General features: G+C 64.6%; 93 protein-coding genes (2 of these 93 only partly in view). 38 read left to right on the plus strand and 55 right to left on the minus strand.

The features are described from left to right. From LO55_RS04085 to LO55_RS04105, 5 genes are all read right to left on the minus strand, one after another. Window positions 1-1,551, minus strand: the 5' portion of a protein-coding gene (locus LO55_RS04085) for an AbgT family transporter (protein WP_071360531.1). 24 nt of this gene lie to the left of the window's left edge; 1,551 of the gene's 1,575 nt are visible here — the first part of the coding sequence; the start codon lies at window positions 1,549-1,551; the stop codon falls past the left edge of the window. Between the two features lie 213 nt (window positions 1,552-1,764). Further along, window positions 1,765-2,184, minus strand: coding sequence for a hypothetical protein (locus LO55_RS04090; RefSeq protein WP_143054446.1), 420 nt, complete (start codon window positions 2,182-2,184; stop codon window positions 1,765-1,767). Between the two features lie 125 nt (window positions 2,185-2,309). Beyond that, the gene (locus LO55_RS04095) at window positions 2,310-3,221 is read right to left on the minus strand and encodes a hypothetical protein (protein WP_071360533.1); all 912 of its coding nucleotides are present in this window, start codon (window positions 3,219-3,221) and stop codon (window positions 2,310-2,312) included. A 56-nt stretch (window positions 3,222-3,277) separates the two neighbouring features. Further along, window positions 3,278-3,865, minus strand: coding sequence for a TerD family protein (locus LO55_RS04100; RefSeq protein ID WP_005662951.1), 588 nt, complete (start codon window positions 3,863-3,865; stop codon window positions 3,278-3,280). 27 nt (window positions 3,866-3,892) lie between these two features. After that, entirely contained in the window at window positions 3,893-5,017 is a 1,125-nt protein-coding gene (locus tag LO55_RS04105; protein WP_071360534.1) for a toxic anion resistance protein, read from the minus strand. A gap of 147 nt (window positions 5,018-5,164) precedes the next feature. On the opposite strand from LO55_RS04105, the gene LO55_RS04110 reads away from it, so the two are divergent. After that, window positions 5,165-6,970: a DUF885 domain-containing protein gene (locus LO55_RS04110; RefSeq protein WP_071360535.1), complete on the plus strand. Its 1,806-nt coding sequence runs from the start codon at window positions 5,165-5,167 to the stop codon at window positions 6,968-6,970. 7 nt (window positions 6,971-6,977) lie between these two features. On the opposite strand, the gene LO55_RS04115 is transcribed toward LO55_RS04110, so the two are convergent. Next, window positions 6,978-8,330 (minus strand): HAF repeat-containing protein, encoded by a 1,353-nt coding sequence (locus LO55_RS04115; RefSeq protein ID WP_071360536.1) that lies wholly within the window; start codon window positions 8,328-8,330, stop codon window positions 6,978-6,980. A gap of 416 nt (window positions 8,331-8,746) precedes the next feature. Here LO55_RS04115 and LO55_RS04120 point away from each other — a divergent pair, with 416 nt between their 5' ends. From LO55_RS04120 to LO55_RS04130, 4 genes are all read left to right on the plus strand, one after another. Continuing rightward, window positions 8,747-10,153 (plus strand): FAD-binding oxidoreductase, encoded by a 1,407-nt coding sequence (locus LO55_RS04120; protein ID WP_071360537.1) that lies wholly within the window; start codon window positions 8,747-8,749, stop codon window positions 10,151-10,153. 485 nt (window positions 10,154-10,638) lie between these two features. Then, complete coding sequence (locus LO55_RS25660) at window positions 10,639-11,040, plus strand: type VI secretion system amidase effector protein Tae4 (protein ID WP_229410052.1); 402 nt, start codon at window positions 10,639-10,641, stop codon at window positions 11,038-11,040. Beyond that, a complete protein-coding gene (locus LO55_RS04125) occupies window positions 10,973-11,446 on the plus strand; it encodes a type VI secretion system amidase immunity protein Tai4 (RefSeq protein WP_071360538.1) in 474 nt (157 codons plus the stop codon). The genes LO55_RS25660 and LO55_RS04125 overlap by 68 nt, the downstream gene beginning before the upstream one ends. A gap of 325 nt (window positions 11,447-11,771) precedes the next feature. Beyond that, window positions 11,772-12,890: a zinc-binding metallopeptidase family protein gene (locus tag LO55_RS04130; RefSeq protein WP_071360539.1), complete on the plus strand. Its 1,119-nt coding sequence runs from the start codon at window positions 11,772-11,774 to the stop codon at window positions 12,888-12,890. A 78-nt stretch (window positions 12,891-12,968) separates the two neighbouring features. Here the strand turns inward: LO55_RS04130 and LO55_RS04135 are convergent, their stop codons facing one another. Next, window positions 12,969-13,994 carry an alpha-E domain-containing protein gene (locus tag LO55_RS04135; protein ID WP_071360540.1) on the minus strand — a complete coding sequence of 342 codons (1,026 nt, stop codon included), beginning with the start codon at window positions 13,992-13,994 and terminating at the stop codon, window positions 12,969-12,971. A 1-nt stretch (window position 13,995) separates the two neighbouring features. Next, a complete protein-coding gene (locus LO55_RS04140) occupies window positions 13,996-15,408 on the minus strand; it encodes a circularly permuted type 2 ATP-grasp protein (protein WP_005662969.1) in 1,413 nt (470 codons plus the stop codon). A gap of 163 nt (window positions 15,409-15,571) precedes the next feature. Here LO55_RS04140 and LO55_RS04145 point away from each other — a divergent pair, with 163 nt between their 5' ends. Genes LO55_RS04145 through LO55_RS04155 form a run of 3 tightly spaced genes read left to right on the plus strand, consistent with a single transcriptional unit; the run spans window position 15,572 to window position 22,387 of the window. After that, window positions 15,572-18,871 carry a transglutaminase family protein gene (locus tag LO55_RS04145; RefSeq protein WP_071360541.1) on the plus strand — a complete coding sequence of 1,100 codons (3,300 nt, stop codon included), beginning with the start codon at window positions 15,572-15,574 and terminating at the stop codon, window positions 18,869-18,871. Window positions 18,872-18,908: 37 nt separating this feature from the next. Continuing rightward, window positions 18,909-21,449, plus strand: coding sequence for a circularly permuted type 2 ATP-grasp protein (locus LO55_RS04150; RefSeq protein WP_071360542.1), 2,541 nt, complete (start codon window positions 18,909-18,911; stop codon window positions 21,447-21,449). After that, window positions 21,446-22,387 (plus strand): transglutaminase family protein, encoded by a 942-nt coding sequence (locus LO55_RS04155; RefSeq protein WP_229410054.1) that lies wholly within the window; start codon window positions 21,446-21,448, stop codon window positions 22,385-22,387. The genes LO55_RS04150 and LO55_RS04155 overlap by 4 nt, the downstream gene beginning before the upstream one ends. Here LO55_RS04155 and LO55_RS04160 read toward each other — a convergent pair. Next, on the minus strand, window positions 22,384-23,043 hold the full coding sequence (locus tag LO55_RS04160) for a hypothetical protein (protein ID WP_071360543.1): 660 nt from the start codon (window positions 23,041-23,043) through the stop codon (window positions 22,384-22,386). The genes LO55_RS04155 and LO55_RS04160 overlap by 4 nt on opposite strands. A gap of 177 nt (window positions 23,044-23,220) precedes the next feature. On the opposite strand from LO55_RS04160, the gene LO55_RS04165 reads away from it, so the two are divergent. The 4 genes from LO55_RS04165 (at window position 23,221) to LO55_RS04180 (ending at window position 27,536) form a co-directional block, all read left to right on the plus strand. Next, complete coding sequence (locus tag LO55_RS04165; RefSeq protein WP_143054447.1) at window positions 23,221-23,853, plus strand: cohesin domain-containing protein; 633 nt, start codon at window positions 23,221-23,223, stop codon at window positions 23,851-23,853. Between the two features lie 33 nt (window positions 23,854-23,886). Further along, complete coding sequence (locus tag LO55_RS04170) at window positions 23,887-24,138, plus strand: hypothetical protein (protein WP_143054448.1); 252 nt, start codon at window positions 23,887-23,889, stop codon at window positions 24,136-24,138. A 19-nt stretch (window positions 24,139-24,157) separates the two neighbouring features. Further along, on the plus strand, window positions 24,158-26,599 hold the full coding sequence (locus LO55_RS04175; RefSeq protein WP_071360546.1) for a vWA domain-containing protein: 2,442 nt from the start codon (window positions 24,158-24,160) through the stop codon (window positions 26,597-26,599). Between the two features lie 196 nt (window positions 26,600-26,795). Further along, window positions 26,796-27,536, plus strand: coding sequence for an HAD family hydrolase (locus LO55_RS04180; RefSeq protein WP_071360547.1), 741 nt, complete (start codon window positions 26,796-26,798; stop codon window positions 27,534-27,536). On the opposite strand, the gene LO55_RS04185 is transcribed toward LO55_RS04180, so the two are convergent. The 10 genes from LO55_RS04185 to LO55_RS04230 all read right to left on the minus strand — a co-directional run bounded on the left by LO55_RS04185 (window position 27,485) and on the right by LO55_RS04230 (window position 39,841). After that, window positions 27,485-27,952, minus strand: a complete 468-nt coding sequence (locus LO55_RS04185; RefSeq protein WP_005662981.1) for a hypothetical protein — start codon at window positions 27,950-27,952, stop codon at window positions 27,485-27,487. The two genes, LO55_RS04180 and LO55_RS04185, sit on opposite strands and share 52 nt — an antisense overlap. Then, entirely contained in the window at window positions 27,945-29,126 is a 1,182-nt protein-coding gene (locus LO55_RS04190; protein ID WP_071360548.1) for an MGDG synthase family glycosyltransferase, read from the minus strand. The genes LO55_RS04185 and LO55_RS04190 overlap by 8 nt, the downstream gene beginning before the upstream one ends. 78 nt (window positions 29,127-29,204) lie before the next feature. Further along, a complete protein-coding gene (locus LO55_RS04195; RefSeq protein ID WP_071360549.1) occupies window positions 29,205-30,377 on the minus strand; it encodes a glycosyltransferase family 4 protein in 1,173 nt (390 codons plus the stop codon). After that, a complete protein-coding gene (locus tag LO55_RS04200; RefSeq protein ID WP_071360550.1) occupies window positions 30,377-31,588 on the minus strand; it encodes a TIGR04063 family PEP-CTERM/XrtA system glycosyltransferase in 1,212 nt (403 codons plus the stop codon). The genes LO55_RS04195 and LO55_RS04200 overlap by 1 nt, the downstream gene beginning before the upstream one ends. A gap of 21 nt (window positions 31,589-31,609) precedes the next feature. Next, on the minus strand, window positions 31,610-32,890 hold the full coding sequence (gene wecC / locus LO55_RS04205; RefSeq protein WP_005662988.1) for a UDP-N-acetyl-D-mannosamine dehydrogenase: 1,281 nt from the start codon (window positions 32,888-32,890) through the stop codon (window positions 31,610-31,612). Next, on the minus strand, window positions 32,874-34,010 hold the full coding sequence (gene wecB, locus LO55_RS04210) for a non-hydrolyzing UDP-N-acetylglucosamine 2-epimerase (protein ID WP_177185498.1): 1,137 nt from the start codon (window positions 34,008-34,010) through the stop codon (window positions 32,874-32,876). Before wecB ends, wecC begins: the two co-directional genes overlap by 17 nt. 315 nt (window positions 34,011-34,325) lie before the next feature. After that, window positions 34,326-36,152, minus strand: a complete 1,827-nt coding sequence (locus tag LO55_RS04215) for a glycoside hydrolase family 15 protein (protein ID WP_071360551.1) — start codon at window positions 36,150-36,152, stop codon at window positions 34,326-34,328. Continuing rightward, window positions 36,149-36,937, minus strand: coding sequence for a trehalose-phosphatase (gene otsB, locus LO55_RS04220; protein WP_083415159.1), 789 nt, complete (start codon window positions 36,935-36,937; stop codon window positions 36,149-36,151). Before otsB ends, LO55_RS04215 begins: the two co-directional genes overlap by 4 nt. Beyond that, window positions 36,934-39,195 (minus strand): alpha,alpha-trehalose-phosphate synthase (UDP-forming), encoded by a 2,262-nt coding sequence (locus tag LO55_RS04225; protein ID WP_071360552.1) that lies wholly within the window; start codon window positions 39,193-39,195, stop codon window positions 36,934-36,936. Before LO55_RS04225 ends, otsB begins: the two co-directional genes overlap by 4 nt. 106 nt (window positions 39,196-39,301) lie before the next feature. Continuing rightward, window positions 39,302-39,841, minus strand: a complete 540-nt coding sequence (locus LO55_RS04230; RefSeq protein WP_071360553.1) for a hypothetical protein — start codon at window positions 39,839-39,841, stop codon at window positions 39,302-39,304. 123 nt (window positions 39,842-39,964) lie between these two features. Between LO55_RS04230 and LO55_RS04235 the strand changes: the two genes are divergently transcribed. After that, window positions 39,965-40,867: a glycosyl transferase family 1 gene (locus tag LO55_RS04235; protein ID WP_071360554.1), complete on the plus strand. Its 903-nt coding sequence runs from the start codon at window positions 39,965-39,967 to the stop codon at window positions 40,865-40,867. A 429-nt stretch (window positions 40,868-41,296) separates the two neighbouring features. Then, entirely contained in the window at window positions 41,297-41,803 is a 507-nt protein-coding gene (locus LO55_RS04240; protein ID WP_071360555.1) for a host attachment protein, read from the plus strand. 57 nt (window positions 41,804-41,860) lie between these two features. Here LO55_RS04240 and LO55_RS04245 read toward each other — a convergent pair whose 3' ends face one another. Further along, a complete protein-coding gene (locus tag LO55_RS04245; protein WP_071360556.1) occupies window positions 41,861-42,610 on the minus strand; it encodes an SDR family NAD(P)-dependent oxidoreductase in 750 nt (249 codons plus the stop codon). A 157-nt stretch (window positions 42,611-42,767) separates the two neighbouring features. On the opposite strand from LO55_RS04245, the gene LO55_RS04250 reads away from it, so the two are divergent. Both LO55_RS04250 and LO55_RS04255 read left to right on the plus strand, forming a co-directional pair. Next, complete coding sequence (locus LO55_RS04250) at window positions 42,768-43,673, plus strand: LysR family transcriptional regulator (RefSeq protein WP_071360557.1); 906 nt, start codon at window positions 42,768-42,770, stop codon at window positions 43,671-43,673. A 45-nt stretch (window positions 43,674-43,718) separates the two neighbouring features. Then, window positions 43,719-44,261, plus strand: a complete 543-nt coding sequence (locus LO55_RS04255; RefSeq protein WP_071360558.1) for a hypothetical protein — start codon at window positions 43,719-43,721, stop codon at window positions 44,259-44,261. Here LO55_RS04255 and LO55_RS04260 read toward each other — a convergent pair. The 7 genes from LO55_RS04260 to LO55_RS04290 all read right to left on the minus strand — a co-directional run bounded on the left by LO55_RS04260 (window position 44,242) and on the right by LO55_RS04290 (window position 51,925). Then, window positions 44,242-47,541, minus strand: coding sequence for a DEAD/DEAH box helicase (locus LO55_RS04260; protein WP_071360559.1), 3,300 nt, complete (start codon window positions 47,539-47,541; stop codon window positions 44,242-44,244). The two genes, LO55_RS04255 and LO55_RS04260, sit on opposite strands and share 20 nt — an antisense overlap. A 53-nt stretch (window positions 47,542-47,594) precedes the next feature. Further along, a complete protein-coding gene (locus LO55_RS04265; RefSeq protein WP_071360560.1) occupies window positions 47,595-48,023 on the minus strand; it encodes a YgiW/YdeI family stress tolerance OB fold protein in 429 nt (142 codons plus the stop codon). A gap of 87 nt (window positions 48,024-48,110) precedes the next feature. Beyond that, window positions 48,111-49,277 carry an acyltransferase family protein gene (locus LO55_RS04270; RefSeq protein WP_071360561.1) on the minus strand — a complete coding sequence of 389 codons (1,167 nt, stop codon included), beginning with the start codon at window positions 49,275-49,277 and terminating at the stop codon, window positions 48,111-48,113. 25 nt (window positions 49,278-49,302) lie between these two features. Next, window positions 49,303-49,512, minus strand: a complete 210-nt coding sequence (locus LO55_RS04275; RefSeq protein ID WP_071360562.1) for a hypothetical protein — start codon at window positions 49,510-49,512, stop codon at window positions 49,303-49,305. 62 nt (window positions 49,513-49,574) lie between these two features. After that, window positions 49,575-50,951: an ATP-binding protein gene (locus tag LO55_RS04280; protein WP_071360563.1), complete on the minus strand. Its 1,377-nt coding sequence runs from the start codon at window positions 50,949-50,951 to the stop codon at window positions 49,575-49,577. Then, a complete protein-coding gene (locus LO55_RS04285; RefSeq protein ID WP_071360564.1) occupies window positions 50,941-51,606 on the minus strand; it encodes a response regulator in 666 nt (221 codons plus the stop codon). Before LO55_RS04285 ends, LO55_RS04280 begins: the two co-directional genes overlap by 11 nt. A 109-nt stretch (window positions 51,607-51,715) precedes the next feature. Continuing rightward, complete coding sequence (locus LO55_RS04290; RefSeq protein ID WP_071360565.1) at window positions 51,716-51,925, minus strand: hypervirulence associated TUDOR domain-containing protein; 210 nt, start codon at window positions 51,923-51,925, stop codon at window positions 51,716-51,718. A 199-nt stretch (window positions 51,926-52,124) separates the two neighbouring features. Here LO55_RS04290 and LO55_RS04295 point away from each other — a divergent pair, with 199 nt between their 5' ends. Beyond that, on the plus strand, window positions 52,125-53,369 hold the full coding sequence (locus LO55_RS04295) for a DUF819 family protein (protein WP_071360566.1): 1,245 nt from the start codon (window positions 52,125-52,127) through the stop codon (window positions 53,367-53,369). A 40-nt stretch (window positions 53,370-53,409) separates the two neighbouring features. Here the strand turns inward: LO55_RS04295 and LO55_RS04300 are convergent, their stop codons facing one another. Next, window positions 53,410-54,927: a BCCT family transporter gene (locus tag LO55_RS04300; RefSeq protein WP_071360567.1), complete on the minus strand. Its 1,518-nt coding sequence runs from the start codon at window positions 54,925-54,927 to the stop codon at window positions 53,410-53,412. A 276-nt stretch (window positions 54,928-55,203) separates the two neighbouring features. Here LO55_RS04300 and LO55_RS04305 point away from each other — a divergent pair, with 276 nt between their 5' ends. Next, complete coding sequence (locus LO55_RS04305) at window positions 55,204-56,139, plus strand: helix-turn-helix domain-containing protein (RefSeq protein ID WP_071360568.1); 936 nt, start codon at window positions 55,204-55,206, stop codon at window positions 56,137-56,139. Here the strand turns inward: LO55_RS04305 and LO55_RS04310 are convergent. The 4 genes from LO55_RS04310 to LO55_RS04325 form a co-directional block, all read right to left on the minus strand. Then, window positions 56,126-57,439, minus strand: coding sequence for an MFS transporter (locus LO55_RS04310; RefSeq protein ID WP_071360569.1), 1,314 nt, complete (start codon window positions 57,437-57,439; stop codon window positions 56,126-56,128). The two genes, LO55_RS04305 and LO55_RS04310, sit on opposite strands and share 14 nt — an antisense overlap. Beyond that, window positions 57,436-59,838, minus strand: coding sequence for a family 20 glycosylhydrolase (locus tag LO55_RS04315; RefSeq protein ID WP_071360570.1), 2,403 nt, complete (start codon window positions 59,836-59,838; stop codon window positions 57,436-57,438). The genes LO55_RS04310 and LO55_RS04315 overlap by 4 nt, the downstream gene beginning before the upstream one ends. Before the next feature lie 48 nt (window positions 59,839-59,886). Further along, window positions 59,887-62,526 (minus strand): TonB-dependent receptor, encoded by a 2,640-nt coding sequence (locus LO55_RS04320; RefSeq protein ID WP_071360571.1) that lies wholly within the window; start codon window positions 62,524-62,526, stop codon window positions 59,887-59,889. Between the two features lie 258 nt (window positions 62,527-62,784). After that, window positions 62,785-64,164 carry an HD-GYP domain-containing protein gene (locus LO55_RS04325; RefSeq protein ID WP_071360572.1) on the minus strand — a complete coding sequence of 460 codons (1,380 nt, stop codon included), beginning with the start codon at window positions 64,162-64,164 and terminating at the stop codon, window positions 62,785-62,787. Between the two features lie 170 nt (window positions 64,165-64,334). Here LO55_RS04325 and LO55_RS04330 point away from each other — a divergent pair, with 170 nt between their 5' ends. After that, window positions 64,335-65,918 carry an FAD-dependent oxidoreductase gene (locus tag LO55_RS04330; RefSeq protein WP_071360573.1) on the plus strand — a complete coding sequence of 528 codons (1,584 nt, stop codon included), beginning with the start codon at window positions 64,335-64,337 and terminating at the stop codon, window positions 65,916-65,918. 102 nt (window positions 65,919-66,020) lie between these two features. Here the strand turns inward: LO55_RS04330 and LO55_RS04335 are convergent, their stop codons facing one another. Continuing rightward, on the minus strand, window positions 66,021-66,590 hold the full coding sequence (locus LO55_RS04335) for a hypothetical protein (RefSeq protein ID WP_071360574.1): 570 nt from the start codon (window positions 66,588-66,590) through the stop codon (window positions 66,021-66,023). A 183-nt stretch (window positions 66,591-66,773) separates the two neighbouring features. Next, a complete protein-coding gene (locus LO55_RS04340) occupies window positions 66,774-67,913 on the minus strand; it encodes a serine hydrolase domain-containing protein (protein ID WP_229410056.1) in 1,140 nt (379 codons plus the stop codon). A 170-nt stretch (window positions 67,914-68,083) separates the two neighbouring features. Between LO55_RS04340 and LO55_RS04345 the strand changes: the two genes are divergently transcribed. Then, window positions 68,084-69,070 carry an LLM class flavin-dependent oxidoreductase gene (locus LO55_RS04345; RefSeq protein ID WP_071360576.1) on the plus strand — a complete coding sequence of 329 codons (987 nt, stop codon included), beginning with the start codon at window positions 68,084-68,086 and terminating at the stop codon, window positions 69,068-69,070. Between the two features lie 130 nt (window positions 69,071-69,200). Here the strand turns inward: LO55_RS04345 and LO55_RS25665 are convergent, their stop codons facing one another. From LO55_RS25665 to LO55_RS04400, 10 genes are all read right to left on the minus strand, one after another. After that, the gene (locus tag LO55_RS25665) at window positions 69,201-70,457 is read right to left on the minus strand and encodes a TolC family protein (RefSeq protein WP_177185499.1); all 1,257 of its coding nucleotides are present in this window, start codon (window positions 70,455-70,457) and stop codon (window positions 69,201-69,203) included. An 8-nt stretch (window positions 70,458-70,465) separates the two neighbouring features. Then, window positions 70,466-71,161, minus strand: a complete 696-nt coding sequence (locus LO55_RS04360; protein WP_071360579.1) for an ABC transporter ATP-binding protein — start codon at window positions 71,159-71,161, stop codon at window positions 70,466-70,468. 9 nt (window positions 71,162-71,170) lie between these two features. Further along, complete coding sequence (locus LO55_RS04365; protein WP_071360580.1) at window positions 71,171-72,436, minus strand: efflux RND transporter periplasmic adaptor subunit; 1,266 nt, start codon at window positions 72,434-72,436, stop codon at window positions 71,171-71,173. Between the two features lie 30 nt (window positions 72,437-72,466). Beyond that, the gene (locus tag LO55_RS04370) at window positions 72,467-73,681 is read right to left on the minus strand and encodes an ABC transporter permease (protein WP_071360581.1); all 1,215 of its coding nucleotides are present in this window, start codon (window positions 73,679-73,681) and stop codon (window positions 72,467-72,469) included. 9 nt (window positions 73,682-73,690) lie between these two features. Next, window positions 73,691-75,043 (minus strand): ABC transporter permease, encoded by a 1,353-nt coding sequence (locus tag LO55_RS04375; protein ID WP_218145969.1) that lies wholly within the window; start codon window positions 75,041-75,043, stop codon window positions 73,691-73,693. A gap of 16 nt (window positions 75,044-75,059) precedes the next feature. After that, the gene (locus LO55_RS04380) at window positions 75,060-76,694 is read right to left on the minus strand and encodes an ABC transporter transmembrane domain-containing protein (RefSeq protein WP_083415163.1); all 1,635 of its coding nucleotides are present in this window, start codon (window positions 76,692-76,694) and stop codon (window positions 75,060-75,062) included. Window positions 76,695-76,697: 3 nt separating this feature from the next. Further along, entirely contained in the window at window positions 76,698-79,424 is a 2,727-nt protein-coding gene (gene lanKC, locus LO55_RS04385) for a class III lanthionine synthetase LanKC (protein WP_083415165.1), read from the minus strand. A gap of 1,548 nt (window positions 79,425-80,972) precedes the next feature. Further along, window positions 80,973-81,566 (minus strand): isochorismatase family protein, encoded by a 594-nt coding sequence (locus LO55_RS04390; protein WP_071360585.1) that lies wholly within the window; start codon window positions 81,564-81,566, stop codon window positions 80,973-80,975. Between the two features lie 76 nt (window positions 81,567-81,642). Continuing rightward, window positions 81,643-84,420 carry a M16 family metallopeptidase gene (locus tag LO55_RS04395; protein WP_071360586.1) on the minus strand — a complete coding sequence of 926 codons (2,778 nt, stop codon included), beginning with the start codon at window positions 84,418-84,420 and terminating at the stop codon, window positions 81,643-81,645. 169 nt (window positions 84,421-84,589) lie between these two features. After that, window positions 84,590-85,738, minus strand: coding sequence for a PQQ-dependent sugar dehydrogenase (locus tag LO55_RS04400; protein ID WP_229410059.1), 1,149 nt, complete (start codon window positions 85,736-85,738; stop codon window positions 84,590-84,592). Window positions 85,739-85,897: 159 nt separating this feature from the next. On the opposite strand from LO55_RS04400, the gene mepK reads away from it, so the two are divergent. From mepK to LO55_RS04450, 10 genes are all read left to right on the plus strand, one after another. Next, entirely contained in the window at window positions 85,898-86,452 is a 555-nt protein-coding gene (gene mepK / locus LO55_RS04405; RefSeq protein WP_071360588.1) for a peptidoglycan L,D-endopeptidase MepK, read from the plus strand. 58 nt (window positions 86,453-86,510) lie between these two features. Then, complete coding sequence (locus LO55_RS04410) at window positions 86,511-87,278, plus strand: hypothetical protein (protein ID WP_229410063.1); 768 nt, start codon at window positions 86,511-86,513, stop codon at window positions 87,276-87,278. Then, complete coding sequence (locus LO55_RS04415) at window positions 87,275-87,574, plus strand: hypothetical protein (RefSeq protein WP_071360589.1); 300 nt, start codon at window positions 87,275-87,277, stop codon at window positions 87,572-87,574. The genes LO55_RS04410 and LO55_RS04415 overlap by 4 nt, the downstream gene beginning before the upstream one ends. 120 nt (window positions 87,575-87,694) lie before the next feature. Continuing rightward, window positions 87,695-88,207 carry a ferritin-like domain-containing protein gene (locus LO55_RS04420; protein ID WP_071360590.1) on the plus strand — a complete coding sequence of 171 codons (513 nt, stop codon included), beginning with the start codon at window positions 87,695-87,697 and terminating at the stop codon, window positions 88,205-88,207. A gap of 189 nt (window positions 88,208-88,396) precedes the next feature. Next, on the plus strand, window positions 88,397-88,843 hold the full coding sequence (locus LO55_RS04425; RefSeq protein ID WP_071360591.1) for an SRPBCC family protein: 447 nt from the start codon (window positions 88,397-88,399) through the stop codon (window positions 88,841-88,843). Between the two features lie 17 nt (window positions 88,844-88,860). Further along, a complete protein-coding gene (locus LO55_RS04430; RefSeq protein WP_071360592.1) occupies window positions 88,861-90,327 on the plus strand; it encodes a PQQ-dependent sugar dehydrogenase in 1,467 nt (488 codons plus the stop codon). A gap of 15 nt (window positions 90,328-90,342) precedes the next feature. Then, window positions 90,343-90,786: a thioesterase family protein gene (locus tag LO55_RS04435; protein WP_005663055.1), complete on the plus strand. Its 444-nt coding sequence runs from the start codon at window positions 90,343-90,345 to the stop codon at window positions 90,784-90,786. 117 nt (window positions 90,787-90,903) lie between these two features. Further along, on the plus strand, window positions 90,904-91,509 hold the full coding sequence (locus LO55_RS04440) for an RNA polymerase sigma factor (protein ID WP_071360593.1): 606 nt from the start codon (window positions 90,904-90,906) through the stop codon (window positions 91,507-91,509). A gap of 34 nt (window positions 91,510-91,543) precedes the next feature. After that, window positions 91,544-92,035, plus strand: a complete 492-nt coding sequence (locus tag LO55_RS04445) for a hypothetical protein (RefSeq protein WP_229410065.1) — start codon at window positions 91,544-91,546, stop codon at window positions 92,033-92,035. A 22-nt stretch (window positions 92,036-92,057) separates the two neighbouring features. Further along, entirely contained in the window at window positions 92,058-93,107 is a 1,050-nt protein-coding gene (locus LO55_RS04450) for a hypothetical protein (RefSeq protein ID WP_071360595.1), read from the plus strand. Window positions 93,108-93,194: 87 nt separating this feature from the next. Here the strand turns inward: LO55_RS04450 and LO55_RS04455 are convergent, their stop codons facing one another. Then, a complete protein-coding gene (locus LO55_RS04455; RefSeq protein WP_005663062.1) occupies window positions 93,195-93,689 on the minus strand; it encodes a DUF3016 domain-containing protein in 495 nt (164 codons plus the stop codon). Window positions 93,690-93,855: 166 nt separating this feature from the next. Between LO55_RS04455 and LO55_RS04460 the strand changes: the two genes are divergently transcribed. Both LO55_RS04460 and LO55_RS04465 read left to right on the plus strand, forming a co-directional pair. Next, window positions 93,856-94,593 carry a DNA-formamidopyrimidine glycosylase family protein gene (locus tag LO55_RS04460; RefSeq protein ID WP_071360596.1) on the plus strand — a complete coding sequence of 246 codons (738 nt, stop codon included), beginning with the start codon at window positions 93,856-93,858 and terminating at the stop codon, window positions 94,591-94,593. Window positions 94,594-94,782: 189 nt separating this feature from the next. Continuing rightward, window positions 94,783-96,288: a DUF3369 domain-containing protein gene (locus tag LO55_RS04465; RefSeq protein ID WP_005663066.1), complete on the plus strand. Its 1,506-nt coding sequence runs from the start codon at window positions 94,783-94,785 to the stop codon at window positions 96,286-96,288. A gap of 18 nt (window positions 96,289-96,306) precedes the next feature. Here the strand turns inward: LO55_RS04465 and LO55_RS26180 are convergent, their stop codons facing one another. The 6 genes from LO55_RS26180 to LO55_RS04480 all read right to left on the minus strand — a co-directional run bounded on the left by LO55_RS26180 (window position 96,307) and on the right by LO55_RS04480 (window position 101,116). Further along, a complete protein-coding gene (locus LO55_RS26180; RefSeq protein WP_143054449.1) occupies window positions 96,307-96,489 on the minus strand; it encodes a hypothetical protein in 183 nt (60 codons plus the stop codon). Then, window positions 96,486-96,965 carry a hypothetical protein gene (locus tag LO55_RS25670; protein WP_083415168.1) on the minus strand — a complete coding sequence of 160 codons (480 nt, stop codon included), beginning with the start codon at window positions 96,963-96,965 and terminating at the stop codon, window positions 96,486-96,488. Before LO55_RS25670 ends, LO55_RS26180 begins: the two co-directional genes overlap by 4 nt. A 354-nt stretch (window positions 96,966-97,319) precedes the next feature. Next, the gene (locus tag LO55_RS04470; RefSeq protein WP_071360597.1) at window positions 97,320-97,556 is read right to left on the minus strand and encodes a hypothetical protein; all 237 of its coding nucleotides are present in this window, start codon (window positions 97,554-97,556) and stop codon (window positions 97,320-97,322) included. A 547-nt stretch (window positions 97,557-98,103) separates the two neighbouring features. Beyond that, the gene (locus tag LO55_RS26185) at window positions 98,104-98,544 is read right to left on the minus strand and encodes a hypothetical protein (RefSeq protein WP_143054450.1); all 441 of its coding nucleotides are present in this window, start codon (window positions 98,542-98,544) and stop codon (window positions 98,104-98,106) included. Window positions 98,545-98,549: 5 nt separating this feature from the next. Then, a complete protein-coding gene (locus LO55_RS04475) occupies window positions 98,550-100,523 on the minus strand; it encodes a GAF domain-containing sensor histidine kinase (protein WP_071360598.1) in 1,974 nt (657 codons plus the stop codon). A gap of 89 nt (window positions 100,524-100,612) precedes the next feature. Then, window positions 100,613-101,116, minus strand: a complete 504-nt coding sequence (locus LO55_RS04480) for a hypothetical protein (RefSeq protein ID WP_071360599.1) — start codon at window positions 101,114-101,116, stop codon at window positions 100,613-100,615. 572 nt (window positions 101,117-101,688) lie between these two features. On the opposite strand from LO55_RS04480, the gene LO55_RS04485 reads away from it, so the two are divergent. Continuing rightward, window positions 101,689-102,060, plus strand: a complete 372-nt coding sequence (locus tag LO55_RS04485) for a hypothetical protein (RefSeq protein WP_071360600.1) — start codon at window positions 101,689-101,691, stop codon at window positions 102,058-102,060. Window positions 102,061-102,160: 100 nt separating this feature from the next. On the opposite strand, the gene queC is transcribed toward LO55_RS04485, so the two are convergent. Beyond that, window positions 102,161-102,877 carry a 7-cyano-7-deazaguanine synthase QueC gene (gene queC, locus LO55_RS04490; protein ID WP_071360601.1) on the minus strand — a complete coding sequence of 239 codons (717 nt, stop codon included), beginning with the start codon at window positions 102,875-102,877 and terminating at the stop codon, window positions 102,161-102,163. A 158-nt stretch (window positions 102,878-103,035) separates the two neighbouring features. Between queC and LO55_RS04495 the strand changes: the two genes are divergently transcribed. Genes LO55_RS04495 through LO55_RS04505 form a run of 3 tightly spaced genes read left to right on the plus strand, consistent with a single transcriptional unit; the run spans window position 103,036 to window position 110,400 of the window. After that, window positions 103,036-104,913, plus strand: a complete 1,878-nt coding sequence (locus tag LO55_RS04495) for an autotransporter assembly complex protein TamA (protein ID WP_071360602.1) — start codon at window positions 103,036-103,038, stop codon at window positions 104,911-104,913. After that, entirely contained in the window at window positions 104,913-109,370 is a 4,458-nt protein-coding gene (locus LO55_RS04500; RefSeq protein ID WP_071360603.1) for a translocation/assembly module TamB domain-containing protein, read from the plus strand. Before LO55_RS04495 ends, LO55_RS04500 begins: the two co-directional genes overlap by 1 nt. A 13-nt stretch (window positions 109,371-109,383) precedes the next feature. Beyond that, window positions 109,384-110,400, plus strand: a complete 1,017-nt coding sequence (locus tag LO55_RS04505; RefSeq protein WP_071360604.1) for an RsiV family protein — start codon at window positions 109,384-109,386, stop codon at window positions 110,398-110,400. Here LO55_RS04505 and LO55_RS04510 read toward each other — a convergent pair. Continuing rightward, window positions 110,375-110,890, minus strand: coding sequence for a DUF6622 family protein (locus LO55_RS04510; protein ID WP_071360605.1), 516 nt, complete (start codon window positions 110,888-110,890; stop codon window positions 110,375-110,377). The genes LO55_RS04505 and LO55_RS04510 overlap by 26 nt on opposite strands. 145 nt (window positions 110,891-111,035) lie before the next feature. On the opposite strand from LO55_RS04510, the gene LO55_RS04515 reads away from it, so the two are divergent. Both LO55_RS04515 and LO55_RS04520 read left to right on the plus strand, forming a co-directional pair. Next, window positions 111,036-111,335 carry a hypothetical protein gene (locus LO55_RS04515; protein ID WP_071360606.1) on the plus strand — a complete coding sequence of 100 codons (300 nt, stop codon included), beginning with the start codon at window positions 111,036-111,038 and terminating at the stop codon, window positions 111,333-111,335. A 50-nt stretch (window positions 111,336-111,385) separates the two neighbouring features. After that, entirely contained in the window at window positions 111,386-112,279 is an 894-nt protein-coding gene (locus LO55_RS04520) for a LysR family transcriptional regulator (protein ID WP_040774866.1), read from the plus strand. Between the two features lie 28 nt (window positions 112,280-112,307). Here the strand turns inward: LO55_RS04520 and paoC are convergent, their stop codons facing one another. Continuing rightward, window positions 112,308-114,506, minus strand: a complete 2,199-nt coding sequence (paoC, locus tag LO55_RS04525) for an aldehyde oxidoreductase molybdenum-binding subunit PaoC (RefSeq protein ID WP_071360607.1) — start codon at window positions 114,504-114,506, stop codon at window positions 112,308-112,310. 17 nt (window positions 114,507-114,523) lie between these two features. Beyond that, window positions 114,524-115,343: the 3' portion of an FAD binding domain-containing protein gene (locus LO55_RS04530; protein ID WP_071360608.1), read on the minus strand. 134 nt of this gene lie beyond the right edge of the window; 820 of the gene's 954 nt are visible here — the last part of the coding sequence; its start codon lies beyond the right edge, outside the window — the gene reads right to left on this strand; the stop codon is at window positions 114,524-114,526.

The following is a 115,343-nucleotide window of genomic DNA, read 5'->3' on the forward strand; positions in this document are numbered from 1 at the left end:
TGACGAGCCAATCCCCAACGGCAGCTCGACCGCCCAGAAAGCGAGCAAGAACGCCGTCCACGTCACGATCAGGCTGATCGAATACGGCAGCATCAGCGCGATCAGCGTACCGATGCCCGTCGACTGCACATATTTCTTGCAGAAGACGATGATCAGCGGGAAATACGGCAGCAAGGGCGTAATGATGTTGGTCGAGGAATCGCCCACCCGGTACGCCGCCTGGGTCATGTCCGGCGACACCCCGAGTTCCATCAGCATCGGCACCATCACCGCCGAGATCAGCGCCCATTTGGCGGACGCCGAACCGATGAACAGGTTGACCGTGGCCGTCAGGAGCACGATGCCAGTCAGCGTGACGCCCAGCGGGAACGCCATTTCCCTGAGCCACAGCGCGCCCTTGAGCGCGATGAGCGCGCCCAGGTTGGACTGCCCGAAGGCGAAGATGAACTGCGCACAGAAGAACGCCATGACGACGTAATAGCCCATGCCGCTCATCGCATGGCTCATGCCCTTGACGATGTCGCGGTGGTTCTTCGCGGTGCCGGCGACATAACCGTAGACCACGCCGGGAATCAGGAAGAAGATGAAGATCAGCGCGACGATCGACTGCATCAGCGGCGCCGACGAATGCGTCAGCTCGCGCGTATCCGGCGCACGCCAGGCCGAACCTTCCGGCATCAGCGAGAGCAGCAGCAGGGCCAGGCTGGCGACCATCGCGATGCCGGCCCAGCGCAGACCCCTGATCTCGTTCGGCTGCAGCGCATCCATCGTGGGCAGGCCGGCGGGATCGCCGTCGACCGGCGAATTCTTGTTCAGCCGCGGCTCGATCACCTTGTCGGTCAGGAACCAGCCGACCAGGATCACGAGGAAGGTCGAGGCGGTCGTGAAATAGTAATTATTGAGCGGATTGATGACGATCGATGCGGCGGCCGGGTCGGACGACAGCCGCGCGGCGACCTGGGTCAGGCCGGCCAGCAGCGGGTCGAGGCTCGACGGCACGAAGAAGGTCGCGGAAAAGCCGCCCGATACGCCGGCGAAGGCGGCCGCGATGCCGGCCAGCGGATGGCGCCCGGCGGCGTAGAAGATGACGGCGCCCAGCGGAATGACCAGCACATAGCCGGCATCGACGGCCACGTGGCTCAGGATGCCGACGCCGATCAGCACGGGCGTCAGCAGCAACCTCGGCGTCACCGCCAGGATCTTGCGCAGCCCGGCGTTGATGAAGCCGGTGTATTCGGCCACGCCCAGCCCCAGCATCGCCACCAGCACCACGCCGAGCGGCGGGAAGGTGACGAAGGTATTGACCATCTTCGCCATGAAATCCGTCAGGGCGGCCGGCGCCAGCAGATTTTTGATCTCGATCGGTGCGCCGGTACGCGGGTCGATGTCGTTGAAGACCAGGCCGGACATGGCCCAGGAGGTGGCCCACACCACGGCCAGCAGCAATGCGAACAGGATGGCCGGGTCGGGCAGCTTGTTGCCTGCCACCTCGATCCAGTTCAGGACACGGTTCAATCCACGCGGCTTGGCGCCAGTTGCTTGTGCAGTCATCGTAGCCTTTGCTTGAAGGAGACTTTGAAATGGTCGATAACGCGCAGCAGCAAGCCTGTCAATACTTGGGCATTGCCTGCCAGCTGTTATCTACAAGACACATCAAGCCACATAGTACGCAGAAGCCGGGCTGTCGAAAAGCTTCTTGATGAGCAAACGTCCTGAGGAAGGATTACGACGGGAATTTCTCCATTTGGCCCGAAGCAATCGAGCTCATTCTTTTCGTTCCCTGAATTCACCTTCGATGACCGTGTCATCGTTGCTCTCGGGACGCTTTTGCCCACCGAATGTGAATACAGACGAAGACATGCGATCAACAATTGCTCGCCGCAGCCATGGATAAGCGAGGACAAAAGCCGTCGCGACACCCGCAAACAGTGCGGGCACGTAGTCGCCTCGCGTCACGAAGGTGAACAGGCTCAGTGCAAGTATGCTCACGATGAGCGGTCGACGGACAGGTTTGGGCAAGAGGCCGACAATGCGCAGCCTTCCCTCTTTTATCCAGGGAAATCTCGCGAAAAGAACGCCGATCAGCAGTCCTGCCGCGATCCGGCCCGTGCCGAGATAATCGGCCACCACCCCGATGACGAGAAAACCGGTGTAGGTCATCGTAGCGGCCAGGGCGGCCAACATGGATATCGCAACGGCGGCCGTCAGCTTCGGCCTGCCGATTGCTGCAGTGATGAGAAAACGTAGGATTTGTATACTCCTGCAAATGGGCTTTGAGGCTATGGCAAATTCTAACAGCCGCACCTGTTTCAGGGCGGCCAGGAGCCTGCCCCGCGCTGCGCCTGCGCCATCTCCACGGCCGGCAAGGTCACGGTCAGGAACGACGACACCTGCCCGATCAAGTCCGCCGCCTGCTGCCGCACCTGCTTCATCTGCAGCACCGACAGCTCGGCCTGGCGCACCGCCTGCTGGATCAAGGTGCGGCGCTGCACGAGCGCATCGCGCAGCGCCGCATCCGGCGCGTCCTCGACGAGTGTCGACACTACGGCCAGCACGAGCAGGTGCAAGCCCAGCCCTTTCGCCGACGCTTCGAGGTCGCGCATGGCGACCTCGCTGTCGGTCATCAGCTGCAGCAGTTGCGTGCGCGCCGACGTCAGCACCGGCCTGTATTCGGCAGGCGACGTCGGTCGGCGAAACAGCCGGCCGAACATGCCCGGCGGCCCCTTGGTAGTGTCGAGCGCAGCTTCCAGCAGCGCCGGCACGCCCATCTGCGTGAATTTCAGTACGAGTTCGGTGATGGGCTGGAGCAGCGCCGCCTGCTCCATCAGCGGCTCCTCTGCCCAATCGGTCACCAGCGCCAGCCGCACCGGCAGGATGCGACGAAACAGGATGGCCAGGCGCTGCTCCGAATGCGCGTACACATCCGGATAATCGGCGTGGACGGTGGCGAGCGCATCGCGCACCGCCGGATGGTCTTCGCTGTCGAACAGCGGCCGGGCCACGGTTTTCCTGGTCACGGCAGACGCAGCCGGAACCGCAGGAACGTCGTCGAAGGACAGCGCCCTGGGCTGACTATTGCGGTCTGGCGCTGCCGCGGCATCGTGCTCGTCGCCGAAATCGAAGGCCCGCGGCCCGGCCGGACGGTCGACCGGATCGATCGGATCAGAGGGCGGCTCCGGCGCGTCGCCGAAGTCGAATGCCTTGGGCGTCTGGTGTGTCATCGATCTACCTGGCGGCGCCAGCCATCAGCGCCTCGGAAGGATACGCACAACGCTGCTCAGACGGTGCCGCCGAGCTTGCGGATGAAGGTCGCCAAATTCAGCTTGAAGCCCGCGCCGACGGCCTGGAAACGCCACTCGCCATCCTTGCGGTACAGCGAACCGAATTGCAGCGCGGTCTTGTCTGAGTAGTCTTCGTTCAGGTTGTATTCCGCGATCGTCTCGCCGGTGTCGTCGTTGTACACCTTCACGTAAGCGCCGGAGACGCTGCCGAAGTTCTGCTTGCGCGCCTCGGCCTCGTGGATGGTGACCACGATCGGCATTTCCATGACCGCCGCGTCGACCTTGGCCAGGTCGACGGTGATCACTTCGTCGTCGCCATCCTTGTCGCCCGTACGGTTGTCGCCCGAGTGCACCACCGCGCCATCGGGCGAGGTCGTGTGGTTGTAATAGACGAAGTGGGCGTTGCTGATCATGACCGGATGGTCGTCCGCGTCTTTCCGGCACAGGAACACCGACGAGTCGAGATCGAAGGCATGACCCGCGGCCGCATTGACCTTCCATCCGAGGCCGATCCGCACGCGCTTCAAGCCCGGGGCGGATTTTTCGAGGTTGATGCGGTGGCCGGTCTGAAGCGTCGTCGACATGAGCTTTCCTTGTATATTGAGTTGAGATTAGGCCGCGCCTGGCGAGAACCTGGCGATCAGCTCCTGCTCCAGCGCCTGCAGTTTCGGCAGTTCGTCGCGGCGGCGCTGCTGGCCTTCGTTCGAGATCTGCTCGAGCTTGTCGAACGCGGTCACCAGTTGCGTCTGCACGTGCTGGGCGGTTTCGAGGCTGACGATCGAGCGCTGCTTGGCACGGGCCACGGTCTCGGTATTTTCCAGCAGCATATCGGCCTGGGCGCGGAAGGCCGCGTCGGTGGCGTCGTAGGCGGCGTTGGCGACCGCCGCGCTCTGCTTGGCTTCCAGCTGCAGCAGGTAGAGCGAGAACACGTTGCGCCAGGCCGGGATCGACACGTTGACGATGTCGGTGAAGGTGTCGGTCAAGGCGCGCGCGTTGTCTTGCGACAGGCGGATCTGCGGCACCATCTGCGTGGCCATCAGCATCGCGCGGCGCAGGTCGTCGATGCGTTTTTCGAGACGCTCGAGACGGCGCCGCAGTTCGGTCGCCTGCTGCGCCTCGAAGGCATTGGCCGCCGCGGCTTGCTGCGCGACCGCCTGGCGCAGCCGCTCGGCCCAGGCTTCGCCCTTCTTCACGTCGGCGTCCAGGCCTTGATAATAAACCTCGAGGCCCTTGTACATCTCGTCGAAGTCGTGGATGCGCGCCCGGTGCACATTGGCGTGGCGCGTCATCTCGGACACCAGCGTGTCCATGCGCGACTCGACCACCTGGTATTGCGACAGCATCTTTTCCTTGACCGAGCCGAACATGTTCGACACGCGCGACAGCAGGCCGCCCGACTTGAGCTTGGCCGGGTCCAGGCCCTTCGAGGTGGCGATCAGTTCGTTCAGCTGCGTGCCGAACACGTCCGCATCCGAGGCGCGTACCGTGCCCAGCAGCTTGGCCGACACCTTCGCCACACCCGGTCCCGCAGCGCTGCCCAGGGTCTCGATGGCCTTGTCGTCGATGCCGGTGAGGTCGACAGGGATCACCGGCTTTGTTTCCGCCTCCGGCCGCAACGCCGGCAGCGCGTCCGGCGTGAGGGCCGGATCCAGCAGGGGCGGCAGACCGGCGGCAGGCGTCACGGGGGTCGTCGACGCGGCCTTCGCTTCGTCGTCGGAGGAGAACAGCGGTTTCATGGAATCCCTCTGGGTTGGTATGACAACATCAATAGCTTACCACTGGACAATCGGGCTGCAAGGGTTTCTGCGCCGGGCATTCTGCCTGTTGTATTGCACCTGGGTCATCATGCTATTCTTGCATGGACCTGACCACCTAGAGAAGACATGACCCGCTCGCTCCCCCCTATTCTGTCCAATGCGCTGCGCACTGCGCTGTGCACCGTGCTGTGCGCCGCCCTCCCCGCTTTCGCCCAAGTCAAGACGCCGGCCACGCCGGAAAAGATGAACCAGTTATATAGCGACTACTGGGAAGACTACCTGCGCGAAAACCCGATCGCCGCCACCTTCAATGGCGACCATCGCTACAACGACCGCTTCGGCCCGACCTCGTCGGCCGAGAACCGCAAGCAGACCCGCGCGCTGGCCGAGAAATACCTCGCCAGCAGCGCCAAGTTCGATCCGGCGCCGCTGCCCTCGGAAGACCGCATCAGCTATGACCTGCTGCGCTACCGCCTGCAGCAAGACCTCGACAGCCTGCGCTTCCCGTCCGACCTGGTGCCGGTGGATCAGTTCTCGGGCCTGCATCTGCTGATGGCCCAGCTGGGTTCGGGCGCCTCCACGCAGCCGTTCCAGACCGTGCAGGACTACGAGAACTGGCTCAAGCGCGCTGCCGGCTACGCGCCGGCGGTCGACGACAGCATCGCCAATATGCGCGCCGGCATCCAGCAAGGCATCGTGATGCCGAAGGCGCTGATCCAGCGCGTGCTGCCGCAGCTCGAGAACGTCGGCAGCGACAACCTCGACACCAGCACCTATATGGGGCCGACCAAGAAATTCCCGGCGTCCTTCAGCGCCGCCGACAAGGCGCGCCTGACTGAGGCTTATGGAAAAATGGTGCGCGAACAGTTGGCGCCTGCCAACCGCAAGCTGCTGGCCTTCATGAAGGACACCTACCTGCCGGCAGGCCGCGACACGGCCGGCATCGGCGCTCTTCCCGGCGGCAAGGAGTGGTATGCCTTCCTGGCGCGCCGCTCGACCACGACCGACCTGACGCCGGAACAGATCCACGAGATCGGCCTGCGCGAAGTCGCGCGCATCCGCGCCCAGTTCGAAGAAGCCAGGGTCAAGGTCGGCTTCAAGGGCACGTTGAAGGAATTCTTCGCTCACCTCAACACCGCGCCCGAGCTGCGCTTCAAATCGCGCGAAGAGATCCAGGCGGCCTACGAGGCGATGCGTCCGCGCGTCGAGGCCAAAGTCGACCAGCTGTTCGCGCGCGTGCCCAAGGCGCCGTTCGAGATCCGTCCCGTGGAAGCCTTCCGCGAAGTGAGCGCGGCCCCGGCCTCCTACCAGCGCGGCTCGGTCGACGGCAAGCGTCCCGGCGTGTTCTACTTCAACGCCTACAAGCCGGAGACCCGCACCAACTTCACGACCACCGCCTTCTTCCTGCACGAAGCCATTCCCGGCCACCACTTCGAGCGCAGCCTGGCGCAGGAAACCACCGGCCTGCCGGCCTTCCGCCGCTTCGGCGGCAGCACCGCCTTCTCGGAAGGCTGGGGCCTGTACAGCGAAATGCTGGGCCAGGAAATCGGCATGTACAACGATCCATGGCAGTGGGTCGGCCGCCTGACCGCCGAAATCTGGCGCGGCGTGCGCCTGGTGGTCGATACCGGCATCCACTCGAAGGGCTGGACGCGCGAACAGGCAATCGCCTACTTCATGGACAACGTGCCGCAGAACGAGGTGACGGCGGTGCAGGAAGTCGAGCGCTATATCGCGATTCCCGGCCAGGCCCTCAGCTACAAGATCGGCGAACTGAAACTGCGCGAACTGCGCGCACGCGCCGAAAAGACCCTGGGCAAGGACTTCGACCTGCGCGCCTTCCACAACGAAGTGCTGTCGCACGGCGCGGTGCCGCTCGACGTGCTCGAAGCGGCGACCGACCGCTGGATCGCGGCGCAAAAGAAGGGTTGATCCTTTCTTACGGCGCAGTCACCTCCACCTCCTGGCTGACCACGGTGCGGCGGCCATCCCGGCCGACCACCGTGGCCGCCACCGTGTAGATTCCCGGCGCCGAGAAACTGTGGGTGGCGCGCGCGCTGGCCACGCCGCTGCGCTCGTCGATCCGGCGCGCCGCCCCGCCGCTGCCATCTCCCCACGACCAGTCCACGCCGCGCGTGCCGACCCGGTCGCCATCCACGAAGGACACCGATGCCTGCAGCGGCGCGCCGACTTCGACCGTGCGCGGCGCGACGAGCGGCCCGACCGTATGGCCGCTTTCATGTCCACGGTCTGGCCTGAGCAGCACCAGTCCGGCATTCGAGCTGGCCACGATCTCGCCGCGATCGTTGATCGCCATCGCGTGCTCGAGCACCAGCGTCGGCGGCACACGCCGCACGAGCCGGTTCAGGTCCAGCATGCCGCCGACGGCGCTCCAGACGAAGGCGCGCATGGCGCCGGCTTTGTCTTCGGCAAAGCCGACGATCTGGCCTTTCGCATTGACGCCGCGCGCGACCGAGGTCCTGCCTCCCAGCGTGCCGAGTTCGCGCATGCCGCCGCGCGGCGTCCACGACATCGCCCGCTGGCGCCCGTCGGCAAAGCCGATGCCGCCGGCGATGTGCAGGCCGGGCGTCATCGCATTGACCCAGGCCGTGGTGCCGCGGCCGATCCCGAGGTCGACCATGCCGGTGGCGCGCGTCCACAGGAAGGGACGGTCGCCGCCATCGTCCCACGAGGCCAGGCGATTGCCCGCCACCTCGCCCCCGGCGCCCACGGCCACGGGCGACGATTCGACGCTGCCCAGCGTGTCGATGTCGACCAGGCCGCTACCGCGCGTCCAGGCGAACACGCGCGTGAACTCGTCGTCGATCGTGGTCACGCCGGCGATCAGGCCGGCGTCGTTGAGCACGCGACCTGAAGGTTGCTGGAAGGCGGGCGTGACGCCCAGGTCTTCCACTCCGCTACCAATGCTCCAGCGGAACGGACGCGCCGAGTCGCCGAACGAGCCGGTGACGACGCCGCGGTTGTTGATGGCCCAGCCATACGAACGGCCCCGGCCAGGCTCGGCGCGGATGTCGAGCATGCCGCCGCCCGCGCTCCAGACGAAAGCGTTCTCGACGCCGTGTTCGTTGAGCGAGGTGCCCGCGATCTGGCCGGCCTCGTTCAGGTCGTTCGCATACGTGATGCCGCCGCCCAGCGAGCCGATGTTCTTCACGGTTGCGCCGTCATGGAAGAAAGCCGAAGTGCGCCCGCCGTTCACCATCGAGAACGCCACCTGGCCGGCGGCGTTGATGTCGGGGTAGGTCGCGATGGTGCCGGGGCCGAGATTGATCAAGCGGTAGCTCGTGCGCTGCGCGCCGTGTCTGCCGTCCGCCTCGCCGGACGACGACTGCGCAAGCACTGTCGCAGACGTCCACATCGCGGCCAGTAGCAAGACCAGGCGGGGCAGCCTCGATATCGAGTTACCGGTCGGCACATCGTTTCCTCGAGCGATAAGCATGCATGTCTCCGTTAAAGGTGGGACGTCGGGCCCGTCGCCATAAGTGGCGTTGGGGAGCGGGCTCAATCATGCGTTGTACCTGAAGCGCACGGTATGTCGCATCTCGCACTTGTGCGGCCGTTTGTGCTGGGCCAATGCGATTCTCCAGTCCCTATTCCTGCACTCTATTTCCATCTCATGAGCTTGCGTCAACGCACTTCGCCTTCCTATGATGAAGCGAGACGTCGGACCAACCATCTGCGAGGTGCGTCATGGACACGCTGGCGAAGGGGCAATTCAATGAATTGAAGGGGCTGTTAAGAGGAGAACTTTTCGAGGCCAACGATGCGGGCTACGACGATGCCCGCGCCGTCTGGAATGCGATGATCGACCGGCGGCCGGCGCTCATCGTGCGCTGCGCCGGCACGGCCGACGTACGCGCGTCGCTGGCCTACGCGCGCGACCACCAGCTGCGGCTGGCCGTGCGTAGCGGCGGCCACAATATCGCCGGCAGCGCGCTGTGCGACGATGGACTGGTGATCGACCTGTCGCGCATGAAGTCGGTGCAGGTCGACCCGGAGCGTCGCCGCGCCTGGGTGGAAGGCGGCGCCACCCTGCGCGACTTCGACCACGAAGCCCAGGCCTACGGCCTGGCGACGCCACTGGGCATCAACTCCACCACCGGCGTGGCGGGCCTGACCCTGGGCGGCGGCTTCGGCTGGCTCAGCCGTACGCTGGGCCTGGCGGCCGACAATCTGCTGTCGGCCGAAATCGTCACCGCCGACGCCCAGCGCCTGCAGGTGAGCGCGACGGAGCATCCCGACCTGTTCTGGGCCATCCGTGGCGGCGGCGGCAATTTTGGCGTGGTCACGCGCTTCGAATTCGCCTTGCATCCAGTCGGCCCGCAAATCACGGCCGGTCTGATCGTCTACCCGTTCGCCCAGGCCCAGTCGGTCTTGCAGCAATACCGCGACGCCGTCGCGACCATGGCGCCCGACCTCACGGTCTGGGCCGTCCTGCGCAAGGCGCCCCCGCTGCCGTTCCTTCCCCCGCAAGCGCATGGCCAGGACGCGCTGGTGCTGCCGGTCTTTTCGCCATCGCCGAGCGACGCCGTGGACGCCGCCATCGAGCGCATCGCCAAGCTGGGCGAGCCGCTGGGCATGCATGTCGGGCCGATGCCCTACGCGGCCTGGCAGCAGATCTTCGATCCGATGCTCACGCCAGGCGCACGCAACTACTGGAAATCGCATAATTTCACGCAACTGAGCGACGGGGCCATCGACGTCGTTCTACGCTACGCCTCCGATCTGCCTACCCCGCAGTGCGAGATCTTCCTCGGCCTGCTGGGCGGCCAGGCCGGGGCGCCGCCGCCGCAGGCGACCGCCTATCCGCACCGGGACGCGCTGTACGTGATGAACGTGCACACGCGCTGGGAAGACCCGGCCGACGACGAACGCTGCATCGCCTGGGCACGCGCCTTCTTCGCGGATGCCACGCCGTATGCGAGCGGTGGCGTCTACGTCAACTTCATGCCGCAGGACGAAGGCGAGCGCACGTCCGATGCCTATGGCGCCAACTATGCGCGCCTGGCGCAGATCAAGGCGACCTACGATCCGGACAATCTGTTCCGCACCAACCAGAATATTCGGCCGGCGTCCGCTGCAGCTGCGGCCGGCTGACCGGCCGTGGCTTCGATGGCGTCGCGGATGCGGCGTCAGCGGCCGGAACTCGCCCGCCTTGTCCGCCTTGCTCATCGCAGCAGCGAGCCCGATCGTAAACGCTGATCAGGTCTTTGCACGTCTTAAGGAAAACCGCCCGACTATTGCGCTAGCGAAAGGCCAATGCCTATTTCTCGCGCGATGATGCACGACGTTGGGAACACACCTCACCGTTCGCTGTTTTCATTGCTTTGTGCTGCTGCTCTCGCGATGCACCGCGGCCTCGATCTTCCTGCTCGCGCTGTGATGACCCGGTACGACACAATTCAACAAGGACTACCGATATGACTCGACCGTCTTTTAGTGCTGCGTGGGCAGCTTCGCAGCGAATCTACGACCCTCTCAATCCCGGAGCCCGGGTGGCAGGGATCATAGGCGGCAACGTCAGGAAGAATATCGATAACCCGACTGCAGCGCAGCGATGGGAAAACACGTGTGCTGTACGCATGAGTTATATACTCAGCCAAGCTGGCATGGTCATTCCTGGCATCAAAGGACAGACTGTATCCGGCGCGGACGGGCGAAGATACTTCTTTCGAGTACGCGACCTGATCGGGTTCCTGACGCAGCGCTGGGGTAAAGCCGAAGTCGTGAAATATCCTGTCTCCGGTGGGGGCACACTTGCAGGCAAAACAGGCGTCATTCTGTTTGAAGTCTCGGGCTGGTCAAATGCGCAGGGGCATGCCACGCTTTTCGACGGTCGCTCCTGCTATGACCACTGTTATTTCAACGAACCCGAAGCGCGTATCGCACGGATCGTGCAAATTTCTGGAGTTTGCCATGAGGTTGTCCCCCTTGCGACTGGCAGTGGTGGTGTTCACCATATTGTCGTTGCCAGCCCATGCTAGTACTCGCGATATCACATCCCCGCAAGCTGTAACCCGCACGCACGCGCAGAACTACAAGGACATGGTGCTGGCAACCTGTCTAACCCAGGCCTATCGGAATGACAATGGCGTGGCGAAGGATGCCGGAAGCAGCATCAGCGCGTTGCGCGACTGGACGTACTTCGATATGGATCAGAGTCCGGATGCAGTCAATTCCTTAGTGGAGAGTTACCTGGAACGGGATTATTCCAGTCCGCTGGTCGAATCGGAAGTCAAGGGAGTGCGATTCGATTTCTTGAAGTGCATGGACCTGTACCACAGCAAGGCGCTGGACGATCTGACGAAGCGATTGGTCATCCACCCGAAACGCATTTATGGGAAGGAACGTCCTTCGCGACGGCAGGCTCATGATGCTACAGCCAGATAGCACGTGGCGGGACTTTTCCAGAGCATAGCTTGTGCGCTTGGTCCCGATTCAGTGGGACCACGTAAAGGATCCTGGTGGCGTAAGCAGGACTGCCGTTAACCCGCCGGCCCGTCGTCGTCGCGCCCAACGTCGGGGTCGATTCCGCCTCTTATACCCCGCCCGCATCACCCTCACCGCCGCCTCTATTCCCGGCACCTCCACGTTTGTTCTTCCTTTGTCCCCCACCACCTCATGCGGCGTTGTCTGACACGTGCCTGCCTAGATCGGTTTTGCTGTTAGATTATTAATACCGAATACCGACCGTTGTCCCACTCTTCTTTCTGCCATGAAAACCTTTCACTGCGACAAGTGCTCACAACAGATATTTTTTGAAAATACCCTCTGCTTCAACTGCGACAGCACGCTCGGCTACCAGCCGGCCACGCGCAGCGTCAACAGCTTCGAGCAGACCGAGGACGGCCTGTGGCGCAGCCTGAACCACACCGACGCGGGCAAGGTCTACAAGCAATGCAGCAATTATGTTCAGCATAATGTCTGCAACTGGATGCTGCCTGCGGATGACCCGCACGATTTATGCGCCTCCTGTCAGCTGACCGTCGTCATCCCAGCGCTGACGTCCGAAAAAAACCACATCCTGTGGGCGCGTCTCGAAGCGGCCAAGCGCCGCCTGCTGTTTTCGCTGGCGACGCTCAACCTCACCCCTGCCTCGAAGGAAGCCGAGCCGGAAACCGGCCTTGCATTCCAGTTCCTGGAAGACGGCGTGACGGACCAGTGCGTGATGACCGGCCATGCCAACGGCGTGATCACCCTGAACATTGCCGAAGCCGATCCGGCCGAGCGCGAACGCACGCGCGAGCAGATGCACGAGCGCTATCGCACGCTGCTGGGTCATTTTCGTCATGAAAGCGGCCATTACTATTTCGACCGCCTGGTGGCCGGCAGCCCGTGGATCGACGAGTATCGCGCCCTGTTCGGCGACGAGCGCCAGGATTATGGCGAAAGCCTGAAGCGCCACTACGAAAATGGGCCGCCGGAAGACTGGGCGGAGCGTTTCGTGAGCAGCTACGCCAGCTCGCACCCGTGGGAAGACTGGGCCGAGACCTGGGCCCACTACCTCCACATGATCGATACGCTGGAGACGGCGCACTCCTGCGGCCTGCAGCTCAAGCCGCGCAAGGCCGACGAGCCCGCGCTCGACGGCATCACCCTGCCGACCAGGACCGACGCGTTCGACGATACCCTGAGCGACTGGTTCGCGCTGACGTACGTGCTCAACAGCCTGAATCGCAGCATCGGGATGCCGGACTCCTATCCGTTCACGCTCAGCCCGCCGGTACTGGAAAAGCTGCACTTCGTGCACCGGGTCGTGCGCGCCCAGATCAAGCAGGCGACGGCGCCAGCCAGGCCGGCCGCGACGCCGGCGCCCGCCACGTCGGGCGCCTGAGCCGACGCACCGTCATGATGCCCGCGCCGCCGCTTTCCCCCGAAACGGTGCGGCGCGCGCCATGCCGGTGCGCCCGGCTTACGCGGTCTGGGTCTGGGTTTGCGTCATTCCGCCCAGGGTCTGCGTCTGCGACTGGGTCTGTCCTTCGTCGGGCAAGGCCGGCTCGATCGGGATCAGGAAGTCGCGGCTGATGCCGTTGCCCAACGCGTCGACCGACGCCAGGAAGCGGGTCAGGAAGGCATGCAGGCCTTCTTCGAGGATGGCGCTGATCGGGGACGATTGCAGCATGGCGTACAGTTCCACGGCCAGGCGCTCGGTATCGTGCGACTGGGCGTTGCGCACGTCCTTCAGGTTGGCCACCACGGCGGCCATGCACGCCGCCAGCGAGCGCGGCATTTTCTCTTGCAGTATCAATAGTTCGGCCACCCGCGTCGACGTGATGGCGTCGCGGTAGACCTTGCGGTAGGTCTCGAAGGCGGACACCGAGCGCAACAGCGCCGCAAGCTGGTAGAACTCCGCCTGCGTCCCGGCCTGGACCGCATCATGCGCCCCGAACCTGAACTTGACGTCGAGGATGCGCGCCGTATTGTCGGCCCGTTCCAGGAAGGTGCCGAGGCGGATGAAGTTGAACGCCTCGTCCTGCAGCATGGTGCCCAGCGTGACGCCGCGCGACAGGTGCGAGCGGTACTTGACCCATTCCAGGAACTGGCCGGGATCGTGCTCGAAGGTGCGGTTCTTGAGATGCTTCTGCAGCATCAGCCAGGTCGTGTTCTCGGTTTCCCATACTTCGGTGGTCAGGGCGCCGCGCACGGCGCGCGCATTCTCGCGCGATGCGCGCAGGCAGCTCGTGATCGAGGACAGGTTGTCCGGATCGCGCACCATGAAGTCGATCACGTCCTTCTGCGTGAGCGCCGGGTATTTGGCCTCGAACTGCGCTTCCAGCTCGGACACGCCCAGCATGCTGCGCCAGCCCTGCTGCTCGGCCTGCGCCGACTGCGGCATCAGCGAATACTGAACCCGGACATCGAGCATGCGGGCCGTGTTTTCGGCGCGTTCGGTGTAGCGGGCCATCCAGAACAAGTGGTCTGCGGTGCGGCTCAACATCTTAGTTCTCCAGTATCCAGGTATCCTTGGTGCCGCCGCCCTGCGACGAATTGACCACCAGCGAACCTTCCTGCAACGCCACCCGGGTCAGGCCGCCCGGCACCATCGACACGGTCTTGCCCGACAGGACGAAGGGACGCAGGTCGATGTGGCGCGGCGCGATGCCCGATTCGACATAGGTCGGGCAGGCCGACAGGGCCAGCGTGGGCTGGGCGATATAGCCGTCCGGGTTGGCGATCAAGCGCGCGCGGAAGGCCTCGATCTCGGCGTGGGTCGAGGCCGGGCCGACCAGCATGCCATAGCCGCCGGCGCCATGCACTTCCTTCACCACCAGCTCTGGCAAGCGCGACAGCGTGTACGCCAGGTCTTCCTTTTTGCGGCACTGGTAGGTCGGCACGTTGTTCAGGATCGGCTTTTCGCCCAGGTAGAATTCGATCATGTCCGGCACGTAGGGATAGATCGACTTGTCGTCGGCCACCCCGGTGCCGATGGCGTTGGCCAGGCCGACCCGCCCCGCGCGCACCGCGTCGAGCAGGCCCGGCACGCCCAGCGTGGACTCGGGGCGGAAGGCGCGTGGATCGAGGTAGTCGTCGTCGATGCGGCGATAGATGACGTCGACCTGCTTCGGCCCGCGCGTGGTGCGCATGTAGACGGTGTCGTCGCTGACATACAGGTCTTGCCCCTGCACCAGCGCCACGCCCATCTGCTGGGCCAGGAAGGCGTGTTCGAAATAGGCCGAGTTGTGCATGCCCGGCGTGAGGACGACCACGGTCGGGTCGAGCGGTCCGTCCGGCGCCACGGTGCGCAGGTTGTCGAGCAGCAGGTCGGGATAGTGCTCGACCGGCGCCACGCGGTTGCTCGCGAACAGGGCGGGAAACAGCCGCATCATCATCTTGCGGTTTTCCAGCATGTAGGACACGCCGGAAGGCACCCGCAGATTGTCTTCCAGGACGTAGAACTCGCCCTCGCCCGCGCGCACGATGTCGACGCCGGCGATATGGGCATAGATGTTCGAAGGCACCTTGACGCCCTGCATCGCGGGCCGGTACTGCGCATTGTTCAGGATCTGTTCGGAAGGGATGACGCCCGCCTTCAGGATATCCTGGTCATGGTAGACGTCGTGCAGGAAACGGTTCAGCGCGGTCACCCGCTGCACCAGGCCGGCCTGCAGCCGGGCCCATTCGGCGGCGTCGATCACGCGCGGAATGATGTCGAACGGGATCAAGCGCTCCTTGCCGGCGTTGTCGCCGTAAACGGCGAAGGTGATCCCCACCCGCTGGAAGGTCAGTTCGGCTTCGGCACGTTTTTGCGCGATCAGTTGCGGCGACTGCAAGGCAAGCCACCGCGCAAACGCGTCGTAGTGAGGCCTTGCAATTGCCGCAGAGGAATACATTTCATCGTAAAAGTTCGGCATCGGATCCTCCAGTGGCATAGGTGCAATCAAGAAACGTGCCAGCTCGGCGACGCCGCACGATCGAATTATATTGCGGGTATGAATCATGCTTGTGCACAGTTGAAACAGGTATATATCGATGTGCTGGTATCGTTCGTGACCACCCCTATAAAGGCACTCCCGCATGGCTATCCGTATCGCGCTGCACCACAAGACCAGTTACCGCTACGACCGGCAAGTCGCCCTCTCGCCGCATGAGGTGCGCCTGCGTCCGGCGCCGCATGCGCGCACGCCGATCCTGTCGTACTCGCTGTCGGTGCTGCCGCAGGAGCATTTCATCAACTGGCAGCAAGACCCCTACGGGAATTACATCGGCCGTTTCGTGTTCCCGGAAAAAACGGATACGCTCGAGTTCACGGTCGACCTGGTCGCCGACATGACCGTCATCAATCCCTTCGATTTCTTCATCGAACAATATGCGGAGCATTTTCCCTTTGTCTATCCCGAGCAGTTGCAGGGGGAACTGAGCGCCTACGCGCAGCCCGAGCCGGCCGGCCCGCTGCTGCTGGCATGGGTAGACGCGGCGCGGCGCGAGCTGCTGGCGCAGCCGATGAACACCACCGACTTCCTGGTGGCGATCAACCAGCGCCTGCAGCGCGACATCGCCTATCTGCTGCGCATGGAACCGGGCGTGCAGACGCCCGAAGACACGCTCGAGAAGCGTTCCGGCTCGTGCCGCGACAGCGGCTGGCTGCTGGTGCAGATCCTGCGCACGATGGGACTGGCGGCGCGTTTCGTTTCCGGCTACCTGATCCAGCTGCGCGCCGACCAGGAGGCGCTCGATGGTCCGAGCGGCGCGCTCGAAGACTTCACCGACCTGCACGCCTGGACCGAGGTGTACATCCCCGGCGCCGGCTGGATCGGGCTCGACCCGACCTCGGGCATGCTGGCCGGCGAAGGCCATATTCCGCTCGCCTGCACGGCGCTGCCCTCGTCGGCGGCGCCGGTGACGGGCTTCAGCGACAAGGCCGAGGTCACCTTCATCCACGAGATGACGATCACCCGCATCCATGAAGACCCGCGCGTGACCAAGCCGTATTCGGACGCCGACTGGGAGGCCATCGACCGCCTGGGCCGGCAGGTCGACGCCGACCTGCTGGCCCAGGACGTGCGCCTGACCCAGGGCGGCGAGCCCACCTTCGTCTCGATCGACGACATGGACGCGCCGGAGTGGAATACCCAGGCCCATGGCGAGCGCAAACGCGCGCTGGCCGGCACGCTGGCGCAGCGGCTCAAGAATCATTTCGCGCCCGGCGGCCTGCTGCACTACGGCCAGGGCAAATGGTATCCGGGCGAACCGCTGCCGCGCTGGGCGCTGAACATCTTCTGGCGCGTCGACGGCGAGCCGCTGTGGCGCGACCCCGGCCTGTTTTCTAGCGAACACGTCGACGACGGCTATGACGCCGGAGACGCCCGCCGCTTCGCCGCAGCGCTGGTCGATGCGCTCGGCCTGCCCGCCGGCAGCGCCATCCCCGCCTATGAAGACGTGCTGCTGCAGGCCCAACGCGAGCAGGCGCTGCCGCCCAACCTCGATCCCCTGCGGGCAGACCTGGACGCGCCGGAGGAACGGCGCCGGCTGGCGCGCCTGCTCGAACGCGGCCTGGGCCAGGTGGCCGGCTACGTGCTGCCGCTGCAGGCCGCCGACGGCGCCGGCTGGCGCACCTCGGCCTGGCCGCTGCGGCGCGAACACCTGTACCTGCTCGAGGGCGACTCGCCGATCGGCCTGCGCCTGCCGCTGGCCACGCTGCCATGGGTGCCGCCGCGCGAACGCGATCCCGGTTTCGAGGTCGACCCGTTCGCCCCGCGCAGCGCCCTGGTGGCCGCGCACCACGCCGCGCAGCCGGCGCCGGACCGCGCGGCCGTCCAGCCGACCTCTCCCTTCGCGCCGGACGCGCGCGAGGTAATCCACACCGCGCTGTGCGTCGAAGTGCGCGCCGGACGCCTGTACGTCTTCATGCCGCCGCAGCAGCGCCTCGAGGATTACCTGGCGCTGGCCGGCGCGGTCGAGGCCACCGCCGCCAGGCTCGGGATGAAGCTGCGGATCGAAGGTTATGCGCCGCCGCGCGACCCGCGCATCAAGCTGCTCAGCGTCACGCCCGACCCGGGCGTCATCGAAGTCAATATCCATCCGGCCGCTTCGTGGAACGAGCTGGTGCACAACGTGACGACCCTGTACCAGGAGGCGCGCCTCACCCGCCTGGGCACCGAGAAATTCATGCACGACGGCCGCCACACCGGCACCGGCGGCGGCAACCACGCCACCCTGGGCGGCGCCAGCGCCGAAGACAGCCCGATGCTGCGCCGTCCCGACCTGCTCAAGAGCCTGATCACCTACTGGCAGATCCACCCGGCGCTTTCTTACCTGTTCTCGGGCACCTTCATCGGACCGACCAGCCAGGCGCCGCGCGTGGACGAGGCGCGCGACGACAACCTGTATGAACTGGCGATCGCCTTCCAGCAGATGGACAAGGTGCTGCCGACCCTGCAGCCGGGCGACAAGCCGTGGATGGTCGACCGCCTGCTGCGCAACCTGCTGGTCGACCTGACCGGCAATACGCATCGCGCCGAATTTTCGATCGACAAGCTGTATTCGCCGGACGGCCCCACCGGCCGCCTCGGCCTGGTGGAGTTCCGCGCCTTCGAGATGCCGCCGCACGAGCGTATGAGCCTGCTGCAGATGCTGTTGCTGCGGGCCCTGGTCGCGCGCTTCTGGCGCGAGCCGTGCCAGGCCCGGCTGGTGCACTGGGGCACCGCCCTGCACGACCGCTGGATGCTGCCGCATTTCGTCGCCCAGGACATCCGCGACGTCGCGCGCGACCTGCGCGCGGCCGGCTATGCCTTCGAGGACCACTGGTTCGAGCCGTTCATCGAGTTTCGCTTCCCGCGCTTCGGCACCGTCGTCTACGAGGGCGTCGAGATGGAGCTGCGCCAGGCGATCGAGCCGTGGAACGTGCTGGGCGAGGAAGTCGCGGCCGGCGGCACCGCGCGCTACGTCGACTCGTCGGTCGAACGCATGCAGCTGCTGGTGCGCGGGCTGACCGACGGCCGCCACGTGGTGGCCTGCAATGGCCGCATGCTGCCGCTGCACCCGACCGGCGTGCCCGGCGAGTACGTGGCGGGCGTGCGCTTTCGGGCGTGGAGCCCGTGGTCGGCCCTGCATCCGAGCATCCGGGTGCAGGCGCCGCTGGTGTTCGACCTGGTCGACACCTGGAGCGGGCGCGCGATCGGCGGCTGCACCTACCACGTGGTGCATCCGGGCGGACGCAATGAAACGGGCGCGCCGGTCAATGCCAATGCCGCCGAGGCGCGCCGTTTCGCGCGCTTCTGGCCGCATGGCCATACCCCGGGTCCGATGACGGTGCGCAAGGAGCCGCTCAATCCTAGTTTCCCTACGACACTAGATTTACGCTGGCAGGCAAGCTAACCTATCGCTTTTGTACCACCCGTAATCAGCAGCTTCGATGCCGAATCAACTACTTGCCCACTATCTGGCCGCGCCGGACAGTTTCGACGAAATGCTCGACGCGGCCAAGGCGCCGCGCGCGCATTGGCGTGCGCTGCTGGACAACCTGGCGCACGAGGCGCCCACCATGATGCGCCAGCGCCAGGAGATGGTGCAGCGCCAGGTGCGCGAAAACGGGGTGAGCTACAACGTGCCCGCCGACGCCCACGGCCGGCAACGGCAGTGGGATCTGAACGTGCTGCCGCTGATCCTGCCGCACGAAGAATGGAGCGGCATCGAGGCCGCCGTGATCCAGCGCGCCACCCTGCTCAACAAGATCCTGGTCGACGTCTACGGCAAGGAGGAGATGCTGAGCGAAGGCTTGCTGCCGCCGGCGCTGATCCACGGCCACGCCGGCTTCCTGCGTCCCTGCCACGGGATGCGCCATCACGACGACGTCGCCCTGCACTTCTATGCGGTCGACCTGGCGCGCGCCCCGGACGGCCGCTGGTGGGTGATGGCCGACCGTACCCAGGCGCCCTTCGGCGCCGGCTATGCGCTGGAAAACCGCGCCATCATCGCCCCCACCTTCCCCGACCTGCTGCGCGAGCTCAAGGTGCAGCCCCTGAACCGGTTCTTCCGCACCATGCACGAAAGCCTGGCGCACTGGGGCCGCCGGTGCGCGGCCGGCGGCGACGCGCCGGCCCCGCTGCGCGAGGGCGAAGCGCCGCTGATCGTGCTGCTCACGCCCGGACCGCTCACCGCCAGCTACTACGAGCAGGCCTACCTGGCGCGCTATCTCGGCCTGCCGCTGGTCGAAGGCGGCGACCTGACGGTGCGCGACGGCGTGGTCTACCTGAAAACCCTGGCCGGCCTGCACCGGGTGCACGTGATCATGCGCCGGGTCGACGACGAATCGTGCGATCCGCTCGAACTGCAAAGCTCCTTGCTGGGCGTGGCCGGCCTGACCCAGGCCGCCATGCGCGGCAACGTGCTGGTCGCCAACAGCCTCGGCTCGAGCCTGCTCGAATCGGGCGCGCTGCTCGGCTTCTTGCCGGCGCTGTCGAAGCGCCTGCTGGGCGAGCCGCTCAAGATGCCGTCGGTGGCCACCTGGTGGTGCGGCGAAGAAGCAGCGTTGGAAACCGTGGTCGCCAGGCTCGACCGGTTGGTGATCAAGCCCAGTTTTTCGCAGTTGCCGCAGGCGGCCGTGTTCGGCCAGGACCTGGACGGCGCCGCGCGCGCGGCCTTCATCGCCCGCCTGCGCGCCAATCCCAATAATTACATTGCCCAGGAACTGGTGCGGCTGTCGCAGGCGCCGGTGTGGAAGGACGGCGCCGCGCCCGGCCTGCAGGCGCGCGCCATCGGGCTGCGGGTATTCGCCTGCGCCACGCCGAATGGCTATGTGGTGATGCCGGGCGGGCTGACCCGGGTGGCCACCGGGCCCGATGCGCGCGTGCTGACGATGCAGATGGGCGGCGCCAGCAAGGACACCTGGGTCCAGGCGCGCGCCAGGGCCGAAGTGCACCGCCTGCAGCAGCGCAGCATCTCGGGCCGCGACCTGGTGCGCGAAGACACCAACCTGTCGAGCCGCGTGGCGGAAAACCTGCTGTGGTTCGGACGCCATGCGGAACGCACCGACAATATCTGCCGCCTGCTGCGGGTCGCGCTCGATTTCCTGTTCAACGTCCGTTTCGACCAGCGCGGCGCGGAATGGCCGACCGTCGAGGCGCTGTGCATCTGGTTCGGCCTGCTCGACGAAGGGAAGAAGCCGGCCACGCCAGACGCGAGCCAAAGCGGCCCCATCTTTACTGATGCCGAGATCGAGTCGGCCCTGCTGACGGCGGTCGTCTCGCCCGCGGTCCCTGGCCTGGCACGGCAGCAGCAGCAGTTGCACCGGCTCGCCGGGCAGTTGCACGAACGCTTCTCGGTCGACAACTGGCGTGCGCTGAACCGGATGGTGCAGCCCGCCGCCGCCGCCGGCGAGCGGCCATCGCAGTCGGGGGTCATGACGATCCTCGACGATGCCGCCGCCGCGTTGATGACGCTGGCCGGCTTCGCCCTCGATGGCATGACGCGCGATCTCGGCTGGCGTTTCATGTCGATCGGACGCCGCCTGGAGCGACTGCAATTCCAGAGCGTGGTGCTGCAGCGCGCGCTTGCCATGAACGGGAGCGGCAACCTGGAATGGCTGCTGGAGCTCTCCGACAGCATCATCACTTACCGGGCCCGCTACCGGGCCCAGCCCGAATGGCTGCCGGTGCTCGACCTGCTGCTGCTCGACGAGACCAATCCGCGCTCGATCGTCTTCCAGCTCAACGGCATCCTGGGCACGCTGGGCAAGATCGAACAAACCCAGGGCCCCTGCGGCACGCATATGCTGACGCCCTTGAAAAAGGAATTGCTTGCGCTCGATCCGGACACTGACCTGAAGCACGGCAATCCCTTGCTCGGCGGCCTGCTGGACCGGATCGGGCGCACCAGTGCGGCCCTGTCCGAACAGATCAGCGTGCAATTTTTCAGCTATACCGACAATGGCCGCCAAAGGAACCGCAGCTCATGATCGCACAGCTCATGGACAATTCACCGGCGAGCGCCGGCGCCTGCGCGCGCTATCGTGTGGTGCATGAAACGCGCTACACCTACAGCAGTCCGGTCACCCTGTCGCAGCAATACCTGCACCTGACACCGCGCTCCTTCCCCTGCCAGCAGACCGAGTCGCACCTGATCTGGCTCGATCCGGTCGCCAACGACGGCAAGGACGGCATCGACTACTTCGGCAACCTGACCCGCCACGTGGCGCTGACCGTGCCGCACGACAGCCTGCTGGTGCACGCCGAATCGACGGTCTCGCTGCGCGCGCGCCACACCCTGGCGCAGATCGCCGGGACGCTGCCGTGGGAATGCGTGCGCGACATGATGGGCAAGGAAAGAAGCCCCGCCACCCTGGAAGCCTGCCGCTACCTGTACGCCTCGCCGCATGTCGCCAGCTTCCCCGAGCTCGAAGCCTATGCCCGCGCCAGCTACACCCCGGGCCGGCCGCAGCTCGACGCCGCGCTCGACCTGACGTACCGGATCTTCGACGACTTCGAATTCGATGCCAAGGCGACCGACATCTCGACCCCGCTCGACCAGGTGCTGCGCGGCCGGCGCGGCGTGTGCCAGGACTTCGCCCAGCTGATGATCGGCTGCCTGCGCAGCATCGGCCTGCCGGCGCGCTATGTGAGCGGCTACATCCTGACCCACCCGCCGGCGGGCAAGCCGCGCCTGGTCGGCGCCGACGCCTCGCACGCCTGGGTGTCGGTGTTCTGCCCGGCGCTGGGCTGGGTCGATTTCGATCCGACCAACCGCTGCCTGGTGCAGCATGAACACATCACGCTGGGCTGGGGACGCGACTTCAGCGACGTGACCCCGCTGCGCGGCATCGTGCTCGGGGGCGGCAAGCAGGAGCTCGACGTCCAGGTGACGGTGACGCCCCTGCCCTTGCTCGACGAGGCCTAGACGCCGTCCTTGTGCCCAAGCCCGGCGGGGATGGGCATGCCCGCGCCGCCGCCGCCGTCCATGCCGCCGCCGCCGCTGCGGTTTCCACCGCCGCCGGCCTCGCCTTTCGCACGACCGCCGCCACCCTGCGTGCGCGTCGGCCCCTGCAGCGGAATCATGACCTCGTCCGGCATCGGATCGAGATCGAGCGCGGCGCGAATGAAGGTGCGCAGGCTGACGACCAGCTCCGCCGTGTGGATTGGCCGCCCCGCCGCCAGGTCGGCCGCCGCCTGCGCCGCCAACCGGCAGTGCTCTTCGGTGCCGAGCAGCAGGATGTCGGCCAGCGCGGCTTCGACGGCGTCGCGGATGCGGCGCGAGCGGTCCGAGCTCGCCGTTCCCTCATTCGATCCCTCCTCGCCCGACTGGGCCCGCTCGCGCACATCGCGCAAATGCGTCGGGTCGACCGTCAGTTGCCCGGTGAACGAGCCGCCCAGGGTGCGGTAGGCGGCGATCAGGGTTTTCAGGCGCTCGTTGATCTGGCGGTTCATGCGCTCGCGGCGCTGCTGGATGGTCTGCATCATGAGGATGCGGATGCCCACGCCCAGCAAGGTAAAGACGGCAAGCCCGATGATCGTCGTCATCGCGCCTTGCCATGAACTGAAATCCAGATAGCGCATGCTGGTCACTGTGGCGTTGTCGATGGCTGTTAGTTTAGCTGCCGGAAACATGCCGGCGCGCCACGCTCGCGCCATGGACGAATCGCCAACTTCTTGCGCTAACAAAAAGACAAGGTCTCATGCATCCGGGATGATGGATCCAGCCTGCTTCCCTCATCTCAACAAGGACATTCGACCATGGCTTCGGTACTCCCAAGAATCATGCGCACGACCGCAGCACTACTGGTGTGCGCCGTCGCGCTCGCCGCCCCCGCCGGCGCCGCGGTCCTGACGACTTCGCTGTCGAGCGCCGCGGTCGCGGTGGGGCAGCAATTCTCCCTCGACGTCATGGTCGGCGACCTGGGGCCGGCCCAGGCCCTGGCCGCATTCGACCTCGACCTGGTATTCGATCCGGTGCTGGTTGCGCCGGTGAGTGCCGAGTTCGGCCACTACCTGGGCGCAGTCGATGTCGACCAGCTGACCCACGCACTCTTCGGCGCAGGCCGGGCGGACTTCGCGGCGGTATCGCTGCTGGATGACGCGGCCCTGATCGGCTTGCAGCCCGGGACGTTCCCGCTCGCGCGACTGGTGTTTACGGCGCTCGCGCCTGGCGCCGTGTCGATCGACTTCGACCTGCTGACGGCGCCGGGCCTGCTGCTCGGCGACGGATTCGGCGAGGCCATCGCCGTCAGCGCCGTCCACGGCGCCATCGTCGACATCGGCGCCGCCACCTGCGTCCCGGAGCCGTCCACGCTGGCCTTGCTCATGCTGGGCGCGATCCTGGCCCCCGGCCGCCGTCCATCGATCCGCGGCCGCCGCGCCGCCCTGTGACGCGTGGCGCACCGGCTCGCCGCGGCCGCGCCCTTGCTGCTTCTGGTGGGCGTGCTGTACGCCCGCTGTTCCGGTAACGACAAGGCGCCCTTCGTGGTCATCGGGGTGCTGGCGCTGACTGCCGTCCTGGCCGTGGCGCTGCTGCTGCGCGCCCTCATGGAAGGGAGCCTGCACGCCTGGCGCAGCGCCGCGCTGGCGGCGCTGCCGCTGCTGTATGCGGCGATCGCCATCGCGCTGGCGCGGCAGGGGTGGGTGGACCTGATGTCGTTTCTTGGTTTTCGATGAACCTCGCTCGGGAGATGGAATGCAATCTGCAAAACTGAAGCTGGCGGGCCTGGCGGTCCTGCTGGCCGGCGTCGTCGCCATACCGGGGGCGATCGCCTTCAAGCCGACCCAGGAGTTCGGCCATGTCGGCATCGTCAGGGACGCGCTGACCCGGATCAGCGTCCCGGCGCCCGGTGGCAACACCTACCGGTTTTCCGAACGCGCCATCCTGGAAGTACGCGACAGCACGGCCGGCGTCGACGAGATCGTCTCCTCGCGCGGCGAGCTGTCGGTGCCCACCGCCCACTGCGACGACGAACTGCTGCCGGAATGTTCGCAGCGCATCATCGCGATCAAGAATGCGACGATCGGCCTGCTCGCCGCGCCGGAGCCGGACGGCGAAGGCGCGCGCCGCCAGGTCGGCCGGGCGCTGCACACGCTGCAGGATTTTTTCTCGCATAGCAACTGGATCAATATTTCCGGCGGCCAGCCGGGCCTGGGCACCACGGTGATCCCACGCCTGGCCCCCAGCCAGGACACCTGCGAGCGCGGCCTGTCGTCGATCGGCTCCGGCACCCTGGCCGCCTTTGGCCTGAGTTTCCCGACGACCGGCTATTTCAATCCCTTCCTGGCGCCGCCCGAAGGCAAGTGCAACCATGGACTATTGCTCGACCCCGGCATCCACAAGGATGCGCCGGGCCGCGCCGGCCACGCACCCGCGCGCGCCGCCGCGGTGGACGCGACCGAGAGCCTGATCCGCCAGATCCTCGCGGCGCCCGGCGTCGCGGGCAACGACAAGGCGATCCGCGCCTTCCTCGACGTGCGCGGCGCGGTCGGCTTCGTGGTCGACGATACCGGCAGCATGGGCGGCGTGATCGCCGGGGTCAAGTCGTCCATTGCCCGGATCGTCGAGACGGTGCGCACCAGCCCCAACCAGCCCGACCGCTACCTGCTGGTCAATTTCGGCGATCCCGAGGTCGGCCCCGCCTTCGTCACGGCCGACGCCGCGGCGCTGCTGGCGCGCGCCAATGCCCTGTCCGCCGCCGGCGGCGGCGACTGTCCGGAACTGTCCATGGCCGGCACGCTGCGCGCGGTCAACGCCGCGCCGAACGGCTCCCAGCTGTATGTCTTCACCGATGCCTCGGCCAAGGACGCCGCGCTGTCCGGCAACGTCGTCACCCAGGCCAACGCCAAGGACATCACCGTCACTTTCTTTACCTTCGGCTCGTGTTCGCCGATCGATCCGGCCTATTACACCATTGCGGCCGAGACCGGCGGCCAGTTGTACGCGCTGCAGCGCACGGCCGAAGAAACCGAGAAAGTCTTCGGCCTGGTGATGCCCTACGTTAGCGCCAGCCCAAAATCCCTGCTGGCCGCCAAGGGCATGGTCGGCGGTGCGCGCAACCTGCAGTTCCCGGTCGACCGCACGCTGCGCAGCCTTCAGGTATCGGTCGCGGTCGACGCCGGTGCGAGCGCGCGCCTGTTCGATCCGGCCGGCCGCGAGGTGGTCGGCGGCACCGCGGGCGTGACGATCACCACCCTGACGGGTGGCAAGCTGATCGCCCTGACGGCGCCCGCCGCCGGCAACTGGCGGCTGGCGCTGGCCGGCGTCGGCAACTACGACGTCTCGGTGTCGGGCGACAGCCCCCTGGAACTGAACCGGTTCGAGTTCGTCGAAACGCGCGGACGCGAAGGCCACGAAGGCCTGTACGCGATCAAGAGCCAGCCGCTCGCACGCGCCACCCAGCAGGCGCGCGCGACGGTGCTCGGCGCATTCAATACCGCGCAATTCGCGCTGGTGAACGAGGCCGGCGACACCATCGCCCAGCTGCCCGCCACGCGCCGCGCCGGAGAGACCATGCCCGACGAATTCCTGGCCGACTTCGTGCTGCCCACGCAGCCGTTCCGCGTCATGGTGAGCGGCCGCCTGGCCACGGGAGACGCGTTCCAGCGCATCCATCCGCCGGTGTTCCTGGGCCGGACCGTCAAGGTCGAGACGCTGGGCGGCGGCTTCGGCGCCTTCAGTCCGGGACAAAGCTATACGGTGCGCTTCCGCGTGACGAATCTGGGCGCGCAGGACACCTTCGCCGTGAACGCCACCGACGAACGCGGATTCGTCCAGGAGTACCCGCGCAGCCTCGTGCTGGGACCGAACGGATCCGCCTTCGTCGACGTGCGGATCGCCATCCCCGCCGCCACGCCGGTGGGCACGACCAATGCCGTCTCGCTGGCGGTCACGGGAGCGTCGTCGGCCAATGGCACGGTGTTCACGCAGGTCGTGCGCGCCGCGACACTGGCGGGCGATGTCGATGGCGACGGCGACGTCGATCGTGACGATGCCCAGCTGGTGTTCATGGCGCGCAACCAGTCCGCTTCCGGCGACGCCGACCCGCGCGACATGGACCGCGACGGCCGCGTGACCGTGCTGGATGCACGCAAGGTCAGCCTGGCCTGCACCCGTCCATCGTGCGCACGGCAATAGCAACGCGCATGGCCGCGGCGATCAGCGCCGCGGCGCGCCGTTGGGCTGGCGCCCGTGCCTGTGTCCGGAAAACATCGGCCCGCCGTTTTCCCCCGGTTGTCACACGCCTGTCATGACGCAGGCGGATGATGGTCAACAGTGAGCTCCGGCACGTGTTCACGCCGGACCGGCCAACGCTACCGGATGCGAAGACATCATGTACAAAAGCGACAAGAAGCTCCTGATCCTCGATGCGGACGGCACCACCATCGATGCCTTCTCCGCCATCGAAGCGGCTTTCTCCCACCATGGGCTGGTGATCGGCGACGAAACCCGCTTCCAGAAGCGGCACAAGCTGCTCAAGTACATGGGCGGGCTGAAAGAATTCCCGTCGATCGTCCGCAAGAACCTGCGCAAGAACAGCCGCGCCCAGCTGATCGACACCCTCACCGGCATCTACCGGCAGGAAGCCCGGCTGTACGACGGCATCGCCGACCTGATCCGCGAACTGATCGCCGCGCCCGACATCACGGTCGGCATCGTCACGCGCAACGTCACGATCGAACCGCTGGAAACCCTGCGCCAGCTGTTCCTGCGCCACGACATCGACATCGCCGAACTCGACTTCCTGGTCCACATTCCCCTCAAGGACACCAAGACCGCCCAGTTCCGCGCCACGCGCGAACAGTTCGGCGTCAACCCGGCGCGCGCCTTTATCTGCGGCGACGAACACAAGGACTTCATGGCGGCGGTCAGCACCGGCATGCACCCGTTCATGGTCTCCTACGGCTTCGAATGCCACGACCGGCTGACGACCAAGTTCGAGATCCCGCATGAGCTGATCTCGCGCAGCTCGGCCGAGCTGTGCTGCCGGATCCGGCACGCGCTCGACCTGGGCGTGCTGGCTCAGGCGCCGTACCAGAACAGCAGCAGGCTGATGGCGCCGAATATCCAGTAGTCGACCGGCGCGCCGAACGCCCAGTGCTTATGCCAGGGCACGAGTTCCTGCTTGAAGCGGCGCCAGCCGAAGGCCGGGTTGATGACGAACCACAGGTAGTCTTCGACGATCCAGAACAGCATGATCGAGGCCGCGGCGCAGGCTTCCAGCTTCCATGACCACTGCCCCATGAAGAACAGCGGGAAGTGGAAGATCAGGCCGATGAAGGCGAACATCCACAGGTGGTAGCCGGTCAGCGCGCGCCCGCCCATGAAGATGTCGAGCAGCGGATGCTGCTCGATACGCCAGGTCGGCAGGTTCGCCGCCCACCCGGCTTCGCCTTCGATCTCCACCTCCACCCGCGCGAACAGGTAGGCCGCCACCAGCACCGCACCCACCATCGATACGACCCTGCCGCCCTCCGACAATTCAAGCATAAGCCTCTTCACTCTTGCGTTCGCACTGCATCAACACGGTTTCCAGCACCTGCATCGCGGCGTGCGGCCGGCCCAGCGCCCGCGCGCGGGCCGCCATGGCCTGCAGCCGTTCGGGATGCGCCAGCAGATGGCGCACCCGGTATTCGAGGCTGGCCAGGTCGGATGCCTTGAGCGCCACCCCCTGCTCGAGCAGGTAGGTGGCGTTGTGTTCTTCCTGCCCCGGGATCGGCGCGTTCACGATCATCGGCAGTCCCATCGCCAGGCACTCGGCGCTGGTGGCGCCGCCCGGTTTCGTCACCACCAGGTCGGCGCAGGCCATCAGGCGCTCGACCCGGTCGGTGAAGCCTTGCGGCGCCAGCCGACCCGGATAGCGCACCGCCAGCCGCTGCAGGGCCGCCAGCTCGGCCGCGTTCTTGCCGGCCAGGGCGATCAGCTGGAAGTCGCCGGGGATGGACAACAGTTTTTCCGCCACCCGGCTCAAGCCGCCCAGCCCGGCGCCGCCGCCCATCAGCAGCAAGGTCGTCACGGCGGGGTCGAGGCCGAGTTCACGCGCGCATTCGGCGCGCCCGAGTGGCCTGGAGAACGCCGGCATGGTCGGAATGCCGGCCACGTGGACCGCATGCGCCGGGATGCCCTGCCCGCGCATCCGGAACGCCACCTCGTCGTTGGCGGCGAAATAGCCGGCGACGTGCGGGTGGATCCACATGCGGTGCAGGTCGAAGTCGGTCACCTGGACCCACACCGGGCAGGCCAGCTTGCCGGCCGCGATGTGCTGCGACAGGATCTCGGCCGGCTGAAAGTGCGTGCAAACGATGGCGTCCGGCGCCAGCGCGGCGATTTCGGCGGCCAGCAGGCGGCAATCGCGCCGCTCGACCCAGCGCCGCAGGCGGTTGAACCAGCCGTCCGGATTGGCCTCGTCGGTCAGCCGGTACACGTGGCGCCACAGGCCGGGCGCGCGGCCGATCAGGAAAAGATAAAAGTCGGTGTAGACCTTGCGCAGGCGCGGCGCGGCGAAGGCCATCGCATCCAGGTGGATCACCTTGACGCCGGCATGGTCGGCGGCCGCGCGGGAACGGATGGCCTCGGCGACCCGGGTATGGCCGGCGCCGGCGGGCACGCTGAGCAAGAGGATTTTTTTCCCAGCAATGCCTTGTTGAAAATCGCCCTGCCTCATGCACACGCCCCTCGGGTCACGGTATGCAGGCGAATGTAATCGCGAAATATGACCCGCCCATGACGGCGGGGTGCACCATTACGCCAGGGCCAGCGACTCGCCCCGCTTGAGGATGGAGCGGAACAGCCGCAGCTGGCCGGCCGTGGTGTCGTCCCAGCTGAAGCGTTCCGCGTAGCGGCGCACGGCGGCGCGGTCGGGGTAGTTGGCGCGCAGGCGGTTGACGGCTTCGGCCACGCCTTCGGAGGTACGCTCGTTCATCAGCACACCCGCTTCCGGCGCCGCCACGACTTCGGGCGTGCCATACACGCGGCTGGCCACGACAGGCGTGCCGCAAGCCATCGATTCGAGCAGCACATTGGCCCAGCCCTCGCGGCTGGACGACAGCACCATCGCGTCGGCCTTGCCGTACTGGACGCGCAGCTCCTGCTGCGAGACGGCGCCCAGGAAGGTGACGCGGTCCTCGAGTTTCAGCTCGCGCACGAGATTCTCGAGCATGCCCCGGTTCGGGCCTTCGCCGGCGATCACCAGGCGCACGCCGGGCAACATGGGCAAGGCGCCGATGCTCAGTTCCTGGGCCTTGACCGGCACCAGGTGGCCCACGGTCACCAGGGTGAACGGTGTTTCTTCGCGCTGCTCCGGCGGGCGGAACAGCTCCAGGTCGACGCCATTGCGCAGCGCGACCACGCGCGCGGGGTCGATGCCCAGGCCAATCACCTCGTCGCGCAGCGCATTGGCCACCGTGATGATGCCGTCGGCGCGGCTGGCGGCCCAGTGGATCATCCTGCGCGGCAGCGGAAATTTAGGGAACAGCGTGATGTCCGAGCCACGCGCCGTGATCACGAACGGCTTGTTGAAGTAGCGCGCCAGCATGGCCGCCGCCACGCCGTCCGGATAAAAATAATGGGCGTCGATCAGGTCGAAGTCGTAGCCCTCGTCGATCATGCGCGCGATCGTGCCCTTGGCCGACTGGAACAGCAGCGCCGGCGCCACGTTCATGCCGATCTTGGGCACCACCAGGTAAGGCGGATGCTCGACCTGGATGCCGTGACGCACTTCGCGGCGCGGCACCTTGGCCTGGCGCGCATACTGTCCGAACCGCGGGTTCTTCGACGGGAACCATGGCGCCGGCGCCACCACGCGCGCCTCGACCTGGCCGCTGGCGACCAGGTGGCGCAGCCGGGTTTCGACAAAAATGCCGTGGCCGGGCTTTTCGCTGTTCGGGAACAGCGTGCTGAACGTCAGGATCTTCATCAGGCCGCGGCTCCGGTCAGGCGGCCGTAGATGCTCTTGTAGCGGCCCACGCTGGCTTTCCAGTTGCGCTCGCTCTCCACGAACTCGCGGCCGGCCGCGCGCAGGGCGGGCCATTCGGCCTGGGCGTCGATCAGGCCGCCGACCTTGACGGCCAGCGCCTGCGGATCGTCGGCCTTGAACAGCACGCCGGTCTTGCCGTCGACGATGAGTTCCTGGTGGCCGCCCACGTCGGACGCGGCCAGCACCCTGCCCTGGGCCATCGCCTCGAGCGGCTTGAGCGGCGTGACCAGGTCGGTCAGGCGCATCGACAGGCGCGGGTAGACCAGCACGTCCAGCAAGTCGTAGTACATCTGCACCTGCTCGTGCGGCACGCGGCCCGTGAACACCACCTTGTCGACGATATTCAAATCCTTGGCCAGCTGGCGCAGGCGCGCGTCTTCGGGACCGCCGCCGACCAGCAGCACGCGCAGGTCGGGCCGCTCGGCGGTGAGCGCCGGCACCGCGCGCAGCAGGATGTCCAGGCCCTCGTAGGCATAGAAGGAGCCGATGAAGCCGATCAGGCGCGCGCCTTGCAGGCCGAGCTTGGTCTTGAGGTCCTGGTCGGCCACGCCGCCGACGGCGAACTTGTCGATGTCGACCGCGTTCGGGATCACCGTGATCTTGTCGGCCGGGATGCCGCGCGCCACGATGTCGCGGCGCAGGCCTTCGCAGATGGTGGTGACGGCGTCGGCCTGCCTGAGCGCATGGGTTTCCAGCGCGCGCGTCAGGCGGTAGCGCAGGCCGCCCTCGGTCGAGGTGCCGTGGTCGACCGCGGCGTCTTCCCAGAAGGCGCGCACCTCGTACACCACGGGAATGCCGAATTTCTTGCCGGCCTTGAGCGCCGCGATCGCATTGAGCGACGGCGAGTGGGCGTGCAGCACGTCGGGCTTGATCTGCGGGATGATCTCGGACAGGCGGCGCACCAGGCCGTCGATCACCTGCTTCTGGTTCAGCACCGGCAGCCTGGCCAGCGCGCCGGCCGCGCTTGGGGTGCGGTAGAAATGCAGGCCGTCCACCGTTTCCTCGCGCATATCGCCCGAGTTCTGCTTGGAGCCCGTCACGTGGAAGGTCTCCCAGCCCAGCGCGCGCTGTTCGCGCAGGATCGATCGGGTGCGGAAGGTGTAGCCGCTGTGCAGCGGAATCGAATGATCCAGGACGTGGAGAACACGCATGACGGAATCCTTTTACGAGCGTTAGCGGCCGGTGGCGCTGAGGTAGCCGCAGGTGTCGATGATCACCTTGTCGGCGAACAGCGACTCCTTGAGCGCCAGGAACGGCTTGTGATTGACCAGCATGACGACGATCTGCGAACGCGCCAGCGCATCCTGCGGCGTGCGCAGCTCGCCCTTGTCGAGGCTGGCCGGCAGCGCCGAGATGTTCGGCTCGACCACGATCACGCGGCTGCTGTGCGTTTTCGCGATCTCGGCGGCGATGTCGAGCGCCGGGCTTTCGCGCAGGTCGTCGATGTCGGGCTTGAAGGCCAGGCCGAAGCAGGCGATGGTGACGTCGGATTCCTTGCGCTCCGGGTTCGCGGCCAGGTATTTCTCGACTTCTTCCCGCACCTTGTCCAGCACCCAGTGCGGCTTGTAGTCGTTGACTTCGCGCGCCGCCTTGATCAGCTTGGCCTGTTCCGGCGCGCTGTGCACGATGAACCACGGGTCGACCGCGATGCAGTGGCCGCCCACGCCCGGTCCCGGACGCAGCACGTTCACGCGCGGATGGCGGTTGGCCAGCGCGATCAGTTCCCACACGTCGATGCCGAGCTTGCCGCAGATGACGGACAGTTCGTTGGCGAAGGCGATGTTCACGTCGCGGAAGGAGTTCTCGGTGAGCTTGCACATCTCGGCCGTGCGCGAGTTGGTCTCGATGCACTCGCCCTGCACGAAGGTCTGGTACAGCGCGATGGCGCGCTCGGAGCAGGCCTTGGTGATGCCGCCGATGATGCGGTCGTTCGACACCAGCTCGTGGATCACCTTGCCCGGCAACACGCGCTCGGGGCAGTAGGCCAGGTTGATGTCGGCTTCGTCGTTCGGGCCCAGCGGAATCTTGAGGTCGGGGCGCTCTTCGGCCAGCCATTTGGCCAGGCTTTCGGTGGTGCCCACCGGCGAGGTCGATTCGAGGATGACCAGGTCGCCCTTCTTGAGCACCGGCGCGATCGAGCGCGCCGCCGCTTCGACGTAGCTGACGTCGGGTTCGTGGTTGCCGCGGAACGGCGTCGGCACGGCGATCAGGAAGGCATCGGCCGGCTGCACGGTGGTGGACGCCTTCAGGTAGCCCTGGTTGACGGCCGCGGCGACGATCATGTCCAGGTCGGGTTCGACGATGTGGGTCTGGCCGCTGTTGATGGTGTCGACCGCATCCTGGTTGATATCGACGCCGATGACGTTCTTCTTGCGGGACGCGAACATTGCAGCGGTTGGGAGACCGATGTAACCCAGACCGATCATCGAGATAGTATCAAAGGTGCTGCTCATGTTTTTCTCTTAAAAAGTTAAGGATGCGGGTCGCGGCGGTGCCGTCGCCGTAGGGATTGGTGGCCGAACTCATGCGCTCGTATTCGGCCGGGTCTTGCAGCAGCGTGCGGATGCCGCCGACGATGGAATCGATGCCGGTGCCGACCAGGCGCACGGTGCCGGCCGCCACGGCTTCGGGACGTTCGGTGGTGTCGCGCATCACCAGGACCGGCTTGCCGAGCGATGGCGCCTCTTCCTGGATGCCGCCGGAGTCGGTCAGCAGGATCGCCGCGCGGTTCATCAGGTAGACGAAAGGCAGGTAGCTCACCGGATCGATCAGGTGCACGTTCGGGTTGCCCTTCAGGATACGTTGCACCGGTTCCTGCACGTTGGGATTCAGGTGCACCGGATACAGCACCTCGACGTCCGGCATGCGGCTCACTTCATCCAGCGCGCGGCAGATGTTCTCGAAGCCGTCGCCGAAATTCTCGCGCCGGTGACCGGTCACCAGGATCAGCTTCTTCTTGCTGTCGAGGAAATCGAACTGGGCTTCCATCTCGCGCTTGAGCTGGGTGTCGGTTTCCAGGCGACGGACGACGTCCAGCAAGGCATCCACCACGGTATTGCCGGTGACGCAGATATTCGCGGCCGGCACGCCTTCATTGAGCAGATTCTGGCGCGCGTGCTCGGTCGGGGCGAAATGCAGGCTGGCGATCACGCCGGTCAGGCAGCGATTGACCTCCTCGGGCCAGGGCGAGTAGATATTCCCGGTACGCAGGCCCGCTTCCACGTGACCCACCGGTATCCGCTCATAATACGCGGCGAGGCTGGTCGCAAAGGTCGTGGTAGTATCGCCGTGAACAAAGACGACATCCGGACGCCACTCGCGCAGCACGCCGCGCATGCCTGTCAGTACCTTCGAGGTGATATCGGAAAGGTCCTGGCCCGGGGTCATCAGGTTCAGATCGAAATCGGGGGTGAGCGAAAACAGGCTCAATACCTGGTCCAGCATTTGCCGGTGCTGGGCGGTCACGCAGACCTTGACGTCGACGTCGGGCGATTCGGACAGTACGCGCACCACGGAAGCCATTTTGATTGCTTCCGGTCGCGTCCCGAAAACGGTGAGAACTTTAATAGTCATCTAATTGATTGCTGTCGTGAGACGATCGGAGGCGGCAAACGCCCGTGCGCATTCTGATAGGATGTCAACGGCGTTATGTTTCCTGATGGATAATTTTTTGACCAGGAAATTATACATCAAGCAATCTGATGCGAATTTCAATCGTGCGTTCCTATCGGAAAGCTTCATACCCCCTTTTCGCCCCACCGGATGCGGCCTCCAGGCGTAAAGACACCTGCGATACTAACGCATCCGTTGGAAATAAAATAATCAATTTTTGTGGTCAATAGCACAACGATACAGCAGCTGTGCCATTAATAACTTGACCATGCTCCGCTAGACGACGCTATTCCACGATTTCGACAAGCGCATCGCGCAGTTGATCAGGCCGACCATCGAATACGTCTGCGGGAAGTTGCCCCACATCTCGCCGGTGACCGGATGCGTGTCTTCCGACAGCAGCCCCAGGTGGTTGCGCGCCGCCAGCATCGCCTCGAACACCTCGCGCGCTTCCTTCGTCCGCCCGATCCGCGCCAGCGCATCGATGCGCCAGAAGGTGCAGATATTGAAGGCGGTCTCGGGCACGCCGAAATCGTCGGGCGCTTCGTAGCGGCGCATATAGGGGCCGTCGCACAGCGATTTTTCCAGCGCGTCGACAGTGGCGACGAAGCGCGGATCTTTCGGGTCGATGAAATTGATTTCGGCCATCAAGAGCACGCTGGCGTCCAGGTCGCGTCCGCCCAGGCTTTCGGCAAAGGCCTGGCGCTCTTCGCTCCACGCTTCCTTCAGCAACCGGTTGCGGATCAGTTCGGCGCGCTCGGCCCAGAAGGCGGCGCGGTCCGGCAGTTCGAGCACGTCGGCGATCTTGGCCAGGCGGTCGCAGGCGGCCCAGTTCATCAGCACCGACGAGGTATGTACGCGGGCGCGGGTGCGCAGCTCCCACATGCCGGCATCCGGCTCGGCCCACACGCGGAAGGCCTGCTCGCCCACCGCTTCGAGCTGGCGGAACTCGGCATGGCCGGCGCGCCGGAACAGGCGGTGGTCGAAGAAGGCCTGGGCCGCGCCGAGTACGATATTGCCGTATACATCGTGCTGGAAGTGTTCCTGCGCCTGGTTGCCGATGCGCACTGGACGGTGGTTGCGGTAGCCGGGCAGGTGCTCGACGATCGATTCGGGCAACTGCTCCTCGAGACCGATGCCGTACAGCGGCTGGATGTGCCCGCCCTTGGCGCGCGCCACCACATTGCCCAGCCAGCGCAGGTAGTCTTCCATGGTGCCGACCTCGGACAGGCTGTTCAGGGCCCGGATCACGAAGAAGGCATCACGCAGCCAGCAGAAGCGGTAATCCCAGTTGCGTTCGCTGCCCGGGGCTTCCGGGATGCTGGTGGTCATGGCGGCGATGATGGCGCCGGTGTCCTCGAACAGCGACAGCTTGAGCGTGATGGCGGCGCGGATCACGACGTCCTGCCATTCGAGCGGCAGCGCCAGGCGGCGCGACCAGGTGCGCCAGTAGCCGATCGTCTCTTTCTCGAAGCGGTGGGCGGTGTCCTGGATGCCGTCGGCCAGGGTCTCGTCCGGCCCCAGCATGAAGTTCATCGGGCGGTCGAGCAGGAAGAACGATTCGGACAGCACGTAGCTGAGCGAGGCGTCGGTGTTCAGGCGCAGCGTCTGGTCCGGCCCGACGTAGCGGATGTGGTGGCTGCCCTGGGTGATCTCGGGCTGCTTGGCGCCATATTCGAAGCGCGGCCGCAGCTTGATGCGCACGCGCACGCCGGCGCCGAGCGGTTTCACGCGCCGGACCAGCATCAGCGGCCGGAACATGCGGTCGCGGCTCAGGAAGCGCGGCGCGAAATCGGTGATCTCGATGCCATTGCCGGCTTTGTCATACAGGCGCGTATGCAGCACCGCCGTGTTCGGCTCGTAGGCCTGATCGCTGCGCACGACGTCCTCGAGCTCGATGCTCCACAGGCTGCCGTTCTCGCTCGGGTCGAGCAGGGCGTTGAACACCGGATCGCCGTCGAAGCGCGGCAGGCAGGACCATACCACCCGGCCCATGCGGTCGATCATGGCGCTGAAGGCGCAATTGCCGACCACGCCGCAATCGAGGGAGCCCGGCGCATCGTTGACTGCGGTCGACGAGGACTGCTGGTTAACGTCGTTCATGCTGAATCCTTTCCTATGGTTGACGTGGCGGCGGCATGCGCCAGCGCATCGCGCACGGCCTGGCTCGATGCGATGCGGCTGCTGGCCACCGTCGGCCCCGGCCCGACCTTGAGGCCGACGCCGCCGACGCGCTGCACGTGATCGAAGCCCGCTTCGTCGGTGGTGTCGTCGCCGATGAACAGCGGCTGAGCGCCGAGGAACGGCGCCTCGGCCAGGAAGTCGCGGATTGCCGTTCCCTTGCTGACGCCGGCCGCCTTGATCTCGACGATCATCTTGCCTTCCATGAGCAGCAGCCCCAGGCTGCTGCGCACCGCATCCGCCATGGTCTCGACGCACAGCGCCTGCAGTTCCGGCGCCTGGCGATAGTGCAGCGCCAGCGCGCCATGCTTTTCCTCGACCCACAGGCCGGGATGGCGCGCCGCCAGGGCGTGGGCCCGGGTCCGCACCGTGGAAAAATCCGGCGCCGGCAGCTGGCGCAGCACGCCGTCGGCGCCGCGCCGCTCCATGCCGTGCACGCCGGCGGCCGGCAGCACCAGGGGAGCCAGCAGCCGGTCGAGTTCGGCAACCGGGCGGCCCGAGACGATGGCCAGCCGGCCGCCCAGCCGCTGTTGCAGCGCCGCCAGCGAGGCCAGCAACTCGGGCGCCACCACCACCTGGTCCGGGCGCGGCGCGATGTCCACCAGCGTGCCGTCGAAATCGAGGAACAGTGCGCAGTCGGGCGCGGCCAGCAGGTCCAGCGCCGCCTGTTCGTTGGCCGGCATGGTCGCATTCATGTGTCCAGTCATGCGTCCCCCTTGCGTACCCGGTTCTGGCTCAGCGAATTGATCCTGGAGCGCACGCGCTCGCGCTGGCGCAGGCGGGCCGCGTCCTGCAGCATGCGGCCGGCCCAGCGGTAGACGTTGAAGTCGCGCACCCGCACGCGCATGCTGCGCATGCGCTCGCGTTGCTCGTCCTGCGGCATGCGCAGCGCGCGGTACAGCGCCTCGGCGCCCTCTTCGATGTGGTAAGGATTGACGATCAGCGCCTCATGCAGCTCGCGCGCGGCGCCGGTGAACTGGCTCAGGATCAGCACGCCCTGTTCGTCGTCGCGGGCGGCGATGAATTCCTTGGCCACCAGGTTCATGCCATCGTGCAGGCTGGTCACGCTGCACACCTCGGAAGCGCGGAAATAAGTGCGCAATTGTGCTTGTTCATGGTGTTCGGTCTTGAGGATGATTGGCAGGTAGCTGCCGCTGGAAAAGCGCTGGTTGATGCGCTGGGCCAGCGCGCGCACCCGCGCTTCGAAGTTCTGGTATTCGTCGAGCGAGGAGCGGGTGGGCGCCGCGATCTGCACGAAGGTGAACTTGCCGACCATTTCCGGATGCAGCTCGAGCATGCGCTCGACCGCCTGGAAGCGCTCGACGATGCCCTTGGTGTAATCGAGGCGGTCGACGCCGATGCCCAGCAGCTGGTCGGCCGGGAGCGCCAGCGCCTGGCGGATCTCGGCGCGGCAGGCCGCCACGTCGCACTCGCCTGGCACGGGCTCGGGCCAGGCGATCGAGATCGGGTATGGCTTCACCTGGGTCAGTTCGTTGCCGTAGCTGACGGTCGAGGCCTCGTTCTCGATGCGGGTCTCGAGGTAGCGGTCCACGGTGTCGAGGAAGTTCTTGCGGTGGAACGGCGTGTGGAAGCCGAGGATCGTGCTGCCCAGCATGCCGTCGAGGATTTCCTCGCGCCACGGGCAGATGCCGAACGATTCCGGATTCGGCCAGGGGATGTGCCAGAAGGTGATGATGGTGGCCTTCGGCAGCACCGCGCGCACCATGCGCGGCAGCAGCGCGAAGTGATAGTCCTGCACCAGCACCACCGGGTTGTCGGAACGCGCCTCCGCGATCACGGCGTCGGCGAAGCGCTGGTTGACCCTGACGTATTCGGCCCAGTCGGACGAGCGGAACACCGGCCGCACGTGGGCGATGTGGCACAGCGGCCACAGGCCCTCGTTGGCGAAACCGTAGTAATAGCCCTGCTCTTCTTCCTTCGACAGCCAGACCCGGCGCAAGGTATAGCTCGGGTTCTCGGGCGGCACGCGCACATGGTCGTTGGCGTCGACCGTGGCGCGGTCGGCCGAGCCGGCGCCGTGCGCGATCCAGGTGCCGGAGCAGGCGCGCATCACCGCTTCGACCGCCGTCACCAGGCCGCTGGCCGGGCGCTGCACCTTGACGCCATTGGATGTGTTGACGTGAATGTAGGGCTCGCGATTCGATACCACCAGGATCTCGTCGCCCGCCAGGTCCTGGTTCAGCAAGGTCTTGAGCGTGTCGGCGCCCCAGGTCTGGGATTCGACGCCGCTGCCCTGCAGGTCGCGGTTGTATTCGTTGAGCAGTGCGCGCAGTTCGCTGGCCAGCGGCGCGATTTCCGGCGGCATGTCCTTCGAGGCGCGCGGCGACAGCTCGCCGCGCAGCATCTCGCGCACGCCGTTGAGCCAGCCGTGCCAGCTCAGGTGCGCGATCAGCACGGTGATCAGGGAGATGGCGCCCGCCAGCACGACGAACAGGCCGACGATGTATTTTTTGGTGTCTTCGCTGCGCCGCTCGATGAAGCTCATGTCCTGCACCAGGATCAGGCGGCCGGCGGAGATGCCGTCCTGGGTCAGCTCACGGCTCGAGACATGGACCGGCCCGCGCGGCAGGCGCACGACCGGATTGGCGTCCTCGCCCTCCGCCGCATTGGCGCCCTGGCGGCAGCCGAGGGACTCCGGGTAGGTATCGGTCTTGTAGCGGAGGGTTCCGTCGGGATCGCAGAAGGCGAGCGCATACAGGCGTTCGTCCTGGATCGCACGGCTGAACGCGTCGTTGATGCGCGCGGAATCATTGTCCTCAAGGTAGTTGAGCAGCGGCTGTTGCAGCGTGCTCGATACCAGCTGGGAACGTGTATCGAGATCCCGTACGAACCAGCGTACGGTGAGATTTTCCATCCATGGAATCGCGAAATAACCGAACAGCGCCAGCACCAGGGCCAGCGGAACGATGAAGCGCATGGATAGTTGTACCGATCTGAACCGCATGAAGCTCCTTCAAGATAGGACGACATCGCCGACCGCTTGAGTATAGCTATTTGCAAATTATCACGTCGCAACGTTGCGCACTGCAACATACGGCCAGATCCACCATTTATCCCGGTACGCGCTGCAGGACGAATTCGGCGCGCGGCCTGGCGTGGCGCTCCAGGCGATAGGTCAGGGTCTTGCCATCCTCGCTCAGGCTGACGGTCCAGACGTTCGTTTCCGCGCCGGGCACGAGGTCGGCGGTGTATTTGTCCGCCTGGAACGCCTGGGAGCGCGCGGTGCCGCCCTCCTTCGCCATGCCGCCATACATCGTGACCTTGTCCGGCGTGCCGTCCGCATGGCGGTGATCGTGGCGCAGTTCCAGCCCCGCTTGCGGGCGGGTGAAGATCCAGGTGCGCGAACGGTCTTCGCCGACCTGCACCGGCATGCGGATGTCGGTCGGGCTGCAATGGACCTGGGTCGAGATCTTCTTGCCGGCGAATTCATTGTTCGGGTCGACCGCATACGATTGCGCACCTTCGAAGCGCTGGCCGCACATGCCTTGCAGCGTCGCCATGAACTGATCGCGCGAATCGCTCGGGGCCGGGGTGGCGGCGCAGCCGGCGATCAGGGTGGCGGCGGCAATGACGGGAAGGATGGCTTTCATTGGATTCCGGTTGTTATTGAACGAATAGCAAGAGTAACACGGCAGGGCTTGCAAAAATCCTGCTTGCTTCCTCGCTTATATTCCTTGCACACTGACATCTCCCACATGCAAGATAGGATCACGATGTCCGTTTCCCTTACCGTGCGCCGCACCGGCGCCCTGCTCTTCGCCATCTCCGCAATGAGTCTTTCCCCGCTGGCCTGCGCCACCACCATCCTCTTCGTCGGCAACAGTTTTACCTACGGCGCCGGCGCGCCGGCGGTCAACGGCTTCCGCCCGCACACGGTGAGCGACCTGAACGGCACGAAGATCGGCGGCGTGCCGGCGCTGTTCAAGGCGATGACGGAGCAGGCGGGACTGGACTACGAGGTGAGCCTGGAAACGGAAGGCGGCGCCGGCCTCGATTTCCACTACAAGCACCGCCACGGCCTCATCGTGAAACCGTGGGATATCGTGCTGCTGCAAGGGTATAGCACGCTGGACCAGGACGCGCCCGGCGACCCCGCCAAGCTGATCCATTACAGCGGCCTGCTGGCCCAGGCTTTCCACCAGCAAAATCCGCAGGTCGACGTCCGCCTGACCGCAACCTGGTCGCGCGCCGACCAGACCTGGCTGCCGAGCGGCGTCTGGTACGGCAAGCCGATCCGGCAGATGGCGCTGGACGTGCGCCGCGGCCATGACGCGGCCCATGCCGCTTCGCGCTTCATCAGCGGCGTGATTCCGGTCGGCGAAGCATGGAACCGCGCGATCGCCAGCGGCGTGGCCGCCGCCAATCCCTATCACGGCATACCCGCCGGCCAGGTCAACCTATGGGGAGACGACGCCTATCATGGCAGCGCCCATGGCTATTATCTGGAAGCGCTGACCATCTTCGGCAGCATCACTGGACGCGATCCGCGCTCGCTCGGCGCCGGCGACGCGATCGCGCGCGAGGTCGGCATCGACGCGCGCACCGCCGCCGCCCTGCAAGACATCGCGGCGGAACAGCTGGCTTCCGAGAAAGTCCCGGAACCGGCCCTGCCCTGACGTTTGCCACGGCCCATTCGCCGGACACACAAAAGAGAACGCCACCTGGACGGTGGCGTTTTCTTTTGTGCGACCAACATGCGTCAGCCGAAAATGAAGTACAGGATAACGAGCACGACAGCAGGAATACCCAGCAGCCAACCGATGAAATACTTACCCATGATGAACTCCTTCCAATGCTTGTTGACGATGGATTCATGATGCCGCGCACGAACAGTACGGTCGGTTAGCTACAGCACGCCCGAAGGAAATTGATTTCGCGCCTGTTTCGATGGAGCAAGTCACGCACGCCAGAGAAGGCGGTGCGCCGGGCATTTTCACGCAGGGCTATACTGAATCATCACTTGTCGCCATGCAGAAGTCCTGGCTCAACATTATCGGGACGATGTAGCGGGCGATTGCCATCACACCATTTTTACAGGGGGTAATATGCCAACAACCTGGACGATCGCAGCCAATGCCGGCCGTGCACGCATCTTTTCCGACGCCGGTAACGCGGCATCCTTGCAAGAGGTCGAAGACCTGGTCAATCCGGCCGCGCAACAGCGCGAGCTGGACATTGTCACCGACAAGATGAGCCCGCGTTCCGCGCAGAACAGCGGCCACAATATCGGCGGCGGACAGGGCGGCGGATTCCAGCATGCCGCGCCTGCCGGCGCGCAAGGCAACGATTACCAGCCGGCCGTCACGCCGACCGAGCACGAGACGCAGAAATTCGCCAAGGATGTGTCGAACTACCTGCAGCAGGCACACCAGGCCGGTCGCTTCGAACAGCTGGTGGTATCGGCGTCGCCCGAGTTCCTGGGCGTGCTTCGCTCGACCATCGACCCGCAGCTCAAATCGCTGATCAAGCGCGAAGTCAACAAGGACTACACGCGTTCGAACGGCCAGGAATTGCGCGCGCAGCTCGACGCGCACCAGGACAAATCGGCGTAAGCAGTCGCCGCGCCATGCAAAAGGCCCGCCCCGGTGGCGGGCCTTTTGCATGGCGCCTCAGACCTGGACCATGCCGCCGTCGACGAACAGCTCGATGCCGTTGATGTAGCTGGCGGCGTTCGAGGCCAGGAAGGTCACGGCCTTGCCGATTTCTTCCGGCTCGCCCAGGCGCCCCATCGGCACTTGCGCGGCCAGGTGGTCGAACAGGCCCTGGCGGCCGGCGTCGTCGACTAGCCCGCCCAGGCCCGGGGTGCGGATCGGACCGGGACTGATGACATTCACGCGGATGCCGCGCTCCTTCAAGTCCATCGCCCACGAGCGGGCGAAGTTGCGCACCGCCGCCTTGCTGGCGCTGTAGACGCTAAAAGCCGCCGTGCCCTGCACCGAAGTCGTCGACGCGGTCAGGATGATCGCGCCGCCGTCCACCAGCAGCGGCAGCGCCTTCTGCACCGTGAACAGCAGCCCGCGCACATTGGTCGCGAAGATGCGGTCGAAGTGTTCTTCGGTGATGGCGCCGAGCGGCATCATGTCGCCGCCGCCGGCATTGGCGAACAGGATGTCGAGGCGGCCCGTGTCGCGCGCGATCTGCGCATACACCTTGTCGAGGTCGGCCAGGCTCGACGCATCGGCGCGGATGCCGGTGGCGGCCGGGCCGATTGCCTCGACCGCGGCGTCCAGCTCGTTCTGGCGGCGGCCGGTGACGTAGACGCGCGCGCCCTGGGCCGCGAATTCGAGCGCCGTCGCCAGGCCGATGCCCGAGGTACCGCCGGTGACGAGGGCGATCTTGCCGTTCAGTTGGGTGTTCATGGTATGTCCTTTCAGTAGTCGGGGTCGGTTGTGTGCCTGTCGCGTCGCGAAGGCATGGATAAACTTTAACGACCGCTCGTTTATTGATAAATCCTGAAAAGTGAAATACATTATTTACATACGTAGATAATGGAAACGCTTTTCGGGAAGGACAACCTTGGACCAATTCGTCGCCCTGCGCGCCTTCGGCCGCGTGGTGGAAGCCGGCAGCTTCACCCGCGCCGCCGATTCGCTGAACATGCCGAACGCCACCTTGAGCAAGCTGGTGCGCGAACTGGAAACGCACCTCGGTGTGCGGCTGCTGCAGCGGACCACGCGCCGCGTCACGGTCACACCGGAGGGGCGCGACTACTACGAAAAGACGACGCGCATCCTGTCCGACCTGGAAGAGATCGACACCTCATTCGATATCGCCCGCAGCAAGCCGCGCGGCCAGCTGCGCATCGACATCGGCTCGTCGACGGCCAGCGACGTGCTGCTGCCGGCGCTGCCCGAATTCCTGGCGCGCTATCCCGACATCCGGATCGAACTCGGCGTTTCGGACCGGGCCGCCGACCTGATCGCCGACAACGTCGACTGCGTCATCCGCGGCGGCGCGCTGGACGACTCGTCGTTGGTGGCGCGCAGCATCGGCCGGGCCACGATGGTCACCTGCGCCGCGCCGTCCTACCTGAAGCAATTCGGCACGCCGGCCTATCCGGACGAACTGAAAAACGGCCATCGCCTGGTCAGCTATGTCCTGACCACGAACGGGCGCGCCCTGCCGTTCAGGTTTGCACGCGGCGGCGAGAGCGTAGAAATCAAGGTGGAGCACCGCGTCGGCATCAATGAAAGCAACGCGCACCTGGCGGCTGCCGTGGCCGGACTGGGCATCGTCCAGACCTTCAGCTATTGCGCCGGCAAGCACCTGCGGGATGGATCGCTGGTCGAGATCCTGGCCGACTGGCGCCCGGCCGGCTTTCCCTTCCATGTGGTGTATCCGCAGAGCCGCCACCTGACGCAGCGCCTGCGCGTGTTCATCGACTGGCTGACGGAGCGCTTTCCGCAGCGTGTCAGTGGATGAACGGACGCGGTTGCCGGTCATGATGCTCTGCGGTACGCTTGCCCGATGCACATCAGTGAACAACCGACCCATACCCTCGATCTGCGCGTGCGCGAGCTGCAACAGCTGTTCAATTCGCTCGATCCAGCGCCTTTCCTGAACAAGGACCTCGACCACGCCTGCGAGGCATATATCGAGAACTGGGCGCTGTCGCTGCCGCCCGCCAGCCGCCTGCACCTGAACATCCACGTCGAACAATTGCCGCCGGTGGGACAGGCCGGCGACATGGTCGCGGACGCGATCCACAACTACTACGGCTACAAGGTCGAACTGGTGCGCGGCGAACTGAAGCAGCTGCTGCGCCAGGGCCGGATCAGCCTGGCGATCGGCCTGGCCTTCGTCGTCAGCTGCCTGTTGCTGGCGGCAGCCATCGAGACGTTTTCCAGCGGTCACTTTGCCAGGATTGCGCGCGAAAGCCTGACCATCATCGGCTGGGTGGCGATGTGGCGGCCGGCCCAGATCTTCCTGTACGACTGGTGGCCGCTGACGGGGCGCATCAAGGTGTTCGAAAACCTGCGCTTCGCGCGCGTCAGCGTGGTGCAGGACTAGCATCCAGGGAAAAGATGGCGCGCAAGTCGTCCGCCTGCAGACCCGGCGCCAGTTCGGTCTCTTCCTCATTGCTCAGCACTGCGTCCGCCAGCTCGCCCTTGCGCCACTGCAGCTCCTGGATTTTTTCTTCCAGCGTGCCGCGCGCGATCAGCTTGTAGACGAAGACCGGCTGCTGCTGGCCGATGCGCCAGGCGCGGTCGGTGGCCTGGTTCTCGGTGGCCGGGTTCCACCAGGGGTCGTAATGGATGACGGTGTCGGCCGCCGTCAGGTTGAGACCCACCCCGCCGGCCTTCAGGCTGATCAGGAACACCCCGACCTGCCCCTGCTGGAAGGCGGCGACCGGGGCGGCGCGGTCGAGCGTGCTGCCGGTGAGCTCGACAAAATCGGCGCCGCGCTCGCGCAAGGCCGCGCCGATCAGGGACAACATGCTGGTGAACTGCGAGAACACCAGCACCTTGCGGCCCTCGCTGAGCAGGGTATCGAGCAGCTCCATCAGGGTGTCCAGCTTGGCCGAGCCGGTCGCGCTCGCTGGTTCGACCAGGCGTGGATCGCAGCACACCTGGCGCAGCTTGAGCAGGGCTTCGAGGATCACGATGTGGCTGCGCGCCAGGCCCTTGCGGTCAATCTCGGAGCGCACCTTGCGGTCCATCGCCACCCGCACCGTCTCGTACAGGTCGCGCTGCGCGCTGCCCAACTCGACCGGCAGCACAATCTCGGTCTTGGGCGGCAGCTCGGTGGCCACCTTGTCCTTGGTCCGGCGCAGCATGAAGGGTTTGACCCGGCGCGCCAGGAAGTCCTTGCGCTGCACGTCGCCGCCCTGTTCGATCGGCTTGCGGTAATCGGCCTTGAAGGATTTTTCGTCGCCCAGCAGGCCCGGCATCAGGAAGTTGAACTGCGACCACAGTTCGCCCAGGTGGTTCTGCACCGGCGTGCCGGTCAGGCACAGACGGTGACGGGCGTCGAGCAGGCGTGCGGTCTGGGCTGCCTTGGTGCGGCTGTTCTTGATGTACTGCGCTTCATCGAGGATCAGGAGGTGGTAGCGGTGCCGGCGCAGCGCGTCTTCGTCGCGGCCCAGCAGGGCGTAGGTGGTCAGCACCAGGTCGTGCTCGCCGATGGCGTCGAACTGCGCGGCGCGCTCCTTGCCGTGCAGGAGCAGCACCCGCAGGCCGGGCGCGAAGCGCGCCGCCTCGGCCTGCCAGTTCGGCATCAGGCTGGTCGGCGCCACGACCAGGGCCGGCGCATCGAGGCGTCCGGCCTCTTTCTCGAGCAGGATGTGGGCCAGGGTCTGGACGGTTTTTCCCAGCCCCATGTCGTCGGCCAGGATGCCGCCGAAGCCGTATTCGCGCAGGAACTGCAGCCAGGCCAGGCCGCCCAGCTGGTAGGGCCGCAGGGAGGCCTGCAATCCAGCCGGCGGCGCGACGGCCTGGATGCCGCCGAAACTGTCGAGCTTGCGGCCCAGTTCGCGCAGGCGCTCGCCGCCGATCCAGCGCAGCCGCGCGGCGCGTTCCAGTTCGGCCAGGCGCGCGGCGTCCATGGCCGGCAGGCGCACCCCATTGCCCAGGCGCTCGCCGAAATACAGCTCGCCCAGGGCGGCCAGGATCGGCTTGACGCGGCCCCACGGCAGGGCGACGCGCTCGAAAGAGTCCAGCTCGACCAGCAGTTCGTCGTCGTCGCCGCGTGCGGCCAGCGCCGCCGCGGCGAAATTGCCGGGCGCGGCGCGCACCATCTGCACCAGCAGCGGCAACAGCGCGTGGCGCTCACCGCCGACGACGATGCCCAGCTCCAGCGAGAACCAGCCATTGCCGCCCTCGCCTTCTTCGTCCAGTTCGGCGTAAAAGTCGTCGACTTCGGCCAGGTCGTAGCGGTAGTTGCCATCGAAATCGATCTCCCATCCGGCCGCACGCAGGCGTGGGATATCACGACGTGCGAAAGCGACCCAGGCCGCCTCGTCGCCCAGTTGCAGCGCATCGGGCAAGTCGGCCAGCGGGGAACCGGCTGGCGGCGCGCGGAAACCTAGATCGGCCAGCATGGCGGCTGCCTCCGCTTCGGCGGCGAAATCGCGCTCGATGAGCTGGACGACGCCATCGTCCACCGTGCGCAGGACCGGCTCGCCCACACCGTCCGTGCTGCATCCGTCGTACTCGAAGTAGGCAATCGCGTAGTCATGCCAGATCAGGTCCCGGCCCCGGTCGGTATATACGCTGTCGAGGAGCAAGCAGGGGGTGGGGACGATGTCGCTGCGGCGCCGCGTCTCGATTGCCTGTGGCAGCGGAACGAAACGGTCCAGGCCGAGATCGGCAAGGCGCAAGGCCATGTCGGCGCGCTGCTCGGGGTGCAGCGCGGGCGACTCGGCCGCCACGCTCACCAGCAAGGCCGGAGGAAATGCCGCGAGCGACGGCGGCAAGGCCAGCTCGCCAAGCATGTCATCCTCGAGGTAGTACGGCGGGTCGGTCGGCAGCACCGCATCTGGCGCGCCGGCATCGTCGAACTGCCAGCCCAATGTCACGGCATCGCCGAATTGTTCGGCGGATCGCCAGCACAGGCTCGCTTGGCGCCGCGGCCCGGGCCGCATGAGATAGACCCTTCCCCGCCGCATGTCGTCGTCCGACCAGCCAAACAGCAGCCTTCCCGCGCTACACAAGCGCCCAAGCAACTGCGCGCCGATCGGCCCCGATGGTGCGGCGCCACTGGCGACCATCGGGCCTGCCTTCAACGCCACGAACAGCCGCAGGAACTCCTCGTCGCCAGGCAATGCCGGGGAGCCGATCATTGCATGAATATCGTTGATCGGTAGGCTGGTGGAAATATCGCCGTTCTTGCGCCGGCGCGCGAGGCGCACGTGCAGACGCGGGGCGCCCGTGGCCGGGTCAGGCGCCAGCACCCAGGCCAGGTCCGATTCGGAGGCGTCGCCGGAAGATGCGTCCACGGCGGCCGGCAAGCTCGCCAGCTGCTGCAGCCAGCGCTCGGACTGCGCGGCTACCGCTTGCGGAGACCTGACAGCCGCCACCGCATCCAGGTCCGCCAGCAGCACGGCAACCACATGCTTGCAGTTATAGCTCATGGGACAACTACAACTGCCCTGGAAGCCGATATCGCCTCGCTCGGCGTGGAAACGGATGGTCTGGCGGTACAGCTCGTTGCCACTGCCGCTGACTTCGCCGACGAGGCGGTCGCCGTCGCGGCGCGCCGCCCGCACCATGCCTTTGCGCGCGTAGTCTTCCCCTCGCTGCAGCGTGCCGGCATCGAAGCCGTGTTTCAGGTCGGCGTGGTCGTAGTACATGGGCGATGTGACGTGGCGGTCGAACCCCCATTATCGCCCATGCCGCCCGCTTCTTAATTGCTCACGACCTTGATCTGCTCGACGTCCAGCTTTGCTTCGCCGAACATCTCCTTGTCGAACTCGCCGGTCAGCTCGACCGTGGTGTTATGGTCGACCGTCACGCCCTGCGGGAAGCGGTCGGCGTCGATCTCGACGGTGATCTTGCCGCTGGCGTCGGTGAACTCGTAGTCCTCGTCTCCCTTGTGGCTGGTCAGCTTGCCTTTCAGGCGCACGTACTGGTCGTCCTTGCCCTTGGCCAGCAGGTCTTTCGCGGTCATCAGCGGCGCGCCCGACGGGCCGGTATAGCCCGATGGCGCCGGCTTGGCGGCCGGTGCGGCGGCAGCTGCTGGGGTTGCGGCAGGGGCGGCGCCATTCTGGGCGACGGCGACGGCCGAGCCGGCGAACAGTGCGGCGATGCAAGAGAACTGGAAGAAGCGTTTCATGGTCGGTCCTTTGTCTGGTCTGTTGGGTTCGCCTGCGCGTCCTTGGCAGGCACAGGCGCATTACAACGGCCGGACATTAAACCGATCTTAAGAGGCCTGGAGACGCTGGCGTTTGCCATTGAGCAGCACCCCGATGAAGGTGTTACGCACGAACAGGTGATAGGTCAGCAGGCAGGCGACTGTCGTGACGATAAGATTGAGCGTCATCTTGGCGAGGGCCCCCAGCGGCAAGCTGTATACCATAGCGCCGAAGCCGATCGTTCCCAGCATGTGCACCAGAAATACCCAGTACGAACTCTCGGACACATAACGCAGCAAGCGGTTCTGGTTCGACACATAGCGCAGGAACAAGCCGATCAGCGCGAAGCTCCACAGCCAACTGGCCAAGTTGTAGAAGAAGGCGATCCACATCTCGACGTTGGGCACCGTTCCCGGCCTGGTGACGAAGGCGATAAACAGGCCGAGTACGCCTGTGAACACGACGCCGCCGGCAATCGCGTTGCGCCAGCCACTGCCTATGAGCCGTGGGAACAGCGCGTCCTGGTGCCGATGTGTGAGTAATCCGAACACGAAGAACAGGCCGTTGTGCACGACCTCGGTCGCTTGCGGGATGAAAGAGCCGCTGGAAGCGAGCATGCCGGCCCGGTAGCCTGCGCCGACGGCTGCCAGCGGAATCGTAAGCACCAGGGCGCCCCACCAGTGCGTGGTCAGCGCTGTGAAGACACGGTCGACGAGGCCTTGCAGTCCGGCGGGCGCCTTGGCCCACAGCGGCGCCAGCGCCGCGGTCAGCACGCAGAACCAGATCAGGTAATAGATGAACCACATATGCATGGTGTTGAACGGTGTCGCGTCGGCGCTCTTGTTCACCACCAGCCGCAGATCGATGCCGACCGTCCCGCGCGCCATGATGTGCAAGTAGACGAGCATCAGGACGGTGGTGCAGATGATCAGGATCGGCCAGAAGATCGCGAACGGCAGCAGCAGCCGCCGCATGCGGTGCCTAAGCATGCCCAGCGCCCCCCGGCGCGCGACAAGGAATGCGACGAAGAAGCCCGCCAGGATGAAGAACACCGGCATCCGAAAGGCGTGGATGAACATCAGGACGAAGTCGGCCAGTGGTGTTGTCTGCGAATCGCGCCATGGCAGGGGCGATTGACCGGTCGTATGGTTGAGGGCGACGTGGAGAACGATGCCAAGCCACATCATGATTGCGCGAAGATTGTCGAACGCGTGCAGCCGGCCAGGTTGGTCCATGGTCGCTTTCAGTGGTTTTCCCTGCTCAGGATGCGTCGTCCTGGCGATCCTCTTTACGCATCAATAATCCGATGCGTTTCTTCTTCTTTTTCACGACAACGGCCTGCTCCTGCGCAGGCTTGGTGGCCGGCGGCGGGGCGACCGGCAATGGAAAGCCCAGGAAAGCCATGACGAAAAAGATCGGCAGAAGAACGTAAAACAGGGGCCGCTTCCAGTTCAGTTTCTGTTTTAGCATGCCCCGCACATAATGCCGAGTTGGCATAATACAAGTACCAACATTTACCCAAGGTGGATAATCTAGAGAGAGGGCAGGTCCAGCGTCACGCCCAGGCCGCGGCCATCGATCCCGGGCCCGAACGCCAGCACGATGCCGTGCAGGTCGGCGATGCGCTTGACGATCGACAGTCCAAGCCCGCTGCCCTGCCGCCCCTGCCCCAGCACGCGGAAGAAACGCTCGGTCAGGCGCTGGCGGCTGTCGGCATCGACGCCGGGGCCGTCGTCGCGCACCACGATGCGCGCGTGGCCGGCGTGGGGCACGGCCGCGATCTCGATCCGGCTGTCGTCCGGGCAGTAGCGCAACGCGTTGTCGACCAGGTTGCGCAGCACGATCTCGAGCATCTGCGGATCGGCCCGCACCTCGTGCACCTCGCAGCGCAGGGCCAGCACGATGCCGCGCGCGGCCGCTTCCTGCGCATGCATGGCGGCCACGCGCTCGAACAGCGGCGCCAGCGCCACCGGCTGGCGCACCAGCTGCTCGCGCGCCAGCGGGTCCAGGCGCGCCAGCGTCAAGAGGCTGTCGACCAGCGCCGTCAGGCGCGCGATGTCCTGGCGCAGCTTCTGGAATGGCGCCGCCAGTTCGGGATGCTGGCGCTGCAGCAGCTGCACGTGCATGTGCAGGCCGGCCAGCGGCGTGCGCAGCTCGTGGGCGGCGTCGGCGGTGAAGCGGCGCTCGGCCTGCAGGGCCGCGTCCAGCCGGCCCAGCACGCCGTTGAGCGCCTGCACGATCGGCAGCACCTCGCGCGCCTGGCCCGCGGTCGGGACCTGGGCCAGGTCATCGGGCGTCTTGGCCGCGATGCTGGCGGCGGTGCGGCGCAGCGGTTTGAGGACGCGGCCGGTCAGGACCCAGCACACCAGCGCCAGCAGCAGCAGGAAGCCCAGCACCGGCAGCCACAGCGAGTCGGCCAGTTCTTCCAGGATGTCATACCGTTTATCCACCTGCTGGCCGACCTGCACCTCGAAGTTGCGCGCCTCGTCGCGCACCACGAACACGCGCCAGCGCTCGCCATTGGCCAGCGCCTCGGCGAAGCCGTGGTCGTCGTCGAAGTTGGACACGAAGGGCCGCAGCGGCGCGTCGCCCGTGCGCTGGATCACGCGAGCGTCGACCACGATCTGGTACTGCATGTCAACCTTGCGTCCATGCGCGCCGCCCGCTCCCGCCTGCGGCAGCAGGCCGCGTTCGTTCCAGTCGGTCGTCGCCGCCATGATCATGTAGCCCGACTCTTCGAGCGCGTCGTCGAACACCTCGTTGGTTTCCTGCCAGGCGATCACGGTGACAATGCCCAGGCTCGCGAGCCACAGCACGGTGCTGGCGGCGACGATGACCGCCAGCAGGCGGCGCCGCAGCGACCATGGTGCATCCTGGCTGCGGTCCTTGTCGTTGGCCTTACTCGCCATCGTTCTTCAACCGGTAGCCGAGGCCGCGCACGGTCACGATGCTGTCGCCCCCAAACTTCTTGCGCAGGTTATGGATGTACACCTCGATCGCATTGCTCTCGACCTCGTCGCCCCAGCCGTACAGGGTTTCCTCGATCTGGGCGCGGGTGACGATGGAGTTCTTCCTCAATAGCAGCGCGTACAGCACATTGTATTCGCGCGCGGTCAGCGCGACCGGCTGGCCGCCCAGGGTGGCCTGCTTGGTGTCGAGGTTGAGGGCGATGCCGGCGTGGCGCAATTCGTTCGCGGCATGGTTGGCGCCGCGCCGCACGGCGGCCCGAATACGGGCCGACATCTCTTCGAGCTCGAACGGCTTGACCAGGTAGTCGTCGGCGCCCAGGTCCAGCCCCTCGACCCGGTCGGCCAGCGCATTGAAGGCGGTGATCAGGATCACCGGCACGCCGTTGCCGGCCTTGCGCAGCCGCGCCAGCAGGTCGTCGCCGGACAAAGCGGGCAGGCCGCGGTCGAGCAGCACGCAGTCGTAATGGTGGGTCTTGAGGGCGGTGTCCGCCGAGTCGCCGCGCTGGACCCAGTCCACCGCGTGCTGGTCCAGGCGCAGCCAAGCCTGGATGGTTTCGCCAAGGGAGGTATCGTCTTCGACTAACAGGATGCGCATGCGAGGTTCCGGCAACTGGGGAACGCCAGTATGGCGCAGGTCGGGAAAAAAGTCCGACCCGCCGCCGAGCATGCCGCGCGAAGGTGAAGCGAATCTTAAGCGCAGTCCATCATACCTTCTTGAGCGATCCCGGCTTGTGCGCCGCCTCGGCCCCGGTCTTGTCGCTGGCCACCAGGTATTCGGGATTATCCTTCGACGCCGCCACGTGGTGGCCCTTGATGTCGGTCGGCGTGGTCAGCTTCTTCTTGACCTTGCCCGTGACCGTGCCTTGCGACGACTTCCACTGCACCTTGTCACCTGCCTTGAATGTGCCAGCCATGATGCCTCCTGAATGTGATGTAGACCTATTTCACCATGCTTCGAGCCCGTGCCCGCGCATGTGAGCGAGACAAACGGGAGACAAGCGCCACGTTTTTGGCTTGCCGTAAAGACATGATTTTCAAGACAAAAACTGTAGAATGCGCCGTCCAGCCGCATTGGCGGCGGGCTCGCCGATCCACCCTTTACCTGGACCTACGATGCAATCTGTCTCTCCGCTAGTCACCAACGATGCCGTCGTGCTCGGCATGCTCGCCGTCATCCTCGGCGCCGTCTTCTGGACCTCGTCCCGCAAGACGGGCGCCTGGAGCAGGTTCTACACCTATGTGCCGGCCCTGCTGCTGTGCTACCTGATCCCGGCGCTGCTCAATACGGCGGGGATCGTCGATGGCAACGCTTCGTCGCTGTATCCGGTGGCGCGCGATTACCTGCTGCCGACCGCTCTGGTGCTGCTGTGCGTGGCGATCGACTTCGGCGCCGTGCTGCGGCTCGGCCCGAAGGCCATCATCATGTTCCTGACCGGAACCCTGGGCGTGATGCTGGGCGCCATCGTATCCTTTATCGCGATGGACTTCATCCATCCCGAGACCGTGGCCGGCGACACCTGGCGCGGCATGACCACGGTGGCCGGCTCCTGGATCGGCGGCGGCGCCAATCAGGCCGCGATGAAGGAAGTGTTCGAGGTCGAAGCCACCCTGTTCGGCCAGTTCGTCGCGGTCGACGTGCTGGTCGCCAACGTCTGGATGGCGGTGCTGCTGTTCCTGGCCAGCCGCGCCCAGGCCTTCGACCGCTGGACCGGCGCCGACGTCTCCGCCATCAACGCGCTCAAGGAAAAGATCGAACATTATCAGGCCGAGCACGCGCGCATTCCGACGCTCACCGACGTGATGGTGGTGCTGGCCGTGGGCCTGGGCGCGACCGGCCTGTCGCATGCGCTGACCGGCCCCACCGTCGCCTGGATCTCCAGCCTGCCGGCCGAATGGCGCCTGCAGGACTACAGCCTCACCTCGAGCTTCTTCTGGATCGTGGTGTACGCCACCACTTTCGGCCTGCTGCTGAGCTTTACGCGGGCGCGCAAGCTGGAAGGCGCCGGCGCCTCGACCATCGGCTCGGCCATGTTGTACATCCTGGTGGCGACCATCGGCATGCACATGGACCTGAACGCGCTGCTCGACCGCCCGTGGCTGTTCCTGCTGGGCCTGATCTGGATCGCGGTGCACGGCGGCCTGATGCTGCTGGTGGCCAAGCTGATCCGGGCGCCGCTGTTCTTCATGGCGGTCGGCTCGCAGGCCAATATCGGCGGCGCCGCCTCGGCGCCGGTGATCGCCAGCGCCTTCCACCCGGCGCTGGCCCCGGTCGGGGTGCTGCTGGCGGTGATCGGCTATGCGCTCGGCACCTACTGCGCCTACATCACCGGCCTGCTGCTGCGCATGCTGGCCACGTAAGCCTTGCGCGCGCCCCGTTCAGGGGCGCGTTTCTTTCCACTTATTTCTCGACCATCTGGCGCATGCGCCGGCGCAGTTCGCGCTCGCGCTTCTCGTGCGCCGTCCAGTCCTCGCACACGGCGCGGTAGAGCGAGACCAGCATCAGGATGATCACCAGCGAGAACGGCACCGCGAACACGATGGTGGCCGTCTGCAGCGCCTTCAGGCCACCCGCCAGCAGCAGGCTGATCGCCATGCCGGCGATCAGGCCGCCCCACATCAGCTTGGTCTTCGTGGACGGGTTCGGGTTGCCGCCGCTGCTCATCATGCCCAGCACCAGCACCGCCGAGTCGCCCGAGGTGACGAAGAACACCAGTACCAGCACCGTGGCCACGGCCGACATGATCAGGCCCAGCGGCAGCGCGTCGAACAGCGCGAACAGCGCGGTCGAGGTGTCGGCGCGGACCGCGTCCGAGATCGGGATCTGCTGCCAGATCTCCATGTGCAGCGCGGTGCCGCCGAAGATCGAGAACCACAGGAAGGCGGCCAGGGTCGGCGCCAGCATGGTGCCGATGATGAATTCGCGGATCGTGCGGCCGCGCGAGACGCGCGCGATGAACAGGCCGACGAACGGCGACCACGAAATCCACCAGGCCCAGTAGAAGATGGTCCAGCTGCCCACCCAGTTGCTGTCGCGGAACGGGGTGGCGCGCAGGCTCATGCGCACGAACTCGGTCACGTAGCTGCCCAGGGTGCTGGTGAAGGTGTCGATGATCGCCACCGTCGGACCGACCAGGAACACCACCAGCGCCAGCACGGCCGCCATGGTCATGTTGATGTTCGACAGAATTTTGACGCCGCGCGTCACGCCAGTGACCGCCGACGTCAGGAACAGGGCGGTGGCGACCAGGATGATGCCGATCTGCGAATATTCGCTGATCACGAGGCCGAACACCGTGTTCATGCCGCTGTTGATCTGCATGGCGCCAAGGCCGAGCGAAGCGGCCACGCCGAAGGCGGTGGCCACCACCGCCAGCCCGTTGAACAGGCCGCCCAGGCGCTTGACGATCGGCCAGGGCAAGGCACCGGTGGCGGTGCTGACCAGGGCGTCGCCGCCGCGCCGGTACTGGAAGAAGGCGATCGCCAGCGCCACCGCGCTGTAGACGGCCCACGGATGGATGCCCCAGTGGAAGAAGGTGTAGCGCATCGCCACCCCCGCCGCTTCCGGGGTGGCAGACACGGTGCCCGGCGGCGCATCGATGTAGTGCGAGATCGGCTCGGCCACGCCAAAGAACACCAGGCCGATGCCCATGCCGGCGGCGAACAGCATCGAGAACCAGCTGCCGATCGAGAACTCGGGCTCGTCGTCTTCGTCGCCCAGCTTGAGGTTGCCGTAGCGGCTGAAGGCCATGAACAGGGCGAAGGCCACCAGGCCCAGCACCACCCACAGGTAGAACCAGCCGAAGTTGCGGGTCACGGATGCGAGGACGGTGTCGAACACCGCCCCCATGCTGTCAGGAGCGATCACGCCCCACAAAACGATGGCAAGGATGAAACCCGCCGAGAGTGCTGTCTGCATGTCTTCTCCCGTAGACAGTAACGCGCGTCGGCGTCTTATGTTTTAAATAATTCATCATTGTAAGTGATTTAATCACTTATTGCAGCGCAGCAGGACTTCTTGCGTCACGACGGATCTTATACTTTTTATACGAAAACGCATGTACCATTGCGCAAGCTCAGAGTGTTGTCGTGGGTACACACAGTTCGCCATACAAAGGGGTTTGGCCGCATAATTGATTCAGTCTTGTAATGACGTCATGCGATGCCCGCTCCCGCCCTCCCCACCGCATCTCCCATGCCACGCACGCGCGTGGATTCGCCACCCGCCGGGCGGGCGACCGCGCGCGATTCGCGCCTCTACGAGGTAATGGACCTGATGCTCGATTCGGTCGGCGACCCGCTGGCCCTGGGCAGCCTGGCCGCCTCGGCCAGCTATTCGAGCTACCACTTCGACCGCATCTTCCGCGAACTTACCGGTTTCTCGGCGGTGGAATACCAGCGCAAGCGCCGCCTGCGCCGCGCCGCCCACCTGCTGCGCCACGAGCCGGACGTGCCGGTCGGGCGCATCGCCCAGGATTGCGGCTTCCCATCCAACGCGGCCTTTTCCAAGGCCTTCCGCCAGCACTTCGCGATGTCGGCCAAGGAGTGGCGCGACGGCGGCTGGCGCGCCTATATGGACGCCCAGGTCGGGCGCGAGAGCGACGTCAGTTTCTTCGTGGCCGAGCCGAGCAACCTGGCGGCCCTGCAGGCGCCCTACTGCCCGCCCGAACCGGGCAGCGTCGCCGCCCGCGTCACGGTGCGCAGCCTGCCCGCCGTGAGCCTGCGCTACCAGCGCTTCTTCGGCCAGTCGGGCGCCGCCCTGTCGCTGGCCTGCAATGCCTTCATCTGCGAGCGCGAACGCTCTGGCCTGGCGCGCGGCGCGTCCTGGTATGGGGTGTTCGACGAGGATCCCGGCTTTACCGGCGAGCGCGAATACTGCTACGACTTCGGCTTTGGCGCCGATGCGCCGGACGACGATCCGACGCTCGGCCTGCGCGTGCTGCCGGCCGGCAGCTACGCCTGCCTCGACTTCGACGGCGACTGGCCGCGCTTTCGGGCGATGTACGAAGACTGGCTCGAACGCCAGGTGGTGTGGCGGCTGGACGCCACCCGCCCGCACATCCAGAAGGTCGAGCGCGACGGCGACGGGCTCTGGCGCGGCTGGCTGGCCCTGCCGGTCAAGAAACGTTAGGGGCGGACTTATCCCCGGGCGCGATCCGCATGAAGCGGCTCAGCACCAGCACCGGCACGCTGGCCAGCAACACCCACAGGAAGAAGTCGCGGTAGCCCAGCGCCTGCTGGATGTCGCCGCTGATCGTGCGGAACAACACGAAACCCAGCTGCATGAAGCCGGTGCCGAGCGCGTAGTGGGCCGCCTGGTAGCGGCCGCTGGCCACCACCTGCATGATGAACAGGATCACGCCGACGAAGCCGAAACCGTAGCCGAACATCTCGATCCCCAGCAGGCCGACGATCAGCGGCATCGATTCGGGCTGGGCATGGCTCAGGTACCAGAAGGCGGCGTTCGGCAGGTTCATGGCCAGGATCAGGATCGGCAGCGCGCGTTGAAGGCTCAGCCAGGCCGTGAAGTAGCCGCCGGCGATGCTGCCCACCAAAAAGGCGGCGGTGCCGACCGTGCCGTAGGCCCAGCCCACTTCGGCGGTGGTGAGCCCCAGGCCGCCGACTTCGCGCGCATCGCGCAGGAACAGCGGACCGATCGACTGGATCTGCCCTTCGCCGGCGCGGAACAGGATGATGAACAGGATCGCCAGCCAGATGCCCGGCTTGGCGAAGAAGGTCTTGATCACGTCCAGCAGGGTGGCGCCGATGCTGCCCAGGCCGAGCCCTGCCCTGGCCACCCTGGGTGTGGCCGGCAGCGCGCGCACGTGGTACAGCCCGAGCAGCGCCATCAGGCCGCCCAGCAGCAGGAACACGGTGGTCCATGCGGCCTCGATGCCGAGGCGCTGTTCCAGCGCCCCGGCCAGGATGAGCAGGCCGCCCAGCGAGATGAACTTGGCCGCATTGAAGAAGGCGCCCTGCCAGCCGGCATAGGCGGCCTGCTCGCGCGCATCCAGGCTGGCGATATAGATGCCGTCGGCGACGATGTCGTGCGTGCTGGAGGCCAGCGAGACGACCGCCAGCAAGGCGATGCACAGCGCGAACCACGCCGGCAGCTGCAGCGCCAGGGCCACCAGCGCCAGGCAGGCGCCGCCGATCAGCTGGCAAGCGACCACCGCCAGGCGCCGGCTGGGGGCCAGTTCCATGAACGGACTCCACAGCGCTTTGAAGGCCCAGGCCAGGCCCAATAAACCGGTCCAGCGCGCGATCTGGTCGTTCGGCACGCCCATGCTCTTGAGCATCTGGCCTGCCACCAGGGCCACCGCGTAGAACGGCAGGCCCTGGGCCAGGTACAGGGTCGGCACCCAGGATAGCGGATGACGGCGTCTTTCCTTCAAGGTCGTGGCGGCGGGGGCATCGTTCATCGCGGTCATGGCAATTCCAGATTCAGGGTGACGATGCGGCTGGCGCGTCCACGGGTGTCGACGCTGGCCAGCTTCACGCTGCGGCTGCCGGCAAGCGGCGCCGGCGCCGTGTAGCGTGGGCTGTGCGCGCCGGGCTCGCTGCCATCCAGAGTGTAATGCACGGCCAGGCCCGGCAGGGCGATATTCGCATGCAGCCAGCCCTCCTCGACCACCGCGCCGGGCGGCGGCAGGCGGTAGCCCCAGGGCTGCGGCAGGCGGTCCAGGCGCGGCAGCTCGCGCTGCCCGAGGCGGTTGGCGAATTCGTTCCAGTCGGCGGCCAGTTCGTCGGGATGCTTCCAGCCGGGGTCGGCGCTCCAGGCCCGTTCGGCCAGGCCGATCAGGCGCGGCAGCGCCAGGTACTCGACCCGTTCGCGCGAACGCGCGTTCTCGCCCCACAGCTGCCCCTGCAAGCCCTTGACGCGTTGGCGTCCACCGGCGTCGAGCGGGGCCAGCGCCGCTATGTGCGCAAGTGTCGGCGCACGGCCCATTGCGTCATGCTGAGGCAGCAGCGGCGCATCGAGGGGAACCATGCCGAAGGGTTCGCGGGTGTCGACGAAGCCGGCCCAGTAATAGCCCGGTTCCTGCGGATGCTTGGCATAGGCGAAGTCGAAGTACAGGCTGGCGGCGCTCGACAGCACCACCTGATGGCCGGCATTGGCCAGGCGGTTGGCGCAGTCTTCCTGGCCGGAACCCCAGCCGTTGTTCCAGACGTAGACGTCTTCGCCCTGCCCCGCGCCGTTCGAGGTCAGCGCGGTTTCTTCCCAGCCGCTGAAGGCGATGCCGTGACGCGCCAGGATCGCGCGGCAGCGCGCCTGGAAGTCGTCGCGCAACTGGCGCGCCTCCAGCCAGCCGTGCGCGCGCATGCGCGCCTGGCAGGCGGGCGAGCCGAGCCAGGCGCCGACCGGGACCTCGTCGCCACCGGTGTGCAGCACGCGCAAGGGCATGCCCGCTTGCCGGTACAGCGCCGCGACCTCGGCGACCACGGTGTCGATGAAGCGGTCGACAGAGGGCAGCGCGATGCACATCACGTTATCGGTCCACAGCTGCACCGATTCATAGACCGAGGCATCCATCGGATCGCTCAGCAGGTATTCTTCGGCGCCGGCGATATCTCCCGCCGCCATCAGGCGCGCATGGCGCACCCGCATCGCCTCGACCGCCGCGCGCGCGTGGCCCGGCATATTGAATTCGGGGATCACCTCGATGTGCAGGCGCCGCGCGTGGCGCAGGATGGTCACGAATTCGTCGGCCCTATAAAAGCCGCTGCCGCCGGGCGAACGCGTGTCGGCGCCGGAGCCGAACGATGGCGGCAGGCAGGGAGATTCGCCCGGCGCGGGAACGCCGCGCCGGGCGCCGACCTCGGTCAGCTCGGGCAGCGCGGCGATCGCCAGGCGCCAGCCTTCGTCGTCGGTCAGGTGGAAGTGGAAGCGATTGAGTTTATAACTCGCCATGCAGTCGAGCAGGCGCAGCACGGTGTCGACGCTGGAGAAATGGCGGGCGACGTCGAGCATCATGCCGCGGTAGGCGAAGCGCGGGGTGTCCACGACCGTCCCGCATGGCAGCGCGCCGTCCTGCGCCAGGAGCTGGGCCAGGCTCTGCAGGCCGTTGAAGACGCCGTGCGCGCCTGCGCCACGCACCACGACGCGCTCGGGTGCGATCTCCAGCTGGTAGGCTTCGGACTCCATCGCGGGATCGGTCTCGAGCACGATGCGGGCGTCGCCCTCGCCCTCGGGCAGCGTTGCCAGGAGCGAGCGCAGGAAGGCCGATTCATTATCGAGCTGCGCGCTGCCGTCGATCGGCGTCGATCGCCCGAGCGCACAGCTGCGCCCATCGAAGCGCGCCATGCGCGGGCGCGGCGTAATGCGGCCGACGGCGTCGTCGTCCAGCAGCGACAGCACCGCATTCTGTTCGAATCGCCAGGCCGCATCGGCCGTGGGCAGCAGGTCGCCGCGCATGCGGTGGCGCTGCTCCGGTCGCACGAAGGGCGCGATGTCGGGATCGCCCAGGTCGAACGCCTTCCCCACCGCATCCAGCAGATAGAAGCCCAAGGGCGCATCGGTGATGCCGATCGCCCAGTGCAGGGATTCGTAAACGATGACATGCTCCTGCCCCGGCAGCCAGGCGCCGCCCAGCGGCATGCACAGGCTGAACAGATCGCCGTTCAGGTGCGCGGCCTGGAAGCCTCTGCTCACGGTCTCGGGCAGGATCTTGCGGCAGGTGTTGAAGCACAGGGTCCAGCCGGGCGCGATCGCATCAAGGCCATCGTTGCGCAGCGTGAGCTGCGCGGTAAACGCGTCGTCGCGTGTGAAGTTGCTCAGGCATTCCCAGGCGATCGCGATCGCCGGGCCGCCCTCTGGTCGGTACGTCATGGGATTGATTCCAGGTTGGGGAGGCGCGCGCGGCGCCTCCCCGGTCGATCACAGCTTGCCGCGCAGGCCGAGGTAGAAGGTGCGGCCGTTCGAGTAGAAGGCACGCGGCCGGTCCTCGTTTTCGGCGTACATCTTGATGGTCTCGTTGGTGAGGTTCAGCGCATCGAAGGTCAGCGTGAGCTTGTCCGTCAGCTTGACGTTGACCGAGGCCGCCAGCGACGGCATGTCGTCCACGTGCTGGCTGGCGCCGCGGTCCACGCCGGCCTTGTACTTGGAACGCCAGTTGTAGGCCAGGCGCGCCGAGAAGCGCTCGTTCTCGAAGTAGCCGGTCACGTTGTAGGTGTTTTTCGAGGAGTTGAGCAGTTCGCCGCCATCGTCCAGCTCACCGTCGGCATAGGTGTAGTTGACCAGCATGCCGAAGTTGTCCAGGAACGGCTGCTGCCAGCTCAGCTCCACGCCGCGGTTACGTCCGCTGGTGTTGTAGGGCGACGTGATCTGGTATTCGGTGAAGGTCTCGCGCTTGTTGTTGTAATAGCTCCCGGTCGACGTGCCCTGGGCCACGATCGAGCGCAGGTCCATGTAGAACAGGCCGGCCGACAGCAGCGCCTTCGGCGCGTAGTACCACTCGGCGCCGATGTCGAAGTTGGTCGAGCGCACCGGATCGAGGTTCACGTTGCCGCCGCTGCCGCTCAGCGCGTCGTCGTTGAGCGAGACCGAGCCGCCCAGCGCGCTGTAGTCGGGCCGCGCGATGGTCTTGGCCAGCGCGGTGCGAATCGTCAGGTCGGGCGTCAGGTCGTACTTCAGGTTGGCGCTCGGCAGGTAGTCGCGGTAGGTGCGCTTGAACGTGGTCGGGGTATAGGGACCGAAGGCCGAACCCGTGATCGGCGTCGGGCCGCCCGGCAGGTTGACGACCGTGGTCTGGCGCGTCTCGATGGCGCGCAGGCCGATATTGCCGCTCCAGCGGTCGCCGCCGAAGTCGACCATGCCGTAGACCGCCGCCGTCTTCTCGGCCACCTCGAACTCGTTCATCCAGTTATGGCGCAGCACATAGTCGAGCAGGCGGTTGCCGGGGATCGCGCCCCAGGCGCCGAGCGCCGCGCCGTCGTACTTGAAGTAAGGGATGCCGCTGTAGCCGCCGATGTCGCTGCCGAAGTCGCCCGGATACATCTGCCCGCTCCAGGCCGGCTGCGGATTGGTGAAGCCGACCGGGCCCGGACGGGTTTCCAGCGGATGCTCGGCGGTGCGCTCGTGGTCGGTCCAGCGCGCACCAAAGCGCAGCGACTGGAAGGTCGGGTTGTCGAGGCGCAGCTCGCCGTCGAGCTGGGCGTATTCTTCCTTGTCCACCGACTGCGATTCGCCGCCGCCGGCCCAGGCGGTCGAGCCGGGCACGGCGGTGTTGCCGCCGGGGTAGCTGACCGAGGCCGGCGACAGCCCGTTCAAGGCGTACACCATGCCGCCGTCGACGTTGTTCTGGTAATAGACGTCGTCGCGGTCCCAGCCCACGCCATGGGTCTTGCCGACCTTGCCCGACAGGCTGAAGCGCTCGCTGACGCGCCACTTGCCGTTGAAGTCGAGGTACCACGATTCGCCGCCCGCATCCGGGCGGTAGATATTGTCGACCTCGCCCGCATTGCGGGTGAATCCGGCGCCCACCAGGGTGTTGTTGCGCACCACCGGATTGATCGGAATCAGGCCCAGGCTGTTGATCGAGTTGGCCGGAGCGGCCAGCGAGTTGGTGTTCTGGTGCGGCGCTTCCAGCTTCGAATAGAAGCCGTTCAGGTCCAGCGTGAGATCGCGGTTCGGCCGCACCTCGATGTCGAAGGCGCCGCCTTCGCGTTTCTTGGTCTGCTCGAACAGGGCGGCGCCGATAAAGGTCGGCACGATCACGCCGGCCAGCGCCGGGTTGGCGATGGCCGCCGCGCTGGTCGCGCTGATCGGGGTGTAGCCCAGGATTTCCTGGCCGTCGCGGCGCACGCTGGCCTTTTCCGAGAATCCCTGGACCAGGATGCCGGCGGTATTGGCGGCGTTCTTCCAGCTCACCAGGCCCGACAGGTGCGGCTCGGTCTTGCCGGAGAGGTCGTTGTAGTTGGCCTGCACCGAACCCTCGACCGTCAGCTGCTGCTTGAAGTCGAGCGGACGGCGCGTGATGACGTTGATGGCGCCCGAGACGCCGCCTTCGACCAGGTCGGCGGTGGGGCTTTTCTGGACCACGATCGAGCCGACCAGCTCGGACGGCAGCAGCGAGAAGCTGCTGGAGCGGCCGACGTTGCCGCCGATCTGGTTCAGCACGAACCAGTCGCCGGTGCTGATCGCATGGCCGTTGAACAGCGTCTGCTGCAGGCTGGGGCTGGTGCCGCGCAGGCTGACGCGGTCGTTCTCGCCGAAGCCGCCTTCGCCGCCGGCCGACGATTGCGTGTTCACGCCCGGCAGGCGCTGGATCGCGTCGGCCACGTTTTTATCGGGCATCTTGCCGATGTCCTCGGCGGTCACGACCTCGACCACGGCGTCGGCGTTGCGCTTCTGGCGCAGCGACTGCTCGAGGGCGGCGCGCACGCCGGTGACCACCACGGTCTGCGGCCCTGCGATGGGCGCCTCCTGTGCCCAGGCCTGTCCCATCGACATCGCCACCCCTGCCACCGCCGCCGCGATCGCGGTGCGCTGGTACTGCCGTGCCTTCAACTCGTTCATGTGCCTCTCCAAAACCAGGTTGGTTGTTCTACACACCCTTGCGGTCGCGACTTCCAGGACGTTCGGGCGTCTCTTGGTGTTTATGTATGAAACGCATTCTGGCGGCATCCGCGACCCCGGTTTTGTCAAATCTTGCTATCCAATCTGCAATTTTTCATCGGGATGACATCGACATGCGGCAGGCTGGAGACGCGCACGGCCCTGCCTGCCTGGACAGGCGCGAGGGCAATCAGGAAGGAAAGACGGCGTGGATGAAGATCAGGCTGCGGAAAACGGCGCCTTGGCCATGGCGCGCTTGAGCGCGGCGAAGCAGGCCGGGTCGAGCGCGGTCCCGACCGTCTTTTCCATCATCTCGAGCGCCTGGGGAATCGGGATGGCGCCGCGGTATGGACGCTCGGCGGTGATGGCGTCGAAAATATCCGCGGTGGTGATGATGCGGGTTTCCAGGCGAATTTCTTCGGCCGCCAGGCCGCGCGGATAGCCGCCGCCGTCGAGCCGCTCGTGATGGGCGCCGGCGATCGCGGCCAGCTCGGAGAACGCCGCGATGCGGCCGAGGATGGTCTCGGTGAATTCGGCATGCTGGCGCACCGCGTCCCACTCGGTTCGGTCGAGCGAGCCCGCCTTGTCGAGCACGCTGTTGCTGACGCCGAGCTTGCCGACGTCGTGCAGCAGCGCACCACGCTTGAGCCAGCGGCGACGCTGCGGCGACAGGCCAAGCGCCTCGCCGATCATGTCGGTGTACAGCGCAACCCTCGTGCTGTGGCCACTAGTATAGGGACTCTTGGCATCGACCACCTGGCCGAAGGCGGCGGCGATATCGTCCAGGTAATCCTCGTCGAGCGCGACCTCGTGACCGGCAGGCTCCAGCGCCAGGATGGCGCGGTCGATCTCGGGGCTGGCCAGGATCTGCCAGAACGCATCGTCTTGCGCACAGGTTTCGAACGCCGCCACCAGGCGCGGATCGAACCAGGCGCCGGCCCGCGCGCCGGCTTCGCGCAGCGCCGCCGCGCGCCCGCCGGCGGTGTGGAACACGTCGATCACCTGGGCCAGCAGGGCGATGCGCGCAATGACCGGGATGGCTTCGCCAACGAGCTGGGCCGGCTTGCCCTTGCCATTGAAATGTTCGTCGAGCGAATAGATGCCTTGCGCCACGCCTTCGGGAAAACGCAGCAGGCGCGCGATATCCGCGCCGCGCTGGCAGCGCGTGGCGATCAGGCCCTGTGCGATCTCGGGACCGTCGCGCAGGATCGTCATCACGCTGCGAAAGCGTTCCGCCAGCCCGGCCTTCAGGCCGGTGTGCTTGAGCACGAAGCCGAGCACCTGCGGCAGGCTGTCGCCCACGGTCTTGAAATCGCGCTTGAAGTCCAGGTCGTCGGTGAGATAGAGCTCGCAGATGCGGGCCGCGTTGCTGCTGCAGCCGAGATCCTTCAGCAGCAGCGCGTAATACAGCTCCCACAACTGCTGCTCGGAGAGGCCGGCGGCGCGGCCGACGTGCATGCCAATCCAGCAACAACGCACGCAATGTCCCGCCGGCTGGCCCTCGGTGATGTCGAGCGCGTAGCTCAGCGCCCCGATCAGCTCGGAGAGTTTCATGGCGCTTGGCAGCAGGGATTCCGACGGCGCGGCGAGCGGCTTCATTTTAATTCCGGTATGCAATAAGAGTGGATACTAAGCCATAAAAGTCGCGATGCGCACGCTCTCCACCAGAAATCCCCTGCGATGCGGCAACGACGCCACATCGTGCTACCTGCTTCGTGTCGGCGCGCTAGACTGGCTTTCACAATTGGCGGAAATCGGTGGATTGGATCATGCGCGGCGCGACCAACGGCAGTTCGACTTCGCTCTGGATGGACACCGCCACGGTGCCCGTCTTCCCCCCGCTCGTCGGCGCGCAGGAAGCCCAGGTGTGCGTGATCGGCGCCGGCATCGCCGGCCTCACCGCCGCCTATCTGCTGGCGTGCGAAGACAAGGACGTGGTGGTCGTCGACGCGCTCGGCGTCGGCGCCGGCGAGAGCGGCCGCACCACCGCCCATTTCTTCCCGCCCGACGAGTGGTACCACGGCATCGAACGCCGCTTCGGCCGCGCCCAGGCGCGCCTGGTGGCCGGCAGCTATGCCCATGCCCTGCAGATGGTCGAATCCATCGTGCGCAAGGAAGGCATTGCCTGCGAACTCGAACACCTGGACGGCTACCTGATGGCGCGCGACCCGCGCGACGGGCCGCAGCTCGAGCGTGAATGCGACGCCGCCGTGCGCGCCGGCGTGCAGGCCGAGATGGTCGCCGGCGTGCCGGGCCTGGGGTTCGAGACCGGCCCCGCCGTGCGCTATCCGGGCCAGGCGCAGTTCCATCCGCTCAGATACCTCGACGGCCTGGCGCGCGCCTTCATCCGGCGCGGCGGCCGCATCCATGGCGCCAGCCACGCCCGCCGCATCCGCGGCGACCACCGGCGCCAGCTCGTGTCCCTCGACCATGGCGAGATCCGGGCCCGGGACGTGGTGGTGGCCACGCACACGCCGTTCAACGACCGCGTCGTGATGCACACCAAGCAGGCCGGCTACCGCACCTATGTGATCGGCCTGCGCGTGCCGCATGGCGCATTGCCGCACCTGCTGCTGTGGGACCTGGACGAGCCCTATCACTATGTGCGGCTGGCGTCCGGCATGGACGACGACGAGGTGCTGGTCGTGGGCGGGGCCGATCACAAGACGGGCCAGGACGCGCATCCCGGCCACCGTTACGACGAGCTCGAGCGCTGGGCGCGCGCACGCTTCCCGATGGCGCGCGAACTGGCCTGGCGCTGGTCGGGCGAGGTGATGGAACCGAGCGACGGCCTGGCCTTCCTGGGCCGCAACCCGATGGACGACGACAACGTCTACCTGATCACGGGCGACTCCGGCAACGGCATGACCCACTGCACCATCGGCGCCATGCTGGTGACCGACCTGATCATGGAACGGCCGAATCCCTGGAGCGCATTGTATGACCCGGCGCGCAAGCCCGTGCATGGACTTGGCGAATTCGCCAGCGCCCAGGCGAATGTGGCGGCGCGCTACGGCGACTGGCTGCGCGGCGGAGAAGTCGATTCGGTGCAGATGATTCCGCCCGGTGAGGGCGCGGTGCTGCGCGACGGCTTGCGCCGGGTGGCGGTCTATCGCGATCGCGAAGGCGGCCTGCATGCGTTGTCGGCCAGGTGCACCCATCTCGGTTGCGCGGTGCACTGGAATGGCGCCGAGCAGTCTTGGGACTGCCCCTGTCACGCCTCGCGTTTCGATATCGAGGGCAATGTGCTGCACGGCCCGGCGCCGACGCCGCTGGCGAAGATCGCGCTGGCGCCCGGCGACGCCCTGCCGTCGCAGGACAGACGCGGCGGCGCGCGGCGCGGCATGCGCTGAACGAAAGGAAACGCGAGCCAGAAACGCGAACACCGGCGCGAGCCGGTGTTCAAGATGGCGGCCGGGGACGCCGCCGTTACTGCTGAAGCGCTATCGGCTGGATCAGTAGCCGCGGCCGGTGGTGCCGGTGGTGCCCGTCGTACCGGTGGTGCCGGTCGTACCAGTGGTGCCGGTGGCGCCAGTCGTACCCGTGGTGCCGGTCGAGGTGCCGGTGCGGCCGGTGTCATCCATGGTGCCGGTGGAACCGCTGGTGCCCGTGCCCAGCGAACCGCTCGAACCGCTGGTCGTGCCGGTGGTGCCGGTCGTACCCGTGGTGCCGGTCGTTCCCGAGGTGCCGGTCGTACCCGTGGCGCCGGTCGTGCCGGTGGTGCCCGTGGTGCCGCTCGTGCCCGAGGTGCCGCTGCTGGTGCCGGTTTTGCTGCGGCGGTCGCGGTCACGCTGGTGTTGCGGATCGGTGCTCTGCATGCTGCCGGTCGCGCCGGTCGACGAACTGCCGCTGGTCTGGTCGCGCATGCTGCCGGTCTGGCTGCTGGTGCTGCTGCCGATCTGGCCCGACTGGCCGGTGCTGGTCGAGCCGGTGGTGCTGGTCTGGGCGTTGACCGCAGTGGCGCCGAACATGGCGGCGGCAACCGAAGCACCGAGCATTCCTTTGAGTAACGTATTCATTTTCATGGTGTTCTCCTCAATGTAACTAATGAGTCAGGGGCGGTACCCGGCGCACATGCCGGTCTGGTGGCGTGCTGCGTCGAGTGAGGAGTTCCAGTGTAGGGACATGCTACGGATGGGAGCGCACGGTAGCCGCTCGGAAATACATCATCGTCTTTTAATTTCCACTATCTTGCACCCATCTTTCTCCTACTGCAGAGCTTCCAGTGCAGCCTGGGCAGAGAGCGTGCCGAGCTGCGTGTACAGCGGCAGCACCACGCTGCGGTCGTCCGGATAGACCCGGTTCGACAGGAAGACATACAAACTTTGTGACTGTGGATCGACCCACAGGATGCAGCCGGTGAATCCCGTATGGCCATAGCTGCCGATTGGATAGACATTGCCGCGCGGACGCTTGGCATAGGGCGAGTCGATGTCCATGCCCATCCCCCGCAGCGCTGCGATGCCAGACGGCGACTGCACCGTCGTCAGCAGGCGAACGCTTTCCGGCTGCAATATGCGCACGCCATCGAGTGCTCCATTGCCCAACAGCATGCGACCGAAGCGGGCGACGTCGCCGACGGTCGAGAACACGCCGGCCGAGCCGCCCACGCCGCCCATGCGCCGCACGGTCGGATCGTGCACCACGCCCTGCAGCGGCGCGCCCGGCGCCAGGTCGCCGTGCGCCGTGGGCAGCTGCGCCGCCTCGCTGGCGCCGCGCTGGGTCGGCGCGATGCGCGCCGCCGGCATGCGCTCCAGTGGGCGATAGCCGGTGTCAAGCATGCCCAGCGGGGCGAAGATGCGTTCCTGGGCGAAGCGGTCGAGCGACACGCCCGCCGTGCGCTCGACCAGCAGGCCGAGCAGGATGTAGTTGATGTCCGAGTAGCGGAAGAAACTGCCCGGCGGATGGGTCACCGACTGCGCGCAGGCCAGGGACAGCGCCGCCGTCTTGCCCTGCCACGCCGGTTTCGCCGGCAAGCCCGAGGCCAGGCCCGACACATGCGTCAACAGGTGGCGGACCGTGATCGCTTCCTTGCCGCCGCCGGTACATTCCGGAAAATAATTTGTGAGCGGCGCCTCGAGATCGATCTTGCCCTCCTCGGCCAGCATCAGCACCGATGGCGCCGTCACCAGCACCTTGCTCAGCGAGGCGGCATCGAAGACGGTCGCGGGCGTCACGGCGGCGGCGTCCTCTTCATAGCTGAGCCGTCCGTAGCCGCGCTCGTAGATAGCGGCGCCGCGTTCGAGGTGGTACACCGCGCCCGGCAGCTTGCGGGCGGCGATCGCGGCATCGATGGCGTGATCGATCGCGGTCACGCGTTCCGGATTGAATGGGGGTTCGGCGCTCATGGAAGTCGGCAGGTGGACACAGCCGGCGAGCAACATGACGGCAGGAAAGATCGCAACACGCATGCGAAAAAATTGTTTTGGCATCATGAAGAAATACTAACCCAAGTGGCGACCCCGGCATTTTTGGGTGGCCGCGCACGCGCTTTTTCGCATCGGCGTATCATGGATCCATGATTCCTTTCTCGATACTCGACCTCTCGCCGATCGCTGAAGGCAGCGATGCGGCCACCTCGTTCCAACGCTCGCTCGACCTTGCCCAACATGGCGAGCGCTGGGGTTACAACCGCTTCTGGCTGGCCGAACACCACGGCATGCCGGGCATTGCCAGCGCCGCCACCGCGGTGCTGATCGGCCACGTGGCGTCCGGCACCTCGCGCATCCGCGTGGGCGCCGGCGGCATCATGCTGCCCAACCATTCGCCGCTGGTGATCGCCGAACAGTTCGGCACGCTCGAGGCGCTGCATCCGGGCCGGATCGACCTCGGCCTCGGCCGCGCGCCAGGCTCGGACCACACCACGGCGCGCGCCCTGCGCCGCAACCTGGCGTCGGATGCCGACGAATTCCCGCAAGACGTCGTGGAGTTGATGGATTATTTCGCCGGCTCGACCCGCCGTCCGGTGCAGGCCGTGCCCGGCGCCGGCCTGGACGTGCCGGTGTGGATCCTCGGTTCCAGCCTGTTCGGCGCGCAATTGGCGGCGCACCTCGGCCTGCCGTATGCGTTTGCCTCGCACTTCGCGCCGCAGATGATGATGCAGGCAATCGACATGTACCGCAGCAACTTCCGCCCGTCGGAACAGCTCGACAAGCCGTACATCATGCTGGGCTTTAACGTGTTCGCCGCCGACACCGACGAAGAAGCGCACTTCCTGGCGACCTCGATGCAGCAGGCCTTCGTCAACTTGCGCACCGGCCGCCCGACCAAGCTCAAGCCGCCGGTGAGCGGCTACCTGGAAGCGCTCGACCTGCCCGAACGCATGATGCTCGACAGCGTGCTGTCGTGCTCGGCAATCGGCTCGCGCGTGACGGTGGCTCACCAGCTGCGCGCCTTCATCGAGAAGACCAAGCCGGACGAGCTGATGATCACCTCACAGATCTACGATCACGCGGCGCGCCTGCGCGCTTACGAGATCACGGCGGATATTCAGCGCGCTATGTAAGTTACAGCTTCAGGTGCAAAACACAATCCCGCAGGCATAGCCGGCCGGAACAGACTTGCGGGCTTGCGGCAGGGCTTGCCATCCGTGTCGATCCCGCCTGTCGCCGCTGATCTGGCGGAAGCGCCCCGCCTCATTCCAGTAGGGCGTTGACTGCTGCGAGGTCATCAATCGTCAGGTGCCCTTCGGATTGCTTGAGCAGCAGCAGTGCAACGACATGGCGATGACGAGCTTGGGCGAGTTGAAGTTGTGCCTGGCCATTTGTCTGGATGGCAGTCAGTACGTCGGTGAGACTCCGTGTGCCGATTTGCTGGCCCGAACGTATGGCACTCAGCGCGCGCTCGGCTGCTGCAGCTCCTACTTCGGTCACGCGTATTTGTGCAATGCTTCCCTGCAAGGCTTCCCATTGCGCTTTGACATCTCTCGTAATCTCCCGTCGAGTGATTTCGACCTGTGCGATTTCGGCGTCTCGCTCTGCCACGGCTTGCCTCTTCTGCGCCAAGGCAGCCCCCCCTGTCATCAGCGGAATTGACAATTGGATGCCCACGGTCGAATGCGTCGAGGAGGTTTGAGGCTGATAGGTGTACGGAGCACGTTCCGATGTGACAACGAGAGCCACTGTCGGAAGATGACCGGCACGTGCCGCACTGATACGCTCTTTTGCTGCTGCAATACTTGCCGCGCCAGCTTGCAGTCGCGGGTGGTCCGCCAGTGCTTCGGGTTCCGGCCCAGAACGAAGCACGACAGGCCGCCAATTTTTTTTCAGGGGTTTAAGTTGTTCCGGGGCACGTCCAATGAGTTGCTGGAGTGCTTGGCGAGCATCGGCCAATACCTCCTTGGCCTGCTGGGTCGTACCCTGTGCAAGACCAAGAAAGGCACGCGCTTGATCCACGTCTGCTGCCGCCGAAAGTCCTTCCGCAACGCGTACCTCGTTCTGTCGTACCAATTCGGCATATGCAGCTTCGTTGGCGATATAGGTGGCGAGCTGACTTTCCGCCGTAAGCATTGCGAAATAACGCACGGCAACCTCGGCCAGCAAGGATTGCTTGTCGGCTTGAAAATTAGCTTCTTGTGCACTGGCGTCCGCGCGGGCAGCATTCCATTCGGAACGGGCAGCTAAATCGATCACTGACTGTGAGATCTCACTGGTCACAGTATTGAAGTATGCTCCTTCCGAACGCTGTCGCTCGGAAATCAGTTTCCATTGCGGGAGCAATGGAGCACGGGCGGCATCGGCATCAGCGCGGGCCAACTGTGTCTGCGCCAGGGACTTTTGCAGTATCGGGGAATTGGCGCGAGCCTGAATGTAGAGTGTAAGCAGATCATCGGTTGTCGCCGCTGCCGCTTGAGAAAATATACCAAGTAATGCGATCCAGATTAAGCGCCTCACGTACTGCCTCAATTCGACGCGAGGAACTGGGAATCGCGCAGCGGCTCAGTCGCTTGGCCATCCTTAACCCGTATGATTCGTTGGGCGCGTTCGGCCAAGGGCAGATCGTGGGTAACCATCACGATAGTGGCGCCCCCCACATGAAGTTCTTCCAATAGCTCCGTGACTCCACGAGCCATTTCGCTGTCGAGATTACCAGTAGGTTCATCGGCCAACAGGAGCGGTGGGGAGCCGGCCAGAGCACGCGCAATCGCCACCCGCTGTTGTTGTCCACCCGATAGTTGACCAGGGTAATGCTTTGCACGCGAGCCAAGCCCTACCCGTTTCAGAGCCGCATGAGCGAGTTCACGCCGCTCGGAGGCGCTGACGCCTCGATAGGCCAAAGGGACTTCAATATTATTGATCAGGTTAAGATCAGGGATCAAATTGAAGGACTGGAAGATAAACCCGATCTTGCGGTTGCGAAGACGACTCCGCGCGGTGTCGTTCATATTGCTCACATCGGTTCCATCGAGCAAGTAAGTGCCGCCGCTAGGCGTATCCACCAATCCGGCGATACCGAGGAATGTACTTTTCCCCGAACCGGACGGACCGGTAACTGCGACGAATTCGCCCTGGCTGACAACAAGGTTGAAATCACGTAATGCTTTTGTTTCAACGGTGTCGGTGCGGTAGACCTTGGCAATATGCTGCATCATAAGCATGGAACGCCCCTACTTGATTAATTGAACACGTTCGGCGTTTTTGAATATTTCACTACCGGAAATTATCATTTCTTCGCCCGTCTTGATCCCATCCAGAATTTCCACCTGGGAAATACCTAAAACACCCAGACGGATCGGCCGTCTGACAGCCATTTCGCCGGACACTACGTAAGCCCAGCGACCTCCGTTCTCCTCGACAAAGGACCCGCGTGCGACACGCAATACCTCGCTGCGCTTATCCAGCAATACACGTACTGAAAGCCGCTGATTCTGGCGCAGCGCTTGTGGAGGCATCTCGTCGAAACTCAGTCTTGCGGAAACTTCTCCGTTCACCACCTCAGGTGAAACACTGCTGACCCGCCCCCGCCACTGGCCCCCGCTACCGCTAATCTCACCAGCCATGCCAGCAGTCAGTTCACGGGCCTGACTTTCCGCGACCTGGACCTGCACTTCGAGCTTGCTGAGATCCACCACCGCCAAGAGTTTTGCGTCCTTGGCAACGGTGGAACGGTCGCTCACAAAAATCTGGCCCACCTGCCCATCAACGGGAGAACGAATCGACAACTCCTCCTGTTGCCGCTGCAAATCAGCGACCTGTAATACGGCACGCTCATAGGCGTGGCGGCGGACAGCAAGCTCAAAGCGGGTCGCATCGTTTTTCAGCGTCGATGCCTTCTTTGCTTGCTCATGCGCGATCTTGGCGCGGGCTAGCGCATCACGCGCTTGCTCGACTGTCAGGCCAGCAGTGGCTCCCACCTCGAACGCACGAGTCTGGCGGGAAAGCTCATTGTTTGCAGCGGCGAGCTCCAGCTCGGCCATCTGCACCGCCGCCTCGGCGCTTGCGTACGCTTGGCGCGTATCAGCTTCGGCAAGCAGCCAGGCGCTTTTGTCGGCATCGGCGGCACTCCGGGCTTGTGCGAGATTGGCCAGCAATTCAGGGCTGGCGATACTTGCCAAAATCTGGCCCACTTTCACAGGGTTGCCGGGCTGAACATTGAAAGTGATCGTACCGCCTGACCCTGCATATAAAGTCGGAGCCGAAGCGGCGATAACCTTGCCTTCAGCCGACACATCCCGTGTCAGATCGCCGATTTCAGCGGTTGCGATAGTAACGCGCGAGCGGCTATAGCTTGCCCCGGCATTCGTCGAATTATTGAACTGGAATAGGATGCCGGCTGCCAGTGCCAGAGCAAGCACACCAAAGACTGGCGCGCGACTCCGACGCAATCGAGAGTTCGAAAGTGGCGTGTCTTGAGCTGAGGTATCGGCTATCATTTTCAGTTATCTAGACAATATTTGGAAGAATTAAGCAGACTTGATTGCGCTCATCGGCGAAATTCCGGACGCGCTCAAGGCTGGTGCCAGAACAGCAAGCTGGCCTAGAATCCAGAGCACGATCGCTCCTACAGGAAAATACATTAGAGGCAATTTAGGCAATTCATAGAATTTCATCAACCCGAGATTCATTTCGTACGAGACCAACATTCCCAAGACGATTCCAGATGTAACGATAAGAAAGTTTTCAATCTGAAAATAGCTCAGAATGTCACCTTTGGTAGCACCGAGAGCGCGCCGAATGCCGATTTGCTTAGCACGTTGTGATACCCAGAAATCAGCCAATCCAATGATTCCCAATGCTGTGGTTCCCAATAAACCGATGATGAGGGATAGCAACAATCCCAGCATAATCCGGGATTTTTCAAAAAAAGCGCCGCGCAGGTCTTCCAGGCTCCTGCTTGCCTCGATATCCAATATCAAATTGGGCACGGTTTTTTGGACGATTTTCTTCGCGTCATCGAGGATGCGCGCCATATCATGTGGGTTGCCGCGAATGAGGTATTTTCCATCCAAGCCTTCGCCGTTGGAGGTGGGAACAAAAACCGCCCAATCTGGATCTTCATCCGCGCTGATAGTTGGGTAGACGGTAGATAGATGCTCGATGACACCAACGACTCTAAATACGGTTTCGAGAACCCAAAACTGCTTCCCCAACGGGTCTTCCCCAGGCCAGAATTTTTCTGCGAGCTTCCTGGTGATCAGAATCGGTGGACTGGCCGGGAAAAGTTGCGCGATAGGGGTGTACTCGTCCTTGGAGGGCAAACGTCCGGCAGTCAACCGCAATCCGAGAGACTCGACGGCTGCCGTATCGCCGAGATAGAAATCAATAACACCGGCAAATTGTTTTTGTTCGGGGTCAAGATGAACGCCGGCCCTGAGACCACCACCACCAAAAGGTACAGCGCTGATCACGCTGACATTTTGAACCCCTGCAACGCCATGCAGCGCAGCGACGATGCGGGCATTCAAGTCCGGCGCTTGGTGCTGCTCGTAGCCGGCAACCTTCACCAATGCCAAGGACGACTCATCAATTCCACTATCGATACGCATTGCTTCGACACGCTGCATAATGAGAAAAGTAGCATTGCATAGAACCCCGAAAGACAGGGATATTTGTAAAACGATCAGCAACGTCACGAGCCGATGCTTGCGTAATGCGGCCATTACATATTGAATCTGCATATGACCTCTTTATGGCTGATTTAACTGCACTGCAGGCTGAATCATTGTGGCACGCAACGCCGGTATTAGACCGGCAATTAAGCTGACGACGAAAGATAGCGCAAACGTCGTCAAGAACATTGGTATATCCAAATACGCAAGGTCAACGTACGGGACGGGTTGTTGACGCACCAGATACAAGCCGAGCTGGGTCAGCAACAAACCGAGCATGCCGCCCAGCACCCCAATGAATCCGGCCTCAGCCAGACATTGAATAAATATGGCGACACGCGTTGCGCCAAGGGCGCGACGCAAGCCAATCTCACGGCTGTGGCGCAGGAATTTTGCCAAGAGAAGCGCGACGACATTGACCAGGCAAATCGCCAGGAACGCTGCCGCGAGCACTGCTTGAAGTTTTACGTCACCAGGCACGACAAGATTGAAGTCAAGCCAGTCGCTCAGCATGCGCAGACGGGTGTTCTCAGCATATTTAACGCGTCCCTCGTCCTTGAGTTGAGAAGCGCTGTTATCCAGGAAGCGCTTGTATGCAGCGACTCTGGCCGGATCATCCAGTCGAACCCATAAACCAATCCAGGTGCAGGGCGACCGCTCCAAGTTGTCGCTTGGGTCACGTTTTGCCCAGCAACTGAATGGATGGAAATTTTCGCCGTTAATCTCCAATCCGGAAAAGAAGGGGATGAACACATCGTCGGGCTGGCTGTAGAACGACGATGTATCACCACCACTGAATCGCCCACCGCGTACCGCGTAAAATAATGGCGCTGGACGCCACTCATCGAGAACACCAACGATTCGCACGTCAGAGTTGGCTATACGAAGAATCTTGCCAACACTATTCGCACCACCGAACAATTTTTCGTTAAGTGTTGACGAAATGACGACCACACGAGTGCGTCCGGAATCGTCCGACGCGCTCCACGCTTGTCCGAACTTGAAGGGAACATTGAACATCGAAAAGAAGTCAGCAGTCGTGGCGCGCAGGGACAGCATTTGCGGCGGAAGCGAAGAATCGGTGGGGCGGACCTTGGCCGTACTCCCCGCCACCAGGGTTTGCTGATCCGCCTGCTTGGCATTCCAGAGATCGACCGCTGTCTGATAATCAAGGACATCCGGCGGTTCTTGGCCTTTGGATTGGGGATTGACATCAACTTGAGCGTAATAGATGTTCTGGCTCCGACCAGGTAAAGGATCACCAGACAATAGACGCATCACTGCCAAGGTCGTCATGCTTGCGCCGATTCCGACGCCGATCGCCAGCACCATCAACGCTGTCAGCACCTTGTTACGCTGGGTGTTGTGCTGAACGACTTTTAGAATATAACGAAGCATAAAGTTACCGATTGCAAAAAGTACCAGTTCCAAAGATCCTAATCAAATGCTAGCTGTGCTGCATGTCTTTCGGATTCTCCTTGTGAGCCGTTTGTTCATATTCCAGACCGGAATCATCGCCAAGGACACGCACCTGATCGAACTTGGAATAATATTCCACTGAAGCATGCATGATCATTACAAGGATTTTGCCATCGGTGCGTTCCCAAATTGCGCGCATCGCAATATCACGGCTATTCACATCGAGGTTTGCCAATGGCTCATCAAGCACATAGAGATCAGCCTCTTTAGAAAGAGACAACGCCAATGATATCTTCTGTTGCTGTCCCGCCGACAGTTGGTCGGGGAAGGAATCCAAGATATCCGGCTTATCGACTGCAAACTGCTTCAGCAAATCTGCCTTGATATCGAGATCTCGCACCTTTATTGGTGGAAAGAATACCGGCAAGGTGGCAGCACTGATTTTCGGAGGAAGTTGCAGGTCGCCAGAGGATGGGGAAAGGTAACCGGCAAGTATGTTTGCCAACGTAGTTTTTCCCGAACCGTTATTGCCAACGATCAGCAGACGCGTTCCTGGCTCTACATCGATCGAAAAATCACATACCACCTTATTGTCGGCATAACTGAAACAGATTTCGCTTGCCCTGACCGCAGTGCCGTTCTTGCAAGATGGCGTGGTGCCGTGATCATTCATGAATGATGCCAGTCGGTTGACGACGGCACCCAAAGCATGCAGATCTGCTGACAGGCTGAAGATCTGGATCAGTGTGGTGGCGGATCGCCAGAAAGCATTCATGAAAGAAAAATAGGCGCCGATGGTCATCTGCTTTTTCAATACCAGGAGCGCTCCCACGAAAATCGAACAGGCATCGGAGACGCTCATGGTCAGATCGCTGGCGGTTTGCAGGCGACGAACGACCTGTTGTTTTCGGTATCCCGACTCCAGCGTTTCACCCATGGTTTTGTTGAACTTGTCCAAGGTCTGCGGGATCATCGTGTAAGTACGGACCATTTTTAGCGCGTCCACTGATTTGGTAAGAATACCCATCAATTTCGCTTCATTGTCCCGCTCGACGATAGCGAGGTGCCGAATCCTCGTGCTGACTTTAATGCTGACCCACGTGGCCACCGGGATGAGCACAGCCAGAATCGCGAACGCTTGCCAGGACAGAATTAACAGCACGGAAATAAGTCCGACAAACATGACGGCAGACACCACGGTTCTCCGTACGAGCGCCAACATCGGAACCAGGCCATCTTTAACATCCGATCGTATCCTGGACAGATAGTAACCGCTGCCTTCCCTTAATACATCGCCATAATTCTTTCCGTAATAGGCATACAATATTCGGCTACTGGTGTCTGCAACAATCTTATTGTCCACCCTCATCTGCCAAAGAGATAGATAATAGCCAACGATATTCAGGGTAACCCCGAGCAATAAATAAGCAAAAACCAGCATGAGGAAGCGATTTAATTCGGTTCCCTGATTGACGCCGTCGAAAATCTCCTTGACCAACAATGGATGAATGATCGTTTCTGATCCCGCGACAACGCAGTTGCAAGACAGTGCGGTCCAGTACTGCCGCCTTGTTGCCCCCAACATCCTGAAGAAATTTCGAAACGTTGATGGCTCGCCCGGCGCTCGACGTGACCCAAGATCTTTTTTCTTTTGCGCGCTCATCGCTTAGTGGCTCAATGTCTCTACTTGTTTGAGCGCCTGTTCGTCGCTGGCATTGATCTGAAGCCGGTCAAGTTCATCCAGACAAAACTCGTCCTCGGAAGGATTCACTCGTCGATGAAATGTCCTCATGACGCCAGCAACACCGGTCGCATAGTCGCAAGTAATGCGGAACAGATTTTCTCCAGGCGTGGCATAGCCATCTTCATACTTCAGCAGGTACAGATCGATGATCCCCTGCAGAGATGTATCCGCCATCGCGAGATATTTTTCATCGGACGTATATCTGTAGGCATCGATGAGTACATCGGCGAAGCCTGCCAACCCGAATATAAGTCCTGCAAAGCTGGCATACTTTCGATCAATATCACCAATAAAGCCGTCCAGATCATTACCCCACATACCATAACGGATTGCGACCTTGATGATGCCGGCACTACCTTCTTCAATGTAGTGCTCATAAGTCACTGCATCGTCCGCGTTGGCTGGAACAGTCAGATTTCCTGGTTCCAATTCTCGGCCCCACGACATGTCGTACTGCAGGGCTTTCTTGCCCATTGTGCGCCATTTAGTTTCGCCGGTAACTTGGGACAATCGCAAAAGAAATAACGCAACGCCACTTTGCCCGTAACCGAAGCCGATCCACACCTGGCCATCTTCCTCCCAGTAAATTCCTCGCTCATTTTCCCTCGCCTGTTCTATCAACGTTTCGGCCAAGCCGAGCGCTGCATCAAGATAATCGCGATCCTTCAATCTGAGATAGGCGGCCAGATTCGCCATGCCAATTCCGGCCATGCCGAAGTAAAGAGAATGATGGGCACGCGTCAGTGGGTTGTTATTCGCGTGCTTCAGTAAACGCTGCGCAGTGCCGTTATCCCCAGCCTCTAATGAACACCATGCAATACCAGATGAACCTACCAGGAACCCAGGAGCGAGTTCTTCCAGCTTAAGATTGGACAATTCGCTTCGATAACGTTCAATGGCAGGCAAAGGCGCATCGAAACCGCACTTCGACAGAGCGTGGATAACACCTGTCGCGCCGAAACCGAATGAAAGCGGGTTATCCCGCTGACCAAATGGGTCCACTGGAAAAACGGTATAAATCTCTTCCAGTCGATAGTTAGAAACGAGGAACCGCGCCATCTCATTGCAGATTTTTATTGGATCTGGCCCGTGGAGAGCATGCCTTTTTATTGGATGCTCGATAGTGTAGGGGCTGGACTCCAGCAAGTCAGCGGCTTGACTACAAGTGATTTTGTTATTGACCAGCTGGGTAATGATAGAGAGTATCGACGTGTTCTCCCAGCCAACGTCCCTCACCAATGTCGGCAATACACACGTAAATAAGTCTTCGCGAAGAAATTGCATTGCAGCAATCGGAAAGATTGCGTACAACATAATGACGCCGATCGCGAACGTATCATCATCATAAGTGCTGTTCAGCTCGCGTCCTTTGGATGGGATTCTGAACTCAGGCGTATGAAGTCGTTGCGGCTCATCAATCCCTGGGCGAAATGCACCTTCGAGGTCGATAAATCGAACCGCCATCGTCTCCTTGTCTACGAGAATATTCTTAGGTGACACATCACCGATGACGATTCCCTGTGCATGGATGCGATCCATGCTTCTCAAGGCATTGACGAATACGTTCTTGTAAATGCTGTAGAAATTCTGGCTCGAAGCGAGCGATGGCTTTGTATCGACTAATGGACTCGATTCAAGCATGACCAGACGTATATCGGAGGCCGGGAAATATTCTTCAACCAGATAATGATTTTCCCAATCTCGAAATGAGTCATAGATTTCAGGAACAAGACCAGTACCACCGAGCATACGGAGGATTTTTTCCTCCTGAAGCAGGCGGCTCACCGAATCCGTATTATTCCCCCCCAGCTCAATATATGGACGTGCTTCCTTGATGACACACTCCCGTCCCGTCGCCAATTCGGTCGACAGATACACGCCCCCGGTATTGGAAAAACCGAGCGCCTCCTTCACCAAATATCGCCCATTATTGAGGGTTAATTCTGCGTGATCAGCTTGCTCCTCGGGGAACGGATCGGAAGTCCATGGAGGAGTCTCGAAATATGGTGTACGATGATCGGGAATTTTCTCTCCATCTGGCGAGAGGATCACTGCCTGCTTCTCACCCGTGTAGAGGATCCTGGTAAGCTGGGTAATTCCGCCATAGCGATAATAGAGGCAACGACAGTCCTTGTAGCGCCGATCGGACAGGATGTAGGATCCGACATCGTCTCGCAGGATTTCATAAGCCTTCTCGATGATCTCTCGAAATTTTTCGTCGGTGGGCGGATATAAGGTGATGAATTTTCCCGATCCGCCACGTGACCAACGCTTCGATGTCATCATCTTCAGCGTTTCGATATCGTTGGCGAATTTGAACTGGATATTATTTTGCAGCGCCATGCCTGCGACCTTCGCTAGCACGTCCTGACAGTTGGATTCGATGGCTGAGACGTGAATTTTCCAGCCCTGGACCGGCAGCCTGTCCGATTCCGCACGCTTTGCCGGGAGAACGTGAGTCCATACATCTGACCGGTGTATTTCCCATGGCTCTTCCCGATCTTCCAACATGGGGCTTACCAGATCGAGGAGCTCCCCGGTTGGTTGATAGTGCGCGTAGCCGGGTTCATAAAAACGCTTATTGGGCCGAAGATAGGCAATTTTGTCGATGTGGCGGAGATCGCGCATCCCTCTTAATTTTTTTACCATGTCCACACTCCCGCTTGATTAGCCCTTCGGTCGACTTCAGAATACAGCTTCTTTCGTCCCCAAAAATTCCATTCACTTCTTGTCTCGTCACATCAGGAACACGTCTTGATCGAATACCTGATACTAGTCGAGCGTTTCACTTACGCATGGCCACATACAATGCAGCGATACATTGCCCGCAGACGCGGTGCGTCCCCATCGCCGGGTTGAATTCGGGTAACGGTCAAAATACCGTTACCCGAACCAGTAACCAGTCGCTGTTATGCTCCCAAAGTCCGTCTCATTGTTTAAATGAGTATGCCGAACTCTGAATGCAAAGTCGGCCGATTAGCAGCAGGCCGCGCCAGAGCTGGTGCAGCTTTTCACACCATCGCTGACGAGGCTGTAGTCCAGGCGTTGCAGGTCCAGAATGCGGTTCATTTGAATCTCCTTAAAATAACGTTGATGAAGTTATGCCCTATCGGATTTACAGCAAGCTGCAGCTCGCGAATCAGACAAAGAGACTACGCTTAAAAGCTTCCGACGTCACATTGCAAGAGTATGCAATTACAATCCGACGCAAACAGCGTTCCGATAAAATCGGACAGCAAAGGATTTGCAACCCCATATCGAACTAACGTATTTATCAAAAGCGAATTCACTATAAGTTAGCTGTTTTTTTGTGTCAACGATTTTTCTATTAGTATCTTCGATTATTTAATATGAATAAACATTCACCTTGTCCGCGTAAACCCCTGCCCTTTTCGGCTAGTTAGTCAGGAAAAGCCGAGGCGCGGCAATTCACACCCACAGTTAAAACTCTGGCTGCACCATTATTCCGGATCCACGCTCCTATGACAGATGCATATATTCTCCAGATCTACATTAGTTTATCAACTAAGATTAAATAAAAAACTATCACTTAATCACAAAAGTAATCTTATGCTGTTCAAATATTTTTCGAAAAAAATGTTTGAAACGGCATCGGCGCATGCGCGAGGTGCGCTGCTGCGCGGCCGGTGCCGCTGAGTTGCCATATGGAGAAAGCCAGTGCGAGGCGAAAGGCTCGAAGCCACCTCATTACACGCATGCCAGCCTGCATTGCACAGGCCGAGAACGCCATTCACTCTCGTTGGGATCTGGAGCATTGCTAAATGCAGGCGACATCGTGTTCGTTCTCTTCTTGCATTGCCCTGCCAGCGTCCAGTCCGACACACTGGTGTGAGCCGAAGCTGGCGCGCGAATGATTGGGCATTTCGGACGTGTCATGTCGGTGGACACGTGGTGGCGCCGTATTGCCCTGACGGTTTTGGTAGGGCAGCCGGCGTGTCCAAGGGACCGGGTGGCGCCACCGCGCATGATCAAGGCTTGGTCGGCAGCGACGAGCTGTGACTCGGCACACGACACCAAAGTATCGTTGGTGCGACGTCGGATGGCGTTGCCGATCAGGGCGTGCCTCCAGGAGGCGGCTCGAGCGTCTGCGGCGCGAATGCGCCGTTTTTCATGGCAAATGCTGACTGCGCGTCTACAAGATCATGGCCGACCTTCAGCGCGCGGGTTGACGAATCCTCAGGCAGCGCCAATTCCGTTCTGCAGCACGTCGATGAGGGTGCGCGTCGCGCGCACCCTCCCCATTTTCGGGAAAATGTTCTCGCACGCGAAATGGTGGGCATCGGCATCGAAGCTGCTCATCGCATCCTCGGCGAACACCAGCTTGAAGCCGAAGTCATAGGCCGCGCGCGCGGTCGACTCGACGCCGAAATTGGTGGCGATGCCGCCCATGATGAGCGTGTCGATGCCGCGCCGCCGCAGCTGCTGCTCGAGTTCGGTGCCATAGAAGGCGCCCCACTGGCGCTTGACGATGACGAGGTCTCGCGCCTCGACGCCGGCCTCCGGCGCCAGCCAGGACGCGTCGGGCGGCGCCGCCGGCGCGCCCTGCGGACGCAATGGCGCATCGGCCGGCGCTTGCGGCAATTCGTTCAGCAACACATGCACGTAGATGACCAGGCCGCCGCGTTCGCGCATCTCTTGCGCCAGCAGCACGCAGTTGCCGACCACGTTCTCCGCACTGTGCGGCGCGAGATCGTGCTTGACGTTGCTGTTCTGAAGATCGATAAGGACCAGCGCGGTATGCGCCGGGTCGAGGGTGAGTTGTTGGTCCATGAGCATTCCTCCTGCCCATAGTGTCCCCGAAACCCGGCATGCCCGGCGCACAGGCCGGGCACATACCAAGACAACATTACGGCAGCGGCTTGCCGTCCACGTCGATGCGGCGCACCTCGCCCAGGTTCAGGGCGCGGATGTCCTTCTCGACCTTGGCCATGTCGCCCACCACCACCCACACCAGCCCGTCGGCCACGAAGCTGCGCGCGGCCAGGGCGTTGGCCTGCTGCGGCGTGAGCGCCAGCGCTTTTTCGGTATAGGTGTTGAAGTAATCCTCGGGCAGGCCGTACTGCAGGATCGTGGAATAGGCGCCGGCCAGCTGGCCCGCGGTCTCGAAGCTGCCCGGCAGGCGCAGGGTTTTATTGTCCTGCGCGAACTTGAGCTCCTCGTTCGCGATCGGCCTGGCGCCGGCGATGTTGCGGTATTCGCCCACCAGCTCCTTCAGCGCGTCGCCGGTCTTGTCGGTCTGCACCGGCGAGACGCTCATGAACTGGCGCTGGCCGATCGCCGGCGACACCAGGCTGCGCACGCCGTACGACCAGTGCTTGTCTTCGCGCAGGTTCATATTGATGCGCGAGCTGAAGGTGCCGCCGAACACGTCGTTGACGATCTCGAGCGGCAGTGCCTCGGGGCTGTTACGCGGCGGCGCCAGCTGGCCGCCCAGGATCACGCTCTGCAGCGCGCCGGGACGGTCGACCAGGTAGACCACCGGCGCGGCGCGCGGCGCCACCGTGTCGATCACTTTCTTGGGCACCTCGCCCGCCTTCCAGGCGCCGAAGGCTTTCTCGAGCATCGGCTTGATCTCGGCCAGCGTGGTGTCGCCCACCACCAGCAGCGTGGCGTTGTTCGGCTTGAACCAGGTGGCGTGGTACTTCACCAGGTCGGCGCGCGTCATGCGCTTGACGGCGTCCTCGGTGCCGGTGCCGGTGCCCGGCTTGGCGTACACGTGGTTATGCCCGTACAGCAGGGCCGGCGCAAGGCGCATCGCGATCGATTGCGGATCGGACTTCTCGCGCGCGATCGCGGCCAGGCGGTCCTGCTGCAGGCGCACGAATTCGTTCTGCGGGAAGGCGGGATTGAGCACCAGGTCCGCATACAGGTTCAGCGCCTGCGGCAGCGTGGCCTTGAGCGCGTTCATGCCAACGAAAGCGCCGTCCAGGTTGGTGCTGGCGCCGAAGGTCGCGCCCAGGCTTTCCAGCTCCTCGCCGATCTGCAGCGATTTGCGCGAGCTCGTGCCTTCTTCGAGCATGCGCAGGGCCAGGCTGGCCACGCCGGGCATCGTGGCGCTGTCCGAGGCGTAGCCGCTGTCGACCAGCATCTGCAGGTTGACGATCGGCGCTTCATGGCGCTCGGCCAGCACGACATTCAGGCCGTTCGACAAGGTGGTGCGCTGCATCGGCGGCAGCTTGAGCGACATCGCCTTGCCGGTGTCCGGCGCCTTGCTGCGGTCCAGGCCGGTATTGGTCGCTGCCAGGCCGGTCGGGAACGGGTCGATCTGCAGCACGAAGTCGCCGTCGCTGAGCCAGTCGTTCATGGCCTTCCTGACCATGGCCGGGGTCGCGTCCTTGATGCGCTGCAGGTAGACCTTGTAGCAGTCCGGATTGCCGGTATAGGTCTCGCACGAGGCCAGCAGGTCGCTCTTGCCGCCGAAGCCGCCGACGCGCTCGATCATGCGCGTGTACTGGGCCAGGATCGCGGTCTTGGCCAGGCGCAGCTCGGCGTCCGTCGGGCCGCTCTTCATCAGCGCGCGCAGCTCTTCGTCGGCGACTTTTTCCATCTTCGCGACGTCGGCGCCCGGACGCGCGGTCAGGGTCATGCTGAACTGGCCGCCGATCTCGGACGAGCTGTCGCTCGCGGTCGCGCTGGTGGCCAATTGATCCTGGTACACCAGGCGTTTATACAGGCGCGAGGTCTTGCCGCCGCCCAGCACGCGCGCCGCCAGGTCGAGCAGCGCTTCCTCTTGCGTGTGCGCGCCCGGCACGTTCCAGGTGCGATAGATGCGCGACTGCGGCACGCGGTCCTGCGCCACCGTGCGGTGGGTGCCAGTGCGCTTGGCGATCCAGGCGTCATGCTTGGCCAGCGGCGGGCCCGGCGGGATCGCGCCATAGAAGCGCTCGACCTTCTCGCGCGCTTCTTCCGGCGAGATATCGCCCGACAGCACCAGCACCGTGTTGTTCGGGCCGTAGTTCTGCTTGAACCAGTCCTGCACGTCGGTCATCGAGGCCGCATCGAGGTCTTCCATCTTGCCGATCACGGTCCAGGAATACGGATGGCCGGCCGGGTAGGTATTGGTGGTCAACAGTTCCCAAGCAATGCCGTAGGGCTGGTTCTCGTATTGGCGCTTTTCGTTCTGCACCACGCCGCGCTGGATGTCGAGCTTCTTCTTGTCGACCGTGCCGAGGAGGTAGCCCATGCGGTCGCTCTCGGCGAACAGCGCATAGTCGAGCATCGAGGTCGGCACGTTCTGGAAGTAATTGGTGCGGTCCTGGTTGGTGGTGCCGTTCAGGTCGGTCGCGCCGATGCGCTCCATCGCGTTCAGGTAGGTGTGCTTGAAGTTGTCGCTGCCGCTGAACATCAGGTGCTCGAACAGGTGGGCGAAGCCGGTCTTGCCCACCTTCTCGTTCTTGGAGCCGACGTGGTACCAGGTATTGATCGCCACCACCGGCGTCTTGCGGTCTTCGTGCACCAGCACCGTCAGCCCGTTCTTGAGCGTGAACTTGGTGTACTTGATGTCCGGGATCGGGATGTCCGGCGTGGCGGCCGGTTTTGCCGGCGCGGCCTGGATGGAAGACGTGCCGAACGCAAGCGCGAGCGCTGCGGCCAGGCCGATGGTACGACGAACGGAAACTGCCATGCTTCTCCTCCTGAAAGGGGCGGGACGGGAATGAAACGCACAAGGCGCGCCTCAGGGACGCGCCTCGCAAACATTCATTCTAGGCAGGTTTCACGTTGTCAACAAACAAAAACATGATGCATATGCCAGGTTTGACCCAACATCATGCAGCGCGCATCACTTGGGGACCTCAGCGCGGCACGATCCGGAGCAGGCTGCCCTTGGCTTCGTCGGTCAGTACGTACAGCTGGCCGTCCGGGCCCTGGCGCACGTCGCGCACGCGCTTGCCGACCGGCAGCAGCTCCTGGGCCGTCACCTTGCCCTGGGCGTCGAGCTGCACGCGGCGCACGTCCTGGCCGGCCAGGCTGCCGCTGAACAGGCTGCCCTGCCATTGCGGGAAGGCTTTACCCGTATAGAAGGCCAGGCCCGACGGCGCCGGCGACGGCGTCCACACGACGATCGGCTGCACCGTGCCCGGCACCACCTTCATGCCGATCGGCTCGCGCGTGCCGTAGTCCAGCGTATAGCTTTGCAGCGGCCAGCCATAGTTCTTGCCGGCCTCGATCACGTTGATTTCGTCGCCGCCGCGCGAGCCGTGCTCGTTGGCGTAGACGCGGCCGCTCTTCGGATCGCGCGCCAGGCCCTGCACGTTGCGGTGGCCGTAGCTGTAGATTTCGGGACGGGCGTCGTCCCTGGCGAATGCGCCCTTGCCGACCGGCTGGCCGGTGTCCGTCAGGTGCAGGATCTTGCCGGTGTGCGAGGCCAGGCTCTGGGCATGGTCGCGCGCCAGCATATTGCCGATGCGCTGGGGCGTATTGCCGCCGTCGCCGATGCTCATCAAGAGGGTGTTATCGGGCAGGAACAGGATGCGCGAGCCGAAGTGCTGGCCGCCGCTCTTGCCGAGGTTGACCGCGAAGAGCTGCTTGATGCCGGTCACGCGCTTGCCGTCGAACACGCCCTGCACCAGCACGGTCCGGTTCTCGTCGTCGCTGCCGCTGGACATCGTCATGTAGATGCGCGGGTTGGTTTTGTCGGCGGGATGGACCGCGATGTCGAGCAGGCCGCCCTGGCCGCTGGCATACAGGTTCGGCAAACCGTCGAGAGGAATTTCCTGGAAGCTCTTGCCGTTTAACAGGTGCAGCGTGCCCTGCTTGCCCGTGACCAGCATGCGGCCATCCGGCAACCACGCCATGCCCCAGGGTTGCGGCGCGCCGGTGGCGACCGTTTCGAGCTTCCAGCCCTTGGCCAGCGGCGGCTTGTCGACCGGCGTCACTTCTTGCGCCACGGCGGCAGCGCCGACCGTCGCCAGTGCGGCGGCCAGAACCAGTTTTTTGCTCAAGAACTTTCTGACAATACTCGGCATAACTTCCTCTCTCAAAAAACATTGAACACTTGACATCGTAGCTGATTCGCCGCATTTTCCATCATTTTATCTGCACGTTCGACGCAATCGGCGTATCATTGATGGTTCAGCGAACCAGCGTAAGGACTCCCTTCAATGATTCAACGACGCTCCTTCCTCAAGAGCTCTCTCCTCCTCGCATCTTCCTCCCTCGCCCTTCCAACCCTTGCCAAGAATACATCACCTGACAGCAGTGTCCTGTCCGGCGAGTGCTGCCTGCGCTTCTACAATACGCACACCGGCGAGAAGTTGAAGAGCACGTTCTGGGCCGAAGGCGAGTTCGTCCCCGATGCCCTGAAAGACATCAATAAAGTGCTGCGCGACCACCGCAGCGGCAAGGTCGCCGAGATCGATCCGCAACTGCTGCTGCTGCTCGGCCAGCTCAATAGCAAGCTCGACAACAGCAAGGAACTGCACATCATCTCGGGCTACCGCGCGCCTGAATCGAATGCCTTCCTGCGCAGCCACGGCAGCGGCGGCGTCGCCAAGCGCAGCCTGCACATGGACGGCAAGGCGATCGACATCCGCCTGCCGGGCACCGACCTGCGCCACCTGCAGAAAGCGGCGATGTCGCTCAAGGGCGGCGGCGTCGGCTATTACGCCAGCTCGCAGTTCGTCCACATGGATACCGGCCGCGTTCGGTATTGGTAAGGCCATGACGCGGCAGATCGTCCGCGTTGTGTCTTCGCTTGCCATGGGCTCCGTGCTCATGGCCGCTTCACTCTGCCTGCCGCTTCACGCCGCCGGCCAGAACACCGTCACCGTCAAGTCCACCCGTGACCCGGTCGACAAGTCCTATCGCAAGATGATCCGCGGCATGGAGCGCTTCGAACGCGAACGTGCCTTCGCGCCCAACGCCACCCTGCGCTTCCAGCTGCTGCCGCGCCTGCCGTCGACGGACATGCGTGGCATCACCTTGCGCATTGCGGGTGACACCGTGTCGGTGCCGGTGCCCGTCGATGAGAACAATTTCTTCGTCCTGCCACACAACGCCCAGGCCTTGCAGGAAGACGCCGCCGTGCTCGCCAGCCGCAAGACCGCCAGCATGACCTGGCGCGCGCGCATCGAATCGCCCGGTTTGCCTGCCGGCACGCGGCGCCTGGGCGACCTGCGCCTGGAGTGCCGGGTCGGCAAGGAAGCCGGCCTGGTCTCGAACAGCTCGCCGCTGTTCGGCTGGATATCGGACGCGCTGAACACGCCCGAGGGCGTATGCACCAGCCCGGACGGCAATTACCTGTTCTTCGCCGAACGACCGATCTTCGCGGTCACGCTGCGCGCCGGCGAGCGGGTCGAAACATTACCCTTCACTATGTTGTACGCCGGCGGCGAACAGACGCCCGACATGCTGCCCTTCTGCGACTGCCAGGCGCTGCTCGACCGCACTTATTATGTGCCGCTGTGGGACGCCAGCTGGCCCGACGATACGCTGGTCGAGTTCGAATACATGGTCGATGCGCCAGCCGGGGTGGCGCCATGAAGCTGCGCTTTGCCCTGTGCGCGGCGCTGCTGGCGGGCTGCGCGACGCAGGCACCGGCGCCGGGTTCCGTCGTCGCGGCCGAGCGGCTGTCGGCGGCGGTGGTGGCCGGGCGCACGACGAAGGCGGAGTTGCTGGCCGCCTTCGGTCCCACGAAAAGCGTGCGCTTCGACAGCGGCTACGAAGCCTGGGTATATCAGTCGCCGGCCGTCGGCGGGCGGTTCAGCGAATTCGTCGTGCTGATCGATCCGGCCGGCGTCGTCAGCAAGACGCGCACACGCGCGCCATCGACACCATGAACATCCGGTGCACCGGATTCATCGACAGTGTGTAGCACCTAACAAACATGATTCGCCAACTCTGCGAAGGTAATGGCAGGGCGAACCTTCGCCACCTGTACAAACATTCACGGAGGAATCATGACGACCACTGCAGACGACAACTTCAACGACTGGCTGCGCGATGCCCACGCGATGGAAAAGCAGGCAGAGCAGATGCTGACCGCGCAGGCCGAGCGCCTCGAACACTATCCCGAGCTGCGCGCACGCATCGTCCAGCACATCGACGAGACCCGCTGGCAGCACGGCATCCTCGACGAAATCCTGGCCCGCCGCGGCACCGACAACTCGATCCTGAAGGACATCGGCGGCCGCCTGGCGGCCTTCGGCCAGGCCGTGGGCGGCATGGCGGCCAGCGACGAAGTCGTCAAGGGCGCCATGGCCGGTTATGTGTTCGAGAACGTCGAGATCTCGAGCTATACGGCGCTGATCGCAGCGGCGAAATCCGTCGGCGACACGGCAACCCAGGCCCAGCTGGAGCAGATCCTGGAACAGGAAAAGGCGATGGCGGCCTGGCTGCTGGAGCACCTGCCGCAAGTGACCCAGGCCTTCCTGGCGCGTTCGGCCACTCCGGGCGTGGAAGCGAAGAAATAATCGCATAAGCTAGAAGCTGCCCATTTATTAGGCAGAGACAATGGTTTGGAATGGCGCGGTTTGCGCTGTTCCAAACCATTTGTCATTTGGCGCATCAAAATGTCGGCGCCGGTGTCGAATCCGGGAGTGTTGCTTCGTCGTGGCGTTCAGAGGGATGCCCTCTGCCGCTACCACACAAGGAGATCAACCATGTCCACCAATACCGTCGAGCTGCACCGCGTACTCAAATCGACCCCGGATCGCCTGTTCCGCGCCTTCACCACTCCCGGCGCCTATGCAAAATGGCTGCCGCCCTATGGCATGTTCGCCACCGTCCACGAGATGGATGGCCGGGTCGGCGGCCGCTACCGGATGTCCTTCACCAACTTCACCAACGGCCGCAGCGAGACCTTCGGCGGCGAGTTCCTTGAGCTGGAACCCGGCAAGCGCGTGCGCTACACGGCCGAGTTCGACGACCCGCAATTGCCCGGCCAGATGCAGACCACGGTCGTCATGCGCGAAATCTTTTGCGGGGTCGAGGTGCATATCAAGCAAGAAGGCATTCCTGCCCAGATCCCGGTCGAGCTGTGCTACCTGGGCTGGCAAGAATCGCTCGAACAACTGGCGAAACTGGTCGAGCCCGACATCCGGGACTGAGCGCACGGGAGGCGGCCATGCGCATCGGGCATCTGCGGACCATGCTGTTGCTGTTCGTGGCCATGCTGATCGGCATGACCCTGCTCGCCTGCGGTGGCGGTGGCGGCAGCCCAGGCATCACCGGCGCGGTCCCGCCACCGGCCAGCACCGGATCGCTGGCCGTCAGCGCCAGCGGCCTGCCGGCCGGCGTCAATCCCGCCTTGCGGGTCACCGGTCCCAACAATTACCTGCAAGACCTCACACAATCGCAAACCCTCGCCAACCTGGCGCCCGGCAGCTATAACGTGTCGGCCTCGGCTGTCACGAGCGGCGGCGTCACCTATCAGCCGGCGCCGGCCTCGCAAGCGGCGACCATCAGCGCCGGCGCCTCCGCGTCCGCCACGGTGAGCTATGGCAGCGGCGCGCTGACGCTGGTCACGACCCTGGTCGTCGCCGGGCTCGACAACCCGACCTGGCTGACCGCCCCGCCCGGCGACCTGCGCCTGTTCGTCAGCGAACGGCCGGGCCGGGTGCGCATCGTCGACAACGGCAGCACGCGCGACCAGCCCTACCTCGACATCGGTGCGCGCGTATCCACCGAAGGCGAAGGCGGGCTGCTGTCGTTCGCCTTCGATCCGCAGTTCGCTCGCAACGGTTATTTCTACGTCTACTACACCGACTTGCAGCGCAATATCGTGATCGAGCGCTTCAGCGCCGGCGCCACGGCAACGGCCGCCAATCCGACCTCCGGCCTGGTCATCCTGCGCATCGCGCATCCCACCTACCAGAACCATGTCGGCGGCCAGCTCGCCTTCGGCCCGGACGGCTACCTGTACCTGGGCACCGGCGACGGCGGCGGCGCCGGCGACCCGCAAGGCAATGCGCGCAACCTGGCCAGCCTGCTCGGCAAGCTGCTGCGCATCGACGTAGCGGGCGCCACGGCCGCCCAGCCCTATACGATTCCCGCCAGCAATCCCTATCGCGACGCGACCGGGCGCCGCCCCGAGATCTGGGCTTCCGGCCTGCGCAACCCGTGGCGCTTCAGCTTCGACGCCAGCCAGCTGTATTTACCAGATCCCGGCCAGGACCGGCGCGAAGAAATCAATATCGTCGGCACGGCCCAGGCCAGCCTGGACTATGGCTGGAACGTCATGGAAGGCACGCTGTGCTACGGCGCCGAGACTTGCGAGCGCACCGGCCTGACCCTGCCCGTGTTCGAATACGACCACGGCGCGAACGAAGCCAACGGCTGCGCGATCACCGGTGGCTTCGTGTACCGCGGGCGCGCCCTGCCCGAGCTGGCGGGCCGCTATTTCTATTCCGATTTCTGCGGCGGCTACCTGAAGAGTTTCCTTGCCACCAGCAGCGGCATCGTCGAACAACGCGACTGGGAGATCGACGACATCGGCGGCATCGTGTCTTTCGGGCAGGATGCCCAAGGCGAGCTGTACTTACTCACGAGTAGCGGGGCCATCCATAAAATTGGACGCGGCGCCACGCAATGAGTTTAGAATAAAGAGATGGCACGCCTACAACTCAATCTTCCCGAAGACCAGTTTTACTATTCGACGCAGCTGACGGTACGGGTCACGGACATCAACGCCGCCAACCACCTGGGCAATGAATCGATGATCGCGATGATCTCCGAAGCCAGGGCGCGCTTCCTGTTCGAATTCGGTGTCGCCGAGACCGAGCGCGACGGCAACGGCATCATCGTCACCGACCTGGCCGCGACCTACCGCGCCGAAGCGTATGGACGCGACCAGTTGCTGTTCGAAGTCGGCGTCATGGATTTCAACAAGTATGGCGGCGACCTGATCTTCCGCATCACCCGCCCGCGCGACAAGACCCTGATCGCCATGGCCAAGTCCGGTTTCGTCTTCTTCAACTACAAGACCAGCCAGGTGTGCTACATGCCCGACGATTTCCGCAACAAGTTCGATCGCGTAAACTGGATCGACTAAGAGATCGCACCCCACTGTACGCCCCGTCCCGGTTTGCCGGCACGGGGCGTTTTGTTTTCTTGAAAAAAGTTGGAACTTTTCGGAGCACTCGGCGGAATACAAGAAAAGAATACTGCCATGACCTCGACGACAGAACAACTTGACACCGACCTGCTGCGCCAGGTCCACGCCGGACAGGCCGAGGCGTTCACGGCGCTGTACCGGCGGCACCAGGGACCCTTGTACCGCTACGCACTGCTGCGCTGCGGCTCGGGCGATGCGGCGGCCGACATCGTGCAGGAAGCCTTCATGGGCCTGCTGACGGGACGGCTCGGCTACGACCCGCTGCGCGGCCAGCTGCAGCACTTCCTGTTCGGCGTGGCGCGCAACCTGGCGCTCAAGCTGGACGAAGCGCGCCAGCGCCATCCGCAGCTGCCCGAACCGTTGGACGATGACGGGGAACCCGACCTGGACGCGGCCAGCGACGCCGCCGGCCCCCTGGCGCGGCTGCTCGGCAACGAAATGGCGGAAGAGGTGCGGCGCGCGCTGTCGCTGCTGCCGCCGCACTACCGCGATCCGGTGATCCTGTACGAGCTGCACGATCTGTCGTACCAGGAGATCGCCACCGTCTGCCAGGTCGACATCGGCACCGTACGCTCGAGGCTGGCGCGTGGGCGGGCGGCGCTGGCCAAGCGGCTGCACGGGCTGCAGGGCGCACCGTCGAACGATGCCCACCTCGCCTAGGACGGGCGACAAGCGAATGACGCTGGAAGGAAGAATGATGAACGACCAACACGACGATCTCGACCCGCTACTGGCCACCGGCTTGGCCGCGCTGCGCGCCGAGCTGGCGGGGCACGACGCGCCCCGCTGCGTGGAAAAGGAATTGCTGCAGGCCTTCGCCCGCCAGTTCCCGAAAAAGCAGCCCTGGTACCGCAAGCTGTCGCTGCCCCAATGGGGCACGGCCGGCGCCCTGGCCTCGCTGTGCGGCGTGGCCGTGCTGCTGGCGCTGGCGCCGCACCAGGCGATCACGGTCGGTCCGCCGGTGATCGGCGTCGACGACGGCGCCGCCTTCATCGCCCTCGAATCGCTGGAACGGATCGAGCGCGAACCCTATACCCGGGTGGTCGAGGCCGAGCTGCCGCAGAGCGCGCTGGCGCCGCTGGGCATGCCGCTCAACCCGCAGACCGCGGGCGAGACGGTGCGCGCCGAAATGCTGGTGGCGCAGGACGGCCATCCCCTGGCGGTGCGCCTGAGCGCCGTCAACTGACACGATAGACTGTGAGGACTGTATGAATACCAGAACCATCCTGATCGCCACCCTGCTGGCAAGCGCCTTCGCTCCCGCCCTGGCCGAGGACTATACGATCGACCAGGGCAGCGACGGCGAGCGCCGCATCGTGATCCGCCAGGGCACGGTGACCCTGCCGCCCGGCCAGCAAGCCGCGCAGCGCGCCGGCGACAGCGCCAGCCTGGCCGCGTCCATGCTCAGGATCTCGGGCGCCGGCATCGTCAAGAACGCGCCCTACAGCGCCGAAGCGGTCTCGGAGAGCATGCAGCGGCTGGCCGACGGCAACCAGATCGTCAACACCTCGCGCTCGATGCAGTATCGCGACGGCGCCGGCCGCACCCGCACCGAGGTGCACGGCGACGACGGCGAAGTGCGCACCATCACCATCAGCGACCCGGTCGAAGGCGCGCGCTGGATCCTGAACCCGCAGCGCAAGAGCGCCACGCGCCTCGACATGACGTCCGAGCTCGCCCGCGCCGAAGCGGATGCCGCGCGCGCCGCGGCGACGCAGGCGCGGCGCGCCGCGGACCAGGCGCGCGAGCGCATCGACCAGCTGCGCAGGGAAGGCAAGCTGCCGGAGGGCACGCACATCATCGTCAAGGACGTCCAGCGCGGCGCGCAGCCGACCGAGGTGCGCGTGCGTGTCGCCGAGCCCATGCCCGCGGCGCGGGCGATGTCGGCCCAGATCGCGCCGCTGATCATCGGCGCCGTCAACGACGGCAAGTGGTCGGCCAAGGCCGTCACGCGCGAATTGGGCGGACGCGATTTCTCGGGCCTGCGCGCCGAAGGCAACCAGCGCAGCTACACGATCCCGGCCGGCGAAATCGGCAACCGCGCGCCGATCGAGGTCAGCAGCGAAACCTGGTACTCGCCCGAGCTGCAGGTGACGGTGTACCACAAGCGCAGCGATCCGCGCAGCGGCGACGTGGTGTACCGCCTCGACAAGCTCAAGCGCGGCGAGCCGCCTGCGGCCTTGTTCAGCGTGCCATCGGACTATACGGTGCGCGATCCGCTCAAGGTGAGCAGCAGGAAGGACGGAAAGGACGACTAGCGCCTGCCCGGGCTCGACAAGACGACGGCGCCCCGCGGGGCGCCGTCGTGTCTAGAGAAACAATTGGCCGCATATCCGGCCGCCGCCTCAACTACCCCGCTTCTTCTCCAGGATGGTTTCGTTGAACCACTCGTCGATCATGCGCTTCTCGGCGCGCAGGCTGTCGCTGTCCGACAGGCGGTTGATGCGCTGCATATAGTTCATGTCGGCCAGCCGCGCATCGCCGCCCTTGAGCACCTGCCCGTTCTGGGTCAGCGAATAGCGCAGGTTGATGATCGGCCAGTCCGCCGTGCCTTTCAGGATGCGCAGCTCGCGGCCACTGCGGAAATTCGGGTACTCGCGGCCGGCCAGGTCGACATCAAGGACGTCGATCGTCAGGTCCTGGCCTTCCGGCAGCTGGGCGCCGAGCTTGGTGAAATACTCGCTCAACTCCTTGAGCACCTGCTCGCGCTCCCATGGCGCGAAAGGCAGGTCGGCAAACTTGTCGGACTCGATGTAATTCACGGTGACGCCGGCCGATGCGGCGCCGGCTGTCAGCGCGAACAGGCCCGCAAAGGCCGTTTTCATCAGTAATGATTTCATCGCTTTTAGCTCCTCGGATTACTTTTATCGTTCGTCTTGCATTGAAATATACGCCGCTTCGGGCAGCCGCGCTCGTCTCGAATCGTCCAACTTTTGTATCGAAATGTTAGGCCTCGCACATGCCCCATAGATGGTGATGGATGAGAATGGCACAAGGGAGAATGCCATGCCGGAAGGTCCATCGCTCGTCATCTTGAAGGAACAATCGGCCCGTTTCGTCGGCCAGGACATCGTGCGCGCCGGCGGCAACGTGCGCGCCATCGACCCGGGCCGGCTGGTGGGCCAGCGCATCGTCGGCCTGCACACCTGGGGCAAGCATTTCCTGATCGAGACGCCCGACCTCGTCCTGCGCATCCATTTTTTGCTGTTCGGAACCTACCGCATCAACGAGCGGCGCGACAAGGAGCCGAGACTGTCGATCGGGACCGAAGACGGCGGCGAAATGAATTTCTACGCCTGCGCGATCCGCGAAATCGACCGCGCGACCTTCGAGGCCTATGACTTCAGCGCCGACGTCATGTCGGACAGCTGGGATCCGAAACAAGCGCGCAAGAAGCTGCGCGCGCGGCCCGAACTGCTGGCCTGCGACGCCCTGCTCGACCAGGACATCTTTTCGGGCGTCGGCAACATCATCAAGAACGAGGTGCTGTTTCGCATCCGCGTCCATCCGCTGTCGACCATGGGCGCGCTGCCGGCGCCCAAGCTGCGCGCCCTGGTCGACGAGGCGCGCCAGTACAGCTTCGACTTCCTCGGCTGGAAAAAAGCGTTCGTGCTCAAGCAGCACTGGCTGGCCCATGCCAGGAAGATCTGCCCGCGGTGCGATATTCCTTTCAAAAAAGCCAATCTCGGCAACACGCGACGGCGCGCCTTTTACTGCGAACGTTGTCAAAAACTTTACAACTGACGCAGGCTGTCTTGTGCCCGCAACATCCTCCTCGTTAGGCAGGCTAGCTGTTACATTGCCGCCGCATAATTTCAATATTGCCTGTTGTTAAGGGTCATGTGTCGTACTACAATCGACTTGACTCTGGGCTACATTTACGTTCAGAAATATCCTGTCCAGACAACTTTTCCAACGATATCGGATTCCTCTATGTCCTTCCTGTCTTCCGCTGCGCCCAAACTCGCACCCTGGAAAGTATTGCTGGTCGATGACGAACCCGACATCCATGACATCACCAAGCTGACCCTGTCGCGCTTCCGCCTCGACGGCCGCGCGCTGTCTTTCGTGCATGCCTACAGCGGCGCCGAGGCGAAGGAAGTGCTGGCGCGTGAAAAGGACATCGCGCTGGTCTTCCTGGACGTGGTGATGGAGCGCGAGGACAGCGGCCTCGAAGTGGCGCGCTGGATGCGCCAGGAGCTCGACAACCAATTTACCCGCATCGTGCTGCGCACCGGCCAGCCGGGCCAGGCGCCGGAAGAACGCGTGATCGTCGACTACGACATCAACGACTACAAGGAAAAGACCGAGCTCGACCGCACCAAGCTGTTCACCACCACCTTCGCCGCCCTGCGCGCCTACCGCGACATCATGAAGGTCGAGGAAGCGCGTCGCGTGCAGCAGACCTACCGCGAAGGCCTGGAACGGGTGATCGCGGCCTCCGCCCACATCTTCCAGCAACGCAACCTGAAGGACTTCGCCAACGGCCTGCTGCAGCAGGTGGTGGCCCTGCTGCGCCTGGAACAGAGCATGCTGCTGCGCCTGAAGGCGGCCAGCGTGATCACCGGCACCAGCCAGTACGAGGTGCTGGCCCAGATCGGCGACATGGGCGAGGAAGAGATCGGTCCGGAACTGCTGAGCCAGCTCGACGACGCGCGCCACAACCGCATCTCGCGCCTGCACGGCGACACCTATGTCGGCTACTTCCCGAACAATAGCGGCAAGGCGTCGCTGCTGGTGCTCAAGGGCGTGGACGAGATCTCGGACATCGACGCCCAGCTACTGGAAGTGTTCTGCTCGGGCGTGGCGATCGCCTTCGACAACATCCTTCTCAACCAGGAAATCACCGATACCCAGGCCGAACTGATCCTGCGCCTGGGCGACGTGGTCGAATCGCGCTCGCACGAAGCCGGCAACCACGTGCGCCGCATGTCCCAGGTCTGCCACATGCTGGCGCAAGCGTCGGGCATGCCGGAAGACGAGACGGCGGTGTTGATGCACGCCGCGCCGATGCACGACGTGGGCAAGATCGCGACGCCCGACGCGGTGCTGCTCAAGCCGGGCCGCCTGACCGAAGAAGAGTGGGAAATCATGAAGCAGCACCCGACCATCGGGCTGCAGATCCTGGACGGCTCGCAGCGCCCGATCCTGAAGGCGGCGGCGGTGATCGCCCACCAGCACCATGAAAAGTTCGACGGCACCGGCTATCCGCAGGGGCTGCGCGGCGAGGACATCCACCCGTATGCGCGCATCGTCGCCGTGGCCGACGTGTTCGATGCGCTGAGCCACAAGCGCTGCTACAAGGATGCGTGGCCGCCGGCGAAGGTGACCGAGCACCTGCGCGAGGTGGCGGGGCACCATCTGGATCCGAAGTATGTCGATTTGCTGATCAAGAATATGGACAAGGCGTTGGCGATCAACGAGAAGTGGCCGGACTGACAGAGAAAAGCGGAGTAGCTAACGTTTCCGCTTAAACCTGTTGAACGATAACGCTGTAACGATTGAAACAATGAGGAAGGCATTCACAATAATGTTGCCCGCCTTTTCTACGTACATCGTTGGTTCAACAAATAAAATGGCTATGTAGGCCAGCACTGCAGCTAAAAGACCTACGCCCAACGAGACCAATGTGCGTTTCATGGCGCAAATTTCTCCGCATTTGGGCAGTTAAAGTAAATTCCGGCCCTGCTCCCTCCGGCTTGCACAATCTGCTCTAAAAATGTAGCGCAGTTGTTAGGTAACATCAGCCACAACCACTGTCTGGAGACAGCATCGAGTAGTTTTCGATATGCGCCGAAAATGTCCGGAATATGGACTGCGGTGCGACGGATCTCGCGCTTATCATTTTCTCGCAGATAGCGCTGATAGCCTTCCTTACGCATGAATCGCGGCCTGTCATGCAGGCCCGCCACAGGGAAAAACCAGCCAGGACCGACATGTAGCAGCGCGTGACCACACATGTTCCAGCCGTCGCCAGACACAATGATCGCTTGGGTATGTTTGAAATCGTCCGGCCGGATCACGCAATGAAGCATGACGTCTCCGATATATGGGCCGGTGTCGGGCTTGGGCTTATTCGCACTCGCCTGTATAGCACTGTTCGTTGCTCTACCCATCTATTGCTCCTCAGATTGCTCCAAGGAGGATTTTAGTTCCTGCTCTACCGGTCAAATTTACTGAAGAACAGTATTGAGATCGATAGCAATCACTCTCTGAGGGCTAACTAGCGTTGGCACAACGCCGCTGCCGGCCACTGCGCCGGCGCTGGCTACTCTTTTTCGTCGGCGTCCAGTCAGGCCAGTGCGCCGCTGCCGCAAGTGGGCTGAAAGAATTTTTTGCACGTTTTCCTCGTTCATTTGAACCGCTTCCACACACACAGTGAGCAACGCAGCGAGTCATTGTGCATGTGATGTTCGGTGTCCATTTTGCAGGTCCAGCAGTAACGCTTCTGTGCCATATCTTCCCCGGTCTCAATCGGCCCCGCCCGTGGGACCAAATACGTCACCTTCGTCTATTTCTTCGCCCCCAAGCTGTGAGGTTGATCGTGCCTGCTCAGTAGCTTTCCACGTGGGGTTCATTAGCTTCCCGCGATTGCCTTGAGCCTTGTCGTAGATGATGTTCGTTCCGGACGAGCCAATATTCGCATTCACCATATCAGATTCGTTTTTGTTCCCGTAGATCTCATCAAGCAGTTTGGTCAGGTCCATACGTTCTTTCTACAAACGGCTACCGGCCGTGCGGGGCGCTGTGTAGCACCAAGATGTTTTCCGGCTAAAGCTTCGGCGCCCGTAGCTTCCAGCTGTGCTCCATCACTCGAGCAATTTCGCGAAGATGTTCTTTTCGCCAACGCTTACCAGCATATCCTCCGCTTGGTACTCCCGTCCTTTTGTTCACTGCAAGTGCTTGTAACTTGGGGAGACCGTTATCGGAGCAATAGGCCTGGATGATCCCCAGCAAATGTGCTGCTGCACGATGGTGAACACCAATGGCACTGCACAGCTCGCCATAAGACATTGCGCCAGCCTTAGCCCTCGCACGGCGGACAAGGATCGGCCACGCTGCCTTGGTACGTCCTACATGGCCAATCTGCTGCTCTGCCATTTCGCTATCCATTAATTGTTTATACAATTTCTCGTAGGCCTAACCGCGCTTGATGACAGATGCCCGGTGCATCAGGTCAGCGGGGCAATTCTCGGTCAAAAAGTAAATACTTACTGACTTCAATTCAAGCCTCATGGATATGAAATCTCGCCCTTATTGCAAATTGAGAAGTATGGCAGAAGCTGAACTCATGGCAGCGAAGAAAAGCGCCACCTGTCCCAACTCAAGAACGCCAAGAACTACAACCACTTCGACAAAGACTCCCGGCTTTCGCTTCGCAGCATACTTTAATGTCGATATGAAGAGTCGTTGGCCACAATACCCGAGCTTTCGAAAAGTCTTAGTTGCGCGCTTCACACGATCCAAGTGAAAAAACGACTTTTCTAAAAATTGAGCACAGTTCGCCCAACCAGCCAAACCTGCAAACAATAGAAACGCATAGAAAATAAGTGGTTGCTCAAAATTTTCGAGATCAAACTTCTCTAAATCAAGCCTTGCCCCTACAACAAATGCGATAGAGAGAAGTAAAGTCTGTGGCGTCAGATTACGCAGGAACTCCAGGAATGCACCGCGTCCATCGTTCAATATAAACATCTGATCTAATTATCATTGATTAAAACGCAGGAATTCTTCTGCTTACGCTGCGACCGCGGAAACCGCAAGTGATACCGCAGTCCCTTCCCGGGCGCACTCTCCACCCTCACCGTCCCGCCGAGCGCCCCCGTCACCAAGTTATACAAGATATGCGCCCCCAGCCCGCTCCCACCCGTCCCCCGCTTGGTGGTAAAGAACGGATCGAACAGCTTGTCCAGCGTGTCCTTGTCCATCCCCGCCCCATCGTCGGCATAGTCGAGCACCACCCAGCCATCGTCCTCGACCGCCGCCCGCACCGTGATATTGCCCGGCTGATCGCGCTCGAATCCATGCACCAGTGAATTCATCACCATATTGGTGACGATCTGCGACACCGCCCCCGGATAACTGTCCAGCACCAGGTCCTTCGGGCAGTCGACGTCCACCTTCACCGGCCGCCCTTTCAGCTTCGGCTGCAATGACAGCAGCACTTCCTTCAGGTACGCGTCGAGATTGAAGCTGCGGATATCCCCCGACGACTGGTCCACCGCCACCTGCTTGAAGCTGCGCACGAGCGCCGCCGCGCGCTGGGTATTGGTGGTCATGATGCGCAGCGACTGGTCGATCACGTCGAAGAAGGTGGCCAGGCTCTCTTCGGTCATCTCGCCCGCCGCCAGTTCTTCGCGCGTGAGCTTGAGTTCCTGCACCAGGTGGCTGGTCGCGGTCACGCAAATGCCCAGCGGCGTATTGATCTCGTGCGCCACGCCGGCCACCAGCCGCCCCAGCGAAGCCAGTTTCTCCTGGCGCACCAGTTCCGATTGCGCTTCCTGCAGCGCGTGCAGGGCGTCGTTCAGCGCCGCGTTCTGCTGCTCCAGTTCCTGCTTGGCCTTGCGGATCTTGCGGTCGGCCTGCATGCGCGCGATCGCCACCGCCACGTGGCTGGCCATGAAGGCCAGCAGATCCAGCTCGGCCTTGATATAGACGATGGCCGGGTCGTAGCTCTGCACCACGATCACGCCATACGGCTTGTCGTGGACCAGCATCGGCGCCCCCATCCAGCTCGCGATCTCGCTATTGCCGAGCGGTTCGGTGACGATGCCGTTGGCCACCAGCTGGCGGAAGCTCCCCAGGTCGTGCAGTTGCGCCTGCTTGCTCGACAAGACATAGGAGCACATGGCCTTGCCGAACGGGAAGCATTGCAGCGGCGGCGTATCGTCCTTCTGGTCGACGAAATACGGGATGCTGATCTCTTGCGTATCCGGATGGTAGAGCGCGATCAGGAAGTTGTCGGCCACCATCAGCTCGCCGATGATCTTGTGCAGGCTGGCGCTGAGCAGGTCGGTGTCGAGCGCCTGGGCCGACAGGTCGGCGATCTGGTACAGCGCATGCTGCACCTTCTCGGCGCGCCCGCGCTCGGCCACCTCGTGGGCCAGCGCCGCGGTGCGCTCCTGCACCGCGCGCTCCAGGCGATCCATGCTCTGCAAGCCCTGCAGCGCGTTGGAGACGTGGTTGGCGATCAGGGCGAACAGCGCCTGGTCTTCCGCGCTGTAGGTCTGTTCGGGGGAATAGCTCTGGATGACGATCGCCCCCAGCGCCTGGTGATTCTGGTCCAGCAGCGGACAGGCGACGAAGTGCTCCGGCACGCTGCCGCTGCCCCAGCGCCCGCTACTACGCAGGCGTTCGTGGAAATCCGCCGCCGTCAACACCAGGGTCTGGCGGTTGAGCAGCACCCAGGCGGTCGGCGACTGCTCGGGCGAGGCCAGCGTGATGCGCTCGTTGGGATCGCGGCTGCCGTCGGCCTCGTCGACGAAATAAGGGAAGCGCACCGTACCGTCTTCGCGGTCAGCCAGTGCGACGTAGAAATTGGCCGCATACATGATGCGGCCCAACGCCCGGTGCACGGCCTCGATGAATGCGGTGATGTCGCTGCAGCTGGTCGATAATTGCCCGATCTCGAGCAGCATCGACTGGACCGCTTCCAGCCGGTCAAGACGTTCCATGCTTCCCCCACGTAATCAAAAAATGCGCAGAGGAAATAGTAGCAGCTTGCCACCCGCCGCAGCAGCCTGCGGCAAGTAAATGTGGTTTTTCAGCGCGGGGCGCGGAAATCGTTCTCGATCCAGGCCAGGGCCGAGGCCTGGGTCAGCTTGAAGGTCGGGGCCACCCGCACCTTCGCCACCTGCTCGCCCATCTCGTCCGTCGCGGCCAGCATGGCATAGGGATCGTCGTCGTCCGGCACGATGTCGAGCGTCACTTTCAGTTCGCCCTCGCCGGTCGAGACGAACAGGTTCTTGTGCAGGATCGCGTGCATGTGCTGCTCGTGGCGGCGGATCACCTCGGACGCGGTCTTGATCAGCGTGTTGAAGGCATTCACGTCGAGCGGCTTCGGGTTCTTCTTGTCGCGGCCCATGGTCCAGGGGCCGACCAGCGCCGGTTCCGGCTCGCCGTCCTTGTACATGGCCACCGCCCAGCCGTCGTCGTCCTCGTTCTTGATCACGCGCGCGGTCCAGCCATTGCCCTGCCACAGGCGCGGCTCCTGCACCGGGCCGGTGTCCTGTTCTTCGTCGTCGTGATCGTGGGTCTGGTCGTTCATCTGCTTCCTTCGGCGGGCTCTCGCCCAAAACCACGATCATAGAGGAAACCAGACCCATGAAAAAGCCCGCACAGGCAAGCAGTGCGGGCTTTTGTGGACTGACTCGACAATATCAGGCCGGACAGTCGTCGACGATGCGCGGACAGCGCCAATCGGGGCCTGGCGGCGGCACGATCGGCGGGCCCACGGGGATGGGCCGCGGGTCGCCGTTTGGCGCCGGCGTATGCCGGCTGGACGGGTGATGCGGGTTGATGATGATCGGCGGTATCGCGGGCGGCGCCGATGGCGGATCTTTGGGACTGCTATCGACCACGGCCAGGCGGTCCCGGATTCCATGAAATACAGCGTACATAGGCTCCCCCTGTAACAGAGAAAACCAGTATAGGAAACGCGGCAGGCATTACAAGCAAAAAATTGCCGACGATTCTGCCCGGCCCCGCCTATGCACGTTTCGTCCCGCAAAACATGCGGCCTGTCGCACGCCGCTGGCCGCGACCCGCGTGCAGGCATACAGTTCGAGCATGCAAGAACGAAACGTTGAACCGATTACCACCCCAACCGCGAGGACCACCATGAAAAAATACGCCCCCTACATCATCCTGTTCCTGTTCGCCGCGCTGCTGTTCAACAGCTGGGGCAACGACATGACGGTGCACTTCGACGGCGACGAAATCGACGGGCCGCTGGGCTGGATGCTGGCCACCCTGTTCGCGGGCGGCGGCGCCTTGCTGGCGCTGTTCATCACCATCATGGTGGGCGTGCTGCTGGCGGTGGTGTTCGCCGGCGTCGGCGTGATGCTGCTGGGTTCGCTGGGCATCGGCGCCGTGGTGCTGGCCCTCGCCATCTCGCCGCTGCTGCTGCCGCTGGTGATCCCGGTGGCCATCATCTGGTACTTCATGAGCCGCTCGCGCAAGGTCAGCCTGGAAAAGACCGCCACTGCTTGAGATAACTGCGCGAGGACCGCGCCGCTAGCGATCACGCGTCGGCGGCATAGCCGCCTCGCCGGCCGCGCCGACCCTACGCCGGGCTCGTCCCGGCTTTTTTTTACGCCTGCTTGCGCGCCACGTACTGTTCGTAACCGCGCGCGCGCAGGGCGCAGGCCGGGCAGGTTCCGCAGCCATGGCCCCAGGGATGCGCGTCGCCGCGCTCGCCCAGGTAGCAGGTGTGGGTGTCGAAGCGGATCAGGTCCACCAGCGCGTCGCCGCCCTCCTGCTGCGCCAGTTCCCAGGTCTGCGCCTTGTCGATCCACATCAGCGGGGTCTCGACCTTCAGGCGCGTCGCCATGCCCAGGTTGAGCGCCACCTGCAGCGCCTTCATGGTGTCGTCGCGGCAGTCCGGATAGCCCGAGAAATCGGTCTCGCACATGCCGCCCACCAGCACGTTCAGGCCGCGCCGGTAGGCCACCGTGGCCGCCACCGTCATGAACATCAGGTTGCGGCCAGGCACGAAAGTGTTTGGCAAGCCGTTTTCCTGCATGGCGATCTCAACATTGCTGGTCAAAGCCGTGTCAGAGATTTGCGCGATCAGCGACAGGTCGATCATGTGGTCGTCGCCCAGGCGCGCGTCCCAGCCGGGATTGAGCGCGCGCAGCTTCGACAGCAGGGTTGGGCGCACCTCCAGTTCGATCGCATGGCGCTGGCCATAATCGAAACCGATCGTCTCGACCCGCGCATAGCGCTGCAGCGCCCAGGCGAGGCAGGTGGTGGAGTCTTGGCCGCCGCTGAACAGGACGAGCGCGGTGTCGGAAGATGGAGTGGTCATGGTGTGAAAGGCAAGAACTGTGATCGATAAGCGGGGCATTCTGTCACAGATTGCCGGCACCGTGTGCGAGCCGGCCCGAGGCGCACGCACAACATTCCGTGGCGGCATCGAGTTTGCCAATCAGTTAAGATGCGAACGAGTATTCTCAGTGGAGCGCCATGTTGTCACCTCGATCGATTCCCCGCCCGCGTCCCCTTTCCCAGCTCGTGCGCCATGCGCTGGTGGGATTGGGCGCATTGTTTTTCGCCACGGCCGTGTACGCACAAGCGACACCGGAAAACGCGCAGGCGGTCGACTATACGGTACGCATCGATGCCCCCCGCGCGCTCGAAGAATTGCTCGAAGATAACCTCGACCTGATGCGCTGGCGCGGCAATGCGCGGGTCGACCTCGAACAATTGCAGCGCCTGGTGAAAGAAGCGCCCGAGCAGGCGCGCACCCTGATCGCCACCGAGGGTTATTACTCGCCCAAGGTCTCGGCCGGCCTGGATACCAGCGGCGCGCGGCCGGTGGCGCGCGTCATCGTCGATCCCGGCCAGCCGGTGCTGGTGGGCGACCTCGACCTGGTGCTGCAGGGCTTCGTCCCGTTCGAGGAAGGCGGCGCGCCGTTCGACGCCAATGCCTTGCGCAACCGCTGGACCCTGCCGGTCGGCAGCCAGTTCCGCCAGGCCGACTGGGAAAGCGCCAAGAGCGGCCTGCTGCGCGACGTGGCCCAGACCCGCTTTCCGCGCGCGCGCCTGGTCGAGACCAGCGCCACGGTCGATCCGGATTCGCGCCGCGCCCTGCTGCGCGTGGTGATCGATTCCGGCCCCGAGATGCGCTTCGGCGAGCTGCGCATCCGCGGCCTCAAGCGCTATCCGCGCGAGGTCATCACCAACCTCAACAAGATCAATCCCGGCGACGAGTACAGCGAAGCCGCCCTGCAGGCCCTGCAGTCGCGGGTGCAGGACACCGGCTACTTCAGCAGCGTCGAGGTCAGCACCGATATGCGCGCCGTGCTCAATGCCGAGATCGCCGACATCAGGGAAGACGCCGACGACGACGCCAACCCGGCGACGCCGGAGCGTTCCACCGGCCCCACGACCCTGCCGGTGGTGGTGCGGGTGACGGAGAACAAGCAGAAGAACGTCGAGGCCGGCCTCGGCTTCTCGACCGACACCGGCGCCCGCGCCTCGCTGGGCTACGACGACCTGAACGTGTTCGGCAAGCGCTTCAAGAGCGACCTGATCTACGAACAGAAGCGCCAGACCGCCAAGGGCGAATTCTTCTGGCCGACCTCGTCCAAAGGCCATAACGACAGCGTCAGCGCCGGCGTCGAGCGCGAAGACGTACGCGGCGAGATCACCACCCTGGCCAGCGTGGCCGCCCGCCGTACCTGGGGCTCGCCGCTGCTCGAGCGCAGCCTGACCTTGGAGGTGCTGACCGAGAAACGCGAAGTCGAAGGCCTCGAGCCCACCCGCGCCAAGAGCCTGCCGCTCACCTACAGCATCACCCGGCGCAAGCTGGACAGCCTGATCCAGCCGACCAACGGCTATGTCTGGAACGCCCAGTTCGGCGGCGCCGTGCTGCCGATCCTGACCGACGAAAAATTCCTGCGCCTGTACCTGCGCGGCATCTATTACAAGCCGGTCGGCGCCGCCGGTTCGCTGATCCTGCGCGGCGAGACCGGCGCCGTGGCCTCGAAAGAGAAGTTGGGCGTGCCGAGCACCTTCCTGTTCCGCGCCGGCGGCGACCAGTCGGTGCGCGGCTACGGCTACCAGGAACTGGGCGTGCAGGAGAACGGCGCCACCGTCGGCGGGCGTTATCTCGCCACCGCCAGCGCCGAATACCAGTACTGGTTCAAGCCGCCCTGGGGCGTGGCCGTGTTCTACGACGTCGGCAACGCCGCCGACAAGTTCGGCGACCTCAATCCCAAGTCGGGCTACGGCGTCGGCGCGCGCTGGCGCAGCCCGGTCGGCCCGATCAATGTCGACCTGGCCTATGGCCACGCGGTGCGCAAGGCGCGCCTGCACTTCTCACTTGGATTCACGTTCTGATGGATACACCTGAAAACCACCAGGCGCCGGCGCCTGACCAGCCTCAGGCTCATGCAACCCGCCGCTGGCCGCGCCGCGTGGCGATCGGCGTCGTCGCCACCGGCGTCATCGTCGGCGGCGCGCTGTGGTATCTCGGCCGCGAGACCACGCTGCAAATGATCGTCCAGCGCGTGGCCGACGCCACCGGCGGCAAGCTCACCGTCACTGGCGTCACCGGTTCGATCTACGGCGCCATGCACATCGAGCGCCTCGTGTGGCGCACCGACGAACAGATCGTCACGGCGGTCAAGATCGACGTCGACTGGTCGCCGTCGCAGATCCTGTCGGGCGGCATCCTGGTCGACAAGCTGTGGGCCGCCAGCGTGCGCATGCAGACGCTGAAGGAAACCGACGAACCCTCGGTGCTGCCGGCGAGCCTCGCGCCGCCGTTCCGGATCGAAGCCGACGACGCGCGGCTGAACCGCCTGACGATGGTGAGCATCGCCGGCGCCGAAACGACGATCGACAATATCCGCGTGCGCGCCAAGGGCGACAAGCGCAGCTGGGTGGTGCAGGATGCCGCGGCCAGCACGCCCTGGGGCCAGGTGGCGGCCAACGCCACGCTCGGCGCCCAGCGCCCGTTCAAGATCGAGGCCTCGGGCAGCCTCACGCAATCGCAGGCCAGCGCCGGCGCGCGCGCCGCCCAGCTGCAGCTGAAGGTGGGCGGCGACATCGAGAACGCGACCCAGATCGACGCCACCGGCCAGGCCGGGCGCGCCATCGGCGACGCCCACTTCACCATCGCGCCCTATGCCGAGATTCCGCTGCGCGCGCTGCGCGTCAATGGGCGCAACCTCGATCCGGGCTTCTTCAATCCCGCACTGCCGACCGCCGACCTGACCCTGGCCGTGGCCGGCAAGCTGGACGCCAACCGCAATATCAGCGGCAGCGTCGACATCACCAACAGCGGGCCGGAAGGCACGATCGACCAGCAACGCCTGCCGCTGCGCTCCGCGCGCGGCCAGCTGGGCGGCAGCCTGGACGCGGTGCGCATCTCCGACGTGCTGCTCGACTTCGGCGCCGCCGGCAAGTTCACCGGCACCGGCGGCGTCCAGCGCGAAAAGGACGAGGAAGGCATCGGCACCGCGCGCTTCACCCTGCAGACCGAGCGCTTCAACCTGCGCGAAGTGCATTCGGCCATGAAGCCGACCGCGATCAAGGGCAGCATTGCGGTCACCAACGAGGCCACGCGCCAGACGCTGGAAGCCAACCTGCTTGACGCCGGCCTGCGCCTGGCCGCCCTGGCGACCCTGGAAAACAACGTCGCGACGCTCAAGGAAGCGCGCCTGACCGCGGGCCGCGGCAGCGTCACCGCCAGCGGCAGCATGAACCTCGAGGGCGACAAGGCCTTCAAGGCCACGGCCAGCGCAAACCGCTTCGATCCGTCGGCCTTCGGCGACCTGCCGGTGGCCGACATCAACGCCACGATCAATGCCGCGGGCGCGCTCAGCCCCGAGTGGAAGGTCGACGCCGACTTCGCCGTGCGCCAGAGCCGCCTGATGAACCAGGCGCTGTCCGGCAGCGGCAAGCTGAGCGCTGATGCGAAACGCATCAGCGGCATCGACGCCAACCTGGCGCTGGGCCAGAACAAGGTCGACCTGAAGGGCGCGTTCGGCGGCGCCGGCGACCGCCTGAACTGGCGCCTCGACGGCCGCCAGCTGGCGGCGGTGCGCAGCGACCTGTATGGCGCGGTCACCGCCAACGGCGTCGTCAGCGGCACCATGGAAGCGCCGCGCACCACCTTCGAGGTCAATGCGCAAGACCTGGGCTGGGTCGCGGCCCAGCGCAAGAACGGCAGCGGCGTGTTGCGCGCCAGCGGCGAAGCCTGGCTCGGCGGACCTGAAGGCGCGCGCGCGGTCGAGGTCAAGGCCAGCGGCGGCACGCAACGGTTCAACCCGGCGGCCTTCGGCTCTCCGCTGGCCGGCAACATCAATTCGACCTTCAGCGGCAGCGGCCGCGCCGGCGCCGACTGGCGCGGCGCGCTCGACTTCAAGCTGGCCGACGCTTCGACCCTGGCCAATTCGCCGCTGCGCGGCCATGCGCGCCTGACGGCGGACCGCCGCCACGTGTCGAATGCCGACGTCGACCTGCGCATCGGCCCCAACGTGATCGCCGCCACCGGCGCCTTCGGCCTGGCGCGCGACACGCTGAACTGGAAGATCGACGCGCCGCAGCTGGCGGCGCTCGGCCCCGAGTTTGGCGGCGCGCTGCGCGGCTCGGGCGCCTTGTCCGGCACCATGGACACGCCGTCGCTCAGCGCCAGCATCGAGGGCCAGAACATCAAGGCGCTGGGCACGCACAATGTGCGCTCGCTGCGCGCCAGCGCCAACCTCGGTTCCGGCCGCGGCGCGGCCGATCCGCTGGTCAGCAACGTGGAGGTGCTCGACTACGTCAGCGGCGAGACGCGCGTGGCGTCGGTGCGCCTGCAGACCGAGGGCACGCGCGGCGCCCACACCGTCAAGCTGTCGGCGTTGGGCGACGCCTTCGACGCCAATACCGAGATCCGCGGCGGCTTCAACCGCGACACCTGGAGCGGCACGCTGGCCGCGCTGCAGAACCGCGGCCGCTACGCCATGCGCCTGCAAAACCCGGTGCCGGTCACGATCGCCGGCGCGCCCGGCTCCGGCATGAAAGGCCTGGCCAGCCCGGAACGCATCGCCTTCAATGGCGCCGTGGTCCAACTGCCGAACGGCAGCATCACGGTCGACACGCTCACCAAGGACGGCCCGCGCTGGAGCAGCCGCGGCCACGCCGACAAGGTGCCGCTCACCTACCTGGCGCAGTTCTCCCCTGCCCTGGCCGACAACGCGCGCGGCGACCTGACGCTGGGCGCCGCCTGGTCAGTCGACATGCGCGCGCCTGTCGCCGACGGCGCCGCGCCTTCGCTGGCCGGCAACGTGCGCGTGTTCCGCGAAGCCGGCGACGCCATCGTCGGCGGCGACACCCCGGTGCCGCTCGGCCTGCGCCGGCTGGAAGCGTCCGCCGAAGTGGTCGGCAGCGGCCTGCGCGTGAACCTGGACTTCGACGGCGCCCGCACCGGTGTGGCGAAAGTCGAGGCGAATGCCCAGATGCTGAACGGCCGCCTCGAAAGCGACAGCCCGCTGCGCATGACGGCCAATGCCGACATCCCGTCGATCGCCTGGCTGGCCTCGCTGGCCGGCCAGCCGGGGCTGGAGCTCGACGGCGCGCTGCGCCTGGCCATGACGGGCGGCGGCACCATCGGCCGCCCCAGCCTGAACGGCAACCTCGATGGCGACAAGCTCGCGGTGCGCTGGGCCGAACAGGGCGTGCGCCTGCAGAACGGCCAGTTGCGTGCCCAGCTCGGCGGCGACCAGCTGCGGGTGGAGCGCCTGACCTTCCAGGGCCGCCAGGGCAGCGCCGCCGCCAGCGGCTTCGTGCGCTTCGCCGACGGCGCGCCGACCATGGACGTGCGCCTGAACATGGACAAGCTCGAAGCGCTCTCGCGTCCCGACCGCACCCTGATCATGAGCGGCCAGGCCTCGCTGGTGCGCGACGCCAGCCGCTTCGCGCTGGAGGGCAAATTCCGCGCCGACCGCGCGCTGATCGAATTCGCGCCGCAAGGCCGGCCGACCATCTCGGACGACGTCATCGTGCTGGGCCGCGGCGCCGAAAAAAAGACGCCGACCACCAAGGAAAAGGAAGTGCCGCTGACGGTCGACCTCGCGGCCGACCTGGGCGACGACTTCCACGTGCGCGCCATGGGCATCGACGCCTACCTGGCCGGCAGCGCACGGGTGCGCATGACGGGCGCCGGCCAGCCGCGCATCAACGGCACGATTCGCGCGGTGAACGGCACCTACGCCGCGTACGGCCAGAACCTGTCGATCGAGCGCGCGGTGCTGACTTTCAGCGGCCCCTACGACAACCCCTCGCTCGACATCCTGGCGGTGCGCAAGCGCCCCGAAGGCGAACAGCTCTCGGAAACCAACGTCGAAGCCGGCGTGCAGGTGCGCGGCACCGCGCAATCGCCCACGGCGCGCCTGGTGTCGACGCCGAACGTGTCGGACAGCGACAAGCTGTCCTGGCTGGTGCTGGGCCACAGCATGGAAGCGGCCAGCGGCGACCAGAAAGGCGTGCTGACGGCCGCCGCCAGCGCCCTGCTGGGCGGCAGCGGCGGCACCGGCGGCATCCAATCGAAGCTCGCGAACTCGCTGGGCGTGGATGAACTGGGGCTCAAGCAGGGCGCCGGCGGCGGCGATTCGTCGGGCCTGGAAAGCACCGTGGTCACCGTCGGCAAGCGCATCTCGTCGCGCGCCTACCTGAGCTTCGAGCAGGGCACCAGTACCGCCTCGAGCCTGGTGCGCCTGCGCTACAAGCTCACGCCGCGCATCGCATTGCAGTTCCAGACCGGGACCAATAGCGCGCTCGACGTGCTGTATTCCTGGGCCTTCGATTAAGGACGGGGCGGGAGTGAGAGCGGCCGCCTGCCTCCTTCCCGCGCTGCTGGCGCTCGCCGTGCCTGCGACGGCGCAAGACCATGGCGACCTGCTGCGCTCGCCCGAGCGCATCGAATGGGAGGCCGGCGGCCTGTACCAGGGCCGCCTCGCGGACGGCGCCCTGTTCCAGGTCGCGCTGGCCTACCCCGCGCCAGACGGACTGCCGGGCGACGCGGCCAGGATCATGGCCAGCGCTTTCTGGTTCGCGCGCGACTACACGGGCAAGGCCCGCCCCCTGGCGCCGCTCAAGGCGCCGCCGGGCGCAATGGCGCTGGCTCCCCTGCTCGACTCCGGAGCCCAGGGGCCGGAGCGGTTCGCGGTCGACCTCGACGCCGACCGGCGCGGCGGCAAGGGCAGCTGGCGCCAGGCGCAAGACAAGCCAGCGCAGCCGTTCTCGTTGAAACGCACCGTGGCCTACCGCGCGGTCGCCCTCACCCGGCCATCGCCGCAGGCCCAGGCCGAGGGCTCGGACCAGCCATTCGTGTTTTCCGCCGTGTTCCCGGTATTCCGTGACGCGGCGCTGGACGCCTGGGTGCGCGAGATGGCCGGCCGCTGCGACGCCGACCTCGAATGCACGAACAAGGTCGTGGTGCGCTGGCATTCGAAGGGCCAGCTGTCGCTCGACGCCAGCGCCTGGACCTTCGGCCATGGCGCCGCCCACGGCAACTACCGCTCATCGATGCGTCACTATGCGCTCGGCGGCGGCCAGGCCGTGCATACCCGCTTCACGGGCTTCGTCGACGCCGGCACGGCCTGTCGTGACAAGGTCTCGGCGGCGCTCGTGGCCAGGCTGGCCGCGCAAGGGCTGTCGTGGGCCGAGCAGGGCGCGCTGGACGTGTTCAAGGAGCCCAAGTTCATTCCCCTGCCATCCGGCATCGAGTTCCACTGGGATCCGTATGAGGTGGGCAGCTTCGCGCAGGGCATTCCGAGCGTGTTCCTGCCCCGCGCCGAACTGGAAGGCTGCGTCAGGAACCTGCCGCACGGCGATTGAAGCGAGCCGCGGGCGTCAAACCGACGTCGCGCAGCAGGCGGCCCAGGAAATAGCCGTTGAAGACGCCGAACATGGCGCAGACCGCCATCGCCACCATCCCCTGATCTGCCAGGTCGGGGCGCACGGCCAGCAGCACCGAGGTCACGTACTTGAGCGTGAAGATCGACAGCATCAGCAGCAGCGGGACGACGCTCCCGGCCACGCGCACCCGGCCCGGCGCGCTGCCGGGCGCCACGCGCACGCGGCCGAAGCGCCAGGACAGCAGCGCGGCCGCCGCGAAGGCCGTCATCCATGCCGCCAGCACGGTCGCACCGACCCCGAACTTGAGCGCGATATCGTGCAGCGACAGGACGAGCATCACCAGCGGCAGCACGAACATCCGGCGCAGGGCGATCTCGCGCCCGCGCAGTTCGGCGACGCCGCGCCACACGAGGAAGGCGAGGATTGCCCAGACGTAGAGAGGTGTATGGCTCAGGATCTGGATCAGCATGGCGGGCTCCGGCAAGGGTTGAAAGTGGCGCCAGTATGTGGTTCGCCGGGACGAGGCGCAGCGCCGTGCGACGAAGCGTCATCCCTGCGGCGCGAAACGCATGTGCGCGGCGCGAAATTCAGCGCGGCCGGGTAGAATCCCGCGCATGCCACGCAAAACTCCCATCTTTCCTGGCCCGCGCACCGCGCGCGGCGCCGTGCTGGCCGTCCTGCTGTCGGGCGCCGACCAGGCCGGCGCCGAACCGCTGCGCGGCCGCGTGACCCTGGCCGCCATCGTCCGCGCGCTCAAGCGCAAATATCACTGGCCGATCGACACCACGAGCTTTCCGTCCAATGCCGCCGACGGCCGCGCCACCTGGGCCACGGTCTACAGCCTGCCTCAGGACGTGATCGACGCGGCGCTGGATGCCAAGGGCCGCGACTGGCTCAAGAGCACACATCCATAAATTTCTCTCATGGATGCGCATGCCGATTGATGTTGCTGTATCATCAATCAATGGCCCGTGACAATATCAACGACATCCTCGTCTTCCTCGCCGTCGCCCGCGAGCGCAGCTTCACGCGCGCCGCGGCGAAACTCGGCATGACCCAGTCGGCGCTCAGCCACATCGTGCGCTCGCTGGAGGCGCGCCTCGGCGTGCGCCTGCTCACGCGCACCACCCGCAGCGTGTCGCCGACGGAGGCCGGCGAGCGCCTGCTGCAGAACGTCGGCCCGCGGCTGGAAGAAATCGAGGCCGAGATCACGGCCGTCAGCGACCTGGGCGACAAGCCGGCCGGCACCATCCGCATCACCGCGATCGACCACGTGATCGACACCATCCTGTGGCCGCGCATCGCGCCGCTGCTGCCGCAATACCCCGACCTGCACGTCGAGATCAGCTCGGACTACCGCCTGATCGACATCGCCGCCGAGCGCTACGACATCGGCGTGCGCCACGGCGACCAGCTCGAGAAGGACATGATCGGCGTGCGCCTGACGAACGAGGTGCCGATGCGGATCGTCGGCGCGCCCGCCTATTTCGAGCGGCGCCCAAGGCCGACCTCGCTGCAGGAGCTCATGAAGCACAACTGCATCACCTTGCGCCTGCCCAGCAGCGGCGGGCTGTATGCGTGGGAGCTGGCGCACGAAGGCCAGCCGCTGGAAGCCCGCGTGCGCGGGCAGTCGGTGTTCACCAACGTCTACCACATGCTGGACGCCGCATTGCACGGCGTCGGGATCGCCTTCCTGCCCGGGAGCCTGGTCGACCCGCACCTGGAGGCGGGACGGCTGGTCAGCGTGATGGACGATTGGTGCGTACCCTTCGAACCGCTGCACGCCTTCTATCCCAGCCGCCGCCACTCCTCGCGCGCGCTGATGCTGGTGATCGACGCCATCCGTTACAAGGAATAATGCACGGAGCAGCGCCGATCTCGTGCCGTCAAGCCAGCGACGGCATCTTCTGCAACATCTTGTCGAGCGTAACCGGATAGTCGCGCACGCGCACGCCGGTGGCGTTGTAGATCGCGTTCGCCACCGCCGCGCCGACGCCGCACAGGCCCAGCTCGCCGACGCCCTTGGCCTTCATCGGCGACGTCGTGGGATCGGTCTCGTCGATGAAGATCACCTCCTGGTGCGGGATGTCGGCATGCACCGGCACCTCGTAGCTGGCCAGGTCGTGGTTGACGAAGAAGCCCAGGCGCTTGTCGACGGCCAGGTGCTCCATCAACGCGCCGCCCACGCCCATCGTCATCGCGCCGATCACCTGGCTGCGCGCCGACTTCGGGTTCAGGATGCGGCCCGCCGCGCACACCGACAGCATGCGCCGCACGCGCACCTCGGCCGTGGCGACGTCCACCGCGACTTCGACGAAGTGGGCGCCGAAGGTCGACTGCTGCATCTGCTTTTCGAGGTCGCCGTATTCCATGGTGTCCTCGGCCACGATCGCGCCGCCCTTGGCCACCTCGGTCAACGGCACCGCGCGTCCGCCCGCGCGCACCGCGCCATCGATGAATTCGGCCTTGGCGGCGTCCAGCCCCGCCTTTTGCGCGATCTGCTCGCGCAGCTTGACGCAGGCCGCATAGACGCCGGCGGTCGAACTGTTGGCGCCCCACTGGCCGCCCGAACCGGCCGACACCGGATAATCCGAGTCGCCCAGGCGCACGTTGACCCGCTCGACCGGCAGGCCGAGCATCTCGGCCGCGGTCTGCGCGATGATGGTGTAGCTGCCGGTGCCGATATCGGTCATGTCGGTTTCGACCGTCACCTTGCCGTCGCTTTCCAGGCGCACGCGCGCGGCGGACTTCATGTTCATATTGTTGCGGAAGGCCGAGGCCATGCCCATGCCGACCAGCCACTGGCCATCGCGCACCTGGCCCGGCTGCGCCTTGCGCTTGCTCCAGCCGAAACGTTCGGCGCCCTGGCGCAGGCACTGCACGTAGCGGCGCTGCGAGAACTTGCGGCCCGCCTTTTCGGGGTCGACCGTGGTGTCGTTGACGATGCGGAAGGTGACCGGATCCATCTTGAGCTTCTCGGCCATCTCGTCCATCGCCACCTCGAGCGCCATCATGCCCGGCGCCTCGCCCGGCGCGCGCATCGCATTGCCCTCGGGCAGGTCGAGCGTGGCCAGCTGCAGGCGGGTCAGGCGGTTGCCGCCCGCGTACAGCAGGCGGGTCTGCTGGACCGCGGTTTCCGGCTGGCCGCCCGGCAGGTCGCCCGACCAGCTTTCGTGGGCGATCGCGCTGATGCGGCCTTCGCGCGTGGCGCCGATGCGGATGCGCTGGATCGTGGCCGGACGGTGGGTGGTGTTGTTGATCATCAGCGCGCGCTGCAGCGCGACCTTGACCGGCCGCTTGGCCGCGCGGGCGCCGAGCGCCGCCAGCACCGCCTCGGCGCGCAGGAACAGCTTGCCGCCGAAGCCGCCGCCGATATACGGCGAGATCAGGCGCACGTTGCCGGCCGGGACGCCGAGCGTCTTGGCCAGGTCTTGCTTGCCCCAGTCGATCATCTGGTTCGAGGTCCAGACGGTCACCTTGTCGCCATCCCACGACGCGATCGAAGCATGCGGCTCCATCATCGCGTGCGACTGGTCGGGCGTGGTGTAGGTGGCGTCGAGCTTGACCGGCGCGCCGGCGAAGGCGCCGTCGAAGTCGCCGACCTTCGATTCGGCGTCGCCGGTCTTGGGCGTGACCGCCGCGTTCATTGCCGCGGCCAGGTCGTAGGAGCCGTTCGCCTTCGCGTACTCGACCTTGACCAGCGACGCCGCGGCGCGCGCCTGCTCGAAGGTCTCGGCCACGACGATGCCGACCGCCTGGTGGTAGTGCTGCACTTCCGGGCCGGCCAGCAGGTGGGCGGTGTTGAAGTTGCCCTTGCCCAGCTTGCCGGCGTTCTCATGGGTGACGACGGCGATCACGCCCGGCGCGCGGCGCGCGGCAGCCGTGTCGATCGACACGATGCGGCCCTTGGCGATCGCCGCGCCGATGACGTAGCCGTAGGCAGCGTTCGGCGCTGCCGCATGCTGCTCGTAGGCGTAAGGGGCGGAACCGGTGGTCTTGAGCGGGCCGTCGATGCGGTCGAGCGGCTTGCCGACGACCTTCATCTGGTCGATCGGATTGGTGGTTTCGGGTTTGGTGAATTTCATGGTCTCAAGCCTTTCTTTCAGCTCGCACGGGCTTGCGCCAGGATCGCATCGAGCGTGCGCTCGACGAGCAGGATCTTGAATGCGTTGTCGTCGGTGGTGCGGGCGCCGGCCAGCAATTGCGCGGTGGTGGCCTTGCCGCCGCGCGGCAACTGGCTTTCCGCCGCCGGCACGCGCCACGGCTTATGCGCCACGCCGCCCACGGCCACGCGGCCGCTGCCGTCGGGCTGCACCACGGCCGCCACCGAAATCAGCGCGAACGCATACGAGGCGCGGTCGCGCACCTTGCGGTAATAGTGCTTGCCGCCCAGCGGCTTGGGTAGGGTCACCGCCGTGATCAGCTCACCCGGCATCAAGCTGTGCTCGATGTGCGGCGTCGTGCCCGGCAGGCGATAGAAGTCGGCGATCGGGATCGTGCGCGCGCTGCCGTCGGGACGCACCGTTTCGACCCCTGCATCCAGCAGTTGCATGGCCACCGCCATATCGCTCGGGTGGGTGGCGATGCAGGCGTCGCTCTGGCCCACGATCGCATGGCCGCGCGTATGGCCGCCGATGGCCGAGCAGCCGCTGCCGGGCACGCGCTTGTTGCACGGCATATTGGTGTCGTAGAAGTAGGGGCAGCGGGTGCGCTGCAGCAGGTTGCCGGCGGTGGTCGCCTTGTTGCGCAGCTGGGTCGAGGCGCCAGCCAGCAGCGCGCGCGACAGCACGGCGTAATCCTTGCGCACGCGCGCGTCGGCCGCTAGGTCGGTGTTGCGCACCAGCGCGCCGATGCGCAGGCCGCCCTCCTTCGTCGCCTCGATCTTGTCGAGCGCCAGGCCGTTGACGTCGATCAGGTGGGCC

Origin of the sequence: Massilia timonae, from assembly GCF_001866515.1 — a bacterium.
In the GTDB taxonomy this organism is placed as follows: Bacteria; Pseudomonadota; Gammaproteobacteria; order Burkholderiales; family Burkholderiaceae_D; genus Telluria; species Telluria timonae.

Coding starts and splice junctions, on each gene's coding strand:
- LO55_RS04090 (WP_143054446.1), bottom strand. CDS start 2,184: ATGTTGGCCGCCCTGGCCGCTACGATGACCTACACCGGTTTTCTCGTC.
- LO55_RS04095 (WP_071360533.1), bottom strand. CDS start 3,221: ATGACACACCAGACGCCCAAGGCATTCGACTTCGGCGACGCGCCGGAG.
- LO55_RS04100 (WP_005662951.1), bottom strand. CDS start 3,865: ATGTCGACGACGCTTCAGACCGGCCACCGCATCAACCTCGAAAAATCC.
- LO55_RS04105 (WP_071360534.1), bottom strand. CDS start 5,017: ATGAAACCGCTGTTCTCCTCCGACGACGAAGCGAAGGCCGCGTCGACG.
- LO55_RS04110 (WP_071360535.1), top strand. CDS start 5,165: ATGACCCGCTCGCTCCCCCCTATTCTGTCCAATGCGCTGCGCACTGCG.
- LO55_RS04120 (WP_071360537.1), top strand. CDS start 8,747: ATGGACACGCTGGCGAAGGGGCAATTCAATGAATTGAAGGGGCTGTTA.
- LO55_RS25660 (WP_229410052.1), top strand. CDS start 10,639: ATGAGTTATATACTCAGCCAAGCTGGCATGGTCATTCCTGGCATCAAA.
- LO55_RS04125 (WP_071360538.1), top strand. CDS start 10,973: ATGAGGTTGTCCCCCTTGCGACTGGCAGTGGTGGTGTTCACCATATTG.
- LO55_RS04130 (WP_071360539.1), top strand. CDS start 11,772: ATGAAAACCTTTCACTGCGACAAGTGCTCACAACAGATATTTTTTGAA.
- LO55_RS04135 (WP_071360540.1), bottom strand. CDS start 13,994: ATGTTGAGCCGCACCGCAGACCACTTGTTCTGGATGGCCCGCTACACC.
- LO55_RS04140 (WP_005662969.1), bottom strand. CDS start 15,408: ATGCCGAACTTTTACGATGAAATGTATTCCTCTGCGGCAATTGCAAGG.
- LO55_RS04145 (WP_071360541.1), top strand. CDS start 15,572: ATGGCTATCCGTATCGCGCTGCACCACAAGACCAGTTACCGCTACGAC.
- LO55_RS04150 (WP_071360542.1), top strand. CDS start 18,909: ATGCCGAATCAACTACTTGCCCACTATCTGGCCGCGCCGGACAGTTTC.
- LO55_RS04155 (WP_229410054.1), top strand. CDS start 21,446: ATGATCGCACAGCTCATGGACAATTCACCGGCGAGCGCCGGCGCCTGC.
- LO55_RS04160 (WP_071360543.1), bottom strand. CDS start 23,043: ATGCGCTATCTGGATTTCAGTTCATGGCAAGGCGCGATGACGACGATC.
- LO55_RS04165 (WP_143054447.1), top strand. CDS start 23,221: ATGGCTTCGGTACTCCCAAGAATCATGCGCACGACCGCAGCACTACTG.
- LO55_RS04175 (WP_071360546.1), top strand. CDS start 24,158: ATGCAATCTGCAAAACTGAAGCTGGCGGGCCTGGCGGTCCTGCTGGCC.
- LO55_RS04180 (WP_071360547.1), top strand. CDS start 26,796: ATGTACAAAAGCGACAAGAAGCTCCTGATCCTCGATGCGGACGGCACC.
- LO55_RS04185 (WP_005662981.1), bottom strand. CDS start 27,952: ATGCTTGAATTGTCGGAGGGCGGCAGGGTCGTATCGATGGTGGGTGCG.
- LO55_RS04190 (WP_071360548.1), bottom strand. CDS start 29,126: ATGAGGCAGGGCGATTTTCAACAAGGCATTGCTGGGAAAAAAATCCTC.
- LO55_RS04195 (WP_071360549.1), bottom strand. CDS start 30,377: ATGAAGATCCTGACGTTCAGCACGCTGTTCCCGAACAGCGAAAAGCCC.
- LO55_RS04200 (WP_071360550.1), bottom strand. CDS start 31,588: ATGCGTGTTCTCCACGTCCTGGATCATTCGATTCCGCTGCACAGCGGC.
- wecC (WP_005662988.1), bottom strand. CDS start 32,890: ATGAGCAGCACCTTTGATACTATCTCGATGATCGGTCTGGGTTACATC.
- wecB (WP_177185498.1), bottom strand. CDS start 34,010: ATGACTATTAAAGTTCTCACCGTTTTCGGGACGCGACCGGAAGCAATC.
- LO55_RS04215 (WP_071360551.1), bottom strand. CDS start 36,152: ATGAACGACGTTAACCAGCAGTCCTCGTCGACCGCAGTCAACGATGCG.
- otsB (WP_083415159.1), bottom strand. CDS start 36,937: ATGACTGGACACATGAATGCGACCATGCCGGCCAACGAACAGGCGGCG.
- LO55_RS04225 (WP_071360552.1), bottom strand. CDS start 39,195: ATGCGGTTCAGATCGGTACAACTATCCATGCGCTTCATCGTTCCGCTG.
- LO55_RS04230 (WP_071360553.1), bottom strand. CDS start 39,841: ATGAAAGCCATCCTTCCCGTCATTGCCGCCGCCACCCTGATCGCCGGC.
- LO55_RS04235 (WP_071360554.1), top strand. CDS start 39,965: ATGTCCGTTTCCCTTACCGTGCGCCGCACCGGCGCCCTGCTCTTCGCC.
- LO55_RS04240 (WP_071360555.1), top strand. CDS start 41,297: ATGCCAACAACCTGGACGATCGCAGCCAATGCCGGCCGTGCACGCATC.
- LO55_RS04245 (WP_071360556.1), bottom strand. CDS start 42,610: ATGAACACCCAACTGAACGGCAAGATCGCCCTCGTCACCGGCGGTACC.
- LO55_RS04255 (WP_071360558.1), top strand. CDS start 43,719: ATGCACATCAGTGAACAACCGACCCATACCCTCGATCTGCGCGTGCGC.
- LO55_RS04260 (WP_071360559.1), bottom strand. CDS start 47,541: ATGTACTACGACCACGCCGACCTGAAACACGGCTTCGATGCCGGCACG.
- LO55_RS04265 (WP_071360560.1), bottom strand. CDS start 48,023: ATGAAACGCTTCTTCCAGTTCTCTTGCATCGCCGCACTGTTCGCCGGC.
- LO55_RS04270 (WP_071360561.1), bottom strand. CDS start 49,277: ATGGACCAACCTGGCCGGCTGCACGCGTTCGACAATCTTCGCGCAATC.
- LO55_RS04275 (WP_071360562.1), bottom strand. CDS start 49,512: ATGCTAAAACAGAAACTGAACTGGAAGCGGCCCCTGTTTTACGTTCTT.
- LO55_RS04280 (WP_071360563.1), bottom strand. CDS start 50,951: ATGGCGAGTAAGGCCAACGACAAGGACCGCAGCCAGGATGCACCATGG.
- LO55_RS04285 (WP_071360564.1), bottom strand. CDS start 51,606: ATGCGCATCCTGTTAGTCGAAGACGATACCTCCCTTGGCGAAACCATC.
- LO55_RS04290 (WP_071360565.1), bottom strand. CDS start 51,925: ATGGCTGGCACATTCAAGGCAGGTGACAAGGTGCAGTGGAAGTCGTCG.
- LO55_RS04295 (WP_071360566.1), top strand. CDS start 52,125: ATGCAATCTGTCTCTCCGCTAGTCACCAACGATGCCGTCGTGCTCGGC.
- LO55_RS04300 (WP_071360567.1), bottom strand. CDS start 54,927: ATGCAGACAGCACTCTCGGCGGGTTTCATCCTTGCCATCGTTTTGTGG.
- LO55_RS04305 (WP_071360568.1), top strand. CDS start 55,204: ATGCCACGCACGCGCGTGGATTCGCCACCCGCCGGGCGGGCGACCGCG.
- LO55_RS04310 (WP_071360569.1), bottom strand. CDS start 57,439: ATGACCGCGATGAACGATGCCCCCGCCGCCACGACCTTGAAGGAAAGA.
- LO55_RS04315 (WP_071360570.1), bottom strand. CDS start 59,838: ATGACGTACCGACCAGAGGGCGGCCCGGCGATCGCGATCGCCTGGGAA.
- LO55_RS04320 (WP_071360571.1), bottom strand. CDS start 62,526: ATGAACGAGTTGAAGGCACGGCAGTACCAGCGCACCGCGATCGCGGCG.
- LO55_RS04325 (WP_071360572.1), bottom strand. CDS start 64,164: ATGAAGCCGCTCGCCGCGCCGTCGGAATCCCTGCTGCCAAGCGCCATG.
- LO55_RS04330 (WP_071360573.1), top strand. CDS start 64,335: ATGCGCGGCGCGACCAACGGCAGTTCGACTTCGCTCTGGATGGACACC.
- LO55_RS04335 (WP_071360574.1), bottom strand. CDS start 66,590: ATGAAAATGAATACGTTACTCAAAGGAATGCTCGGTGCTTCGGTTGCC.
- LO55_RS04340 (WP_229410056.1), bottom strand. CDS start 67,913: ATGAGCGCCGAACCCCCATTCAATCCGGAACGCGTGACCGCGATCGAT.
- LO55_RS04345 (WP_071360576.1), top strand. CDS start 68,084: ATGATTCCTTTCTCGATACTCGACCTCTCGCCGATCGCTGAAGGCAGC.
- LO55_RS04360 (WP_071360579.1), bottom strand. CDS start 71,161: ATGCTTATGATGCAGCATATTGCCAAGGTCTACCGCACCGACACCGTT.
- LO55_RS04365 (WP_071360580.1), bottom strand. CDS start 72,436: ATGATAGCCGATACCTCAGCTCAAGACACGCCACTTTCGAACTCTCGA.
- LO55_RS04370 (WP_071360581.1), bottom strand. CDS start 73,681: ATGCAGATTCAATATGTAATGGCCGCATTACGCAAGCATCGGCTCGTG.
- LO55_RS04380 (WP_083415163.1), bottom strand. CDS start 76,694: ATGAGCGCGCAAAAGAAAAAAGATCTTGGGTCACGTCGAGCGCCGGGC.
- lanKC (WP_083415165.1), bottom strand. CDS start 79,424: ATGGTAAAAAAATTAAGAGGGATGCGCGATCTCCGCCACATCGACAAA.
- LO55_RS04390 (WP_071360585.1), bottom strand. CDS start 81,566: ATGGACCAACAACTCACCCTCGACCCGGCGCATACCGCGCTGGTCCTT.
- LO55_RS04395 (WP_071360586.1), bottom strand. CDS start 84,420: ATGGCAGTTTCCGTTCGTCGTACCATCGGCCTGGCCGCAGCGCTCGCG.
- mepK (WP_071360588.1), top strand. CDS start 85,898: ATGATTCAACGACGCTCCTTCCTCAAGAGCTCTCTCCTCCTCGCATCT.
- LO55_RS04410 (WP_229410063.1), top strand. CDS start 86,511: ATGGCCGCTTCACTCTGCCTGCCGCTTCACGCCGCCGGCCAGAACACC.
- LO55_RS04415 (WP_071360589.1), top strand. CDS start 87,275: ATGAAGCTGCGCTTTGCCCTGTGCGCGGCGCTGCTGGCGGGCTGCGCG.
- LO55_RS04420 (WP_071360590.1), top strand. CDS start 87,695: ATGACGACCACTGCAGACGACAACTTCAACGACTGGCTGCGCGATGCC.
- LO55_RS04425 (WP_071360591.1), top strand. CDS start 88,397: ATGTCCACCAATACCGTCGAGCTGCACCGCGTACTCAAATCGACCCCG.
- LO55_RS04430 (WP_071360592.1), top strand. CDS start 88,861: ATGCGCATCGGGCATCTGCGGACCATGCTGTTGCTGTTCGTGGCCATG.
- LO55_RS04435 (WP_005663055.1), top strand. CDS start 90,343: ATGGCACGCCTACAACTCAATCTTCCCGAAGACCAGTTTTACTATTCG.
- LO55_RS04440 (WP_071360593.1), top strand. CDS start 90,904: ATGACCTCGACGACAGAACAACTTGACACCGACCTGCTGCGCCAGGTC.
- LO55_RS04445 (WP_229410065.1), top strand. CDS start 91,544: ATGATGAACGACCAACACGACGATCTCGACCCGCTACTGGCCACCGGC.
- LO55_RS04450 (WP_071360595.1), top strand. CDS start 92,058: ATGAATACCAGAACCATCCTGATCGCCACCCTGCTGGCAAGCGCCTTC.
- LO55_RS04455 (WP_005663062.1), bottom strand. CDS start 93,689: ATGAAATCATTACTGATGAAAACGGCCTTTGCGGGCCTGTTCGCGCTG.
- LO55_RS04460 (WP_071360596.1), top strand. CDS start 93,856: ATGCCGGAAGGTCCATCGCTCGTCATCTTGAAGGAACAATCGGCCCGT.
- LO55_RS04465 (WP_005663066.1), top strand. CDS start 94,783: ATGTCCTTCCTGTCTTCCGCTGCGCCCAAACTCGCACCCTGGAAAGTA.
- LO55_RS26180 (WP_143054449.1), bottom strand. CDS start 96,489: ATGAAACGCACATTGGTCTCGTTGGGCGTAGGTCTTTTAGCTGCAGTG.
- LO55_RS25670 (WP_083415168.1), bottom strand. CDS start 96,965: ATGGGTAGAGCAACGAACAGTGCTATACAGGCGAGTGCGAATAAGCCC.
- LO55_RS04470 (WP_071360597.1), bottom strand. CDS start 97,556: ATGGACCTGACCAAACTGCTTGATGAGATCTACGGGAACAAAAACGAA.
- LO55_RS26185 (WP_143054450.1), bottom strand. CDS start 98,544: ATGTTTATATTGAACGATGGACGCGGTGCATTCCTGGAGTTCCTGCGT.
- LO55_RS04475 (WP_071360598.1), bottom strand. CDS start 100,523: ATGGAACGTCTTGACCGGCTGGAAGCGGTCCAGTCGATGCTGCTCGAG.
- LO55_RS04480 (WP_071360599.1), bottom strand. CDS start 101,116: ATGAACGACCAGACCCACGATCACGACGACGAAGAACAGGACACCGGC.
- LO55_RS04485 (WP_071360600.1), top strand. CDS start 101,689: ATGAAAAAATACGCCCCCTACATCATCCTGTTCCTGTTCGCCGCGCTG.
- queC (WP_071360601.1), bottom strand. CDS start 102,877: ATGACCACTCCATCTTCCGACACCGCGCTCGTCCTGTTCAGCGGCGGC.
- LO55_RS04495 (WP_071360602.1), top strand. CDS start 103,036: ATGTTGTCACCTCGATCGATTCCCCGCCCGCGTCCCCTTTCCCAGCTC.
- LO55_RS04500 (WP_071360603.1), top strand. CDS start 104,913: ATGGATACACCTGAAAACCACCAGGCGCCGGCGCCTGACCAGCCTCAG.
- LO55_RS04510 (WP_071360605.1), bottom strand. CDS start 110,890: ATGCTGATCCAGATCCTGAGCCATACACCTCTCTACGTCTGGGCAATC.
- LO55_RS04515 (WP_071360606.1), top strand. CDS start 111,036: ATGCCACGCAAAACTCCCATCTTTCCTGGCCCGCGCACCGCGCGCGGC.
- LO55_RS04520 (WP_040774866.1), top strand. CDS start 111,386: ATGGCCCGTGACAATATCAACGACATCCTCGTCTTCCTCGCCGTCGCC.
- paoC (WP_071360607.1), bottom strand. CDS start 114,506: ATGAAATTCACCAAACCCGAAACCACCAATCCGATCGACCAGATGAAG.